A 110,691-nucleotide genomic window follows, 5' to 3' on the forward strand; every position below is an offset into this window, starting at 1 on the left:
CCGGCGGCGGCGCCGGCATGGTGCTGCGTGCCGACATCATCGCCAAGGCCGTCGACCACGCTTCGCCCGAGGGTGACGAACGTCCGCGCATCCTGATGAGCCCGCGCGGCAAGCCGCTGACCCAGGAGCGGGTGCGCGAGCTGGCGGCGGGGCCTGGTGCTGTGATCCTGTGCGGGCGCTTTGAAGGCGTCGACCAGCGCGTGATCGATGCACGCGAGCTGGAAGAGATTTCAGTTGGCGACTTCATCCTATCCGGCGGCGAGCCGGCAGCACTGGTGCTGCTCGACGCGGTGGTGCGGCTTCTGCCCGGCGTGATGGGCAACGACGTCTCGGGTGACGAAGAGAGCTTTGAGGGTGGGCTGCTCGAGCACCCGCATTACACCCGGCCACAGGAGTTCGAGGGCCGGGCCATCCCCGAGGTGCTGACCTCGGGCAATCACGGCAAGATCGCCAAATGGCGGCGGGCGGAGGCCGAGAAGCTGACGCAGGCACGACGACCGGATTTGTGGGCCGGGCGTGCGGGGAAGAAAGGGTAGGTGTGGGCCCCGCCCCTCATCTGCCTGTGAGCACCCTCTCCCCGTGATCGGGGAGAGGTGAGAAGCGACGGCGCTTCAGCCTTTTGTGAAGTAATAGCCCGCAAGGAACAGCCCGACCGCGACGACGAAGGTGCGTACGAGCGCTTGGGGGACGCGGCGGGCGGTCCAGACGCCGGCGTAGCCGCCGAGCGCGACGCCCGGCACCATGATCGCGGCATGGGTCCAGGCGACGACACCGCCCGAGGCGAAGATGATGATGGCAACCGCGGCGATGACGATTGAGAGCATGTTCTTCAACGCGTTGAGGCGGTGGTAGTCGCCGCCTTCGGTGAGGCCGAGGGTGGCCAGCATCATCACGCCCATGCCGGCGCCGAAGAAGCCGCCATAGATCGAGGTGAAGAACTGAACGATGCGGCCGGCGAGCGAGGCCGGTGCATCAGCGGCGCGCGCGGCGAGCTTCTTCGGGCGCAGCCAGGGGCCGGCGGCAAAGAGGGCGGTGGCGGCAAGCAGAAGCCACGGCACGAGCGCGCCGAAGGCGACATTGTCGAGCGAGAGCAGGATGAGCGCTCCGGCCAGCGCGCCAACGGCCGAAATGATGGCAAAGGCGACGGCGCCGCGCCACATCTGCCTGATGTCGGCCATGTAGGCCCAGGTCGACGTGATGTAGCCGGGGAACTGGGCGATCGACGAGGTGGCGTTGGCCGAGATCGGCGGGACGCCGAGCATGGTCATGGCGCCGAAAGTGAGGAAGGTGCCGCCGCCGGCGATGGCATTGACGACTCCCGATAGGAAGCCGGCGAGGAAGAGGATGCCAATTGTGACGAGGGACACGGGCTGCCTGAGAGGTGGTTTGCGTTCGTTGCTCTGTAGGAAGCTGACGCAGGGAAGGCAAGGCACGTTGTCCCATACCTCCGTGAAACTGGCTTTGTGGCCGCCGGCCGCCATCCTTCGCTGGACCGCTGCACGCAAGGCGCGTAAAAAAGAAGCGGCAAAGGCGTGACAAATGGCCGAAATAGCGCTATGTGCCGGCCCGAACCGGACGAATAATCGACCGGACCCGTCAACAGTGACGGTGTAGTCGCCCCTGCCAGAAGGCCCGCAAGGGAAGAAGGCATACCCAAGCGGTCATTTGGAACTGCAAGGCGAGCGTTGGGCGCTCTGGCTGTCGGAAGAACAAGAAGTGGATTTTTGAGATGGATATCATCCGCCAGCTCGAGGCCGAACAGGCCGCCAAGATCGAAGCCAAGCGCACCCTGCCGGAATTCCAGCCGGGCGACACCGTGCGCGTCCAGGTGCGCGTCACCGAAGGCTCGCGTACCCGCGTCCAGGCCTATGAAGGCGTCGTCATCGCTCGCGCCGGCTCGGGCTTCCAGGAAAACTTCACCGTCCGCAAGATCTCCTATGGCGAAGGCGTGGAACGCGTGTTCCCGGTCTATTCGCCGATGATCGAGGGCGTCGAGATCGTCCGTCGCGGCAAGGTGCGTCGCGCCAAGCTTTACTACCTGCGCGATCGTCGCGGTAAGTCGGCTCGTATCACCGAGAACACCGGCGTCCGCGCCCGCAAGCTGAACGACGCCGAGCGTGCCGCACTGGTCGCCGAGAAGGCCCGTATCGAAGCCGAGAAGGTTGCCGCAGCCCAGGCGCTGGCCGCCGAGAAGGCCGCTCAGGAAGCCGCCGAGAAGAAGGCAGCAGCCGAGGCCGCCAAGGCAGCTGAAGCCGCCGCCGAGTAATCGCTGGCGCTACCAGATTTCGAAAGGGCGGCCTCGTGCCGCCCTTTTTCGTTTCGGAGAGGATTTGATGGCGAGCACGCGGGATTTCATTGTTCGGCGGCTGGTGCCGGGCGAGGGCGCTGCCTTTCGTGAGCTGAGGCGCGCAGCGCTTGTGAATGCGCCGCTCGCCTTCAGCTCGAGCCCGGAAGACGAGGCGCACCTGACCGACGCCGATTTCGAGGCGCGGATCAGCCTTGCCGAACCCGATGCGGTGTATGGCGTGTTTGGCGATGGCGAGCTCGTCGGCGTCGCGACCTTCATCGGCGACAAGCGGCGCAAGACACGGCACAAGGGCGCGATGTTCGGCGTTTATGTCGATCCGGTCTGGCGCGGCACGGGTTCCGCCCGGGCGCTGGTGCGGCAGGTGATCGACCATGCGACCGAACGCGGCCTTGCACTGCATGCCCATGTGATTGCCGACAATCTGCCGGCACTCAGGCTCTATCTCGGTCTTGGATTCGTCAGCTACGGCGTCGAGCCGAGGGCGCTTCTCGTCGACGGCGTGTTTCATGACGAGCATCTGCTGATTTACCAGCCGGGTGGCTGAGGCCGGGGTTTGTTTCGCAAACGGGCCAAAAGCGAAACAGATACAGTGCATTCGGCTGTGCCAGCGCATCGTCCATGCTTGCAAGCACGCTTGGGACGGCTAAAGTCTGGCGCAAATCGACCGGCGCCGCCGGTCTTCTTGTTTCGGGGAACGCATCATGTCTAATTTCAAACTGTCGCTGGCCGGCGCGCTGGCTGTCGTGCTTCTGCCCTTGGCCGCCATGGCCCAGAGCCTGCCGGATCTTGGCGGCAAGTCGGTCGTCGTGGTGACCGAAAATGCCTATCCGCCGCTGCAGTTCATCGACCCCAAGACCGGCAAGCAGATCGGCTGGGAGTACGACGCCATGGACGAGATCGCCAAGCGTCTGAACGTCAAGATCGAGTACCAGAACACCTCGTGGGACGCCATGATCCAGGCGGTCTCGGACGGCCAGTACCAGATCGGCATGACCGGCATCACCATTAAGGACGAGCGCAAGGAGAAGGTCGACTTCTCCGACCCCTATATGCGGTCACAGCAGTTCATGCTGGTGCGATCAGACGAGAGCCGCTTCACCGACGCCAAGAGCTTCGGTGCGCTCAAGGACGGCCTGATCGCGGCGCAGCCGGGCACCTCGCCTTTCTACACCGCCGTCTACGAGATCCTCGACGGCAACGAGCAGAACCCGCGCATCAAGCTGTTCGAGACCTTCGGCGCCACCGTGCAGGCGCTCAAGGCCGGCGACGTCGACCTCGTGCTGACCGACAGCGTCGCCGCCCAGGGTTATGTCGACGCCTCGGAAGGCAAGCTCAAGGTGGTGGGCGAGCCGCTGGGTAGCGAGGATTTCGGCTTCATCTTCAAGAAGGGCTCGGACCTCGTCGCTCCGATCAACCAGGCGATCGCGGCGCTGAAGGCTGACGGCACCTTCGACAAGCTGAACAAGAAGTGGTTCCTCGACTACAAGATGGGCCAGTGATTGCGCTGCCGTCTCCTCCACTTGGCGGAGACGGCAAACTGTTGGTCGAGCCTAGGCTCGGTAGCGGCTGGCGCCGGCGTGGTCGACGACATAGAGCCACATGCCGTCGGCCTGCCTGCGCACGATTTCGGCAGTGAAGCCGAAACAGAGGGTGCGGCCTTCCTCATCGACGATCGCGAAATCGGCGCGCAGCAGCGCCAGGTCGCCATGCTCGACGCAGAAGGTGTTTTGCGACCTCATCGTGCCGGGCATGCGCACGAGCCGCTCAAGTTCTTCGGCGATGGCGGCCTTGCCTGCAAAGCCCTCGCCGCCGGCATCGACCAGCAGGCGGGCATCTTCCTCGTAGAGCCCAAGCAGAGCCTCGACATCGCCGCTGTTGCGGATGGCGGCAAAAGTTTCGTTCATGTCGGCCGGCCGGTAGACTTTTGATGACATTGGCTTTCTCCTGTTTCGGCGACCAGAACATGCCGTTGCAGAACTATCCAAACGGGTACCCCGAATGAGTGCAGAGATGACCGCGACCAGCGAGCGCGAGGTGCCGATGCCGCGACGGCCGGAGCTATGTCCGGTTGAAGACTGGCTCTCTTTTCTCGGCCATCGCTGGAACGCGCTGGTGTTGTGGCAGCTGTCGGTGGGCGCGAAGCGGCATGGCGACCTGATGGCACGGCTGCCCGGGGTCACCGCCAAGGTGCTGTCGGAGCGGTTGGACGGCCTGTTGAGACGCGGCCTTGTCGAGCGTGACGCAGTTTCAGCTTTCCCGCGCGGCGTCGTCTATTCGTTGACGGCGGGCGGTCGCCGGGTGGTCGCCTTGCTCGACCAGTTCGAGACGCTGCCGCATTCTTTTGCCGGGCCGCGGCAGGACGCAGCATGAGCCAGTACCGGGTCAAGAAGGACGATTTCCCGTGGTGGCTGGTGGCTGCCGTGGCGATCGGTGTGCTTTCGGCGGTGACCATCGCGGCCAGCGACGTCTACGGCCAGATCCTGTCGACCCTCGTCAAAGGGCTTTGGGTAACACTTTTCGTCACCATCGTCGCCTTCGCCATGGCCTCGGCGCTCGGGCTGCTCATCGCCCTGCTCGGGCTGTCGAATTCCAAGCTGCTGCGTCAGGTTTCGCGTTTCTATGTCGAGATCATTCGCGGCCTGCCGATCCTGGTGCTGCTGTTCTGGATCGCTTTCGTCGGCGCGCCGGCCTTCGTCGTGGCGTGGAACTGGGTGACGCTACCGCTGCAATCGGCGGGGCTGGTCGAGCCGATGCAGGTGCGCGACTTCTCGCTACTGTGGCGGGCGATCATTGCACTCACGATCGCCTATTCGTCCTTCATCGCCGAAATCTTCCGCGCCGGCATCCAGGCCGTCGATGTCGGCCAGATCGAGGCGGCGAAGGCGTTGGGATTGTCGCGCACCCAGCGCTTTCGGCTGATTGTCTGGCCGCAGGCATTCAGGACCATCCTGCCGCCCTATGGCAACGACTTTATCGCCATGGTGAAGGATTCCTCGCTGGTGTCGGTGCTTGGCGTCGCCGACATCACCCAGATGGCCAAGGTCTATGCCTCGGGATCATTCCGCTTCTTCGAGACCTACTCTATCGTAGCCTATGTCTACCTGCTCCTGACCGTCGGGCTGTCGCTCAGCCTGCGGGCGCTGGAGCGGCGGATGCGCCGGGATTTCACGCCATGACCGGAGGTGCCGACAAGACTGCGCTCGACATGGTCTATGCGGCAGAGACAGAAATGCAGCTGGCGGCGGCCTATGCGGCCTGGGCGAACGGCTACGACACCGAGACAGCGGCGCTGGGATACTGCCTGCCCTTCGTGATCGCGGCGTGGGTGGCGCGGCACGTGCCCAAGGGCGAAGGACCGCTGCTCGATGCCGGTTGCGGCACCGGACTGTCGGGGCCGTATCTCCAGGCGCTTGGATATGACGACATCGAAGGGCTCGACTTCTCCGAGGAAATGCTCGAACTGGCGCGGGCACGCGGCGGCCACAGCGCGCTGACGCAGGCCGCACTCGGCGGTCCGTTGCCTTGGGCCGACCGGCATTTCGCCGCCGTCTTCTCGACCGGCGTGTTCACGGCGGGCCATGCGCCGGCATCGAGCCTGGACGAATTGGTCCGGATCACGCGGCCGGGTGGCTTCGTCATCTTCACCGTCCGCGACGTGGTCCTGGAAGCGGGCGGTTTCCAGGATAAGTTCACTGAACTTGTGACGACCGGAAGATGGCAGGCGGTCGAGGAGAGCCCTGCTTTCCGGGCCTTTGCCGTGGCCGAACCGGATGTGCTGGTCAAGGCGTATATATTCAGGGTTGTCTGAAATGTCGCGCGTCATTCGGCCTCTGCGACCGGATGGACGATTGCGAGCGGCACTGCCGCGGACAAATCTCGCGGCATGGAAGCCATTCGCAAGATCCTCTCCAATCCACTCTCCCGCCTGCGCTTCGCGGGCCTGTTCGAGGGAAGCACGCTGCTTTTCCTCGTGCTGTTTGCTGTCCCGATGAAACATCTGGCCGGCTATCCCGCAATCGTCAGCGCGGCCGGGCCGGTCCACGGCCTCGCCTTCGTCTTCTACGTCGTGTGCCTGGTCGACAATTTCTCCGGCGGTGGTTGGTCGCTCAGGGAGATGCTGCGCACCGGCCTCGCCTGCCTCGTGACCTTCGGCACCTTCATCAATGATCGCTTCCTCGCCGCCAGGGCGGCCAACCAGACGGCAGGGCAATGAGCTATCTCGTCATCAAGTCTCTGCATGTCGTGGCGATGGTGGTCTGGCTGTCAGGCATGATATCAGTGCCGCTGGCATTGTCGCACATGGCCCGGAATGGCGGCATCGATTCGCGGCAGGCGGCGCAGTTGCGCGCCGGCTTCTCGATGCTGTCGACGCCGGCGATGATGATCGTCTGGGCGCTGGGGCTCTATCTCGCTTATGACCTCGGCTCTTTCGGCGACGCCTGGCTGCACGCCAAGCTGGCGCTTGTCGTGGCGATGTCGGGCCTGCATGGCGTGCTGTCGGGCCAGTTGCGGCAGCTCGCAGGCGCCAGGCTGGCGAAGCCTGCCGGCATCGTGCTGAAGCTGCATTGGCTGGTCGGCCTGCTGTTGCTCGGCATTGTCGGGCTGGTGATCATCAAGCCGTTCTGAGCGAAGCGGGCTGTTCCGGGCGAGGAACCACCCTTGCCATGGCGCGTTGGGAGCCGAACCCATCATGAGGCCCCCATGGAACAGCTCGTCGAAGAATTCGGCCATCCGACCTACACCTCGTTTCCCGTCATCGTCGCGCGCATGCTGCTGGCTGCCGTCTTCGGCGCGGCCATCGGCTTCGAGCGCGAATGGCGCAACCGGCCGGCGGGTCTGAGGACACATATCCTCGTCTGTGTGGCGGCGGCGACCTTCGCGCTGCTGACCATCGAGATCGTGCATGCGCCGATGTTCGGACCGGAGGTGCTGAAGGACGGCGCCAAGGTCGATCCGATCCGCGTCGTCGAGGCGGTGACCGCCGGCGTCGCCTTCCTTGCCGCGGGCGTAGTGTTTTTCAGCAGGGGCGAGGTGCAGGGGCTGACGACGGGTGCCGGCATGTGGCTGGCGGGCGCCATCGGCCTCGCCGCAGGCCTTGGGCTCTGGCAGATCGCGGCCTTCGTCACCCTGCTCGCACTGTGCGTTCTCGGCTTGCTGCACCGCTTCGAGGTCAAGTTTGACCTCAGCGAGGACAAACGCGACGAAAAGCCGGGTGCGCATAGCCCGGGCGAGGGCAAGGCCGGCTAGTCAGCCTTCGTCTCATCGCCTGGGCGGGTCGTCACGTCGTCGCGCACCTTTTCGAACAGCAGCCGCAGCGCCTGCCGCAACGCCTCCATCTCTTGCGGGCTGGTCAGTTCGGCCCAGCGCTCGTCAACCTTGCGCCCTGTGGCGGCGGCGATGGGGCGCACGGCCTTGCCGCGTTCCGTGAGGAAGACCAGCCGGCCGCGGCGGTCGTTGGGATCGGGTCGGCGCTCGACATAACCAAGCTTCTCGAGCTCCTCCACCGCCTGGGCCATCGTCTGCTTGCGGACATGGGCGAGCTTGGTCAGTTCGCTGACCTGGATGCCTTGCGATGGGGTGAAGGTGAAGACGTTGGCGTGCGGCGGACGAATGTCGCCGAATCCGGCAGCGTCGAGGGCGGTGTCGACGGCCTGGGTCCAATGCTGGTGGACCAGGCGCAGCAACAGGCCGAGCGGCGGATTTTCCGGGATCGTCTCTTTCAAGATAGACAGGTGCCTGACTAATTGATATTAGACAGGCACCTTACTACTTGAGCGACGGGAAGGAAAGCCAGATGCCTGCAATCAGCGTACTCGACTCGACAATCTCCTATGTGGATGTGGGGCACGGCGTGCCGTTCGTGTTCCTGCACGGCAACCCGACATCGTCCTATCTGTGGCGCAACGTGCTTCCCGGCATGGGCGACGGCGTGCGCCGGCTTGCGCCCGACCTGATCGGCATGGGCGGTTCAGGCAAACCTGACATTGCCTACAGCTTCGACGATCACGCCCGCTATCTCGACGGCTGGTTCGAGGCGATGGGGCTGGAGGAGGTGGTGCTTGTCGGTCACGACTGGGGCGGGGCGCTGGCCTTCGACTGGGCGGCGCGCCACTCCGGGCGGGTGCGCGGCATCGCGGTGATGGAGACGATCGTGCGTCCGATGAGCTGGGCCGACTTCGCCGACAGCGCCAGGCCACGCTATGAGGCACTTCGCGGCGCGGGCACCGGCGAGGCCAAGGTGCTGGACGAGAACTTCTTCATAGAGTTCGCCCTGCGCGCCACCGTGCTCAATGGGCTGAGCGACGGGGATCTCGACGTCTATCGCAAGCCCTATCCGACCCGCGAAAGCCGGCGGCCACTGCTCGCCTGGCCACGCGCCATGCCGATCGACGGCGAGCCAGCCGATGTGATTGCCCGCATCGAGGCCTATGACCGCTGGCTGGCGGCGAGCGGCGGCGTGCCGAAGCTGCTTTTAACCTTCGAAGGTTCGATGGAGACGTTGATGATCGGGGAGGAGATGATCCGGTGGTGCGCCGACAACATTGCCAGCCTCGAGATCGAGAACTGCGGTCCAGCCCGGCATGCGGCGCCGGAAGACCAGCCGGAAGCGATTGCTGCCGCTGTTTCAGGCTGGGCCGACCGGCATGGGCTGCGCCGCGGCGAGGCTGCGCTGGCGCGCATCGTATAGCTGCTTGCGGGCATCCGTGGACGCTCCGCCATCTTGCCGCTTGGGCCAGGCGGAGCTTGCGATTGCCGGAACGTCAAAAGATTGGTATTGAGCCGCTTATGGAAGCACTCTTTGGAGATCCGGCCTACAAGGGTTTCGTGCTGCAGGACCACAAGCGCCTGCCGTCGCGATTCTTTGCCCGGATTTCAGGCGCGTTGACCAGCCGACTTATCTAGTCGCTTGCGCCGAGCCGACGGGCCTTTGGCGCGCCCTTTAGCCTTCCCAAGTTTCATATCGACGGATCCAAAGCCATGAGCGCACCGCGTACCCTCTATGACAAGATCTTTGACGACCACGTCGTCGACCGCCAGGAAGACGGCACCTGCCTGCTCTACATCGACCGTCACCTCGTGCACGAAGTGACGAGCCCGCAGGCCTTCGAAGGCCTGCGTATGACCGGCCGCAAGGTCCGTCATCCCGAGAAGACGCTCGCCGTGGTCGACCACAACGTGCCGACCTCGCCGGACCGCAAGAACGGCATCAAGAACGAGGAAAGCCGCATCCAGGTCGAGGCGCTGGCCAAGAACTCGGCCGATTTCGGCGTCGAGTATTACTCCGAGAACGACAAGCGCCAGGGCATCGTCCATATCGTCGGCCCCGAGCAGGGCTTTACGCTGCCGGGCATGACCATCGTCTGCGGCGACAGCCACACCTCGACGCATGGTGCTTTTGGTGCATTGGCGCACGGCATCGGCACCTCGGAAGTGGAACACGTCCTGGCGACCCAGACGCTGATCCAGAAGAAGGCCAAGAACATGCTGGTACGTGTCGACGGCCAACTGCCGGAAGGCGTGACCGCCAAGGACATCGTGCTTGCCATCATCGGCGAGATCGGCACCGCCGGCGGCACCGGCTACGTCATCGAATATGCTGGCGAGGCGATCCGTGCCCTGTCGATGGAAGGCCGCATGACGATCTGCAACATGTCGATCGAAGGCGGCGCCCGCGCCGGCCTGATCGCGCCTGACGAGAAGACCTACGCTTACGTCCAGGACAAGCCGCGCGCGCCGAAGGGCAAGGCCTTCGACATGGCGCTCGACTACTGGAAGACGCTGCATTCGGACGAAGGTGCGCATTTCGACAAGGTCATCGTGCTCGACGCAGCCAAGCTGCCGCCGATCGTTACCTGGGGCTCGTCGCCCGAGGACGTCGTCGCCGTAACCGGCGTGGTGCCGGATGCCGAGGCGATCGAGGACGAGACCAAGCGCAACTCCAAGAAGCGCGCGCTCGACTATATGGGCCTGACCGCCGGCACCAAGATCACCGACATTTCGGTCGACCGCGTCTTCATCGGCTCGTGCACCAATGGCCGCATCGAGGACCTGCGCGCCGTCGCCAAGGTCGTCGAAGGCCGCAAGGTCGCCTCGACTGTCAGCGCGATGATCGTGCCGGGCTCGGGCCTGGTCAAGGAACAGGCGGAAGCCGAAGGCCTGGACAAGATCTTCGTGGCGGCTGGCTTCGACTGGCGCGAGCCGGGCTGCTCGATGTGCCTGGCCATGAACGACGACCGCCTCAAGCCGCATGAGCGCTGCGCCTCGACCTCGAACCGCAACTTCGAGGGCCGCCAGGGCTTCAAGGGCCGCACCCATCTGGTGTCGCCGGCCATGGCTGCGGCCGCTGCCATCGCCGGCCACTTCGTCGACATCCGCGACTGGCACTGACGAGAGCGGCCTCAGGGCTGCAGCAGAAACAGACAAGGCGGCGGAGCACATGCTCCGCCGCCTTTTTGTCTCAAGCCTCTGGGATGACCGGTATTTCGGCCCTTGCGTTAACGTCTTTTTCGCTGGGCTGTGGTGTCATCCGCGCGAAGGAGATTGCAGTCGACGATGACCGGCGCCGAGTTCATACTTGCGATCAACGTGTTTGTTGCCGGCCTCCTGGCCGGCGCTTTCATGTCGATTGCCATCTATGACGGGCGTCGCAACTCGGCGCGCTGGTTCGCGCTCTGCTACCTCGCCGGCATCGTCTATATCGGGACCGAGTTCGCGATCCCGATGTTCGAAGACACGCGGTTCATCGTCACCGCCAATTTCGTCGCCTTCCTGGCCACGCTGATGGTCATGAACGTCGGCTTGGCCATCCGCTACGAGGCGCAGCCGGCATGGCGGCTGATGGCAGCGTTTCTCGTTGTGACGACGATAGCCGTCTTTGCCACGCAGGGCTTTGCCCGCGATTCGCTGCTGCGCATGATGACCTACCAGACGCCTTATGCGATCGCTCAAGCCGTCGGTGCCGCTACAATACTGCGCTCGCGCCGGCAGCTCAGCCAGTTCGACTACGTGCTGGCGGGCGTGCTCTTCGCCAGCGCGCTGCAGTTCTTCTCCAAGCCTTATCTAGCGCTCGCCGTCGGCGGCCCGGGCGCCGATCCGCATCACTATCTGCAGAGCACCTATGCGATGATCTCGCAGGCGCTCGGCACGGTGTTTGCGCTGTCGATCGCGCTGATGCTGCTGGTGATTTTGGTGCGCGACATCCTGCTCGACGCGACGCAGAAGTCGGAGACCGACGCGTTGTCGGGCCTGCTCAACCGCGGCGGCTTCCAGCGCCGGGCGGCCAGCGCGATGCGCGACGCGGTGCGCCAGGGCCTGCCGATCACGCTTGTCATCTCCGACCTCGATCACTTCAAGTCGATCAACGACAGTTACGGCCACGCCTCGGGCGATCGTGTCATCGAAGCATTTGCCCAGTTCATCCGCGAATCGATGGCCGGTCATCACGTCGCCGGCCGGATCGGCGGCGAGGAATTCGCGATCATCCTGCCGGGCGCGCATCTGGCCTCGGCGCGGCTGTTCGCCGAAGGCGCGCGCTCGGCATTCTCCGGCATGCCGATCGATGGCCTACCGGACGATTGCCGCTTTACCGCAAGCTTCGGTGTCGCCGAACTGGTGGCCGGCGAAAGCATCGACCAGTTGATGGTGCGGGCCGACTCAGCGCTTTACGAAGCCAAGAAGGACGGGCGCGACTGCGTTCGGGTGTGGGGCGCGGTGCAGCTGTTTTCGGACTCGACCGTGGTGCCGTTCGGCCTCAAGCCGCCGAGCCGGTAGCCGCGTAGTTTCAGCGGCAGACCAGGCCGGGCTGCGGGATTTCACCTTCGGAGAAACCATACATGTAGCTGCGGCCCTTGAGCAGCATGGGCGGGCGGTAGCAGTGGCGCTGCGCGCTGGGGCCGTCGAGATAGACGACCTTCGGTCCGGTCGAACCGGTGTAGGCTGCGAGCTTGCGGGCCGAAGCGCCCTCGCCGACGATGATGCGCTTGTAGCCGGTGGTGCTCTCGACGATCAGGTTGCCGAACGAATCGGCATAAACGCGGTCGTGGCTGCCTCCTGCGGCGGCCGGAGAGGTTAGCGCGACGCCGGCGGCAAGCATGAAAGACGCAAATGTGGTCAAAGCCAGTGCGGGACGCATCGGGCAAATCTCCCTGTTCGATCGAACCGGAGATTAACCGTTTCTTAATCATTGTTAAGGCTTGGCGTCTGCTTGGACGGAAAAGATTAACAAACATGGTTAATTTTCTGTTGCGCTGATATGCCTGCAGCCTGTCCAAGCCAACGAACGGGTAGCCTGATATCGTCCCGATGGGGGATGCCGTCATTGCCTGTTTCGTCGGCACGTCTGGTGACGACTCACCCACTGGGGTAGTGGCGGCATTTGTTCAATCGATTGAAGCCGTGATGCGACTAAATAGGTGCGCCAGAACGGTTTTCTGACTTTGACGCGGTGCAAAAAGAGCTTTAGAAAGCGCGCAGTCCGACGTCGCAAAACGGTGCGACGGCGCCGTATTCAAACATAGCCACGCTCGGATGCAGACCGGGGGAGCCATGAGCAAATCACAAGCAACCCAAGCCACATCGCGTGCGCGGCCTTTGTCGCCGCACCTGAGCATCTATCGTCCGCCGGTGACGATGACGACCTCGATCCTGCACCGCATCACCGGCTGCGCGCTGTATTTCGGCACGCTGCTGGTCGCCTGGTGGCTGATCGCGGCGGCGACGTCGCAGGAGTATTTCGACTTCGTCAGTTGGGTCTATGGCAGCTGGATCGGCCAGCTGGTGCTGCTCGGCTACACCTGGGCCCTGATGCTGCACATGCTGGGCGGCATCCGCCACCTGGTCTGGGACACCGGTGCCGCGCTCGAAAAGGAAACCGCCTCCAGGTTCGCCTGGGCGACGCTCGTCGGTTCGGTGGTGCTGACAGCGGCGGTCTGGATCGTCGGCTACATGGTGCGGGGAGCGTAGGATGAGCGGCTCGAACAACGACATGCGCACCGCGCTTGGCAAGGTCCGCGGCCTGGGTTCGGCCCGCGAGGGTACCGAACATTTCTGGCGCCAGCGCCTGACGGCGGTCGCCAACATCCCGTTGATGCTGTTCTTCGTTGGCCTCTTGATCGCGCTCAACGGTGCCGATTTCGCCACCGTGCGCGCCTCGTTCGCCAATCCTCTGGTGTCGCTTGTGCTGGCGCTGGTGCTGGTCTCGGGCCTCTACCACATGCGCCTCGGCATGCAGGTGGTGATCGAGGACTACGTGCATGGCGAGTTGCTCAAGGTGACGCTCATCATGCTCAACACTTTCTTTACCGTAGCTGTCGGCGTCGCTTCGCTCTTCGCCCTGCTCAAACTTGCATTTGGAGGCTGAAACGGTGGCCAAGGACGGCAAGACCAGCGGAGCTTCCGCCTATACCTATGTCGATCACAAGTTCGACGTCGTCGTCGTCGGTGCCGGCGGTGCCGGCCTGCGTGCCACGCTCGGCATGGCTGAGCAGGGGCTGAAGACCGCCTGCATCACCAAGGTGTTCCCGACCCGCTCGCACACGGTTGCGGCTCAGGGCGGAATCGCCGCCTCGCTGCAGAACATGGGCCCCGACTCCTGGCAGTGGCACATGTACGACACCGTCAAGGGTTCCGACTGGCTCGGCGATGTCGACGCGATGGAGTATCTGGTGCGCGAAGCGCCGGCTGCGGTCTATGAGCTCGAGCATTATGGCGTGCCGTTCTCGCGTACTGAAGAGGGCAAGATTTACCAGCGGCCGTTCGGCGGCCACATGATGAATTATGGCGACGGCCCGCCCGTGCAGCGCACCTGCGCTGCCGCCGACCGCACCGGCCACGCCATCCTGCACACGCTCTACGGCCAGTCGCTGAAGAACAACGCGCAGTTCTTCATCGAGTATTTCGCCCTTGACCTGATCATGGAGCCGGATGGCACCTGCACCGGTGTCGTGGCCTGGAACCTCGACGACGGCACAATCCACCGCTTCTCGGCCAAGATGGTGGTGCTGGCGACCGGAGGCTACGGCCGCGCCTATTTCTCGGCGACCTCGGCCCATACCTGCACCGGCGACGGCGGCGGTATGGCCGCGCGTGCCGGCCTGCCTTTGCAGGACATGGAGTTCGTGCAGTTCCACCCGACCGGCATCTATGGTTCGGGCTGCCTGATCACCGAAGGCGCGCGTGGCGAGGGCGGTTATCTCGTCAACTCCGAAGGCGAGCGCTTCATGGAGCGCTACGCACCATCGGCCAAGGACCTGGCATCGCGCGACGTGGTTTCGCGCTGCATGACGCTGGAGATCCGCGACGGTCGCGGCGTCGGCAAGAACAAGGACCACATCTTCCTGCATCTCGACCACCTCGATCCGGCGGTCCTGCATGAGCGGCTGCCCGGCATTTCCGAGTCGGCGAAGATCTTCGCCGGTGTCGACGTGACCCGCGAGCCGATCCCGGTGCTGCCGACGGTGCACTACAACATGGGCGGCATCCCGACCAACTATTGGGGCGAGGTGCTGAACCCGACCAAGGCGAACCCGGACCGCGTGTCGCCCGGCCTGATGGCCGTCGGCGAGGCCGGTTGTGCTTCGGTGCATGGCGCCAACCGTCTCGGCTCCAACTCGCTGATCGACCTCGTGGTGTTCGGTCGCGCCGCCGCCATCCGCGCCGGCCAGGTCGTCGACCGCAACGCGCCGATCCCGTCGCCCAACGCCGCTTCGGTCGAGAAGATCATGGATCGTTTCGACCGCCTGCGCCACGCCAATGGCGGCACGCCGACGGCAGTGCTGCGCGAGAAGATGCAGAAGGCGATGCAGGAGGACGCTGCCGTGTTCCGCACCCAGGAATCGCTGGAGCAGGGCTGCAAGCGCATCTCCGAGATCTGGGGCGAGATGAAGGACATCAAGGTCTTCGACCGCTCGATGATCTGGAACTCGGACCTGGTGGAGACGCTGGAGCTCGAAAACCTGATGTCGAACGCCATCGCAACCGTCTATGGCGCGGAAGCACGCAAGGAAAGCCGTGGCGCGCATGCCCGCGAGGACTTCTCGGCCCGTGACGACGTCAACTGGCGCCAGCACACGCTGGCCCACGTCGCCGAGGACGGCAAGGTGACGCTGACCTACCGGCCGGTGCACACCGAGCCGCTGCTCAAGGAGGAAGACGGTGGCATCTCCCTGGCCAAGATCGCACCCAAGGCGCGGGTGTACTGAGCCATGGTCGAGACGCGGCGCTGCGCAAGACAAGCTGGAGGGCCTGAAACGGCCGTCCTCGCTTGCGCGCGCGCCGACAAGCGCTTGGAGAATTGGCGCTTGGAGAATTGGCGCTGGGAGAACTGGCGCCGGGAGTGCCGGCGATGAGCGAACTCGCTTTCTTCGCCATCAATCTCGACCGAACGCCGCATCGCTGGGCGGAAATCCAGCGGCTGTTCGGCGCGATGCCTTGGCCGCTCGAACGTGTCGCCGCAGTCGATGTGCGCAACCCCGACGAGGTGCTGGCAGTGCGCGGCCAGAAGCTGGATATGCCGCCCAACGGCATCGGCTGGAATCCGCTGCGCAACCGCATGTTTGCGCTGGTCGAGGAAGCATGTTTTGCCAGCCACATGCTGGCGCTGAAGGCGTTCCTGGCATCCGGCCACGACCACGCGGTGATCCTGGAAGACGACGCGGTACCGCTCGACGGTTTCGCCGAGACGATGCGCCGGCTCCTTGCCAGCGGCATCGCCTTCGACATCGTCAAGATGGAAGGCATCGTCCGCAGCGGCGGCAGGCTGTCCGTGCCGGTGGCCGACCTGGGGGCTGCGAAGCTGGTGCGTTCGCTGCGCCCGTCTTCGGGTGGCGCCGGTTATCTGGTGACGCGCAAGGCTGCCGGGCAACTGCTTGCCAGGGCCGGCAAGCTGGCCGTGCCGGTCGACGATTTCATTTCCAATGCCGGGCTGCATGGCTGCGACGTGATGCACACTTCGCCCTGGCTGATCGCACAGGCCGGTGCCGACACGACGATGGGCGATCTCAGGACGCCGCACCGCCACGTCAAGCGGCGCGACCCGTTCCATTTCCTTCAGCAGGGGCTGGTGCGCGGCAGGCTCAGGATCCAGCTCTGGCTCAACGCCATGCATGGTTCGCCGCTGTCGCTGTTCGGGCTCTACATGGCGCCATGGTCGCCCGTCGATGTCGGCCAGCAGATGCGTCGGCTGGCGGTGCAGGCATGATGGCCGCGACCTTGCCCGATGCAGGTTATTCGGCTGTGCCGCTTGCGGCCAAGCTCGGCCTCAAGGACGGCCAGAGCGTGGTCTTGGTGAACCTGCCTGGCGATCTCCGGGGGCTGGCAACTGCCTGCGACTTCGCGGCTGTGGCGCAGACGGACTGGGCAGCCCTTGGCGCAACGGGCGAGCGGCATGACATCGTTCATGCCTTCACCGGCAAGCGCGCCGATCTCGAAGGTCATGTCGAGACATTCAAGAAGATGATCGCGCCCGACGGCGCTGTCTGGATCTCCTGGCCCAAGAAGGCAGCGAAGATCGCCACCGACATCACCGAGGATGTCATTCGCGACGTCGTGCTGCCGACTGGGCTGGTGGACGTAAAGGTCTGTGCCGTGGATGCCGTGTGGAGCGGGCTCAAGCTCGTCATCCGCAAGGAACTGCGTGCCAAGCTGTGAGGAACCGATCGTGGTCGAACTAACACTCCCCAAGAACTCGCAGATCAAGCAGGGCAAGACCTGGCCGAAGCCGGAGGGTGCGACCAATCTGCGCGAGTACCGGATCTACCGCTGGTCGCCCGACGACGGCGAGAACCCGAGCATCGATACCTATTTTGTCGATGTCGACGATTGCGGCCCGATGGTGCTGGACGCGCTGCTTTACATCAAGAACAAGATCGACCCGACGCTGACTTTGCGCCGCTCCTGCCGCGAAGGCATCTGCGGCTCCTGCGCGATGAACATCGACGGCTCGAACACGCTGGCCTGCACCAAGGGCTGCGACGACATTTCGGGCGCGGTGAAGATCTACCCGCTGCCGCACATGCCGGTCGTCAAGGATCTGGTGCCCGACCTCACCAACTTCTACGCCCAGCACCGCTCGATCGAGCCGTGGCTGAAGACGGTATCGCCCGAGCCGGCGAAGGAATGGCTGCAAAGCCATGAGGACCGCCAGAAGCTCGACGGCCTCTATGAATGCATCCTGTGCGCCTGCTGCTCGACCTCGTGCCCGAGCTACTGGTGGAACGGCGATCGCTATCTCGGCCCGGCCGTGCTGCTGCAGGCCTATCGCTGGCTGATCGACTCCAGAGACGAAGCCAAGGGCGAGCGCCTCGACAATCTCGAGGATCCGTTCCGGCTCTATCGCTGCCACACGATCATGAACTGTGCCCAGACCTGCCCCAAGGGTCTGAACCCGGCCAAGGCGATCGCGGAGATCAAGAAAATGATGGTGGAGCGGCGGGTCTAAGTCGTGACGGACACGGATCTTCCCCATCTCACCCCGGCCGAAGCGCGCGTGCTCGGCTGTCTGATCGAGAAGAAGGAACTGACGCCTGACGTCTATCCGATGACGTCGAATGCGCTGGTTGCCGCGGCCAATCAGAAGACCTCGCGCGAGCCGGTCATGGCCCTTGAGATGGTCGACGTCGTCAGGACGCTTGGCACGTTGCAGTCGAAGGGACTGGCGAAGCAGCAGTTCGCTTCGCGCGTTGAGCGCTACGAACACCAGATGGCGCAGAAATTCTCGCTGACGCGCAACCAGAGCGCGCTGATCGGCATGCTTTTGCTGCGCGGTCCCCAGACCGTCTACGAATTGCTCGCTCGCACCGAGCGCATGGCGAATTTCGCCGATGCCGACGCCGTGCGCAGCGAGCTCGACATGCTGATCGGCCGCCGGCCTGCGCTGGTCAAGGAGATCGGCCGCGCACCCGGTCAGCGCGAAGATCGTTTTGCGCATCTTCTGTCAGGCGATGTCGATGTCGCCGCTGTCGTGCCAAGCCGAGCACCGAGCACCGCTTCATCCGTTGTCTCGGAGCTCGAGGAGCGCCTCCGCCTGCTGGAAGAGGAAGTGGCGGCGCTCAAGGCGCGGCTCGATGCGGTTGGCGCATAGGCGATCGCAGAACAATTGAAAACGGCCGGGTTGCGAAAGCAACCCGGCCGTTCTTGCATTTTGGGAGAGAGCGCGACTTGCCTTCTTTTGCCGCAAGGGGAGAAGGGGAAGAACTGGCCTTACTTCCTCGCCGCTTCAACGATCTCGCGGGCCATCACTTCTGCGACGGCATCGGTGGTGCGGCCTTCGCGGTCGGCGCGCTGGAAGATGGCCGACAGCGTGTCGGCGATGCGGGCGACGCGCGGGGTGACGGTTGCGACGTCGTAGCCGCCATCGGCCATCTCGGCGGCGACGTTGATGACGCCGCCGGCATTGATGACGTAATCGGGGGCATAGAGGATGCCGCGCGTGACGAGGCGCTGCCCGTCCTCGGCGGTAGCCAGCTGGTTGTTGGCGGCGCCGGCGACGATCTTCGCCTTGAGCAGCGGAATGGTGTCGGCAGACAGGATGCCGCCCAGCGCGCAGGGCGCGAAGATGTCGACGTCGGCTGCGACGATCCTGTCGCCTGATACGACGGTTGCGCCGAAGGTCTCGGCGGCGCGGGCGGTTCTGACCGCATCGAGATCGCAGACTGTCAGGACGGCACCTTCGGTGTGGAGCTTCTGGCACAGCGACCAGCCGACCGAGCCAAGGCCCTGGACGGCGACGCGGACGCCAGCAAGATCGTCGCTGCCGGTGCGGTGGCGCAGGGCCGCCTTGAGCCCGACGAAAGTGCCTTCGGCGGTGAAGGGCGAGGGGTTGCCGCTGCCGCCTTTGGTGGTGCCGCTGACATTGGGCGCGCGCTCGGCGAGGAAGTCGGCGTCGGCCAGCGTCATACCGACGTCCTCGGCGGTGATGTACTGGCCCTGAAGTGTGTTAAGCATCTCGGCATAGGCCTCGAGCATGGCCGGCGTCTTTTCGGTTTTGGCGTCGGCGATGATGACCGCCTTGCCACCGCCGAGCGGCAGGCCGGCGATGGCCGACTTGAAGGTCATGCCGCGCGACAGGCGCAGCGCGTCGATGATGCCGGCTTCGAAGCTTGTGTGCGGCCAGATGCGCGTGCCGCCGAGGGCGGGCCCGAGAACGGTGGTGTGGACCGAGACGATCGCGGTCAGCCCGCGTGCCGTGTCGCGGCCGAGCCAGACCTGCTCGTGATGGTCGAAGCCTTGGAGATGACGAACGTCTGCGGTGATGTCGGTGATTTCGAGCGTCGTCGCGACAGATGGCTGCGGATGACGCGGTTCAAGGACGTTCAGCATGAGGGTTCCTCCCGGGTGCGCTGGTCCCCTCGAAAGCTAAACATTTTCGGCGATTTTTGGTTTCGAAGACGGGGCGCCGCGCGACTGCCCGTTGCGCGGTGCCGCTTTGCCGCGCAACAAACGCAAAACACGGAGGGCGCGGAAGGGGGGTGGCCGGACGCGGGTCTGCCCCCACGCGCCCGGCCTGCCGGCTGGTCGGAATGCCACTGCCCTGGCACTCCTTGCAGCCAGACTCCGTCAGCCGCCGGCGTTGAACGCCGGCGTTTCAGGGCCTGTCCTTGCGGATCAGGCCTCCGGTTCGCTGTTCTCCTTCGGCTGCCGCTTGTCAGCCGGTTCGGGGAGCTTGCCGCCGAGCGCCATGGGGGCGAGGAAAGCGCGCGGGTTGAAGCCGGCCGCGGCAAGAGCCGCGAGCGTCTTCCAGACTTGCAGGCGGTACATGTCCGTTACCTCGTTCGCTGGACTGACCACTTCGATTCGCGAGCGCAAACTAGACGGGTGAGCAGTGCCGTTCTTGGACTGCGCGGCCCATTCTCAGGGTTTCGGCGGTACGGGCTTGACCTATTCATCCGCGCGAAATAGAAAGAGCATCTGCCCGCCTTGGTTGTGTATCGTTGAGTAGACCAATGACGAATCCTGACGGGCAGAATGCCTCCTTTCGCGTGCTGACAGACGACCTCCCGGCGCAGGAGCGGCTTGCGGTTCTGCGCGAGGTCTATGGCCGCACCATCCTCAATGCCGATCTCGAGCCGTTGGAAGGTGCGCCCGTCCACATGGACATGCGGGTGCGGCTGCTGCCGGGCGTCGGCATCGCCACCGGCTCGGCGTCGCCGATCAAGGTCGGCATCGGCAAGGAGATGATCGACAATGACGATGTGATCCTGCTCGCCGCTCTGTCGGGCGGCAGCCACATGCAGGTCGGCGGCCAGGACGAAAGCATCCGTCCGGGTTGCGCGATGTTCGTGCCCGGTGGGCGGGTCGGCGCCAATATCACGCGGCCGGGCTTCACCTATGTCAACCTGCGCTTCGACAGGAAAGCGCTGCAGCCGCTGCTCGGCGACGTCTCCGCAATGATGATGCGGCCGATTCCGATCAGCCAAGGGCCGATGCAGTTGTTGATCACCTATGCCACGGCGCTGCAGAAGCTGGACGAGCCGCTGCCGGGCAACATGGCGCGCATGGTGGCGAGCCATCTGCTCGACCTGACCGCGCTGACGCTTGGAGCCGAGCGCGACGCCGAACAGGTGGCGCTGGGGCGTGGGCTGCGAGCCGCCAGGCTGGCGGCAATCAAGTCGGACATTTCGGCGCGCGGCGACCTGCGCGGACTGTCGGCCGAGGCGATCGCGGCCGAGCACAAGCTGTCGCCGCGCTATGTCAGGAAGCTGTTCGAGAGCGAGGGGCTGTCCTTCACCGAATTCGCGCTCGGCCAGAAGCTGAAGCGAGCGTACCGCATGCTGGCCGACCCGCTGTGGGCGCAGCGCAGCATCACCGACATCGCCTATGAGGCGGGCTTCAACGATTTGTCGTATTTCAACCGGGTGTTTCGCCGCCGCTTCGACGCGACGCCGTCCGAGGTGCGGGCGGATGGGCTGGCCGCCTGAGGCGGCGAGGGCGCCGATGCCTGACCGGCGCCCAGAGTGCCGTTAGGCGAGGCTGGCGGTCAGCGAAACCTTGATCGCACCGAGCGCCTTGGAAACCGGGCAGTTCTCCTTGGCCTTGGTGGCAAGTTCCTGGAACTTGCCATTGTCGATGCCGGGCACGGTGCCGACAAGCGTCAGCGCGCTTTCGGTAATGCCGGTGCCGGGGATCAGCGTCACCACCGCCTTGGCGTCGAGCCTGTCGGCGGGCGTGCCGTTTTCGGCGAGGAAGTGCGACAGCTGCATGGCGAAGCAGCCGGCGTGGGCGGCGGCGATCAGCTCCTCGGGGTTGGTACCGGACTTGCCGGTTTCGTCCTCGAAGCGGGCCTTGAACGAATAGGGTTGGCCCTTGATCGCGCCGCTCTGGGTGTCGAGCGTTCCCGAGCCTTCCTTCAGATTGCCTTTCCAGACGGCGTTGGCGCTGTGGTTCATGACGTTCTCCATGATTTCTGACGGGGCCAGGTACGGCAACCGGGTGAGACTATAGCGCCGCCCGGCGTACCCGCCAGCGTTCCGTCGTCGGGAAAGCAAACATCGCGCGAAAAAAGTCCTTGCGCCGAAATGTCTGCTTGTCTTCGCCAGCTGCGTCCTTGCGGCGTAAGGTCAACCCAGGGAGATCAACCGTGAAATATGCCTGCCTTGTCTATCTCGAAGAGGGCCTGTTCGGGACGCTGTCGCCTGAACAGAAAGAGAAGCTCGACACAGACTCGTTGGCCTATGACAGGCATCTCGAAGCTAAAGGCAAGCTGATCGCGGCCGAGGCGCTGCAGTCGGTGAGGGCGGCGAAGACGGTCACGCGACGCGCCGGCAAGCGGCTGGTGACCGACGGGCCGTTCGCAGAGACCAAGGAACAGCTGATCGGCTTCGTGATGATCGAGGCGACCGACCAGGACGAGGCCCTGGAGATCGCCTCGAACATCCCGCTGGCGGCGATGGGCAAGGTCGAGGTCAGGCCGATCTACGACATTCCCGGTGCTTGATGCTGTAGCTGGCTGGATGGCGAACTGCCGCCGTCAGATCGCCTCGCCCTTGAGCAGGCGCGGGGTTTCGCCTGTCAGGCCTGAGGCCTGGCGGATGAAATAGTCCTTGAGCCGGGGCACGCGGTCGACGAGGCCGAGGCCGATGTCGCGGATGGTACGGACGGGCGCGATGTCATTGGAGAACAGCCGGTTGAGCACGTCGGTGGTGATGCCCATGCGCACGGTGTCGAAGCGGCGCCATTGCTCGTAGCGCTCGAGCACGTCGATGGCGCCGATGTCCTGTCCCAGGCGATCGGCCTCGACGGTGGTTTCGGCAAGCGCTGCGGCATCCTTGAAGCCGAGATTGAGGCCTTGGCCGGCGATCGGGTGGATTCCGTGGGCGGCGTCGCCGGCAAGCGCGAAGCGGGAAGCGACGAAGGCGCGCGCCAGGGTCAGGCCGAGCGGCCAGGCACGCGGCTTGCCCTCGACGCGGATCTCGCCGAGCTTCAGGCCGAAACGCTGTTCGAGCTCTATCTCGAAGACGAACGGGTCGCCCGCAACCAGCTTGTCGGCGTCCTCGGTGCGTTCGGTCCAGACGATGGAGGAGCGGTTGGTGCCGTCCTTGGTCGGCTTGAGCGGCAGCGTGGCGAAGGGGCCGGCCGGCAGGAAATGCTCCTCGGCGCGGCCGCCATGCGGGCGCTCGTGGATTACGGTGCAGACGATGCCGGACTGGCCGTATTCCCAGCGCACGGTCTTGATGCCGGCCATGTCGCGCAGCCTGGAGTTGACCCCGTCGGCAGCGATGAGAAGGCGCGTGTCGATGCTGATACCGTCGGCGAGATGGACCTTGGCCCCGGCGGTGCCGGCCTCGAAGGCCTGGACGGCGACGCCTTCGATGATGTCGATACCGAGCTCGGCGGCGCGGCGGCGCAGGGCGCCGTTGAGCAGCCGGTTCTCGATCATGTGGGCGAAGGGCTCGCCGGCGCCGATCTCGCCGTCGAACGTGAGGAACACCGGACGGACCGGATCGGCACTCTTCGAATCGGTGATGATCATGTCGGTGATCGCCTGTGCCTCGGGTGCGATCTCTTCCCAGCAGCCGAGCTGGTCGAGCATGCGGCAGGCAGCAGCCGCGATGGCCGAGGCGCGGCCGTCCTTGCGCCAGACCTCGGCGGGAGCCGCGTCGACGATGGCGATGTGCAGATTGGGTCGTGCCTGCTTGATCGAAACGGCGGTGGCGAGGCCGACATAACCGGCGCCGGCGACGAGCACGTCGAGCTGTGTCGATTTCTTGTCGTCAGATTCGCGCGTGACCATGGCGGCGTCCTTTACGGCTAGGCTTCCCGCCTTGACTCGACGGGGGCTTCCTGCTGGAAACCGGAAATACTTCGTCCCGAAAAGGGGAAAAGCATGCCGGCCGGAATACAAGAGCTTCTCAGCATTCTCAATCTCGAGAAGCTGGAACACAACCTGTTCCGTGGTCGCAGCCCGCAGGTTCAGTGGCAGCGCGTGTTTGGCGGCCAGACCATCGCCCAGGCGCTGGTGGCGGCACAGCGCACCGTCGAGCCCGACCGGCACGTGCATTCGCTGCACGGCTACTTTATGCGCCCCGGCGACATCACCGTGCCGATCATCTACGAGGTCGACCGCATCCGCGACGGCGGCAGCTTCACCACGCGGCGCGTGGTGGCGATCCAGCATGGCCACGCGATCTTTTCGCTCGAAGCGTCGTTCCAGGTCGAGGAGCAGGGCCTGGAATACCAGATGCCGATGCCGCTCGACGTGCCGCCGCCGGAAGAGCTCAAGTCGCAGCGCGAGCTGCTGGCCGAGGCCACCCATGTGCCCGAGCAGATCAGGCTGTTCTGGGCCAAGGAACGGCCGCTGGAGCTGAGGCCGGTCTATGCCGAGCATTATTCGAGCCGTGACAAGCTGCCGCCGCTGCAGAAGGTGTGGATCCGCCTGACCGGCCCGGTGCCGAACGACCGGGCACTGCGCTGTGCGGTGCTTGCCTATCTTTCCGACATGACGCTGCTCGATACGGCAACCTTTGCCCATGGCCGTGGCATCTTCGATCCCGACATCCAGGCGGCGAGTATCGACCACGCGATGTGGTTCCATCGCGAGCATGCGCTCGACGGCTGGCTGCTTTACACCCAGGACAGCCCTTCGACTTCGGGTTCGCGCGGCTTCACGCGCGGCGCGCTCTATGCCCAGGACGGCACGCTGGTCGCTTCGGTGGCACAAGAGGGGCTGATCCGCCTGCGGACAAAGCCTACGAAATAGGCATTTTGGCTATTTTGCACATTTTGTGAGCAGGTGCTTTGCTGCACCTGCGAAGGATGTCGTCTGCACGCAGCGCATTTTCATTAAATTTCAAATGGTTGGCTTGTGCTGGGGCAAACTGGCACGGAGCTTGAATAGCCTTGGTCACTCACCGGTGGTCTTCGGGTCCGCTGGCGACGTCTGCAACGCGGGGGACCCGCATCAGAAAGGGGTGAAACCTGATGAAAATCGTGATGGCCATCATCAAGCCGTTCAAGCTCGACGAGGTGCGCGAAGCGCTCACCAATGTCGGCATCCAGGGCCTGACCGTCACCGAAGTAAAAGGCTATGGGCGGCAAAAGGGACATACCGAGATCTACCGCGGCGCCGAATATGCCGTGAGCTTCCTGCCCAAGATCAAGATCGAAGTCGCCGTCTCGACCGACCTCGTCGACAAGGCCGTGGAGGCGATCACCGGGGCCGCCAAGACCGGCCAGATCGGCGACGGCAAGATTTTCGTCTTCGGCATCGACCAGGCCGTGCGCATCCGTACCGGCGAAACCGACACCGACGCGCTCTGAGCAGGCCAACCAATTCTCATGGAGACCTCAATGCAAATTCCAACCTCATTGAAGACGGCGGCGCGGACGGCCCTTGTCGGCACGCTCGCACTGACCGCCCTGGGAACGGTCGCAGCCTTCGCCCAGGAAGCCGCACCTGCGGCGGCAGATGCCGCGGCGGCCGCGCCGGCGCCCGCCGACGTCATGGAAAAGGGCGACGTCGCCTGGATGCTGACCTCGTCACTCTTGGTGCTGTTCATGGCACTGCCGGGCCTGGCGCTGTTCTATGGCGGCCTGGTGCGCGCCAAGAACATGCTGTCAGTGCTGATGCAGTGCACGATGATCGTGGCGCTGGTGATCGTGATCTGGACGTTCTGGGGCTACTCGATGGCCTTCGGCGACGCGCCGAGCCCGTATTGGGGCGGCCTCGGCAAGGCATTTTTGGCCGGCGTGACGCCCGAGAGCATGGCGGCGACCTTCACCAAGGGCATCGTCATCCCCGAATACGTCTTCATCGTCTTCCAGATGACCTTTGCCTGCATCACGCCGGCGCTGATCGTCGGCGCCTTTGCCGAACGCATCAAGTTCTCGGCCGTGCTGCTGTTCGTCGCGCTGTGGGTGACGGTCGTCTATTTCCCGATCGCCCACATGGTCTGGGATTCGGATGGCCTGATCTACGGCTGGGGCGCACTTGATTTCGCCGGCGGTACCGTCGTGCACATCAATGCCGGCATCGCCGCCCTGGTCGGCGCCCTGGTGATCGGCAAGCGCACGGGCTACGGCAAGGACAACATGGCCCCGCACTCGATGACGCTGACCATGGTCGGCGCCTCGATCCTGTGGGTCGGCTGGTTCGGCTTCAATGCCGGCTCGAACCTCGAAGCCAATGGCGGTGCGGCACTTGCGATGATCAACACCTTCACCGCCACTGCCGGCGCGATCCTCGCATGGGTAATCATCGAAGTGGTTGCCCGCGGCAAGGCGTCGATGCTGGGTGCTGCTTCCGGCATGGTTGCCGGCCTCGTCGCGGTGACGCCTGCCGCCGGCTTCGTCGGTCCGGTCGGCGCCATCGCACTCGGCGCCATCGCCTCGGTGATCTGCTACTTCTTCGTGGCGGTGGTCAAGATCAAGCTCGGCTATGACGACTCGCTCGACGTGTTCGGCATCCACGGCGTCGGTGGCATTGTCGGCGCCATCGGCACCGGCGTGTTCAACGCCGAGGCGCTCGGCGGCATCGGCTACGGCGAAATGTCGATCGGCGGCCAGGTCTGGACGCAGTTCCTCGCTGTCTCGGTGACCGTCATCTGGTGCGGCATCGGCTCGCTGGTACTCTACAAGCTGGTCGACCTGCTCGTCGGCCTGCGCCCGACCGTCGAAGCCGAACGCCAGGGCCTCGACCTGACCTCGCATGGTGAAGTGGCCTACCACTCCTGATGCCTGTTGGAGCGCGGTCCTCCCCCTAGGGATCGTGCTCCGGCGCGCGCGGCCGACGCCCTGGCCGCGCAACATCCTCCCTAATCCCGTCGTGGCCGCCCTCAAGGCAGCTGCGCTTTGAGGCCCGGAGCAATCCGGGCCTCCTTTTTTGTCTGGAGTTGTTAGTCGGCCTTGGGCAATGCCGGATCGAGCGGACGCTTGCTCAGGAAATTGCGCAGGTTGCGCGGCGTGCGGGGATAGCTGTCGCCCTCATATTTCGCCGGGTCGCGATAGACGCTCAGTGTCGATGGATCGCGGCGCGTGCCGCGCGGAATGGTACCCCAGCGGCCGGCGTCGTAGAGGTCGACGAGGAAGGCGTAATCGTAGCGGCAGAAGCGAAGCGCCTTGGCGAGTGCTGCCGGCGACAGGTCGGACGGGCTGGCCTGGCCGCTCGAGACGTGGATGTGCGGCATCGACACATCCTGGCCGACGATCTCGCTGATATAGGCCGCGACCTGGTCGATCTTCTCGAGTTTGAACACCCGGTCGAAGAGGAAAAGGTTGCTGCCGAGAAAGTAGCGCGGCGAGGCGACATGAAAGCGGACGTCGGCGCAGATGCGGCAATAGTCCTCGACCCTGAGGATGAAGGTCTCGAGGTCCGGTTCGAGCGACAGGCCGAGCTCGCGGGCCAGCGGGCTGTCGGCTTCATCTGACGTCAGCAGGCCGGCTTTGACGACGCGGTCGGAATAGGCCGACAGCAGCCGCTCGACCGGGTCCCTGACGATGGTGAAGGGCTTGGCGTCGGCATTGTGCATCGGGCGAAACGGATCGACCAGATTGGTGCCGAGGTGGTGGTGGACGTCGTCGTCGGGATTGTCGAGCGCCTGATGCGCGCCGGCGACCTGCATGAGCAGGTACTTGACGCTGCTGCTGCCACTCTTGGGTTGGCGTCGAAGAATCTCAATCCTGTCGGCATCTGGCTCCTGGCTTGAATCCGAGGGGGCAAAGCGACGGAGGTACGTCGCGCGATCCGGGTCGTTACCTGGTCAGTCGATTATATGTGTACATGCTAATGTGTCTACCCGATGGCAGCAGGCGTAGCGTCCACCGGGGCCCGAGCCAGCCGGGCCCTTGGCTGGATTCTGGAGTGCCTTGCGCGCCTTCAGGCGAAGAATGCCCGGATGCGCGTCCACATGCTGATCGCTGCCCGGACACGGCGGGCGGCACTTGCACCCCTGACCGCGTCGCCGAAATGGCAGTAGCAGACGATGTTGTGCAGCTGCCGGTCGGACAGCTCGAAGAAGCGCTTGGCTGCGCCGTAGCTGTCGTCTTCAAGGCCTGCTGCCCGGAAGGCAGGGTCCTCGAATGCAACGGTAATAGGCGAGCCCGGTACGCGCATGGCGAGCCGTTCGGCGCGCGGCGCATATTCGGTGCCGGAAAGTGTGCCGAGGCGCCGTTCCGGCTGATCTTCGAGCAGTTGCGCCCAGCGCTCGAGACGCTCGGTACGCGTCATCGGCAGATAGGGGCTGAGCGGCTGGATGTCTGCGAAGGCCTGCAGTTGCTCGATGCTATGGTGCTTCATCGCTGCCTCCATTAGATTTTCCTAATATGGAAAACTATGGCGCTGCGGTCTCTGCGGCAAGCCTGTTTTGGACCGGAAATGCAAAAACCCCGTTCTGTCGGGACGGGGTTTCTGCGAGCCAGGTCGGGGTCGTTACATCGCCGACGTCATGACGGCGGTCACCTTGGTGGCATCGTCATCGGCAACGGTAATCGACACCTTCATGCCTGCCGCCAGATCGGCGGGAAGTGCCACGTCAGCCGGGACGGTGTAAGTCTTGCCGTCCTCGAGCGTGATCACGCGGGTGTCCTTGTTGAACTCCTTGACCACGCCGTCGGCCGAAGCTGCCCAAGCGGCGCCAGCCATCAAGGCTGCCGCACCCAAAGCCAAAATGAGCTTTCTCATTTTCTTCTCCTCGTTTCTGGTCCCTTCCGGCAGACCCAACGCCACGGAGACAGGATGGTTGCATCAAAAATGCCTATGCCGGGGAGGAGTGACGCGGTGTTTGCCGCCGCTCGCGGAAGCGTCCAAGGGGCTGTTGCGTGAACAATGGCTTAACCTTAATGCCGCCTTAACCTTCGCCCCGATAGTCTGGCAAACGAATCTGCCCGCCATGCGTCCGCATGCGGGCCACGGCATCAATGGACGGGGACGAGGCATGCGTTCTGGGGTTTCCTCACCGCTCGCGCTGACCGAGACGGGGCACGGCATTCAGGCATTCGCGCGACGGCAGGCAGGCCGCGCGGCGGGTCTGGGCCTGTTTGCCTTCGTGGCCTTCGGGCTGGCGGCGCTCGGCACCTGGAATGTCGCCGACCCGAGCTTCAGCCATGCCACCGACAATCCCGTCACCAACGCCATGGGGTATCCGGGTGCGGTGTTCGCCGATCTCGCGATGCAGTTCTTCGGCCTTGCCTCGGTCGCTGCCCTGATGCCGGCGGTGATCTGGGGCGTGCTGTTCGTCACCGCGCGCGGCGTCGACCGTATGCCCAAGCGCGGCCTGGTCTGGTTCGGCTCGGCACTTCTTGGCGCGGCCATTGCCGGCTGTGTCGGCGCACCGCCGACCTGGCCGCTGCCGACCGGCCTCGGTGGCGTGTTCGGCGACATGGTGCTCAAGGTGCCGGGGCTGTTCATCGGCGGCTATCCAACCGGGCTGATCGCCACCGTCATTGGCGTGTTGCTGATTGCGCCGGCGATCTGGCTATTTGCCTTCGGCGCCGGCCTGCTCAACCGCGAGAACGGCTTTGCAGTGGTCAATCCCAAGCCCAAGCCCGACATGCGCGAGCAGGACTTCGCCAGCTTCGACGACGAGGACGAGGACGAAAACGAGGGCGTGCTGGCGCTCGGCGCCATCGCCCACTGGTGGCTGTCGGCCAGGGCCTGGATGCGCCGTCGCGCCGCCAAGCGGCGCGAGCTGGAAGGCTACGACCTGCCGCCGGTCAAGCGCGAGAGCGCCTGGCGGCAGGCGGCCGAGCGCGTCGAATCGGCCGAGCGCGCCGAGCAGCGCGTTACGACAGGCGGCCGCGCCCGCGTCGAACCTGAATTCTTTGCCCAGATGGTGTCGGAACGGACGGTTTCGATCGACCCCAACGACCAGGATGTCTTCGGTGACGACGACGACATGGACATGCCGCCGGTGTCATCAGAGCGCCGGGGCGCCAATGCCCAGGTGCAGAATTTCCGCTCGCCGGAGGCTGGATCTCCCGCCGTGCGTGTCGCAGCACCTGCCCCCCGGCCGGCACCAGGAGCCCGTGTCCAGCGCGAGGCCCAGACCACGCTGATCGGCACCGAGACATTCGAGATGCCGTCGCTGCATTTCCTGGCCGAGCCCAAGAACGTCGTGCGTGACGCCTCGCTTTCCAAGGATGCGCTGGAACAGAATGCGCGGCTGCTGGAAGGCGTGCTCGAAGATTTCGGCGTCAAGGGCGAGATCATCCATGTCCGTCCCGGCCCCGTCGTCACGCTCTACGAACTGGAGCCGGCGCCCGGTATCAAGTCGAGTCGCGTCATCGGCCTCGCCGACGACATCGCCCGCTCGATGAGCGCGATTGCCGCCCGCGTCGCGGTGGTGCCGGGGCGCAATGCGATCGGCATCGAACTGCCGAACGCCAAGCGCGAAACCGTCTATCTCCGCGAGATTCTGGCGAGCCGCGACTTCGAGACGACCAAGTCGAAGCTGGCGCTGGCACTTGGCAAGACGATCAATGGCGAGGCCGTCATCGTCGACATCGCCAAGATGCCGCACGTGCTGGTCGCCGGTACCACCGGCTCGGGCAAGTCGGTCGCCATCAACACCATGATCCTGTCCTTGCTCTATCGGATGACGCCGCAGGAATGCCGCCTGATCATGATCGATCCGAAGATGCTGGAACTGTCGGTCTATGACGGCATCCCGCATCTTCTGACCCCTGTCGTCACCGATCCAAAGAAGGCCGTGGTGGCGCTGAAATGGACGGTGCGGGAGATGGAAGACCGCTACCGCAAGATGTCCAAGGTCGGTGTGCGGAACATCGACGGCTTTAACGCGCGCGTCAGCCAGGCGGAAAAGAAGGGCGAGCAGATCTCGCGCACGGTGCAGACAGGCTTCGACCGTCAGACCGGCGAGGCGATCTACGAAACCGAAAATCTCGATCTAGCGCCGCTGCCCTACATCGTCGTCATCATCGACGAAATGGCCGACCTGATGATGGTCGCCGGCAAGGACATCGAAGGTGCGGTCCAGCGCCTGGCGCAGATGGCGCGCGCGGCCGGCATCCACGTGATCATGGCGACCCAGCGTCCGTCGGTCGACGTCATCACCGGCACCATCAAGGCCAACTTCCCGACCCGCATATCGTTCCAGGTGACGTCGAAGATCGACAGTCGCACCATTCTCGGCGAGCAGGGCGCCGAACAGCTGCTCGGCATGGGCGACATGCTCTATATGGCCGGCGGCGGCCGCATCCAGCGCGTCCATGGCCCGTTCGTCGCCGACGACGAGGTCGAGAAGGTCGTTGCCCATCTCAAGCTGCAGGGCGTGCCGGAATATCTCGACGCCATCACCGAGGATGACGGCGAGGACGAGGACGAGCCGTCGGGCAAGGGCGGCGGTAATGGCGGTGGCGGCAATTTCGAGGATTCGGACGATCCCTACGACCAGGCGGTCTCGGTGGTGCTGCGTGACGGCAAGGCGTCGACCAGCTACATCCAGCGCCGCCTCGGCATCGGCTACAACCGCGCGGCGTCGATCATCGAGCGGATGGAGCAGGAGGGCATCGTCGGTCCGGCAAATCATGCCGGCAAGCGCGAGATTCTGGTGCCGACGGAAGACGACAAGATGTAGGATCGGGGAACTGGCGATCACGTTTTCGCGTTCAGTGCGCGAGGCCGTGAACCATGTCAAACTTCAGCCCTACTAAGTGCCGATACAACCGTCGAACTTGAATGAGAGAGTAACCGGCATGAACGATATCCGCACTCCGACCCGCCGACGCCTGCTCGGCTTCGCGGCCGCTATCGCGCTGACCGCGACGCCGTTGGTGGCCTTCAACGGCCCGGCACAGGCACAAGGCTCCGATGCCGCCCAGCGCATCGCCGATCATTTCTCGAGCGTGCGCTCGATGTCGGGCGAGTTCGTGCAGTTTGGTCCGCGCGGCGAACAGACCGGCGGCAAGTTCTTCCTGCAGCGACCGGGAAAGATCCGCTTCAACTACGAGGCACCGTCGAACTTCAAGGTGATTTCCGACGGCCAGTCGGTGGTCATCCTCAACTCGAAGATGCGCACCTCCGACCTCTATCCGCTGTCGAAAACGCCGCTGAAGCTTTTGCTCGACGAGCGCATCGACCTCAGCGGCAACAAGGTCAAGAGCGTCACCGAAGAGGACGACCTGACCACCATCAAGCTGTCGGACAAGCAGGTCTTCGGCAATTCGACCATCACCATGATGTTCGACCCCAAGACCTACGAACTGCGCCAGTGGACGATCACCGACGCCCAGGGCAAGGACACCACCGTCATGGTGTTCAACGTCAAGCAGGGCGGTTCCTTCCCGGGCGATACGTTCAAGATCGACTACAAGCTCAATCGCGAGCTGAACGCGCAGAAGAAGAGCGACTAACAGGCTGCCCGCCAACTCTACCTTGCCGGCCATATGACACGGCAAGCTATGTGCGCGGCCTCATTCGCTGGACTGCCCGGCTTAGTTGTGGACATCGGCGGCACGGGCGCCGCATCGGGCATCGTGCCTTGTCATCGCAGGTCCGTGCTGGCAGGTTCCGCCGCAACCTGTTGCCGGAACCTGCCATGCCCTTTTCCATCGCCACCTGGAACATCAACTCCGTGCGCCTGCGCATGCCGCTGGTCGAGCGGCTGCTGAGCGAGCAGGCGCCTGACGTTTTGTGCCTGCAGGAAACCAAGTGTCCCGACGACCAGTTTCCCTCGGCGGCGTTCCGCAAGGCAGGCTACGAGCACATCGCCTTCCATGGCCAGAAGGGCTACCACGGCGTTGCCACTGTGGCGCGGCGGCCGCTGGAGATCGTGGAGAAGCGGCGGTTCTGCGAGATCGACGACAGTCGGCATTTGTCGGTGCGCTTCGAGGCCGGCGGCAAGAAGGTGACGCTGCACAATTTCTACGTTCCGGCCGGCGGCGACGAGCCGGATGTCGAGATCAATCCGAAGTTCCGCCACAAGCTCGGCTTCGTTTCGGAGATGAACGCCATCCGCGCCGACCATGACGAAGGTTCGGCTTCGGTGCTGGTCGGCGACCTCAACATCGCGCCATTGGAGCACGACGTCTGGTCGCACAAGCAACTGCTCAACGTCGTCAGCCACACGCCGGTCGAGACCGAGAGTTTCGAGGCGATGCGCAAGGCCGGCGAATGGGTCGATCTGATGCGGCTCAACGTGCCCGACGACCAGAAGATCTACACTTGGTGGAGCTATCGGGCGAAGGACTGGGAGACCTCCAACCGCGGCCGACGGCTCGATCACGTCTGGTCCTCGGCCAATCTCGCGCCCAAGCTTGCCGGCATCGACATCCTGAGTGCCGCCCGCGGCTGGGAACGGCCGTCGGATCATGTGCCAGTCATAGCGCGCTTCGACCTGGACTGAGGGATTCTGGCGAGGCCGGCCTGCAAATGGCGGCTTTCTGCGCTTCCGGTGCTCACGGACCTGAATGGCCGCTCCGGTCCTCGAAATCCATCATTTTCGGCTCGGCCTGGCCCGATCCGGCCGCGCCCAGCTGGCCGAATTGAATTGACGGCTGGCCGACTACTTCCCGAATCGCGGCGCCATGCTTTCGATGCGGGCGATCATGTCCTGGAGGTCTTCGAGGATGTGCTGGTGCAGCCGCTCTGCGAGTTCGGGGTATTCCTCGAGGATGCGGTGGAACATTTTTCGGTTGAGCCGGATTATTTCCGAATCGATGGCGGCAGCGGCACTGGTCAGGCGCCTGGTGTCGGCGATGAGGGCGAGCTCGCCAAGCATCGAGCCGGGCCCGGCGGAGCCAAGATCGGCGCGCACGCCGTCGGTCTCGCGGTAAAGCGCAATACGTCCCGATATCACGACATAGGCCGAATCGGCCTCGTCGTCCTCGCGGTAGAGCTTGCGATCGGCGGGGAGGTTCACATTCTCCGCACCGAAGGCCAGCAAACGCAGCTGTTCTTGTGTGAAGCCCTCAAACAGCCTCACGCCGGACAGGATGCGGATGTCGTCATCCAGCGCCATTATGTCCCCGACTTCTCAGACTGGCTCCCCTCCCGTTGTTAGCCGGTTCCCCGTTCCAAGCTAACAACTTATTCCGCTTATCCCCCCGAAAACCAAAGCTGATTTTGGGGCGATTCAGCAAACCAGTCAGGGGACCAGCTTGTATCCGCCGCTTTCTGTCACAAGAATTTCAGCATTGGAAGGATCGCGCTCGATCTTCTGGCGCAGCCGGTAGACATGGGTTTCCAGCGTGTGGGTCGTGACCCCCGAATTGTAGCCCCAGACTTCCTCGAGAAGGACGTCGCGGGTGACCACTTTCTGGTCGGCGCGGTAGAGATATTTGATGATCGAGGCTTCCTTTTCGGTCAGCCTGACCTTGCCGCCGCGGGCGTCGATGAGAAGCTTCTGGCTCGGCTTGAACGTATAGGGCCCGACCGAGAAGGTGGCGTCCTCACTCTGCTCGTGCTGGCGCAGCTGGGCGCGGATGCGGGCGAGCAGGACGGCGAAGCGGAACGGCTTGGTGACATAGTCATTGGCGCCGGCTTCGAGGCCGAGGATGGTGTCGGAATCGGTGTCGTGGCCGGTTAGCATGATGATCGGCGCCTTGTAGCCGCCCTTGCGCAGGATCTTGACCGCCTCGCGTCCATCCATGTCGGGCAGGCCGACATCCATGATCAGCAGGTCTATGAGGCCGGCGCGCGCCGCGGTGACGCCCTTGGCGGCCGTCGCTTCCTCAAGGACTTCGAACTCCTCGTAGAGCGCCAGCTGTTCGACCAATGTGCTGCGCAGATCGTCGTCATCGTCGACGATGAGGATAGTGCGTGAGGTCATGGATCAATCCGTTGTTTCAAAATCAGTATTCAGTTGACCGCGGCAATCGAATGCGGAAGCTGATCGCCACAACTTTCAGCGGTAGTGATTTGTTCCGCAAGGCGATCATACAAGAAAAATCAAAGGCGTAATTGGGGCGGGTGCATTTTTGCGAAATGGCATTTCGACAATCGTCGTGCGGGCCAAGCCCGGCGACCCGACCAAGGGGCTGATGCAGGTCGGCGGGCTGGTGTTTCCCTGCGCGCTGGGGCGCGGCGGCATCACCGCGAGCAAGCGCGAGGGCGACGGCGGCACGCCGCTGGCGTCGATGCGGCTGTTGTCGGGCTATTTCCGCCGCGACCAGTTCGTGGCGGGGCAGAGCCGCCTGCCTATGAGCCCGATCGGCGCCGATCTCGGCTGGTGCGAGGTGCCGGACGACCGCAACTACAACAGGCCGGTGAAGATACCTTACGGCGCCAGCCATGAGCGGATGAAGCGCGACGACAACCTCTACGATGCTTGCCTGGTGCTCGACTGGAACATCCGGCCCCGCCGGCGCGGGCGCGGGAGCGCTATCTTCTTCCACCTGGCGCGGCCGGGTTTCACGCCGACGCAAGGCTGCGTCGCGGTCACGGCGCAAGTGATGGCGCGGCTTCTGCCGCAACTGTCGCGCCGGACCGTGCTGAAGGTGGTGCGCTAGTCACTGCACAGAAAGCGGCCCGAAGATCGGGAGACATGATCCTCGGGCCGAGCGTGCTCCCAGAGTGAGCTTGGGAGATGGGAATCAGTGACGGTTCAGGCGGCGGGGCTGCTGCCAGCCGATGTCGAGCAGGCCGAGACGGCCGAGATTCGCATCGACGGCCCTGGCGATATCCTTTTGGGCGATACCGGTGTCCCGGCGATAATGGTCCGACAGCTCGGCCGCATCCTGCGGCGCCGGCACGTTGAGTGCTGCCCGCATCTGGCGAAGCCAGTCGAAAACCGGCTGCAGCCGCGACGGCTGGACAAAGGTGGTTCTCAAGACAGCGGTGGACATGGTCATTTCCGTTTCGTCCGGACATCAAATCCGGTTTGACATTGGTTGAACTGGGCTCATGATGCAGTGCTGAAAGGCAAAAGAGAAACGAGTAGTTTTTTCTCGACCATCAAACCAAATTTGAAGATCCGGCAATGCGCTTCGTACCTGGGACACGTGCTTTGCGAACGCTGGCGGCCGCCGGCAAGCATCTGAATTTCACCCGCGCCGCCGACGAGCTCGGCCTGACGCCGGCTGCGGTCAGCCACCAGATCAAGGAAATCGAGGACCAGCTCGGCGTCACCCTGTTCATCCGTACCAGTCGGAGCATCAGGCTGACCGAGGCAGGATCGGCGCTGGTCGACGCTTCGGTCGATGCGCTCGACGTGCTCAACCGCGCGGTGTCGCGGGCGCGGAAGCTCAGCCGCGGCACGGCGCTGCTCAAGGTGACGCTCGACGCGCAATTCGCCTCGAAATGGCTGATGCGACGCATCGACGGGTTCCGCAAGCTGCATGCCGACATCGAGCTGCGTTTCGACATCAGCTACGAGGTGCGCGACTTCGACCTCGACGATGTCGATGTGGCGATCCGCTTCGGCATGGGCAAGTATCCCGGCCTGCGCGCCGACCGGCTGTTCGACAACATGATCATCCCGGTGTGCAGCCCGCGGCTTCTGGCATCCGGGCCGCCGCTCAAGGTGCCGCGCGACCTGTTCCACCACACACTGGTGCATATCGAGTGGTCGCAGCAGGGCGTGACCTGGCCGAACTGGCGGATGTGGATGGCAGCTGCCGGCGTCGACGATTTCGACGACAGCCGCGCCATCGTCTTCACCACCTCGTCGGACGCGGTACAGGCGGCGATCGACGGCAGCGTCGTGGCGCTTGCCGATTTCGCCATGGTCGCCAACGACCTGTCGGAGGGGCGGCTGGTCCGGCCATTCGACCTGGGCATCCGGGTGTCGCGTGAGTTCGCCTATTTCCTGGTCTATCCCAAGACGTCGGAGGGCGACCCGCGCATCGGGGCGTTCCGAGACTGGATCATCGAGGAGGCGGCGAAGACGGAGATTTGAGTGCGTCGATTCACGTCATCCCGGAAACCGGAGCGCAGCGTAGGGTTATCCGGACCCGATCGCCCGGGATGACGATCGCAGGGAGCTCGGTTCAGGCAAATCGCCAGACGGTGGTGCGCTTGACCTCGGCGTCCTCGAGGGCGCGGGTGACCGGCACCTCGTAGGTGGCGAGCTTTTGCAGCCGGTCCTTGGGCAGGTAGGAGCGGCCGGGGTCGCCGACGAGCACGTCGGCGCCGCGGGACCGAAGCGCTTCGAACCACGGCACGAGCCGGTCGGCGAAAGGCTTTTCGTAACAGACGTCGCCGGCGAGGACGACATCCCAGCCGTCGTCGCGCCCGACCTGGTCGGCGCCGAGGAAACCGACCTCAACGGCATTGGCCTCGGCATTCAGCCGGATCGCCGTCTCGCAGAACGGGTCGATGTCGGCGCCTGTAAGGTTTGCAGCCCCCGCCTTCATCGCAGCGATGGCGACGAGACCCGAGCCGGAGGCAAAGTCGAGCACGCGCTTGCCGGCAACAGTCTTGGGGTGATCGAGTACGTAGCGCGCCAGACCCTGGCCGCCTGCCCAGGCGAAGGCCCAGAAGGGCGGCGGCAGGCCGATCTCGGACAGCTCTTCCTCGGTACGGTGCCAGAGGTCGTGCGCCTCGTCGGCGAGATGGAGCGCGACTTCGGGCACATGCGGCGGCCGCATCAGCGCCGTGTTGGCGCGGATGAAGCTTGCGGCACCCTCTGATGTCAGGCGTGTCGGGGAAGCCGTCGTCACGGCGCCTTGTCGAGCCCGGCCATGCGGCAGACTTCCTGCCACTCGTCAGCGGTCACCGGCTGGACCGACAGGCGCATCGAGGTGACAAGCGCCATCTTTTCGAGCTTCGGATTGGCCTTGACGTCTGCAAGGGTGACGGGCTTGGGGACCGGGCTGTGGTAGCGGATGTCGACGCACTCCCAACGCGGGTCTTCGGTCGTTGTGTCATGATGGGCGAGCGCGCAGACCTCGGCGATGCCGACGACTTCGAGCCCCTCATTGGAGTGGTAGAAAAAGCCGAGGTCGCCGATCTGCATGGCGCGCATGTTGTTGCGGGCGAGGTAGTTGCGCACGCCGTCCCACTGCGTGCCTTCCTTGCCCTTGGCCTTCAGCATCTCGAAGGAGAATTTGAACGGCTCGGATTTGAACAGCCAGTATTTCTTCTCGCTCATCTCGTCCCCTCTTGGCTTGTGGTCAGGCGCTGGCCGGGTTGTTGAAGACCCAGTTCCACGGCCGGATCTGGACGCTCTCGAACAGGCCGGCCTTGGCGTAGGGGTCGGTGCCGGCGATTGCCTGGGCAGCCTCCGCGTCAGCGGCTTCGATGACGACGAGCGAACCATCCGGCTTGCCGTCGGCATCAAGGAAGGGGCCGGCGAATTTCAGCGCGCCCTTGGCGTTGAGGTCGTTGAGGAAGGCGACATGGTCGGGCCGTGCGTCGAGGCGGACCTGGAGATGGTTCGGCTTGTCCTTGCAGATCAGTGCGAAAAGCATGTTGTCCCTCTCGATTTGGACGTTCAGTCGGCTTCGGCGCGCAGCGGGCGGGTCATCAGCCCGGCGACGGCCTCGTTGATGGTAATGGCATTGTCGAGCAGGGCAGCGACCGCCTCGATAATCGGCGCGTCGAGGCCACGTTCACGGGCGATGCGGGCGGCGATGTGGGCAGTGGCGACACCTTCGGCGAGCGGGCGGCCGGCAAGCTCTTCGCCTTTGCCGAGTGCCACGCCATAAGCGAAATTGCGCGATTGCACCGACGAGCAGGTCAGCATCAGGTCGCCGAGGCCGGACAGGCCCATCAGCGTTTCGGGGCGGGCGCCGAAGGCGGCGCCGATGCGGCGCAGTTCGACGAAGCCACGGGTGACCAGCGCTGCCTGGGCCGAGGCGCCGAGACCGGCCCCGGTGACGGCACCGGCGGCGATGGCAAAGACGTTTTTCAGCGCACCGCCGATTTCGACACCGATCAGGTCGTCGCTGGAATAGCAGCGCAGGTTGGCTGCCGAGAAGCGCACCGCCAGAGCCGAGGCCAGCGCCTCGTCTTCGGCAGCGACGACGACGGCGGTGGGGAGTCCACGCGAGACGTCGGTGGCGAAACTCGGGCCGGACAGTGCCGCCACGGGATTGTCGGGCAAGATTGCGCTGGAGATGTCGGACAGCAGGCGGCCGGTGTCGCGCTCGATACCCTTGGCGCAGAGCACCAGCGGAACATCGTCGGCGATATGCGGCTTGACCTCGGTCAGCACGCTGCGCAGGGCCTGTGCCGGGGTGACGACCAGCACGCAATCGGTGCCGGCAAGCGCCTGGGCAAGGTCGGTTGTGGCGGCGATCCCTGTCTCGAAGACGATGCCGGCGAGATAGCGTGGGTTGGTGCCCTTGGCGATCGCCGTGACGCTGTCTGTGTCGCGGGCCCAGAGCGTGACGGCATGGCCGGCGCGCAGCATGGCGAGCGCAAGTGCCGTGCCCCAGGCGCCGCCACCGAGAACCGTGACCTTGAATGCGCTCATGCCTTGGCTCCCCGCCTGCCGGAACCGACGACCGGGGCTGACACGCTGTCCAGCGGCCAGCGCGAGCGCGGTACAAAATCGAATGCGTTGGGTTCGACGAGATCGGCGCGCAGGCGCTCGATGCCGGCCCAGGCGATCATTGCGGCATTGTCGGTGCACAGCGCCATCGGTGGCGCGATGAAGGCAAAACCGTTTTTGGCGCAGAGCTTTTCCAGCATGGCGCGGATCTGTTTGTTGGCGGCGACCCCGCCGGCGACGACGAGGGCCGGAGCTGCGGTGTCGGGGAACTCGTCACGGAAGCGGGCCAGCGCGCGCTTGACGCGGTCGCCGAGCGTATCAGTGACGGCTGCCTGAAAGGAGGCGCAGATGTCGGCGACGTCCTGGTCGCTGAGGGGTGCCACCGATGTTGCTGCCTGGCGCACCGAGGTCTTGAGGCCGGAGAAGGAGAAATCAGGCTGGGCTGAACCCTTCATCGGGCGCGGGAAGACAAAGCGTGAAGCGTCGCCCGACTGGGCTGCCTTTTCGACATTGGGGCCACCTGGATAAGGCAGGGCCAGCATCTTGGCGGTCTTGTCGAAGGCTTCGCCGAGCGCGTCGTCGATGGTGGTCGCCCAGCGCTGATAGTCGCCGACGCCCTTGACCAGGACGATCTGGGTGTGGCCGCCGGAGACGAGCAGCAAGAGGTAGGGAAATGCGAGGGCGTCGGTGAGCCGCGCCGTCAGCGCGTGGCCTTCGAGATGGTTGATGGCGATCAGCGGCTTGCCCCCTGAAGCGGCAATCGCCTTGGCCGTCATCAGCCCGACGATCAGCCCGCCGACGAGGCCGGGACCGGCCGTGGCGGCAATGGCGTCGATGTCTTCAAGGGCAACGCCGGAATCCTCGAGCGCCGCCTCGACGATGCCGTCGAGAGCCTCGACATGGGCGCGCGCGGCGATCTCCGGCACGACGCCGCCAAAGGCCGCGTGCTCGTCGATCTGGCTGAATACCGTGTTCGACAGGATGCGCGGCGGCTGCCCGGATTTGAGCGCAACGACGCTGGCCGCGGTTTCGTCGCAGCTTGTCTCGATGCCAAGAACACGGATCAATTGGTCGCTACCCTGCATGATTGCCCGGTGGTAATTTCCTAGATAGGAGGTACGGGACCGCCCCGCCAGCGCGGGGTTATCACGGACCAAGCGCTATGCAAACTAGAGCCTTGAGAATCGGAACCCGCGGCAGCCTGCTGGCGCTCGCCCAGGCGCACGAGACGCGTGCGCGGCTGATGGCAGCGCACGGCCTGCCGGAAGAGGCATTCGAGATCGTGACGATTTCGACCAGCGGCGACCGCATCCAGGACCGGCCACTGTCGCTCGCCGGCGGCAAGGGGCTGTTCACCAAGGAACTGGAAGAGGCGATGTATGCCGGCGAGATCGACATCGCCGTGCATTCGTCCAAGGACATGCCGACGCAGCTGCCCGACGGGCTCGAATTGTCGGCGTTCCTGCCGCGCGAGGACCCAAGGGATGCGTTCATCGGCCGCGCGGCACCCAGCATCATGGAACTGCCGCAAGGTGCCGTCGTCGGCTCCTCGTCGCTCAGGCGACAGGCGCTGATCCGACGCATGCGGCCCGACCTCGACGTGGTGATGTTCCGCGGCAACGTGCAGACCCGCCTGAGGAAGCTTGACGAGGGGGTGGCCGAGGGCACGATCCTCGCCAATGCCGGTCTGCGCCGGCTTGGGCTCGAAGAGGTCATCACCGATCTGATGGCGCTCGACGCCTTCCCGCCGGCCCCCGGGCAGGGTGCGATCTGCATCGAGAGCCGCATTGGCGATACTGCTGTCACCAACATGCTCCAGGCGATTGATCACAAGCCGACCGGGCAGGCTCTGGCCTGCGAAAGGGCGTTTCTGGCCGCACTCGACGGCTCTTGCCGCACGCCGATCGCCGGATATGCCGAGATCGACGGCGACAGGCTGTCTTTCGCCGGGCTTATCCTGACCCCGGATGGTACGCTGTGGCACGAAGCCAAGGCCGACGGCCGGGCGGCGGATGCCGCCGAGATCGGCCGGAATGCCGGCGACGAGGTGCGGGCACGGGCCGGCACCACATTCTTCGAGGGATGGAGCTAGATGGCACAGCGGGTGCTGGTGACGAGGCCGGAACCCGGCGCAACCCGCACCGCGCGGCGCCTCGAGGCGCTCGGCTTCGAGCCTGTGCTTTTGCCACTTTCCGAAACGCGACCGCTGCCGGTGGCGCGTGAAAGCGTCCCGTCCGGCGCGACGGCGATCGCGGTGACAAGCGCTAACGCATTGCGACACGCGCCGAGCGGGCTTGTCGAGCGACTGCGGGGCCTGCCCTGTCACGCCGTTGGCGCAAAGACCGCGGAAAGCGCGCGCAAAGCCGGCTTCTACTCCGTCAACGAAGGTCCTGGCGACGCTGCCGCGCTCGCCGACATGATAGCAATCGAACTCGGCAAGGCGACGGTTGTCTATCTGTGCGGCCGGGTACGGATGCCGGACTTCGAACGTCGTCTCGGCATCAACGGGGTGCGGGTGGTGCCGATCGAAACTTATGACACAGTCGCGCTCAATCCGGCCCCTTCCTTCGTGCGCCAGCAGCTTGGCGGGCAACCAATCGACGCCGTGCTCGTTTACTCGGCGCGCGCCGCAGCCGCCTTCGGTTCGCTGATGGAAATGCACGCCGAGGCGGATTTCCTGATGCGCAACGCGCGTTGCCTTTGCCTGTCCGGCCGCATCGCTTCGGCGCTGGTCGGCGGTATCAGGGTCGAGGTCGCGCGCGATCCCAATGAGGATGCGCTGCTGGCGCTTCTCGGCGATCCCGACTGACGGAAAGGCTACTTGCCATCAACCGGCCTTTTTTCGCGGGACGGTGGGTGTTACTGGTTTTTGATCTTCGAACCCGCATCTGCCGCGGGATTTATGCCAACGAAATCGCGGAGCCCCCAGCATGGTCAAGACGCCGAAGACGCGCCATTCGAAGACGCATCGCGATCCGGTGACGATCGAACTGGAGCCGGGCGCGGTGTCGCGCGTCGAAGAGGCCGCCAAGCCTGACGCTGAGACGGAGGCGGTCGCGGCGACGGCCGGCGAAGAAGCCCTAACCTCGGCAGAGACGCCGTCGGAGGAGACGGCGGCGAAGGCCGACAGCGCCTATGCCTCCTATGACTACAGCTTCGAAAACGACAAGCCGGCCCAAACGCCCAAGGCCGAGGCGTCGTCGCGTGCTGCTTCGTCGAGTTCGGCTGGGTCGCGGGCTACAAGTGATGCAGCCTCGGCTGCATCATCGAATCGTCAATCAGCATCCGGGCTGCTGCCGGGCCTGGCCGGCGGCGTGATCGCGCTCTTGGTGGCCGGTGGGCTGCAATATGCCGGCGTGCTGGGTGCGCCGGGTACCGGAACCGGTGACAACGGACAGATGCAGGCCGAAATCGCCTCGTTGAAGTCGCAGCTGGCCGATCTCGGTGCTGCCGCCAATGGCGGTGCGGCGCTGAAGGGTGACGTCGACGGCCTCGCCGCTGCCGTCCAGCAGGTGAAGTCGGACATCGAGGCGCTGAAAGCAACGGCCGGCCAGGCCGGGTCGAATGAGGCCCTTGCCACGCTTGACGGCCGCATAGCGCAGGTTGAAGCGGCCGTGACCTCGCTCAGCCAGAACAACGGCGCTTCGAGCGAGATCGCAGCACTCACCGAGCGCGTCAGCGGCCTTGACGCGGCGCTGAAGTCGGCGGGCGAGGCAGCGACGGTCGATGACGGCAAGATCGCGACGCTGGAGCAGTCCATCTCCGCGCTCACCTCGAAGGTCGACGCACAGGCGTCGCAGCCCAAGATCGCGCTGGCGATCGCCGCTTCGGCGTTGAAGGCGGCTGTCGACCGGGGCGCGGGCTTCGGCGCCGAGCTCGAAACTTTCGCCGCGATTTCCCCGGAGGCGCCTGAACTGGCGGCCCTCAGGGCGCATGCCGAAAAGGGCGTGCCGACACGCGCCGATATCGTGACCGAAACCGATGCGGCGGCGAATGCGATGATCGCTGCAGCCAAGCCGGTCAACGAGGATGCCGGCATCCTCGAACGGCTGGTGTCGAGCGCCGAGCAGCTGGTTCAGGTGCGGCCGATCGGGGCGGTCGAGGGCACCGGCGTGCCGGAGACGGTGGCGCGCATGGAGGTGGCGGTCAACCAGGGCGATTTCGCCAAGGCGCTGGCCGAATATGACACCCTGCCCGAGACGGCGAAGGCTGCGGGCGCCGACTTCGCTGCCAAGCTCAAGGCGCGGCTCGATGTCGAAACGCTGGTCGACAAGCTTGTCGCCGGCGCGATGAAGGCATGAGGGACGCCAGATGATCCGTATCCTGTTCTATCTGGCCATCGTTTTTGCGCTCGGGCTGGGCTTTGCCTGGCTGGCCGACCGTCCCGGCGACATGGTCGTGACCTTCAGCGGCTACCAGTACAAGGTCAGCCTGATGGTGGCAGCGGTGGCGATCACCGCGATCGTTGCGGCAACGATGTTGACCTGGTGGCTCACCAAAGCGGTTTGGAATAGCCCTTTCACCATCGCCCGGCATTTTCGCGCCCGCCGGCGCGACCGCGGCTATCAGGCGCTGTCGACCGGCATGATCGCCGCCGGAGCGGGCGACGCCGCACTTGCGCGCAAGAAGAACAAGGAAGCCGCCAAGCTGATCAACTCCGACCAGGAGCCGCTGATCCTGCTGCTCGATGCCCAGGCGTCGCTGCTGGAGGGCGACCACGACACGGCGCGGCAGAAGTTCGAGGCGATGCTGGACGATCCCGAGATGCGGCTGCTCGGCCTGCGCGGGCTCTATCTCGAAGCCGAACGGCTCGGCGACCGGGCCGCTGCACGCCACTATGCCGGCCGCGCCGCCGGCCTTGCGCCGCAGCTCGGCTGGGCGGCGGATTCGACGCTTGAGGAAAAGTGCGAACGCGGCGACTGGGACGGCGCGCTGGCGCTGATCGACGCGCAGAAGTCGACGCGCCAGATCGAGCGCGACGTTGCCAACAACAAGCGCGCGGTGCTTTTGACCGCCAAGGCGATGTCGCTGTTCGAAGGCGATTTCAATGCGGCGCGGTCCGCAGCGCTTGAGGCCAATCGGCTGCGGCCCGGTTTCGGTCCGGCGGCTGCAATTGCCGCAAAGGCGCTGTTCCGCCAGAACGACGTGCGCAAGGGCTCGAAGGCGCTGGAGACGGCGTGGAAGGCGGAACCGCTGCCCGACATCGCCGAGCTCTACGTCCATGGTCGTCCAGGCGATGCCGTGCTCGACCGGCTGGCGCGGGCAAAGAAATTGCAATCGCTGAAGCAGAACCATCCGGAATCCTCGCTCGCCGTGGCGCGGGCGGCACTGGAAGCACAGGATTACAAGCTGGCGCGCTCCGAGGCCGAGGCCGCCGCACGGATGCAGCCGCGCGAGGGTGCCTATCTTTTGCTCGCCGACATCGAGGAAGCCCAAGGTGGCGACCAGGGCAAGGTGCGACAGTGGCTGTCGCGGGCCGTGCGCGCGCCGCGCGACCCGGCCTGGGTGGCGGACGGCGTGGTCTCCGAACGCTGGGCGCCGTTCTCACCCGTCACCGGCCGGCTCGACGCTTTCGAATGGAAGGCGCCGGAAGAGCGGCTCGGCCACCTGATCGAGCAGGACGACGAGCCGAACGAGCGGGTGTCGATCCCCAGCATTCCGGCAGCGCAGCCCGCCGGCGACGACATCGTCGACGTGATCGTCGAGGACGAGGTGGCGCAGGAGACTGCGGCAGTGCTGCCCGTGCCCCCGCGCGCGGTGCCGCCGGCGACCGACGGCGCGACCCTGACCGACGAGGATGACATGGCCGAACCGATCCGCTTGCCCGACGACCCCGGCGTCGATCCGGAAGTGGAGCGGGAAAACGCCCAGAAGCGGTTCCGTTTGTTTTGATTTCAGCTCGACCCTAGATCTAGGCTTGGCCCAAACAGGAACCGACGATGTTCGAACGCATGATTTCGTTTCTGAAGGACCTGCCGGCGGCAGGGTCCAAGGCGAGCCGCGAGGACGATCCGCGCGTTGCCGCGGCGGCGCTGATGTACCATGTCATGGACGCCGACGGCGACCGGCAGGACGTCGAATGGGAGCGGGTCAAGCAGTTGCTGAGCCAGAGCTACGGCATTTCGGGCGCCGAGCTCGACCGGCTGGTCAAGGCCGGCGAACAGGCCGACAACGAAGCGATCGATCTCTATGCCTTCACCAGCGTGCTCAAGCGCAGCCTCGACGACCAGGCGCGCAAGGACTTCATCGGCATGATGTGGGAAATCGTCTATGCCGACGGCGAGCTGCATGAGATGGAGGACAACACCATCTGGCGCATCGCCGAACTGATCGGCGTGGAAAGCCGCGACCGCGTCGAGGCCAAGCGCAAGGCGGCTCAGAAGGCGCAGCGCCAGATCGGACCCGAAGCGGACGAGTAGCTGTAAATGCCGGGCAAGGCGCAACCCAAGATCCTGGTGGTGCTGCATCAGGAGCATTCGAGTGCCGGCCGCGTCGGCCATGTGCTGATCGAGAACGGCTTCGATCTCGACATCCGCCGGCCACCGCTCGGCGATCCCTTGCCCGAGACGCTCGACGGGCATGCCGGCGCCGTGGTCTTCGGTGGCCCGATGAGCGCCAACGACCAGGATGAGTTCGTTCGGCGCGAGACCGACTGGCTGGCCGTGCCGCTCAAGGAAAACCGCCCGTTCCTCGGCATCTGCCTCGGCGCCCAGATGCTGGTCAATCACCTCGGCGGCAAGGTCGAAGGGCATGGCGAGGGGCTTGTCGAGATCGGCTGGTATCCGATCAAGGCGACCGAGGAAGGCCGCAAGCTGATGCATTGGCCCGAGATGGTCTACCAGTTCCACCGCGAGGGCTTTTCGCTGCCTGGGGATGCCGTGCTGCTGGCGTCGTCGGAGAGTTATCCCAACCAGGCCTTCCGTTATGGCGACAATGCCTGGGGCATCCAGTTCCATGCCGAACTGACGCGCGTGATGATGCAGCGCTGGGTGGTGCGCGGCGCCGAACGCTTCGTCTTGCCAGGCGCCCAGCCCGGCCGCGACCATCTCGGCGGCCGGCTGATCTGGGACATGCATCTCAAGCGCTGGCTCGACGAATTCCTGGTCAGGATCTTCGGCGAACCGGTCAAGGGCTGAGGCTTACTTCTTGCCCTCGCGGGCGTCGATTTCGCTCTGCTGGGTGTCGATTGCCGCTGCCTGCACCTTGGTGTTCTGGCCGGCGCCGACCATCCAGCGTCCGTTCTCCTTGACCAGCACATAGAGCGGCGAACCTTCGAGCTCGCCTTCGATAGGCGTGCCGTCCTTGTGGATCGGGCGCTGGCGGACATTCACCGCGGCCACGTCGGGGCTCAGCATCGTGACATGAGCGACGTCGTAGCGGGCATACTGGTCGCCCAGGTCAGGCGTCAACACCTTGCGGGCGAAGTCGGAAATCTCGGCCTTGCTGCTGAACCGCCGACCAAAGGCGGTGACCCAGACGGCGTCGGGACGAAACAGGGCAAGGAAATCGTCCGCCGAGCGTTCGTTCTGCGAGCGCTCGACTTCGGTGATCAGCTTGTTGATCAAGGCGAGGTCGTTTGTCATCCACATTGGCCATGGTCATTCCGAACTATTCTGACGCTCGCGCGGTGTTCTTCTTGCGGTGATCAGGCGGGGCAAGCATCACGATCCCCTGACCGATGTAGAAGAATGTATGAATACGTTGCGACGTTTGCAACGCCGGCAAAGCAACCGGGCAATGGAAAGTTCAGACGTGCCGGTCGAGGTGCCTGACCTTGCGCAAGGCAGGGAACGTCCAGGCCCAGATGCCGGCAACGGCAATGGCGCCGATGCCGCCGAAGACGACGGCGGGCGCGGTGCCGATCAGAGCGGCCATGGTGCCGGCGCGGAATTCGCCGAGTTCGTTGGAGGCGCCGACGAAGACGCCGTTGACCGCGTTGACGCGACCACGGACATGGTCGGGCGTCCACAGCTGGATCAGCGTTTCCCTGATGTAGACGCTGACCATGTCGGTGGCGCCGAGCAGCGCAAGTGCCGATATGGAGACCCAGGGGATCGTCGAGATGCCGAAGATCGCCGTGGCGACGCCGAACAGCGCCACGAAGACGAACATGACCTTGCCGGCATGGTCGCGGATCGGGTGCCCGGCGAGCCAGACGGCGACGATGATGGCGCCGACGCCGGGGGCGGCGCGGAGCAGGCCGAGGCCCCACGGCCCAAGGTCGAGAATGTCGCGCGCATAGACCGGCAGCAACGCCACGGCGCCGGACAGCAGCACGGCGAAGAGGTCAAGCGAGATGGCGCCGAGCACGACCTTTTCGCCCCAGATGTAGCGGAAGCCGGCGAACAGCGTCTCGACCGACGGCTTGTCGGTCTCGCTGCGCTGGACCGGCCTGGGGATGGAGAAGATCAGCGCCGTCGATGCCAGCATCAGGACGGCGGCGGCACCATAGGCGATCTCGGGCGACAGGCCATAGAGCAGGCCGCCGGCGACCGGGCCGACGATCGTCGCCGTCTGCCAGGCCGACGAGTTCCAGGCGACCGCGTTGGCAAAGTCCTCTGATGGCACGAGGTTGGCGACCAACGAAGCCGAGGCCGGACCGAAGAAGGCACGCGCAATGCCGAAAACGACGAGCACGGCAAAGATCGGCAACGGGCTTGCAAGGCCGTGGTAGGTCAGCGCCAGCAGCGCCGCCGCACAGGCGGCCTCGACCAGGGCGGATAGGCCCATGATCAGCCTGCGGCCGAAACGGTCGGCCACGACTCCGGTGACAAGGACGAGCAGCAACGCTGGGGCAAACTGGATGACGCCGACGAGGCCGAGGTCGAAAGGGTCGCGTGTCAGGTCATAGACCTGCCAGCCGACGCCGACCGAGATGATCTGCGTCGAAAAGGTACCCAGGAAGCGCGCCACCCAGTAGCGCGAGAACGCTCCATGGCGGAAGGCGGCGAAACGCTGTTCGGGTGCCGTGGCGGTCTGGGATGTCATCGGGGCGGGCGAATGCACCTGTTGCGGCGCCGGTCCGGATCGCGCCAGCCGACACGCGCTGCATAGCGCAGTTTGCGGACGGGCGGGCCGACAAAATCGGCTGGATCAAGATTTTCCGGGTCGGCTGGCCAGCGTGGCCCGGCACATCACGCCACCGGGCCGAAGCCGCACGGTCCCGGCCAGCTTTGCTACCTGACGAAGACCGTCACCGCGCCATCTTCGGCGATTCTGGCGGCCACGATGGCCGAGGTGTCGACCGTGTTGGCGTCGATCTGCTTTTTCAGCGCGCTGTTGGCCATGATCGCGGCCTGCACGCCAGTGATATCGGCCTCGTTGTCCGACACGGCCTTGTCCAGTACCTGGTTGTCGCCGGGGCTGACGATGTCGGAAATCTTGACGACACGGACGCTGCCGACGGTCGTCATGGCCTGGATCGCGGTTGCAGTGCTCCGGCTGGCTTCGATGGCCGACATGACGGTGGCGAGATCGGTCATTGTGCCGGTACTGGCCGTCGTGGACCTATCCAGCTGCGCAGCCGGCTTGGCGGCGTCCTCGGCGGCGGCGGGTACCGCCAGCGTTGCCGACGCGATCAGGATCGCGATAGCGTGTGCATGTTTCATCTCTTTCCTCTCAAATTCCTGGCCTCTAAAATTTCTGGCCGCCGCCCAGGTGACTAACCGACCGGGCCGGTTTCGGTTCCGCGAAAAAGCCGTTTCGGGTGACGTCGGACGGCAGGTGCGGGCAGAGAGTAAAGCCGGGTGTCGCCGATCAGGCGCCCATCATCCACAGCACCGCGCTCGACGCCCCGAACACCACGGCAAGATAGAACCAGTCTGTCCAATCCATCGATGACTCCTGAGATCAGGGCGTGCCACGCAACGACCGCGTCCGCCGATACTGCCTGTTCGGCGGCAGTTGCATTGCAAGGCCGGTTCGGTGCCTGGACGCCGACAACTGGCGACGCTGGTCACTGCAAGAGATGCAGCACCAGGACAAAGGCAGTGGCGTTGGTGTGGAGCATCGTTGTTGCCATCGCCAGCATCGTGGCCGCGACGAAATAGAGTTCTATGCGCTGTTCGCCTTTTTCGGGGCGTTGCGGTTGAAGTGGCGTCGGCATGATGTCGGCTCCAGCGATATCAGCTGATTCAATTCCCGAAACGACCGACAGTTCCATGACGTCGACCAGGATTTGACAGAAGGCTGGTGCGGGCAGGCTGCGTTACGCCTGGATGCCTGGACCGATGCCGTTCGACGGTATCGAAGGCGACGGCGGGCGCCAGTCCGCTGCCGAACCGGGCCGTCGCAGCGCCGCCGGTTCCTTGGCGCGGGCCCAGCAGTAGTAGAGCAGGAACGAGCCGATGACGTAGGGCTGGAGGATATCCACCTCGAAGAACGAGCGAATGACCAAGAGCGCGAGCAGCCCGGTCTGCAGCAGGGCTTCGGTCCAGTCGCCGTCGGACAAAAGGCGCGCGATGCAGAGCCTGAGGATGGCGAGCAGCGGCAGCACGATCATGACCGCGCCAACATAGCCTGTTTCTACCAGCGCCTCGATATAGGTGTTGTGGAAGTGGAAGCCGGTGCGGGCGGGGATGTAGAACTCGTTCCAAAGCCGCTCGGCCTCGGAAAAGCCCTGCACCCAGTAGGCGGCGTAACCGACGCCGAGCAGCGGCGTGTTGGCCGCCGCGTCGATGCCCTGCTGCCAGAGATAGGTGCGGCCAGTCAGCGTCGAATCCTTGCCGAAGGCGCCGAGCACCATGTCGACCGCGCCGACATTGAGGGCGGCCAGCACTGCCGTGCCGGCAAGCGCGAGGCCGGCGGCGAAGAAGATCCGGCGATGTGTCGGCGAGAATGCCTCCAGTCCGGCGATGGCGATGACCATGGCGATGGCCGCGGGCGTGGCGAGCATCGATGTCGCTGATTGCGACAGCACCAGCGACACGGCCGAAAGGGCGACGACCCCGAGCGCAAGGAGGCGAGCGATGCGGCTACGGGTCAGGAACAGCGCGAAATAGCAGCCCAGCAGCACGCCCAGCGAGGCGTAGAAGCCGAGCTGGTTCTTGGAACCGAAGGCGCCGACGAAGCTGTAGCTGCCGTCGAGCGCGTCATAGACATAGCCGCCCTGCAGCATCGAATAACCGAGAATGACGGCGATGCCTGCGATGGCGCCGATGCACAAGGTGCGCGCATCGATGACACGGGCGGCGATAACGGCGCAGACGACATGAGTGAGGTACTGGAGGGCTGCGCGCAAGGTGACGTCAGGCACGTCTGACCAAAAATAGGACAGGCATGCCAAGAACGCGAAGGCCAGGAGCTGCGGCGACCGGGCAAGGCGGCCGAGCGCGAAACGGTAGTCGACCAGCACCAGCGGCAGCCACACCGCGTAATACATCAGGATCGAGATCTGGCCGATGCGGAAGGAATAGGCGAAGACGAAGAACGAGACGGCGACCGCGAACGCACCGTAGAGCGTGTTGCGGCCGGGTTCGACCAGTGACGACTTCCTGATCCGCATCGTGCCTGACCCGATCAGCTACTGGACGAGCGGGCTACCCGACCGCACGACCTTGATCACGTCGCCGGGCAGGATGGACGTGTCTTCGGCAGCCGTGATTTCCTTGCTCTTGCCATCGCTGCCCTTGCGGACGAGGACAAAGGACGTCGGGTGCTCGATGCCGGCTGCCGCAGACGCCGTGCCGCCGGCTTCAGCGATCAGGCCCTTCTGCATGCCGAGCTTGAGCGTCACAGCATTGAGATCGCCGACAGTCTTCTGGCGCTCGACGGCGAGTTCGGATTCGGCGTCGTTCCTGAGATCGATCGCTTCCTGCTCGGCCTTGCTGACGTCCTGCTTGGCGCGCAGCGTGGCGGTCTCGAGGTCGAGGATCTTGCCTTCCATCTCGGCGATCGAACGTTCGGTCGACAGCACGCGTGTGTTCACGACGAGCCCCTTCTGCGCCAGCGTGTCGATGCCGCTGAGTTCCTTTCTGGCGAGTTCGACCTGGCGTTTCTGCGTCTCGGCCTTCTGGCCGAGCGAGACGATCTCGCTTTCGAGTAGGCCCTTGAGGTTGTCGAGCGCCTGCAGCCGGAGCGTGAGCTTCTTCTGGCGCGAAGCCATGATGGCGGTCTCGTTGGCGACCATGCCGTCCACCCCAGGCAAGGAGGCGATGTCCTTTGGGGCGGCGAATTCGGTCTTGCCGGTGAGTTCGGCGTCTATGCGCGCCTGCGTCACCATCAGGCGGAGCTGCTCGTCGGACAGCACGGCGTGGCTGCCTTCGGCGTTGATGAGGTCGCGCTCGGTGCGGGCGCCGTCGGCGCCGCGACGCATGCCGCCAGCGATGCTGACCGCCTTGAGCACGGTGAGGTCGGGCGCATAGGCATATTGGCCGGGGCTCTGGATGTCGCCGGAGATGTAGAACGGGCGGAACTGCGCGACCTCGACCGAAGCCTCGGGGCGATCGGACAGGCCGAACTTGTCCTGCAGGGTCTTGCCGATGGTCTCGGCGATCTCGGCCGTCGTCTTGCCCGCGGCTTCGGTCTCACCGACGAACGGCAGCGACAGCTTGCCGGAGGGGCCGACCGTGTAGTCGCCGCTGACCGAGGACCAGTCGCGGAAGGCGCCTTCGACGGTCTGCCATTCGACGACGCGGATTGTCAGCTTGTCCTGGGTGCCGAGCTTATAGTCCTCGGCTGCGGCCAGGGTTGTCGCGAAAGCGAGGGCAAGACAGAGCGCGCCGCCCATGCCGAGCAGGCGCTTTGCGCGCTTGGGAGTGCTGATGGTGTTCAACGGTATCGTCCATTCCTGTGCCGCGACATCTCCGGGGATGCGCGGCTGGGAGTGGCCGCGCGCGTCGGCGCAGCCCGATTGCGGCAGGATCAGTAGCTGCCGCGCGACATGCAGACGGCCGGAACCGTCTTCAGGATGATGCGGATATCTTCGACGAGCGACCAGTTCTCGACATAGTGACGATCGAAGGCCACGCGGCTGTCGTAAGAGACGTCGTTGCGGCCGCTGACCTGCCACAGTCCTGTGAGACCCGGCCGGGACTTGAGGTAGAAGACGACGGCCTTGCCGTAATATTCGAGCTCGTCGCGGACCACCGGGCGCGGGCCGACGATGCTCATGTCGCCGAGCAGGATGTTGATGATCTGCGGCAGCTCGTCGAGGCTGAGCTTGCGCAGCACGGTGCCGACGCGGGTCACGCGCGGGTCGTCCTTGAGTTTGCGCGTTCCCTCCCACTCGGCCCGCGCCTCAGGATCGTTGCGCAGATGAGCGGCCAGAACTGAATCGCCGTCTCGAACCATGGTGCGAAACTTGAGGCACTGGAAGATACGGCCGCCCCGGCCGATGCGGCGATGGCCGTAGAAGACCGAGCCGCCGTCGGAGACTTTCACCAGTAGTGCGATGAGCAGGAACAACGGGCTCAGCGCGACGATGCCGAGACCGGCACCGACGATGTCGAATCCGCGCTTGGCCACGCCACCGAGCGGAGGAAGGTCGGCGGCCATATGTGGAAGCTCCAAGCTGCTCGACTTGGCTAGATCCCTCATGCTGCAACTCCAATTGGTCGATAAATCGCCCCAGAATCGCCCCGTGTCAGGATAGGATTGGTATGCTGCGCCGCAACACACGTTTTTTTGACGTGTGAAATATTTGCGCCAGTAGATGTCCAAGAACCGTGCATGGCCTGCACAAAAAGAGTCCATTGCGACAGTTTTGTGTCCTCAAGATTAATGCGTATGCAGAATCAATCCGGTCCATCAGGTGGAAATGCCTGAAATTATATCTTCGTCGTGCTGCTGTTTAGTCGAACAAAGTGCGTCACGAGATACGAGCATATTGTTTCAGGCGGCTGATATCGTCAAAATTTCTGAAATAACGCCATCAAAGGCAAAAATCGTTTCGACTTGGGGCATCGCCGGACGGTGCAATGCAGCATTCATCTTTGCCGTCTAGACTCGCTCTCCAAGAGGCTCCGCTTGCTGACAGTTGGGCGGGCCAATATAGTGGAATGACGTTCTTCGCGCCGACCGGCTGGGGCCGCGCAGGCATCAAAATAAAACGAAGGAACGGACACGGGCGGAAGCTTTCAGGGCAAGGGGAGTTGCAAGCAACATGGCGACGAAATCAGTGCCGATTCCTCCGGCCTGACGATCAGCTGACATGACTTTACCCAAATTCGTGTTCGGCATGGCGATGGTCATCGCTGTCGTGGCGCTGTGGTCCTACATGGATGCTGCCGGCTGGGGCACGATCTTGCTGCGCGCGGTGATATGCGCGGTTGTTCTTCAGGTCGGATACTTTCTCGTCGTGCTGGCAATGGTGGCGCGCGCCGGACCGAAACCGGTGGAAACAGGCAAGTCGAAGACCGCGGCTGAAGGTACCGCCACTGTTCCAGCCGACGACCTGACCCCGAAAGGCAGCGCTCACTAGACCGACAAGATCGGCGTGCGCGGCCGCCTGTTCCGGCAGAATCGCTGCGGTCCTGCCCGTATATGTAAGCAAGACGCGACGCTGCCAATCCGAAGGCGGCCCTGGCGGCCTCGGTGTGATGAAACCGTCATATGTGATCGGACGAAGCTGCCTGCAGCCCTTGGAAAGCCGCGGCTTGCCGATGTTGGCTGCCGGTGCCCGTAGCGCCTCCCGTGAACCGCCGTAACAAAAGTTGGGGTTCCCTTGTTAGCAGGTGCAATATAGCTCTTGCGTCGGCGGGCTATGACGAAAGGCAACCGACGTGAGCGGAACCGACGTCTGTGTCATCATTGCTGCGCGCAACGCAGCCGAAACGATCACGACGGCCATTGCCTCCGCTCAGCTGGAGCCGGAGGTGGCCGAGGTGGTCGTCGTGGACGACGCTTCGACCGATGCGACCGAGGCGGTGGCGCGCGCCGCCGATGACGGCAGCGGCAGGCTGCTGGTGCTGCGGCTCGACGTCAATCGCGGCCCGTCCTTTGCCCGCAACATGGCAATACGCCACTCCAGGGCGCCGCTGATCAGCATCCTCGACGCCGATGATTTTTTCCTGCCGGGCCGGTTCGCGAAACTCGTGGCCGGCGATGACTGGGATCTCGTCGCCGACAACATCGTCTTTGCCGAACACGCCTCGGTGCGCGACGTGCTGTCGGGCAGTATCGAGCAGTTCGCAGCCGATCCGACCGAGCTCGACCTTGTCGGCTTCGTCGCCGGCAACATTTCCCGGCGCGGCGCCCGGCGCGGCGAGCTGGGTTTTCTCAAGCCGGTGATGCGGCGCGCCATGCTCACAGAGTACGGCCTGCATTATGACGAGCAGCTGCGCCTCGGCGAGGATTATGCGCTATATGCCCGGGCCCTGGCTTTCGGTGCCTGCTTCAAGCTGATCCGCTCCTGCGGCTATTGCGCGGTGGTCCGGTCCAATTCGCTGAGCGGCCAGCATCGTACCGAGGACCTGAGGCGGCTGGCCGATGCCGATCTCGACCTTCTGGCGCTTGCCGGTCTGACAGCCGGACAGCGACATGTCCTGCGCCGCCATGAGCGGCATGTGCGCGACAAATATCGGCTGCGACATTTCCTCGATCTCAAGGCCAGTGGCGGGCTTTCCGGTGCCATGGGCTTTGCCTTCGCCTCGCCGACGAACCTGTCGGCCGTGACCAAAGGGGTGGCATTCGACAAGCTCGAGCTGCTGCGCCGTGGCAATCCGTCGGCGATGGAAAGTGGCGCTGCACGTCCACGTTACCTGATGGCCGGTTCGGCCGCGAAGGCGGGGTAGGGCGCATGGCATCGATCTTCGCATTCCGCACCCGCAGCCCCGACCGCGACCGGCAGACCGACGAGGCGCGCTTCGGCCAGCTGTCACGGGCTCTGGACGAACTCGCCGCCGGCATCGAGGCGGAACGAACCGGCATCCGCAACCGCTACGAGGCGGTCTCGGCCAATGCTGCTTTCCTTGTCGAAGCCATGGAAAATTCAGCGGTTTCCGTTCTGCGGGCGCGTGAGATGGACCAGCTGACAGAATCGCTCAAGGCTTGTCTGAGACGGATCGAGGCGCTCGGACGGCAAAAGGATTTCGTCGCCGGGCTTCGTCATTCGCTGGACATTTTTGCCGATGAAGGTCGCGAGATCGACGAGGAATCATCGGCACGTTTGGCGCAAGGGGAGGCCCTGCGCCAGTTCTAGGCCCGAGGCGACAGGGCCTGACATCAGGGAGGATGGGAGGATTTCGTCCGGCTGGGGGCATCTCTGGCCGGTGTGGCAATGCGGTTTCCGGGCGGGAGGCGCGAAGACACAAGGATGACCTATGAACGCGAACGTTAGGGACTATAGCGCGTGCCGACCTCTCGGCAGTGCCGCTGCGTTGGCAGTGTCGGTCACACTTGCCGGCCTGCTGGGTATGTCGGGCGGTGCCATGGCGCAGGAGGCCACCGGCAAGTCCTTCGTCGAGACCTTCGACACGCTGAGCGCTTCGCGCTGGTTCATCTCGGACGGCTGGGACAACGGCAAGCACCAGAACTGCACCTGGTCGAAAGAGCAGGTCAAGGTTGCCGACGGCAATCTGGTCCTGAGCTTCGAGAAGAAGCCATTGAAGAGCCGCGACTATTCCTGCGGCGAGGTGCAGACCAAGGAACGTTTCGGCTACGGCACCTATGAGGCGCGGATGAAGACAGGTACCGGCTCGGGCCTGAATGCCGCCTTTTTCACCTATATCGGCCCGGTGCACAAAAAGCCGCATGACGAGATCGACTTCGAGGTCCTGACCAAGGATCCCTCGAAGGTGCAGGTCAACGCCTATGTCGGCGGCAAGTCCAATGACGAGAAGCTTGTCGACGTGCCCGGCGGCGCCGACCAAAGTTTCAACGACTATGCCTTCGTCTGGGAGAAGGGGCGGCTGCGCTGGTATGTCAACGGCCAGCTGGTGCATGAGGTGACCGATCCTACCCAGCTGCCGAGCAACCCGCAGAAGATATTCTTCAGCTTGTGGGGCACCGGCACGCTGCGCGAATGGATGGGCGAGTTCACCGATCCCGGCAAGCCGGTGAGCATGGCGGTCGATCGCGTCGCCTTCACCGCCCCGGGCGAAGCTTGCCAGTTCGAGGGCTCGGTCGCGTGCACCCTGAAATGACGGGCAGATACCCAGGCGCGGTTCAGCCGCGCTTCGACATCATCAACAGACAGGAACGGACTGGATGAACCTCACGGTATTTGGGATTGGCTATGTCGGTCTTGTTCAGGCGGCTGTTCTGGCCGAGGTCGGTCATGATGTCGTCTGCGTCGACGTCGATGCGGCCAAGGTCGAGCGGCTGAACCAGGGTTTCATCCCGATCTTCGAGCCGGGGCTGGAGGCGCTGGTGCGCGAGAACCACGCGGCGGGGCGTATCGTCTTCACGACGGACGCTTCGATGGCCGTGCGCCATGGCGCGATCCAGATGATTGCGGTCGGCACGCCGCAGGGCGAGGACGGCTCGGCCGACCTCAAATATGTGCTGTCGGTGGCCGATGCCATCGGCCGCGAGATGGCGGGTGCCAAGATCGTGGTGACCAAGTCGACGGTGCCGGTCGGCACCGCCGACAAGGTGCGCGAGACGATTGCGGTGGCCTTGAAACAGAGAGGCCGGGAGGAGCTAAGCTTCGACGTCGTCTCCAACCCGGAGTTTTTGAAGGAAGGTTCGGCGGTCGCCGACTGCATGAAGCCCGACCGCATCATCGTCGGCACCGACAGCGAAGCGGCCGAGGAGGTGATGCGCGAGCTCTATGCACCGTTCAACCGCAACCACGAGAAGATGATCGTGATGGACGTGCGCTCGGCCGAGTTCACCAAATACGCCGCCAACTGCATGCTGGCGACCAAGATCAGCTTCATGAACGAAATGGCGAACCTGGCCGAACTGCTCGGCGCCGATATCGAGGAGGTGCGCAAGGGCATCGGCTCTGACCCGCGTATCGGCTACCACTTCATCTATCCGGGGCTCGGCTATGGCGGCTCGTGTTTCCCCAAGGATGTGCGGGCACTGATCCGCACCGCCGGCGATGTCGGTTTCGAGCCTGTGCTGCTGCACTCGGTCGAGGCGCGCAACAATGCCCAGAAGGCGGTGCTGTTCGACAAGCTGAAGAGCCACTTCAACGGCGACCTTGCCGGCAAGACCTTTGCGCTCTGGGGTCTGGCCTTCAAGCCCAACACCGACGACATGCGTGAGGCACCATCGAGGGTGCTGATGGAGGCGCTGTGGCAAGCCGGCGCCAGGGTGCAGGCCTATGATCCCGAGGCGATGAACGAGGCGCAGCAGATCTATGGCCAGCGCGACGACCTCACCTTGTGCGGTACCAAGGAGGCGGCGTTGCGCGGCGCCGATGCACTCTTGATCGCCACCGAGTGGAAGAATTTTAGGGCGCCGTCCTTCGAGCTGATCCGCGACCAGCTCAAGACCGCCGTCATCTTCGACGGCCGCAACCTCTATGACCCGGCGGTCGTCGCCCGCCACGGCTTCCAATACGTCTCCATCGGCCGCAAGGCCGGGTGAGGCGCGAGGCCGTCAACCATTCGATATCGGAGCAGGGACATGAAGGTTCTGTTTGCAGGCGGCAACGGCTACACGCCCGAGTTCAGCGGCGGCGTTCAGTCGTCGACGCATCACCTGGTCGAGCAATTGCGCGCCCATGGCCACGAGGCCTCGGTGCTGGCCGCGCTGTTCGGCGACGGCATGTTCGGCTTCAAGGCGAGAGCCAAGATGAAGCTGACCGGACAACGCGCCGTCATCGACAGCTTCCCTGGATATCCCGTGGTGCGGGCCTGGTTTCCATGGGAGGCCGCAGGCTTCGCAGTGGAGAAGCTGAAGCCCGACGTCGCCGTGGTCCAGTGCCACAAGTCGGTGCCGATCGGGAAAGCGCTGGAGGCCCAGGGCATTCCGCTGGTCGTCTATCTCCGGAATGTCGAATTCCACGAGCTTGGCGGCGATCTCAGCGAGTTGCGACAGGCGCGCTACATCGCCAATTCGGAATTCACCGCGCACACCTATGGCCAGCGCTTCGGCATCGAATCGACTGTCATTCCGCCGACGATCAATCCAGCCCACTACGCCACGGAAACGTCAGGCGACTTCGTCACGCTGATCAATCCTTACGAGGAAAAGGGTTTTGAGCTTGCGGTGCGCATCGCCGGGCGCTGCCCCGACATTCCGTTCCTGTTCGTCGAAAGCTGGAAGCTGGCCGACGATCACCGCGCCCGTATCGAGCAGACGATTGCGCCGCTCGGCAATGTCCGGCTCGAAAGCCGAACCAGCAACATGAAGACGGTCTATGGCCGGACGAAGATCCTGCTCGCGCCGAGCAAATGGGAGGAGGCCTGGGGCCGTGTCGCCTCGGAGGCGCATTGCAGCGGCATTCCGGTCATCGGCTCGCGCCGCGGCGGCCTGCCGGAGGCGGTTGGCGAGGGCGGCGTGGTGCTCGACTACGATGCGCCGCTCGACGACTGGGTCGAAACCGTGCGTCGGCTCTGGCAGGACAAGGCCTGGTATGACCGGCAGTCGGCGGCCGCGCGCGCCTTTGCCGGACGCGCGCAACTCGACCCCGACGCGCAGTTCGCCACCTTCATGGGCGTGCTCGAGCAGGCCGTGACGCAGGGCCTGAACAAGGCTGCCTGAGGTGATGCCGTCAGGGTTCTGGAGAGCCGTTCGATGAGGGTCTGTTTCGTCGTCGACAAGTTCCCGTCGCTGTCCGAGACCTTCGTGCTCGACCAGATCGAGGGCTGCCTTGCGCGCGGCATCGAAGTCGGCGTCATCTGCAATGAGACGACCTTCGGCAAGGAGCGCAACATCGACGATCCGCGCTGGCGCAACCTGCCCGGTGGCGTCGCGCAATGGTGGGGTGCGCTCGGCCCGCTGCGCCCGTCGCTGCGCCGCTGGTCGGGCAAGCTTTGGGACAAGGCCTCGACGGCGCTCGACATTGCCTTTGCCGGCAAGCTCGAAAAATACGACGTCATCGTCGCGCATTTCGGCAACAACGGACTGCGGGTCGCAAGGGCGATGAAGCAGCGGCGGATCGCAGCACCCCTGGTGACGATATTCCATGGCCATGATGTCGGCGCGCCGATGCATGACGGCTCGCTGTCGCGCTACGGGGTCGTCTTCCGCCAAGGCGCGTTGCAACTGCCGGTCAACGGCTTCTTCCGCGATGCGCTGATCGGGGCCGGCGCGCGCGCCGACAGCGTCGCCGTGCACCACATGGGCGTCGACACCGATGCGATCGGTTTTCGCGCCGGCGAGCGTCGCGGCAGCAGGCTGGCGCTGATCTCTGTCTGCCGGCTGACCGAGAAGAAGGGAATCGAGTTCGCGCTTCGCGCGCTCGGCGACGTTCAGGCCGTCCGACCCGACATCGACTGGTCCTATGTGATCATCGGCGGCGGCGAATTGCTCGATCCGATGAGACAACTGGCGGCACGTCTCGGCATCTCCGAACGTGTCGCTTTTCTCGGGCCGCGTCCGCACAGCGAGGTCAAGCAACAGCTTGCCGAGGCGCATGCCTTTGTGCTGCCGAGCGTCGGTGCGGGCGACGGTGACCTCGAAGGCATCCCCGTGGCGCTGATGGAGGCGATGGCTGCGGGGTTGACCGTGGTCAGCACCTATCATTCCGGCATTCCCGAGCTGATCGAGGACGGCAGGACCGGTCTCCTGGCGCCCGAACGGGACATCCGTGTGCTGGCGCAAAAGCTGATCTGGGTCGCCGACAATCCCGTCTCCTGCGAGGAGCTGGCGCGCGCGGCACGACGCAAGGTCGAGGACGAATTCGACTCCGGCCGGCTCAACGACGCCTTTGCCGACACGCTGTTCCGGCTTGCCGCGACAAGGGCTGCAGCATGACCGCCGAGGCGCAGCAACTCGGGCGCATTGCGCTACGTGGCGGGGCGCTGACGGCAGCGGCGCAGGCGATCAAGATCGGCATCCAGTTCGTTTCCGTGGTGGTCCTGGCCAGGATGCTGGCGCCGGAGGATTTTGGCCTCGTCGCCTCCGTCGGCCCGATCATCGCCTTTGTCGGGTTGTTCCAGAATCTCGGCCTGCAGCAGGCCGTCATCCAGCGTCCGGAAATCAGCCGGCAGCAGCTCAACCAGGTGTTCTGGATCAGCGCGCTGGCCGGCCTGATCTGCACGATCGTCATCGCCGCCCTGTCGCCGGCGGTGTCGGCATTTTATGGCGATGGCAGGATGACCGGCATCACGCTTGCCGCCGCCATGCCGCTCCTGCTCGGTAGTCTTGCCGCGCTGCCGCTGGCCTTGATGAACCGCAATTTGCAGTTCGGCCAGCTGGCGATCAACGACGTCGCGACCGCCCTTGCCGGCTTGGGGGCGGCGATTGCCGCGGCCTATGCCGGGCTTGGCTACTGGTCGCTGGTAATCGGGCCTGCGGCTGGTGCCGTGGTGACGCTCGCCGGCGCGTGGCTGGCGACGCGCTGGAAACCGGGCAAGCCGAGCATCAAGGTGGAGCGCGAGATCCTGTCCTTCGGCGCCAATCTCACCGGCTTCAATCTCGTCAACTTCTTCTCGCGCAACCTCGACAACATCCTGATCGGCAAGTTTTCCGGCCCGGTCGAGCTCGGCTATTACGACAGGGCCTACAAGCTGCTCTTGTTTCCGCTGCAAAACATCAACCAGCCGCTGTCGCGGCTGATGGTGCCGTTGCTCAGCCGCATCCAGGACGACAAGCCACGCTTTCGCGAGCTCTATCTGCGCACCAACTGGCTGCTTGCCTTCATCACGGTACCGGGAATCGCGGCGCTGACGATTGCCGCCGAACCCGTGGTTTCGATCCTGTTCGGCGAACGCTGGCTCGGCGTGGCGCCGATCTTCGCCTGGCTCGGCATTGCCGGACTGATGCAGCCGGTGTCGAGCACGACGGGCTGGATCTTCATCTGTCAGGGCAAGACGCGCACGATGTTCCGCTGGGGCGTCTATTCGGCGCTGACAACGGTGCTGTCATTCGCCGTCGGGCTGAAATGGGGTGCTGTTGGCGTCGCCGCCGCCTATGCCATCTCAGGCTACGTGCTCAGGCTGCCGGTGCTGGCGGTGATGCTCGGGCGCACCGGCCCGGTCTCGGCGCTCGACTTCATGATGGTGCAGGGGCTGCTGATCATTGCCGCCGCCGTGACCTGGCTCGGCTACGGCTACCTGCCGGCCGCACTCACCGCGCAATCCAACGTCGTGGCGGCGATCACCGCGGCAGCTCTAAGCTACGCGGTGGCGCTCGCTTTCATGGTTGCCGTGCCGCAGTCGCGCCGTGCCCTCGTCGAGGCGTGGAAGACTGTCGCCCGCAACATTCGCTGAAGGGGCAGCAAGCAGCGGCCGGACCAGATCGGCGGCCGACATGGCCGAAGCGTGTTCTTCCAACACTGCTGCAAGCGTCGTTGTACGGAGTTGGTCGAGATCGGCGGCGAAGGCCGCGAGCTTCCGGCCGGCCTCTTCCGGTGTCACGGTGTCGATATCGAGCAGCAGGTCAGCAAGGCCGACACGCTTGGCGAGCTCACGGGTCTTGAACTCGTAGGCGATCGGCAGCACGGGCACGCCGACGCACAATGACATGATCATCATGTGCATGCGCGTGGCGACGACGAAGTCGAAGCCCTTGACCAGCTCCATCAACTGCTCGGGCGTGTGGAAGCCGGCGTCGACGTCGACATGGGCTGCGACGTCGGCATCGAGTGCGGCGACGATCGCCCGCGCGGTCTTCGAATCGTCATGGGCATATTCCGGCACGCCCTGGCAGGTCGAGACGAAGGTCACCTGCTTGCCGTGTTCGCGCACCAGTGCCGTCGCGATATCGCGGATCGAGGCCATGTAGCGGTGCATGCCGTCGGCGCCGTCATTGACGTAGTTCCAGTGTCGTACCGAAATGCCGACACGGCCGGTCTGTGCCGGCGGCGTGCCGGCCGCAAGCAGCGTTTCGATGCGCTTCTTGTCGGCGAGTGCAAACACCGAATCGGCGACGACATGGCATTTGCCGGGATTGTCGACGAGCCCGTCGAGATGGCCGTGCGAGCGTTTGTCGCGCAACAGGATCAACGGGCTGCGGTCGAAGGCCGGCTTCAGTTCACGGCGGTTGTAGTCCTTGTCGAACGGGCCCAGCGACTGGGTGAAGAATACCGGGTCCTTGCCGAAGATCGCGTCGATGCGGAACTGGTTGAGGCGGCGTTCGAGATTGTAGTTCTCGACCAGATAGGTGCCGCCTGTGGTGACGACCAGATCGGCTTGGCGGTACATGTCGACGCTGCGACGGTCCTCGGCGCTGAACATCGTCTCGTCCAGGGCGCGGCTCTTGCCGTAGTGGCGCAGCGCACTCAGGGCGAGGCGGTTGTAGATCGGCTTGGCTAGGTTCTTCAGGCGGTTGTCGTCATAGGGGTATTTGAAGATCGATTCGGCCAGCAGCTTGCGGATCTCGATATCGGGATAGGCTTGCGTGGGATAAAGCCGCGACGCTACCGTGGGCTGGCTATCGAATACCTGGAAGCGCAACTCGCCCGGACAGGCCGCTTTGAGGATGTGCCGGATGGCCAGCAGGATCGCCGCATCGCCAGTGTTCAGGCAGACGGTGTTTTCGACGATGACAGTCTTCATGGGCGCTGGCCTCCTCGGATTGGTCGCGTCGGGAAGATAAGTACAGGCTAACCGGGCCATTTTGCGGCGCAACAATAATTGAGGTGCGAGCAGTCAATAATTGTTGCGACGCAACAATGGGTGCACTAGCTTCGTCGTCGGTGGGCCAAACTGCGAGCGTGAATTCATGCTGCATGTTCTGTACCTGGTGCACGATGTTTCCGACCCGGCAGTCCGTCGACGGATCATCATGCTCAAGGCTGGTGGCGCGCGCGTTACGCTCGCTGGTTTCCGCCGGACGCAAGAACGCGAAGACGTCGAGGGCCTGACGCCGATCGACCTGGGTCACACCCGCGACGGGCGCTTTGCGCAGCGTCTGGGGGCGGTGGCGGTTGCTGCTACGCGCATCGGCGCTGCGCTGAGGGCGGTGGCTGCGCCCGACGTGATTGTTGCCCGCAATCTCGAAATGCTGGCGTTGGCGCAACGTGCCCGTTCGGCCCTCGGCGCCTCGATGCCTGTTATCTACGAGTGCCTCGACATCCACCGGCTGGTGCTGCGCGAGGATTTTCTGGGCAAGGGCCTGCGCGGGGCCGAGCGCCTCTTCGGGCGCAATGTCGGCCTGCTGCTGACCAGCTCGCCGGCTTTCGTCAGGCATTATTTCGAACGGTACGGCCAGATCGATGCCCCCATCGAACTGGTCGAGAACAAGCTCCTCGAGCTGGAGCCGCGTATTGATTCGATGCCGTCGGCACTGGCTGATGAGCCCTGGACGATCGGCTGGTTCGGGGCGCTGCGCTGTCGCAGGTCGCTCGAGCTTCTGGCCGCTTTCACCCGCAAGGCGGAAGGGCGATTCGAGATCGTGCTGCGCGGCCGGCCGGCACTTTCGGCGTTTCCTGATTTTCACGGTTTCGTCGAATCCGAGCCCCATTTGACGTTTAAAGGTGCTTACAGAAATCCCGAGGACATGGCCGACATCTATGCGCAGGTGGACTTTGCCTGGGCGATCGACTTCTTCGAGGAAGGTCAGAACTCGACATGGCTGTTGCCCAACCGGCTCTATGAAAGCTGCCGATTCGGTACTGTGCCGATCGCCATGGCCGGCACCGAGACGGCGCGCTTCCTCGAGCGCCTCGATATCGGGCTGATGCTGCCCGAGCCGTCGGCATCAGCTCTGGCGGAAGCGCTCTCGGGCATGACGAGCGAACGTTACGCCGCCTTGCGCGGCGAAGTGCTTGCCCGTGATCCGCGAAACTGGATCTGCGACCTGGCCGATTGCCGGGCGCTGGTGGCGAAGCTCGAACGGGTCGCCGCCCAAAACGGCGAAAGCCCTGGCGCCATCGCCGCCTGACCTTCAACGCAATCAACACAAGCAGACGCATGACCGAAACGTCCTCCGCCATCATCATCATTCCGTGCCTCGACGAGGAGCGCCATATCGGCGGCCTTCTGGCCCAGCTGCGGCCCTCTGCCCGGCGGCTCGGCGCAATGATCATCGTCGCCGACGGCGGCAGCCGCGATGCGACCCGGACCATCGTTGCCGGCATTGCTGCCGAAGACGACAATGTCGTGCTGATCGACAATCCGGCGCGTATCCAGAGTGCGGCAGTGAACCTGGCCGTCGAACGCTTCGGTCGTGGCGTCGACTATCTGATCCGCATCGACGCTCATGGCGGCTATCCCGACGATTATTGCGACCGGCTGTTCGAGGAAGCGCTGGCGACGGGCGCCGATTCCCTCGTCGTTTCGATGCTGACCGAAGGCCGCGGCACCGTGCAGCAGGCGGCTGCGGCTGCGCAGAACTCGAAGCTCGGCACAGGTGGGTCGAAGCACAGGCATGGCTCGGCCGGGGAATGGGTCGATCACGGCCATCACGCGCTGATGCGCATCGCAGCGTTCAGCGATGTCGGCGGCTATGACGAGAGCTTCAGTCACAATGAGGATGCCGAGCTCGACCATCGTCTGCGCCAGGCCGGCTACCGCATCTGGATGAGCGGGCGCACCCGCATGACCTATTTTCCGCGTGCTTCACTTGGCGGCCTGTTCCACCAGTATCTCGGTTATGGCAGGGGACGGGCGCGGAACGTGCTGAAACACCGCGTCATCCCAAGGCTCCGCCAGATGGTGCCGCTGATGGTGGCGCCGACGGCGCTGCTCGCAAGCCTCGCCGTCGTTCACTGGATCTTCGCCGTGCCTGTCCTCGTCTGGGCGGCGATCTGTCTGAGCTATGGCGCTGCCCTTGCCTTGCGGGCCGGCAAGCCGGGGCTGGCGCTCGCCGGCGTGTCGGCGATGGTGATGCATTTCGCCTGGTCGCTCGGCTTCTGGCTTCAACTCGTTGCCTTGCCGGCAAGAGGGCGCCCAGCATGACCGAAATGCCCAGCATCGACATCTGCGTCTGCACCTTCCGGCGGCGCGAACTGGCCGACACGTTGCAGTCGCTTGCGGCGATGGACCTACCCGCGGGGTATCGCATCGGCATCGTCGTGGCCGACAATGACGAGGTGCCCAGTGCTGCGGAACTGGTCTCCGTTCTGGCGGACGAGCTTTCGCTCGAGGTTCGCTACGTCCATTGCCCGGCGCGCAACATCTCGCTTGCCCGCAACGCTTGCCTGGATGCCAGCTCGGCCGATTTCGTCGCCTTCATCGACGATGACGAGAAGGCGACAGGCATGTGGCTGAAGCGGCTCGTCGAGACCGCGCAGGCGACCGGTGCCGAGGTGGTGCTCGGGCCGGTCAAGGCGCGTTATGGGACGGGAGCCCCGGGCTGGATGCAGGTCGGCGACTTTCACTCGACCTATCCGGTGTTCGTTCGGGGTGAGATCCGCACCGGCTACACCTGTAATGCCTTGCTCCGGATCGTTTCGCCCAGCATCGCCGGCCGCCGCTTCAGCCTGGAGCGCGGCCAGTCGGGCGGCGAGGACACCGAATTCTTCGACCAGGTGTTCGGTGCCGGTGGTCGCATAAGCTATGCCGCGGAGGCCTGGGTGGAGGAGCCGGTTCCGGCGTCTCGCGCCTCGTTCCGCTGGCTGACGACGCGGCGCTTCCGTGTCGGGCAGACGCATGGTCGCCTGCTTGGCGCCAAGCGGAGTGGCGTTGGTCGCTTCGGTGAGCTCGTACGGGCCTCGGCCAAGGCCGGCTATTGCTTTGCCGCGGCGGGGCTGACCGCGCTGCAGCCGGTCAGCCGCAACCGCAGCCTGTTGCGTGGCGTGATGCATTTGGGCGTGCTGAGCGGGCTGGCCGGCGCACGTGAACTGCGTCTCTACGGCAAAGAGGGAGGTCAGGATGCAGCCTGACGTCAGCTTCGTCATCGCCGCCTACAATGCCGAGGCAACGCTCGGCCGCGCCATTGACAGCGCGCTTTCACAGCAAGGCGTCACCGTCGAGGTGATCGTCGTCGACGACTGCTCATCCGACGCGACGATTGCGCTTGCACGGGCCTATGCCGATCCGCGTGTGCGGGTCGTGGCGCTGGAGAAAAATCGCGGCCCAGGTGGAGCGCGCAACGCTGGCCTCGATGCGGCGCTGGGGCGCTGGGTCGCCGTGCTCGATTCGGACGATGCCGTCCTGCCCGACAGGCTTTCGGCAATGATCGGCAGGGCTGATGCTGGCTCCGCGGCGATAGCGGTCGACAACATCGTGGTTGTTCACGACGACGGCAGGCCAAGCGAAGTAATGTTCGCCGAAAGCTATCTCGAAAAACTCGGCAATCTGACGCTGGCGGACTTCATCAGCAGCAATGTCGTCTTCGAGGCGACGTTCAATTTTGGTTACATGAAGCCGATATTCTTGCGTGAATATCTCGAGACAAATGAGCTCCGTTACGACGAGAATTTGCGCATCGGCGAGGACTATATCCTGCTCGCCAGCGCGCTCGCGCGGGGCGGCGGCTGCATCGTCGAACCCGCTGTAGGCTATGCCTATCACGTGCGAAACGGCTCCATTTCAAGAGTTCTGGAGCTTCATCACGTCGAGGCGATGCAGCGGGCGGATGCCATCTTCGAGGCGGCTTACTGGCTCGACGGAGAGGCGAAAAAGGCGTTCACGCGACGTGCCCGGAGCCTCTCCCAGGCTGCCTCATTCCTGTCACTGGTTACGCACATCAAGCAGCGGTCGCCGCTCAAGGCGGTACGGACCGCACTGGGGGACCCGGCGGCGGTTCGACATTTGCGGATGCCTATAGAAGTCCGGCTGCGCCGGCTTGCCAGGCAGTTCGCATACCGGTCCGGCACATGATGCGCGTGCCCGGAGCGGCCAAGAACAAGACGAGGAGAGTTACATGAGCGAGAGGATTGGCACGATGAAGAAAGTCAGGAAAGCGGTGATCCCGGTGGCGGGTCTCGGCACGCGGTTCCTTCCCGCGACCAAGTCGATGCCCAAGGAGATGCTGCCCGTGGTCGACAGGCCGGTGGTGCAGTATGCCGTCGACGAGGCGCTGGAGGCCGGCATCGAACACATCGTCTTCGTCACCGGCCGCAACAAGGCTGTCATCGAGGACTATTTCGACCTTCACCCCGAACTCGTCGGCACGCTCGAACAGGCCGGAAAGGTCGACCAGATCAGGTCGCTGGAGAGCCTGCTGCCTGTGCCCGGCGCCACCAGCTTCACCCGCCAGCAGGCGCCGCACGGCCTCGGTCACGCCGTCTGGTGCGCCCGCGACATCATCGGCGACGAGCCCTTCGCGCTGTTGCTGCCCGACATGGTGTCCTTCGGCAAGCGCGGCTGCCTGGCCGAGATCATGGACTTGCATGCCGTGTCAGGCGGCAACGTCATTGCCGTCGAGCAGTGCGATCCGAGTGAAACGAACAAGTATGGCATCGTCGGCAAAGGCCCCGATGTCGGTTCGGGCTTCGAGGTGACGGCGATGGTCGAAAAGCCGGCCCCGGCCCAGGCGCCGTCGAATTTCTACATCAACGGCCGCTACATCCTGCAACCGGAAATCTTCAACCTTTTGGGCACGCAGAAGCGTGGCGCCGGCGGCGAGATCCAGCTGACCGACGCAATGGTACGCCTTGCCGCGAGCCAGGCCTTCTTCGCCCGGCCATTCAATGGCCGGATGTTCGACTGCGGCTCCAAGGAAGGTTTCATCCAGGCCAATGTCGCCTTTGCCCTGAAGCGGGCCGACATTCGCGACTCCGTGCTCGATGCCATCCGCGAAATGGTCGCCGAGCAGGATCACGTCGTCGCGGCCTGACATGATCGGTCCGTCGCGGCGGCTGGAATGGCCGCCGCGACGACGTTCGAAAAGACCCGTGCCCGTCGGGCGCGGTAGATTGCGTAGCTGAAGTCGGCTTCGCCAGAACCCAGCGAGCAGCGGCCGCTGCTCAGGCAAGAACTGGAACGCAGATGAACTACGCCAGCTTTCCCTTCGGCAACCGCCTTGCCGCGTCCCGCGAGGATGCGCGCGAGGGGAGCGACTTCATCGACCTCGAACGCCTGCTGGCGATGGCCAAGCGCCAGGCCAAGGTGGTCGGCGTCGGCGCCGTCATCGGCCTGCTGCTCGGGCTTGTCTATCTGCAGACGACGCCACCGACCTTCACGGCGTCGACCCGCGTGCTGATCGACGAGGGCATGAACAAGATGGTCGACGAGGTGTCGGCGACGCCTGTCAACATGCAGACCGATGCGGCGATCCTGTCACAGATCGAGATCATCAAGTCGGCGCGGCTGGCTGCCGTGGTGGTCGAGAAGCAGAAGCTCGACCAGAACGCCAGCTTCATGCAGCCGCCGCAATCGCTGCTGTCGACGCTTGTCGGCTACGCTCGCGGCTTCCTGCAGGTTTTCCGTTCCGCGCCCGAGATCGCCGGCGGCGCCGAACTTACCGATGCGCAACGCAAGGCGATGGCCGACGCCGCCCGCAAGGAGCAGGCGGTAGCAATGCTGCAGAACAACATCATGGCCGAGCGCTCCGGCCGCAGCTATGTCATTTCCATGGCCTACCGCGCGCATGATCCGCAGCTGGCGGCTGCGATCACCAAAGCCTATGCCGATGCCTTTGTCGCCGACCAATTGGATGCCAGCTTCGACGCCACCGAAAAGGCGGCCGTCTGGCTGCAAGGCCGGCTGGAGGAACTGCGCACGAGTTCGCAGAAGGCCGCGCTCGAGGTGGAAAAATTCCGCGCCGAGAACGGCCTTGCGGCGGCGCGCGGCGAAACCATCGCCGAGCAGCAGCTTTCCGATCTCAACGCCCAGCTGATCCTCGCACAGGCCGATACCGCCAAGGCGCGGGCGCGCTACGAACAATACCGCACCATCGTCGAGAGCGGGCCGGAAGCGGCGGTCGGCAACTCAACCCTGTCGGCGGCCGAGGCAGGCAATCCGCTGATCTCGGAGCTCAAGAAGCGCCATTCCGGCGTGTCGAAGCGCGAGCAGGAGATTTCGGCCGGCTTCGGTCCCAACCACCCTCAGGCGGTGGCGCTTCGCAAGGAACAGAGCGACCTCGCCAACCAGATTTTCCGCGAGCTGAGCCAGCTTTCCGAAACCTATCGCAACGAATTCGAGGTGGCGCAGTCGCGCGAGACCGCGCTCCGCAACTCCGTGTCGGAGGCGACCGGCCAGAACTCGAGCGCCAACCAGGCGCAGGTGCGGCTGCGCGAACTGCAGCAACAGGCGACGGCACTCAGCACGCTCTACCAGACCTTCCTGTCGCGCTACGAGGAGGCGTCGCAGCAGCGCTCCTTCCCGATCGCCAAGGTCCGGGTGATTTCGGAAGCAACGATGCCGCGCGGCCCGTCGAGCCCGCGGACCTCGATGGTGTTTGGCCTGGCGCTGGTGCTCGGCGTCGTCCTCGGTGCTGCCTTCGGCGCACTCAACGAATTCAACGAGCGCTTCTTCCGCACCGCGGAGGACGTGCGCGAAAGGCTGGGCGTCAAGTTCCTCGGCTACCTGCCACTCATCGCCTCGAACGAGGACAGGAAGGACGCCGGGAAGACGGGCAATATGGGCACGCCGCCGCCGTCGCGCGCGGCGGAGCTTATGAAACGCCGGGCCAGGATGCGCATCGCGGTCGACCAGCCGGCGTCGATGTTCGCGGAAACGCTGCGCAGCACCAAGATCGCCGGCGACGTCGTGCTGCAGGACATCGGCAGCAAGGTGATTGGTGTCATCTCGATGCTGCCGGGCGAGGGCAAGTCGACGGTTGCCGCCAATCTGGCCGGCCTGATCGCCAGCAATGGCGCAAGGACGCTGTTGATCGACGCCGACCTGCGCAATCCGGGCCTCAGCCGCAGCCTTGGCATCGATGCCGAGCAAGGGCTGGTGGAAGCCGTGGTCAACGACCAGGGCTGGCAGTCGGTGGTGAAGGTCGACCGCCAGAGCAAGATGGCGATCGTGCCTGCGGTGGTGCGCGGCCGCTTTTCGCATACCAGCGAACTGCTGTCGTCGGCCGGCATGCGGCGTTTCATCGACGACGCCAAGGCGACGTTCGACTACATCATCGTCGACCTGCCGCCACTCGGGCCGGTCGTCGACGCCAAGGCGTTCGCGCCGCTGGCCGACGGTTTCGTGCTGGTGGCGGAATGGGGTGCTACCCCGCGTCCGCTGGTCCGCTCCGGGCTCGGCGCCGAGCCGCAGATCGCCAGCAAGGTGCTCGGCCTGGTGCTCAACAAGGTCGACTTGAAGAAACTGCCGCGCTACGGCGCCTATGGCGGCTCCGAGCAGTTCCTGGAACGCTATTCCAGCTACTATATCGACAGGAGCGAAACCAAAGCCAAGGCCTAGGTCGCGAGCTAGGAGAAAAACAGCCTGCCGCTCTTGCCCGATATGCGCACCGCCGTCAGCCGACCGGTCTTGAAGGCGCCGGTGTCGATGTCCAGCCGGCGGCCGTCGATGCGCGGATGGTCAACCGGCGTGTGGCCATGCACGACCCAGCGGTCGAGCCGGCGCGACGCCTCGAAGAACTCCTCCCTGATGTAGAGCAGGTCGTCGTCTTCCTGGTCGAGCAGCGGCACGCCGGGCCGGATGCCCGCATGAACGAACACGAAGCGTTCGGAATAGGCCATGATCGGCAGGTCGCGCATGAAGGCGATGTGTTCCGGCGGGATGGTTGCGCGAATATGGTCGTCGAGCCTGTTGCCGCCGCCATAGAGTTCGCCGAGATGCTCGGCGTCGATGCCGTAGGAGAACAGCGTGCTGCGTGCACCCGTGGACAGCCACCGAGCCAGTGACAGCTTGCCGTCGAGATAGTCGAGCGTCTGGGTCTCGTGGTTGCCCATCAGGCAGAGACGCTCGAAGCCTGGTGGCGGCGGGGCTATGAGGTGATCGATCACCTGTGCCGAATCGGGGCCACGGTCGATATAGTCGCCAAGCATGATGATCAGCTTGCGGCCGGGCAGGATGGCCGCGTCGGCAACGACCTTGTCCTCGAGCGTGCGCAGTTCGCGATAGCAGCCATGGACGTCGCCGATCGCATAGACGACCGTTCCGAACAGGTCGATCTCGATGCGCCGGCGCCCGGGTGACTGTCTTTGCGAACGGAAATTCAGAAAGCTGACCAGCCTGTCGCCTCGCTAAAATTGTCGGGTTGCGTCCCGACGCCGGGCACGTCAGTGCCTGAGATCACAGTGCGCGGCGGGCGTTTCCGTTTGCTGAACGTAGCCGTTGGCATGCTTGATTTGAACCAGGATGCCGTTGCAAGCAACAGCGTGCCGGAACCCATGAGCTGCATCCGAGTTAGCGCTGATCCCGAGGGATCGCACCGATGCGGAAAGACACCGAGCAGTCCCGGCGCGTGCCGGACGAAAATGCCGAGGCCGCGCATGACGCATCGCTGGCTTAGGTCAGCGACGACGAGCCCGGCATATCAAGGAAAAGGGCAGGCAAGCGCCTTCTCTACGAAACGGCCAATGGCGGAAAGGTCGCCAGCAAGGCGGTTCTTGCGCGCATCGATGCGCTTGCCATTCCTCCGGCATGGACTGATGTGTGGATTTGCGCCGAAAGCAACGGTCATATCCAGGCGACGGGACGCGACCAGCGTGGCCGAAAGCAATATCGCTACCATCCCGACTGGTCGGAAAAGCGTGACGAGCTCAAATTCTCGAGCCTGGCCGAATTTGCACGCGCGCTGCCGCTGCTGCGCCGCCGGATCAACAAGGATTTGCGGCTGCGCGGAATGGTGCGCGAGCGGGTCGTCGCAGCGGTGGTATGGCTGCTGGACAATACAATGATCCGGGTGGGTGGCGCCGCCTATGCCAGGGAGAATGGCAGCTTCGGGCTGACGACGCTACGCAACCGCCATGTCAACATCGAAGGTTCGACGCTCAGATTCGCCTTCAAGGGCAAATCGGGAAAGGAATGGCGTCTGCGGCTGGTCGACAGGCGTATGGCAAAGATCGTGCGCAGCATCCAGGAACTGCCCGGCCAGACCCTGTTTCAATATCTCGACGACAATGGTGCGCGGGCGCCGATATCGTCCCAGGACGTCAATGACTACATTCGAGCTGCGGCGGGCGCAGCTTTCAGCTCCAAACATTTCCGCACCTGGGGCGGAACCGTGCGCGCGATGGCGCTGTTTTCCAGAACGCCGGTGCCCGAGCGGGCGGAAGCGAGGGCACAGGCATGCAACAAAGTCATTGACGACGTTGCCAGGCACCTCGGCAACACGCGGGCCGTCTGCCGAAAAGGTTACATTCATCCGGAAGTGATTTTGGCGTGGTCGGAAGGGCGGTTGTCTGACGAGCTGGCTGCGTCCCGCCCCAAGGCCGGCTCGCAGCTTGACGTCGACGAGCGCATCACTCTTGCCTGGCTTTCGCGGCAAGAGAAGCGAAGCCGACTGCAGAGGTGAAGCTACTGCCGTCAGGGAGCGGGCGTCCGGACCAGGTCAAGCGGTGCGTCGAGCGTCCAGGTAACGCCATCCGGTTGGAAGCTGAGATGGCCGACGCCGTTCAGCGCCAAAGGCGCGACGCGCTCGAGCACGATCCGGCCAAATCCTTTGCGCGAGGCCTTTCCGACGGTCGGTCCGTTGGTTTCCTTCCAGGTCAGGCGAAAGCGATCGGAAGCGGTCCAGCCGATTTCGACGGTGCCAAGATCGGATGACAGCGCGCCATGCTTGGCCGAATTGGTGGCAAGCTCATGAAAGGCCATGCCGAGATTCTGGACCGCCATCGTCGACAGCAGGACCGGCTCGCCCGATATGCTGATGCGGCGCTCGGCGGCAAACGGCCGGATCTGGTTGCTGACCAGATCGGCTAGGTCAGCGCCGCGCCAGTCACCGTCGACAAGCAGATCCTGGGACTGCGACAGCGCCATGATCCTGTTGCGGATCTGGGTGTCGAATTCGGCGATCGTCGTTGCGTGCTTGCCCGTCTCGCGGATCATCGACAGGATGACGGCGAACTGGTTCTTCACCCGGTGGTTGACCTCGCGCATGAGCATGCGGATGCGGCTCTCGCTTTCCTTGCGCTCGGTAATGTCTCTGGCGATCTTCGAGGCGCCGATGACCTTGCCGGCGCCGTTGAGCACCGGCGATACGGTGAGCGAAATGAAGACCAAGCTGCCGTCCTTGCGTTTCCTGATCGTATCGAAGTGGTCGACGCGCTGACCGCTCCGCACCTTGCCGAGGATGAGGTCCTCTTCGTCCTGCCTGTCATCTGGGATCAGCATGCGGACGTGCTTGCCGATGGCTTCATCGGCGCTGTAGCCGAAAAGCCTGGTGGCGCCGGCGTTCCAGCTCTGGATGACGCCGCACAGGTCCTTGCTGACGATGGCGTCGTCGGAAGATTCGACGATCGAGGCGAGGCGCTGGGTTTGTATCTCGGCCTGCTTCTGGGCCGAGATGTCGACCAGAAGGTTGATGGCACCCGTTATCTCGCCGGTTTCGTCGCGTATTGGCGCGGGGAAGGCGAGGAACGGCACCAGAGTGCCATCTGGCCGCTCGGCTATGGCCTCGGCGTTGCGGATCGCCCGACCCTCCTTCAGGGCCAGCGCCATCGGGCAGTCGCCATGTGCCAGCGGTTCGCCATCCACCGTCCGAAGCCGCCACGAGCCGCACCACGAGTCCTTGCCGATTTCGGGCCGGTGACCCCAGAGTGCTGCTGCGGCTTCATTGAAAAAGGTGATCCGCCCGCTGGCATCGGTCGTATAGACCGCAGCCGGCAGCCCGCCGAGCAAAGTCTCGCGATTCGTCATGTGGCCGCCCTGGTTCCGTGGGGCATTAACGACCAATGCCCGCATGAGTTCCGTTCATACAGAAATCGACACTCGAAGGCGCGGAAATGCACCCGTTTCTCCCGGGTAAGGTGTTCGGAAGGGCGGCTTTCATGTTGCATTGCAACATAGTTTGAATTGTGCCCGCTTGCATGGTCGCCCAACCTGCCGTCATGTCCAGCACGCACATCACAGCACACGTTGCAGCAAAGACATGACGGCACCTGTCACCACCTTCCGCCCCGACATCGAGGGCCTGCGTGCCATCGCCGTCGGCGGCGTGATCGCCTTTCACTTCGGCCTGTCCGACCTGCCGGGCGGTTTCATCGGCGTCGATATCTTCTTCGTCATCTCGGGCTATCTGATCACCCGTCACCTGATTCAGGAGATCGGCCGTAGCGGGACCGTCGATCTCTGGCGCTTCTATGGGCGCCGCGCCCGACGGCTGTTGCCGGCATCGCTTCTGGTGATCGCCACCACGCTTGCCGCCGGCTATTTCATCCTCGCGCCGTCCGAGCAGCAGCTTTACGCCAAGGGTGCGCTGTTTGCCTCGAGCTACGTCATCAATCTCTGGCTGCTGCGCTGGTCGTTCGATTATTTCGCCGCCGACACGGCCAGCAACCCGTTTCTGCATTTCTGGTCGTTGTCGGTCGAGGAGCAGTTCTATCTGCTTTGGCCGGCGTTCCTGCTGTTGGTCGCGTGGTTCCGGCCGGGGGCAAGGGGTATCGCGCTCATCCTCGGTGTGGTTGTACTGGTGTCGTTCGGAGTGAGCGCCTGGATGACCTCGGAGTCGCAGCCCTGGGCCTTCTATTTCTCGCCGCTGCGGGCCTGGGAATTCGCTGTGGGCGGGCTCGTTTCGCTTGTTGTGGCGGAGCGCTGGGCATCGGGTTTTCGATTCTCGCCTGTCATGGGCTGGACTGGTATCGCATTGATCGCCGTCGCCTACCTCAGCGTCTCGGAGACCGATCCTTTCCCCGGCTTCATCGCGTTGCTGCCGGTCGCGGGAACGGCGATGCTGCTGCTGTCAGGCGCCCGCAAGAGTGCTGTCGGGCCGGCAAGCCTGCTGTCGCTGCCGCCGTTCCAATGGACCGGCAAGCTGTCCTATTCGCTGTATCTCTGGCACTGGCCCGTCATCGTCTATGCGACGATCCTGTGGCCTGACCTTACGCTTGCCGGCAGGCTTGCCTGCCTGGCGGTGACGGTCGGCCTGTCCTTCCTCAGTTATCGGTATGTCGAGAATCCTGTTCGTTCCAATGGCTGGCTTTCGGCCGGTTCGCTGCGCTCGCTGGGTTTGGCGGCGCTGCTGACCTCGCTCGGCGTGACATTGTCCTTTGGCGCAGCTCAGATTGCTGCGCGAAGTGTCGGCCCGGAGCAGAAGTTGATCGCGGACAGTGCTGCACGTTCGTCGTCGGCGCGCCAGATAGACAGCGCCTGCGTTGCCAGCCTCGAGCAGACCAAGCCGCGCAGCTGCAGTCTGGGTGCATCGAAGCCGCAAAAGACGATCGTGCTGTTCGGCGATTCGCATGCCGACCACTGGTCGACGCCGCTGGCAAAGATTGCCGAGACCAACAACTGGCGGCTGGTGACCTATCTGAAATCGTCCTGCTCGGTGGCGGCGGTGCCGACATGGAACGTGCGATTGATGCGGGCCTATTCCGAATGCGATGCGTGGCGGCAGACGGCAATGAAGGAGATCGCCAGCCTCAAGCCCGATGCGGTGATCGTTTCGCAGTTTTCCTACAGCTACGTCGAAAACGACGTCAATGGCGGGTTGGAGCATCTGGTCAGCCGCGACGTCTGGGCGGGTGGCCTGAGGGCATCGCTTGCGGCGCTTCGCAAGACCGGCGCCGAGGTCGTGCTGCTCGGGGATGTTCCCGTTCACAAGTCATATCTCGACCGTTGTGTCGCCCGTTCGTTGTGGCAGGGCAGGAGCAGCACGGTCTGCGACACGCCGCGACGGGAAGCGATCGACGAACGGGTGTCGAAGACTGAACAAGTGGCGAGCGCCGGGCTTGATGGCGTCCGCTATGTCGACCTGACCGAGCTGTTCTGCAACGACACGACCTGCCCGGCGATGATCGGTGGCAAGCTGACCTTCCGCGACCGCCACCACGTCGCCACGCCTTTTGCGGCGACCCTTGCCGGTTCGATGCAGCGCGCGATCTTCGGCAACCAGGTGGCGGCGCGCTGGCCGTGAGGCCGGACCGATCTTGCTAGAGGCGGATGCCCGTCTGCAGCAGGCCACGGGTGATGCTGCCCGAGGTCGGCAACAGTGGGATCAGACAGGCCTGGAGCGCGTGGTAGATGTCGGGCTTGCCGTAGAACGGGCCGGCATTGGGTTTGAGATCGTCGTCGAGCTGGGCGTGCCAGCCGCCATTGGCGCGGTCGATGAAGCGGCTGGCGCAGAAACTCCAGATTCGGCGGTACCAGGCCTCGTAGGCAGCGTCGCCGCCGATGGCGTTGAGTACGGACGCGGCACCGATCGCCTCGCAGCACGGCCACCAGTAGCGATCCCTGATCCGGGCCGAGCCGTCCCATTCGAGCGTGTAATAGAAGCCGCCCTTGGCGGTATCCCAACCGTCTGCCGTCGCCTGGCCGAACAGGTTCCTTGCCGCGTCCGGCAGCCAGGCATGCTTGCGGCCGCCGAGCTCCCACAATTGCAGCAGCAGCCGTGCCCATTCGAGCGAATGGCCAGGCGTCGTGCCATAAGGGCGGAACATCGGGTCGCCGGAGTAATCGCGGTCGAGCTTCCATTCCGCGGTGAAATGCTCGGGCAGGCGCCAACCGGCGGCAGCCGAATGGCGGCGGATGATCAGGTCGGCGATGCGCTCGGCCATGGTGAGATAGATGCTGTCGCCAGTCGCCTCGAAGGCGGCCATCAGCGCCTCTGTGAGGTGCATGTTGGAGTTCTGGCCACGATAGCTGTCGAGCGGCTGCCAGTCGCGGCTGAACTCTTCCGCCACCGCGCCATGCGCCTCTTCCCAGAATTTTTCAGACAGGATTGTCGAGATGTCGGTCAGCAGGCGGTCGGCGTCGGGGTGGCCGGCGACCTTGGCACTGGAGGCGGCAAGCAGGACGAAAGCATGACCATAGGCCTGCTTGGTGTCGTTGGTCGGACCGTCATAACCGACGCCCCAGAAATAGCCGCCATTGGCTGTGTCGCGATGGCCGTTCCAGAGGAATTCCATGCCGTGGTCGACGAGCACGTCGGCGCCGGGGCGTCCCATCAGATGGGCAATCGAGAAACAGTGCACCAGGCGCGTGGTGACGTGGATCTGTCGGCCGGCGAAGCGGCCGGGGACGGCGCCCGGCGCGAGCGGGTGGCCATGATCGTCGAGGTCGTGGAAGCCGCCGAGCGGATTGAGGCTCTGGCGTTCGAAGAAAGAGAACAGCGCGTCGGCCTGCTGCAACAGCCACAAGCGATGGCTTGGAAGCGTGGTCCATTTGGCCGAGCCGGCGGAAATTTCCAAAGAAGCCATGGATAGGAGTTCCCTGCGGCTGCTGGCCGCGCCTCGATGATTTCCCCGACCTAAGACGTAATGGCCCGCGCACTCAACAGGAAAACGCCATGATTTGCGTCCAGCGGTGCATAGACGCTGGATACGGCTAATATGCCACGGTGGTGCCACTAGCCATGGCGCGTGCCGCGCATTATGGACAAATGGCGCGCTTGACCGAGTTGGCAGCGAGATTTCGGGGACTAAATGACGAAATTGATGTCGTCCAAGGCGGACGACCTGCCCAAAGGGTCTGCCCAGGGTGCGGATCATGCGGCTGAAAAGGCGCTCGTTCGCCGGCTAGCCTCGCATTGCAACCGCTTTCGCGACCCCGACAACCGCCGCGCGGCGTTCGAACTGGCGGTGACGCTGATACCTTTCCTGATGATGGGTGCAACGCTTGTCTGGCTCGCAACCTATGCCGGCCCGCTGCTCGGCGGTTGGCGCTGGCTGCTGATGGTGGCGTTGGCGCCGGTCTGTGCCTCGTTCCTGGTGCGGTTGTTTGCCATCCAGCATGACTGCGGTCACGGCTCGTTCACCAGTTCGCGTATGGCCAACAAGACCATCGGCCGGGCGCTGAGTGTCTTCACCTTCACGCCCTACACGCTATGGCAGAAGGCGCATGCCGTGCACCATGGCGGCTCGGGCAATCTCGACAAACGCGGCATCGGCGACATCGATACGCGCACGGTTGCCGAATATGAGGCGATGACCACCAGCCAGCGGCTGATGTATCGCATCTATCGCAACCCGATCATCCTGATCGTCATCGGCGTGCCGATCTACTTTCTGATCATGCACCGGCTGCCCTACAACGACGCCATTCCGCGCGTCGAGGCATGGCGCAGCGCCGGCGGCCTCAACGTGGCGCTGGTGCTGGTCTATGGCGGCCTCGTGCTCTTGGCCGGCTGGGCGGTGATGCTGGCGGTTCTGCCCGTCGTGGTGATGGGCGCATGGGCCGGCGGCTGGCTGTTCTACGTCCAGCACCAGTTCGAAGAGACGCGCTGGGATGCGGGCGACGCCTGGGACCTGCATGTCGCGGCCTTTGGCGGCAGCTCGTGGTATGCCTTGCCCGCTGTGGCGCAGTGGATCACCGGCTCGATCGGCCTGCACCACATCCACCATCTGTGCAGCCGCGTGCCGTTCTATCGCCTGCAGGCCTGCTTCGACAGCAATGCCGAGCTTCGCGATGCCAGCCAGACGGTGAAGCTGACTTTCTGGAAGAGCGTCGGCTGCGTCAATCTCGCGCTGTGGTGCGAGGATCGCCGTCGCCTCGTGACCTTCGCCGAAGCCAGGGTCTAGCTGCCTCTTGGCGGTGTGATGGCCGGCAGTGCCAGAGCTTGGCGTCTTCTGGCTGAAAACGACCTCCAATTCCCAGGTTCCGTCTAGAGGGCCGGTTGCGGCACGCCCTCGCGGATCAGCCGCGAGAAATCGCCGGTCAGCCCAACCGCCAGCGCGCGCTGGGCGATATGGGCGCGGCTGCGCAGCTCCTGCACCGACATGCGTGTGTCGAGCGCGCCACGGTCATAGGCATATTCGGGCAGGTAGCCGTTGACGATCAGGCGCCAGTCGAACGGGGTGACGTCGCCGACGGCGCGCATCATCCTGAAGATGACGGTGGTGCAGTTGGTGGTGATCGAATTGTAGAAGCGCGGTGTTGCGGCCAGCGCATTGGCATCGGCGACATAACCGAGCAGCAGCGCCCGGGCGGCAGTCGGTGAGACGTTGAGGCGATAGAGCTGGACGTCCTCGCCGCGAATGTTCGAGCGGACACCAACGACGTCGCGCTCGTCGGCGGCGACGATGACCAGCGGGTTGGCCTTGAACAGATCGGCGATCGGCGAAAACTGACCGCCATTCTGCCTGCGGACCTCGACCGACCAGGCGAGCTGGTCACCGCCCTCGAAGCCGAAGCTCATGATGACATGGGCCATCTCGGGCCCGGCCCAGTAGGACATGAACAGGTCGAGCGTCTTGAGCTTGCCCAGGTCGTAGCTGCGCGTCGTCCAGCGTTCGGTGAAGTCGCTGTTGCTGCGCCAGTCGAAGTCGCGGACATCTGTCAGGGTCAGCATGTCGCCGTCGCGCCGGCCGGTGACCTGCCGGGCCACGTCGGGCGCAAACTCGGCATGGTCCGACGGAACGATGGTGTTCCACCATACCAGCACCGCGGCGAAGCCGATGGCGAACAGTGCCAGCCCATGCAGGCGCCAGGGCGTGAACAGCGCGATAGCCGCGGCGATGCCGAGCAGGACGAACAAGCCTGCGGCCAGTCCCCTGGCGATGTCAGGCGCCGGCAACCGATACCAAAGCGCCATCGCTGCCCAGGCGGTGGTGAGCGCGATGGCGATGACAAGGACGATGGCCGAAACGATCAAGCCCACACTGCGCACTGCCAACTCCGGTCGGGTTCATTTCGATGCTCACGCCGAGATCGCAGATCGGCTGTCCGGCGGCAAGGCGGCATCGGCACGCCAGTGGCGATTTGCGCGGCACCTATTGCAGCCGGAAATCGCAGATTTCGGCGCTCAGGGCCGCGACTTCCTCACAGAACTGCACATGGTAATCGTTCCTGAAAGTGGCGAAGTATTCGAGATTGGGCAGCTCCATCTCGGTGCGCACGACGCACAGCCGGCCATCGGCGACCATGTTCCTGAAGAAGGCGTGCGGCAGGATGGTGACGCCCATGCCATGGGCCGCCAAGTGAGCCAGCGCCACCATGTTGTTGCAGGAAATCGTCCGCTTGAACGGCAAATTCGGGTTGTCGATGACGCTGTGCAGGATCGGCCGCAGGATCGAGCCGGTCGTCTGGATCAGCAATGGATGCTTGGTGAGATCGCTCAACGTCGCATTGTCCTTGCCGTCCAACAGCTTCGGGCTGCACATCCACACAAGCTCGATGGCGCCAAGCGGCGTGCTGACGAATTGCGGCTCCTGGATGACACGCGGGCAGATGACGAAGTCGAGGCGGCGGTCGACCAGGCGCTCGAGCAGGGAGGCGGTGAGGTCGATCTCGGGTTCGAGCGTGATCATCGGATAGCGGTCGAGAATCCCGGACAACAGTTCGGGCAGCCATGACAGCGCGACGAGATCAGTGACGCCAAGGCGAAAGCGGAATGACGGAACCGACGATTTCTTTGCCAGTGAGTTCAGGCGATCGTTCAGGCGCAGAATCTGCTCGGCGATTGCGCGGATCTCTTCGCCCTTGGTCGTCAGGACCGGCTTGCGCCCGGTCCGATGGAACAGCGGCGTCGAAAACCTGGCCTCCAGTTCGCCGATGCGCTTGGAGATCGTCGACTGGACCATGTTCAGATAGTCGGCAGCAGCCTCGAAACTGCCCAGCGTGCTGACCCAGTAAAGCGCCTCCATCTGCTTGATCGTGAACATGAATTCCTCCTGATATGAAGGATAGTGATGCCTTCTGATGCATTAATATCGCTTTTCTTCAGGAAGTGACACTCCTATCCCTTTGGCGACTGGAGGTCGCTGATCCGCGGTCGCCAAGGGAGGAGCTATCATGACCGTCACCGAATTGCCGTCCGCAGCACCCGTTGCGGACGATCTGCTGAGACAATATGCCAATGTCGCGACGTCGATCGTCAGCGACAATCTGGATCGTCTTCCGGGCGCGGTGGGTCTGCTGCCTTTTCATGCCGGCGGACAGCTGGTCGGCACGGCGCTGACGGTGCGGACGCGTCGCGGCGACAATCTCGCCATCCATGCGGCGCTGCGCATTGCGCGTCCCGGCGACGTCATCGTCGTCGACGGCGGCGGCGACACCAGCCAGGCGCTGATCGGCGAGATCATCCTGGCCCATGCCGAATCCCTTGGTGTTGCCGGCTTCGTCATCGACGGAGCTATCCGTGACGTCGCAGCCATCAGGGCCAGCAAGCTGCCTTGTTTTGCCCGCGGCGTCACCCATCGCGGCCCCTACAAGAATGGCCCCGGCGCCATCAACGTCGACGTCGCCATCGGCGGCCTCGTCGTTCATCCGGGCGACCTGGTCGTCGGCGACGAGGACGGCGTCGTCGCCCTGTCGCCGAAGGTGGCGGCCGACATCCTGCCCGGCATCCGTGCCCAGGAGGAGAAGGAACGACTGAAGCTGGAGGGCTTCAGGACGGGTGCGCGCCTGCGCGCCGTCTAGCAGCGACGGACTTCACGAAATCAACTAGAACTCGGGAGGAGTTTGAAATGAACGCATTCAGGAAAACCGCACTGGGGCTTTCGACGGCGCTGTTTCTGTCGCCGATGCCAACGGCCATGGCCCAGTCGGGCGATGCCGTGACCATCGTCTTGCCGGGCGGGCCGGACCGGCTCGATCCATGCGAGACTCCGCGCTCGGTCATCGGCCGCATCATCAAGCAGAATGTCGTCGAGACGCTGGTCGAGCTGGACTATGCCAAGCAGACGACAATTCCGCGCCTCGCCGAAAGCTGGGAGCAGACCTCGCCGACGACCTGGCGCTTCAACCTGCGCAAGGGCGTCAAGTTCCACGACGGCACGCCGTTCGATGCGGCCTCGGTGGTTTATTCGCTCGAGCGCACGCTCGATCCCAAGCTGACCTGCATCACCCGCACCAAATATTTCGGCGGCGTCGACATCACTGCCAAGGCGATCGACGAGAACACCGTCGAGTTCATGACCAAGACGCCGATGCCGATCCTGCCGACGCTGCTGGCGCAGCTGGCGATCGCATCGGCGAAGACGCCGAAGGGCGAATACACGACCGAGCCGATCGGCACCGGCCCCTATGACTTCGTCAGCTGGACCCAGGGCGAGAACGTCAAGATCAAGCGTTTCGACGGCTATTGGGGCGAGAAGCCGAAGATCGAAGACGCCACCTATGTCTGGCGCAGCGAATCCTCCGTCGCGGCCGCGATGGTGGAAACCGGCGAGGCCGACCTGGCCTTCTCGATCGCGCCGCAGGATGCGACCAATCCGGAGACGGACAAGGTCTACCCGAACTCCGACAGTGCGATGTTCCGTCTCTCCGCCGACATTCCGCCGCTCAACGACATTCGCGTGCGCAAGGCCTTAAACCTGGCGATCGACCGCAAGGCATTCCTCGGCAGCGTCATCAGCGACAAGGCGGAACTCGCCACCCAGCAGGTCGGCCCGAGCGTGCTCGGCCACAACCCGAACCTCGTGCCGTGGCCCTATGACCCCGAACAGGCCAAGGCGCTGCTCGCCGAGGCAAAGGCCGCGGGCGTGCCCGTCGACACCGAGATCCGCATGATCGGCCGCCCCGGCATGTTCGCCAACTCGAACGAGTTCGTCGAGGCGGCCGCCGAGATGCTGCGGGCCGTCGGCTTCAAGATCAAGCTCGACAATCTCGAGATGACACAGTGGCTGGAGGCGGCCAACAAGCCGTTCGCCGCCGGTCGCCAGGCCAACGCGCTGCTGACAATGCATGACAACAACAGCGGCGACGCCCAGTTCACCGCGTTCTTCAAGTATCACAGCGACGGCCGCCAGAGCGAAATCCACGACGCCAAGGTGGACAAGCTGATCACTGACGCCGGCATGGCCTCGGGCGAGGAACGCGCCAAGCTCTACCAGGAGACCTTCCGCTACATCTACGAGGACCTTGTCGCCGACGCGCCGCTGTTCCACATGGTCAACTACATGCGGGTCGGCAAGCGCATCGACTTCACACCGACAATTGCCAACGCGGTCGAGCTGCAGCTTGCCAAGCTGGTCGTCAAGTCACCGTCGTAACACTGGAACGGCGCCGGCCGATCGCCGGCGCCGCCCTCCCGTGTCAACCATGTCCGGCGGAGGAGGCGGAGAATGGGCAATTTCATCTTCAAGCGATCGTTGCAGAGCGTGCTGTCGCTGGCGCTGCTGATCATCCTCGTCTTCTTTCTGGCCAGGTTCACGGGCTCGCCTGCAGACCTCTATCTGCCGCTCGACGCCACCGAGGAGATGCGCGACCAGTTCAACCAGCGCTTCGGATTCGACGATCCGGTCTATGTCCAGTTCTTCCGTTTCCTGGGCGGCTTGCTGCAGTTCGATCTCGGCGAGTCGATCCAGTATTCGAAGCCGGCCGTCGAGGTCGTGCTGCAGGCCTTCCCGACGACCCTGATGCTGGCGGCGATCACCATGCCGATCGTCATCGCGGTCGCCATCGTTACCGGCTCGCTCGCCGCCTTTCGTCCGGGCGGGCTGTTTGACCGCATCGCCAGCCTGATCTCGCTGATCGGCGCCAGCACGCCGAATTTCTGGGTGGCGATCGTCGGCGTGATCGTCTTCGCCGTCTGGCTGCGCGTGCTGCCGACATCGGGCACCGGAACGCCCTGGCACTGGGTCCTACCGGTCGCAGTGCTTTGCCTCAGGCCAACGGGTGTCTTGGTGCAGGTCGTGCGCTCGTCGATGATCACGGCGCTGTCTTCGGCCTATGTGAAGACGGCGCGAGCCAAGGGCGTGCGCGCCAGGGCCATCGTCTTCGTTCACGCGCTGCGCAACGCGCTGCTGCCTGTCATCACGGTCGCCAGCGACCAGGCCGCCGGCATCGTCAATGGGGCAGTCATCGTCGAAACGGTGTTTGGTTTCCCCGGCATCGGCAAGCTGATGATCGATTCCGTGCTGCTGCGCGACTTTGCCGTCATCCAGGCCGCAGTGCTGGTCACGGCACTTGCCGTCTTCATCATCAACATCGTTGTGGACATCACCTATGCGCTCGTCGATCCACGCATCCGGCACAGCTGAGATGGCCAGGCCCGCACAGGCAACGCCGTCGGCACTCCGCGACATCGTCTCGAGCCTGTTGTGCGACAAGGTCGCCCTGGTCTCGGCCGCCTTCCTGGCCATCGTCCTGGTTTGCGTTGCACTGGGGCCGACGCTGCTCGCCGACCAGGCCCGCGCCATGAACCTGATGCAGCGCAACGCAGCACCGTTCTCGTTCGATCGGCCATGGCTCTACATCCTCGGCGCCGACGCGCTCGGACGCTCGGTTCTCGCCCGCATCATCGTGGCGAGCCAGAATACCATCCTGATCGCCGGAACGGCGGTGCTGACCTCGCTGGTGGTCGGCGGTGCGCTCGGCCTCGTCGCCGGTTTCAAGGAGGGCGCCGTCAGCGCGATCCTGTTGCGCCTGGCGGATGCTATCATGAGCTTTCCGTCGCTTCTGCTCGCCGTTATCGTGCTGTTCGTGTTCGAGCCCGGCGTCGCCAACGTCATCCTGGTGCTCGCCATCTCTCGCGTGCCGATCTTCCTGCGCACGGTCCGCGCCGAAGTGCTCGAGCTGAAGGAACGGCTGTTCGTCACCTCGGCACGCGCCATGGGCGCCTCGACCTGGCGCATCCTGTTCCGCCATGTCGCGCCGATGGTCCTGCCGACCGTCATCAATCTCGCGGCGCTGGAAATGGCCTTCGTCATGCTCGTCGAATCCGGCCTGAGCTTCCTCGGCATTGGCATCCAGCCGCCCGAGATCACCTGGGGCCTTATGGTCTCGGACGGGCGCAACTACATCGGCTCGGCCTGGTGGGTGGCGTTCTGGCCCGGCCTCGTGATCATGCTCGTCACCATGTCGCTCAATCTGTTCTCGAACTGGCTCCGCGTCGTGACCGATCCGGTTGAACGCTGGCGCCTGCAAACCTCGGCGGAATGACAATGCCCGACACGAGACTTCTCAAGGTGCAGAACCTCAGCATCCAGTTCCCGACGCGCAAGGGCATCGTGCATGCCGTCAACGACGTCAGCTGGACTGTCGACAGGGGCGAAACGCTAGCCATCCTCGGTGAGAGCGGTTCCGGCAAGAGTGTCAGCGCCTCTGCGGTGATGAACCTCGTCGACACGCCGCCGGCGGTGATCTCGTCCGGGCAGATCCTGTTCCGTGGCCAGGACCTGCTGAAGGCCTCTGCCGAGGACCGGCGCCTGGTCAACGGCAAGAGCATCTCGATGATCTTCCAGGACCCGCTCGCCGCGCTCAACCCGGTCTACCCGATCGGCTGGCAGATCGCCGAGACGATGCGCGTGCACGGCATCGACGCCGACACGGCGCGGCGACGCGCCATCGACCTGCTCGGCCGCGTCGGCATATCGGATCCGGAGCGGCGCGCGGGCGACTATCCGCACCAGTTCTCGGGCGGCCAGCGCCAACGCATCATGATCGCGTCGGCGATCGCGCTGCAGCCCGACCTTCTGATCGCCGACGAGCCGACAAGCGCGCTCGACGTCACCGTGCAGGCGCAGGTGCTGGACCTGATGAAGGAGCTGCAGCGTGACAGCGGCATGGGCATGGTGATCATCACCCACGACCTCAGCGTCGTCGAAAAGGTCGCCGACAAGGTCGTGGTCATGCAGGGCGGGCGCATCGTCGAAGCAGGACCTGTGGCCAAGGTACTATCGCAGCCGAGCCATCCCTATACCCAGCGCCTGCTCGACGCGGTACCGGGGCGCCATGGCTTCAGCGTCAACGAGGCAGCCGAGGCGGGACCGACGCCGCTGCTCGAGGTGCGCAATGTCTCCAAGGTCTATTTCGGCCGCCCCAAGTTGTTTTCCAGCGCTCCGCAGCCGCAGGTCAAGGCGGTCGACGACGCGAGCTTCAAGCTGTCGCGCGGTGCGACGCTTGGCATCGTCGGCGAATCCGGCTCCGGCAAGTCGACGCTGGCGCGCATGCTGCTCGGGCTCGACACACCCACGGCGGGATCGATCGACTTCGACGGCAAGGACCTGCTCAAGTTGTCGCAGGCCGAGACCTTCAAGGTTCGGCGTCGCATGCAATTCGTGTTCCAGGATCCGACCGCTTCGCTCAATCCGCGCATGACCATTCAGCAGATCGTGTCGGAACCGTGGGCGATCCATGCGGGCGTGCTGCCGAGGCAGCAATGGCGTGAGCGTGTCGCCGAACTGCTCGAGAAGGTCGGGTTGCTGCCGGACCATGCCGAGCGCTACCCGCACCAGTTCTCCGGCGGCCAACGGCAGCGCATCGCCATCGCCCGCTCACTGGCGCTGCAGCCGGAGTTGATCGTCTGCGACGAGGCGGTGTCGGCGCTCGACGTCTCGATCCAGGCGCAGATCATCGACCTGCTCAAGGAACTGCGCCGCGACATGGGGCTGTCCTACATCTTCATTGCCCACGATCTCGCGCTGGTCCGCGACTTCGCCACCTCGGTCATCGTCATGTACCAGGGCAAGATCGTCGAGCAGGGCCCGACCGAGCAGGTCTACGGCAAGCCGCAGCACGATTACACCAGGCGACTTTTGGCGGCGAGCGAAGTGCAGCCGGGCGCGCTGGCGGCCTGAGATGACGTCGATTCCCGATCCGGTTGTAGAGCCGCAGCTGTTGAACGCAATGCGGCCTGCCCCAGGCCTGGGCGCGCTGTTCCTCGCCTGCCTGAAGATCGGGCTGCTGAGCTTCGGCGGCGGTTTGTCAGGTTGGCTCTACCAGGAGTTCGTCTTGCGCAACCGCTGGATCAGCGACGAGGATTTCGCCAGCTCGCTCGCGATCTCGCAAATGCTGCCCGGTGCCAATGTCGTCAACCTGGTCATCTGCATGGGCGACGATTTACGCGGCCTTGCCGGCAGCACCGCCTGTGTGCTCGGCTTCCTCATCGGCCCGTTCTTTGCCGTGATCGCATTGAGCGCAGTGTTCGACTCCCTGCCCGATGTGACCATGCTGGAGGCGGCGTCGAATGGCGTGGCCTATGCCGCGTTGGGGCTTTTGCTGGTGATCTGCCTGAAGGGTGTCCAGCGCGCCATGAAGTTTCCACCGAGCTTGGTCGTGATTGCCGTCGTCGCCATCGCCGTCGGGCTGATGAAGCTGCCGCTGATCCCCGTCGTCCTTGTCGTGGCACCGATCAGCGTCGCCCTTGCCTGGCGTCGGAGCTGATCAATGCGCGACGACGACCTTGTCACCCTGATCGCCGTTTTCGTGCCGTTTTCGCTGCTGTCGATCGGCGGCGGCTCGGCGATCATCGCCGGTATCCAGCACGAATCCGTCGCGGTGCACAGCTGGATCAGCAGCCGTGAGTTCATCGACCTGTTCGCCATCTCCCGCGCTGCACCCGGACCGGGCACTATGCTTGCGACGCTTATCGGCTGGAAGGTCGCCGGCTGGTGGGGAGCGCTGGCCGCGACCATGGCCCTGTTCGTGCCGTCTTCGCTGCTCTGCTACGGCGTCATCAAGGTGTCCAATGCCCACAAGGCAAAGCGGTGGCACAAGGCGATGCGCGAAGGCCTCGCCCCCGTCGGGGTGGGGCTGATCATTGCGGGCGTCATTGCCATTTTTCAGCTCGCTGGCGGCGGTCTGCTTGCAGCCGGGATCGCCGTGGCCTCGGCCGCACTGCTGCTCTGGATGCCGCGCTGTCCCACCGTCGGCGTGCTTGTCGCCGGGGCGGGGACGATGCTGCTGTGGGCCCAGTTCGGAGCTACGGGCTGACAAGGCTGGCGGCGTGTGCCCCCTGCTGCATCGGTTGCGTCCTTTACATTACCAACATGCCATGCAGTCATGTGGCATCAGGAGGAAATGGGAGGCGGTGCGTTGGGAGGCGTGCTGCAGTGCCGATGTTTTCGCATTCCGACCATATTCGCGAGATCGAAAGCGTCAGCCTCGGTGCCTCGACCGGGCGTGACGAGCAAGTGGTCAGGTCGTGGCTGCGCTGCATCGAGCAGCATCGTCTCGACCCTACCCAGGCGTGCGAGGCCTATATCCTGCCCGATGGCGAACTGCGCGCGCATCGCCAGCAGTCCGAGGAACTGATCGCCATTGCCCGCTCGGGCCTCGAAAACCTGTTCCGGCAGGTGGCGGGCCAGAACTACGTTCTGCTGCTGTCCGACCGCAAGGGCGTGACGGTCGAGTTTCTGGGCGACCCGCTGTTCGACAACAATCTCCGCAAGGCCGGCCTGTATCTCGGCTCCGAGTGGTCGGAGGCGCGCGCCGGAACCTGCGCCGTCGGCGCCTGCCTGGAGGCGGGTGAGGCCCTGACGATCCACCAGACCGACCATTTCGACAACACGCACACGCCGCTGTCCTGCACCGCCGCGCCGGTCTACGATACCAGTGGCGATCTTGCCGCCGTGCTCGACATCTCCCTGTTGAGCTCGCCGATTCGCAAGACCAGCCAGAACCTCGCGCTGCATCTGGTCGCCGCCACCGTGCGCCGCATCGAGCTGGCCAATCTGATGGCCCAGACCCGGGACGAATGGGTGCTGCGCTTTGCCCGCTCGCCGGAGTTCCTCGACGTCGACCCGGAGGCGGCGATTTCCATCGATGGCTCGGGCCGCATCATCGGCATGACCCATGGCGGCGCCAAGATACTGGCGCGCTCTGTCGGACTCGACTGGCGCCAGCCGGACGGGCTGATCGGTCAGCCGATCGCACGATTCTTCGACATGGAGATCGACGACCTGCCGGATCTCACCCGGCGGCGGCCGACTCAGGATCGCCTGGTCTTCGCCCGCGACGGCAACGCGCTGTTTGCCCACGCCATCGAGCCGCACCACAAGGTGCAGGCGCCGGTGCTGGCGCGCGAGCAGATCCCGGTGTCGCTGCGTGGCCTGAGCGGCGGCGATCCGCAGATGGCTGCACTCCAGGCGAAGGCGGCGAAGCTGGCCGGCAAGCCGCTGCCGATCCTGCTCCAGGGCGAAACCGGCACCGGCAAGGAATATCTGGCCAAGGCCATCCACGACGGTGCTGCCGTCAAGGGCAAGTTCGTCGCCATCAACTGCGCCGCGATCCCGGAGCAACTGATCGAAAGCGAGTTGTTCGGCCACCTGCCGGGCGCCTTCACCGGTGCTTCCGCCAAGGGGCGCAAGGGCCTGATAGAGGAGGCCGACGGTGGCACACTGTTCCTCGACGAGATCGGCGACATGCCGCTTTCACTGCAGAGCCGTTTCCTGCGAGTCCTGGCCGAACGGGAGGTGCTGCCGGTGGGCGCTGCGCGGCCAAAACCAGTGAACCTCAGGGTCATCTCGGCCTCGCACCGAGACCTCGGCTTGCTGGTGCGGGAGGGACGCTTCCGCGAGGATCTTTACTACCGCCTGAATGCGGCGACACTTTCGATCCCGCCGCTGCGCGAGCGCCGCGACTTCGACTGGCTGCTCGAGACGGTCGTAGCCCGCCACCGACCGGTCGGCGAGCGACTTGCAGTCTCGCCGGCGGCACTCCTGGCGTTGCGCGCCCATGGCTGGCCGGGCAACATCCGTGAGCTCGACAATGTGATCGCCGTTGCTGCAGCGCTTTGCCAGGACGGCGTGATCGAACCCGGCGACCTGCCGGAGACGCTGACGTCGGCGGCAGCGGTCGCCGTGCGGCTCGATGACGCCAGTGCCGGACCGGCGGCGCTGAAAGCGATGCTCGGGGCCTGCGGCTGGAACATTTCCGAGACCGCCCGCCGCATGGGCGTCGACCGCTCCACCATCCACCGCCAGATCAAGCGCTACGGCCTGACCGCGCTCAACTGAGCTGTTGCAGCTTGCCGCTGCAACAGCTGTGGCATGCGGCAGGCGCGGTGCAACAGGCCGCGCCTGCGTTTCCCTGGGAAATCAAGTCTTTTCCCGGCGCCGGCGACTTGGCACGGCGCTTGCTGTCCATGGATCGACTGGAATCGGAGGAAGCCATGTCGAACAGCCAGGGCCGCGACGGCCTGCTGAAAGCTGCGGAACAGCCGGAGACGAGAATCCGTCTCGCCGGCCGGACCGCCCGGGAAAGCGCGAGACCGCGCGCACTCGTCATTTGAACAATCATCGGCAATTCGGAGGAAAACAACATGCTCGACGACAGCCCGCAGACCAAGATCGACAACATTCTCGCCAAGCTGGAAAAAGCGCTTGCCGGCGGCGACATCGAAGCGGCGGTGAACCTGTTCCAGGCAGACTGTTACTGGCGTGACCTGGTGACGTTTACCTGGAACCTCAAGACCATGGAGGGCCACGACCAGATCCGCGACATGTTGAAGAGCCAGCTGGCATCGATCAAGCCGGGGCGCTTCCGCCAGGACGAAAAGGAGCTTGCCAGCCAGAATGACGGCATCACCGACGGCTGGTTCGAGTTCGAGACTGCAGTGGCGCGCGGCTATGGCCACGTCAGGCTCAAGAACGGTCTCATCTGGACGCTGCTGACGACGATGAGCGAGCTGAAGGGTCACGAAGAGCCCAAGGGCCTGCTGCGTCCGATGGGTGCCGAACATGGCAGCGACGCCGGCCGCCGGACGTGGAAGGAAAAGCGCGAGGCGGAGGCCGCAGAGCTCGGCTTCTCCGAGCAGCCTTATGTCGTCATCATTGGCGGCGGCCAGGGCGGCATCGCGCTGGGCGCCCGACTGCGGCAGCTCGGCGTGCCCACCATCATCGTCGAACGCAACGAGCGGCCGGGCGACAGCTGGCGCAAGCGCTACAAGTCGCTCTGCCTGCACGATCCGGTCTGGTACGATCACCTGCCCTACATTCCGTTCCCCGAGAACTGGCCGGTCTTTGCGCCGAAGGACAAGATCGGCGACTGGCTGGAGATGTACACCAAGGTGATGGAGCTCAACTACTGGAGCTCGACCAGTTGCAAGTCCGCCAGCTATGACGAGGCCACGCGCGAGTGGACGGTCGTGGTCGAGCGCGACGGACGGGAGATCGTGCTGAAGCCGAAGCAGCTGGTGCTGGCGACGGGGATGTCGGGCAAGGCGAATGTTCCCAAGTTCAAGGGGCAGGACGTCTTCAAGGGCGAGCAGCAGCATTCCTCCCAGCATCCGGGGCCCGATGCCTACCGGGGCAAGAAGGTTGTCGTTGTCGGCTCCAACAACTCGGCGCACGACATCTGCGCGGCCCTCTGGGAGGGTGGCGCCGACGTCACCATGCTGCAGCGGTCCTCGACCCACATCGTCAAGTCGGACTCGCTGATGGAGATCGGGCTCGGCGATCTCTATTCCGAGCGCGCGGTCGCTGCCGGCATGACGACACGTAAGGCGGACCTGGTCTTCGCCTCGTTGCCCTATCGTATCATGCACGAGTTCCAGGTGCCGATTTACAACAAGATCCGCGAGAAGGACGCCGCCTTCTACGAGCGGCTGGAGAAGGCCGGCTTCATGCTCGACTTCGGAGACGACGAGTCCGGCCTGTTCATGAAGTACCTCCGGCGCGGCTCCGGCTACTACATCGACGTCGGCGCCTGCGAGCTGGTTGCCGATGGCCGGATCAAGCTGGTCAGCGGTGTCGGCGTCGAGAAGCTGACGGAGACCTCGATCGTGCTCGAAGACGGGCGCGAGCTGGAAGCCGACCTCATCGTCTATGCCACCGGCTATGGCTCGATGAACGGCTGGGCCGCCGACCTGATCAGCCAGGACGTCGCCGACAAGGTCGGCAAGTGCTGGGGACTTGGCTCGAGCACGACCAAGGATCCCGGTCCGTGGGAAGGCGAACAGCGCAACATGTGGAAGCCGACCCGGCAGGACGCGCTGTGGTTCCATGGCGGCAACCTGCACCAGTCCAGGCATTATTCGCAGTATCTGTCGCTGCAGCTCAAGGCGCGCAAGGAAGGGATCGCAACCGACGTCTACGGGTTGCAGGAGGTCCATCACAAGTCCTGATGTCAAACCACGCGGCCGGCGGGCGTTGGCTCCGCCGGCCGGCATCCGCATACGTCTAAGGGCTACTTGACCCGATTTCGGAAGCAGGCAACGACTATGCGGTACGGGAAGAGGTGCAGACGCCGCCGGAGGAGAGGATGAGAGGCACCGCAGTCACCGAGCATGCCGACAAGGTGCAGGCTGCCCTGAAGTCGAGCGAGGCCGCGCGTTCGGCACTGGTCGCGTCCTGGCAGCGATCGTCGCATCACCATCTCGATCCGACCCATCGCAGCCCGCCCAAACGCTTGACCGAATCCGAGCTCGTGTTCGCCCGGCAGCGCATCGAGCCGCTCATCGCGGTCGCCCAGGCCAGCCTCGACAGGCTCTACCTCGCCGTCGGCGGGGTCGGCTGCTGCGTGCTCCTGGCGGATCGCGACGGCGTGCCGGTCGAGCGCCGCGGTGCGCTGGCCGATGACGAGACCTTCCATGACTGGGGACTGTGGACCGGCACGGTGTGGAGCGAGGAGAGCGAGGGCACCAATGGCATTGGTACCTGCCTTGTCGAGCAGCGACCGCTGACAATCCATCGCGGCCAGCATTTTCTGACGCGCAACACGGCTTTGTCCTGTACGACCACGCCGATCTTCGACCACGAAGGCAAGCTGGCCGCGGCGCTCGACGTCTCGTCCTGCCGTGCCGACCTGACCGAGGGCTTTGTCAACCTCATCGCGCTGGCGGTGGGGGACGCCGCCCGGCGCATCGAAGCCGACAATTTCCGGCTCGCCTTCCCCGATGCCCGCATCATGCTGGCGCCGGTGGCCGAACGCAGCGCCGGCGCCCTGCTTGCCATCGATGCCGACGATCTCGTCATCGGCGCGACGCGCAGCGCCAGGCTGGCGCTCGGGCTGACCGCCGAAAGCTTTGCCAAACCCATGCCGGCAGCCGACCTGCTGGGCGGCAGCGTGGTGGCGGAGCGAGAATTGCGCGAGGCCGAGCGGGCCGTGCTGCAGCGCGCGCTGGCCCGCGCCGGCGGCAATGTCGCGCTTGCCGCGCGTATGCTCGGCATCAGCCGCGCGACCTTGCATCGCAAGATGAACCGGCTCGATCTCCACCGCGCCACCTGACGAAATCAACGGATGCTGACAAGTCTCCTGACATCAAGATGGCAGGAGCCGGGTGGTATGTTGCGGCCAGTTCATCGAGGAGGACGTCGTGATCAAGACTTACCGGGGCAGCTGTCATTGCGGCAAGGTGCATTTCGAGGCTGACATGGATCTCGCGGCAGGGACTGCGCGCTGCAACTGTTCGATCTGCTCCAAGCGGCGCTCGTGGAACGCGCTGGTCAAGCCGGCACAGTTTCGCCTGCTGTCGGGCGAGGACGCCATGACCGACTACGGCTTCGGCGCCATGCAGGGGCATCATCTGTTCTGTTCGACCTGCGGCTGCGCGCCGTTCAGCCAAGGTCATGTCGAGGCGATCGGCGGCGACTTCGTCGCCATCCAGATCGGATGTCTCGACGACGTCGATCCGAACGAGCTTGCAGCGGCGCCCGTCAACTATGGCAATGGCCGCGACAATAGGTGGTGGGAACCGCCTGCGATCACCTCCTACATCTGAGGTCCCGGCACCGCTTTTCGGCCGGCTGCCAGTGCGTTTGGCAGATGTGTCGCAGAACTGCGACACATCGCGACGGGCCCCGCTTGCAGCCCGGCTGACAACTGTCGAAGTCCCGGCAAGTCTGCCTCCCGACGCGCCGCATGCCGCGGCGCTGCTTCTCGGGAGGAAGAGCATGAACAAGGTGGAATTCTCGCGTACCGCCAAGGTGCCGTTTGCCAAGCGTTATGACAACTATATCGGCGGTGCCTGGGTAGCGCCGAAGGCCGGCCGCTATTTCGAAAACATCTCGCCTGTCACAGGCCGGCCGCTCGGCGAGGTTGCCCGCTCCGATGCGGCCGACATCGAGGCGGCACTCGACGCCGCCCACAAGGCCAAGGACGCCTGGGGCAAGACAGCACCTGCGACCCGCGCGCTGATCCTCAATCGCATCGCCGATCGTATGGAGGAAAACCTCGACCTTCTGGCGCTGGCCGAGACCTGGGACAATGGCAAGCCGATCCGCGAGACGACCGCCGCCGACGTGCCGCTTGCCATCGACCATTTCCGCTACTTCGCCGGCGCGCTGCGCGGCCAGGAAGGGAGCCTGTCGCAGATCGACGACGACACTGTCGCCTATCATTTCCACGAGCCGCTCGGCGTCGTCGGCCAGATCATTCCGTGGAACTTCCCACTGCTGATGGCCTGCTGGAAGCTGGCACCGGCGCTCGCTGCCGGCAACTGCGTGGTGCTGAAGCCGGCTGAGCAGACGCCCGCCACCATCATGCTGTGGGCCGACCTGATCGGCGACCTGTTGCCCGAGGGCGTGCTGAACATCGTCAACGGCTTCGGCCTCGAGGCCGGCAAACCGCTGGCGTCGAGCCCGCGCATCGCCAAGATCGCCTTCACCGGGGAAACGACGACCGGCCGGCTGATCATGCAATATGCCTCGCAGAACCTGATCCCGGTGACGCTCGAACTTGGCGGCAAGTCGCCCAACATCTTCTTCCAGGACGTGACAGCGGAAGACGACGACTTCTTCGACAAGGCGATCGAAGGCTTCGTCATGTTCGCGCTCAACCAGGGCGAGGTCTGCACCTGCCCGAGCCGCGCGCTGGTGCATGAGAAGATCTACGACAGATTCATGGAGCGGGCGCTGAAGCGCGTCGAGGCGATCGTCCAGGGCGACCCGCTCGACCCGGCGACGATGATCGGCGCCCAGGCTTCGTCGGAGCAGCTGGAGAAGATCCTGTCCTACATGGACATCGGCCGCCAGGAAGGCGCCGAGCTGCTGGCCGGCGGTGAACGCGCCAACCTGCCGGGCGACCTTGCCGGCGGCTATTACGTCAAGCCGACCGTGTTCAGGGGCCACAACAAGATGCGCATCTTCCAGGAGGAGATTTTCGGGCCGGTTGTCTCGGTCACCACCTTCAAGGACGATGATGACGCGCTGTCGATTGCCAACGATACGCTCTATGGCCTCGGCGCCGGAATCTGGAGCCGCGACGCCAACCGGCTCTACCGCTTCGGCCGCGCCATTCAGGCCGGCCGCGTCTGGACCAACTGCTACCACGCCTATCCGGCGCACGCTGCCTTCGGCGGTTACAAGCAGTCGGGCATCGGCCGCGAGACGCACAAGATGATGCTCGACCACTACCAGCAGACCAAGAACATGCTGGTCAGCTACAGCCCGAAGAAGCTCGGGTTTTTCTGAGCCTCTTCCTTCTCCCCGCTTGCGGGGAGAAGGTGCCCGAAAGGGGCGGATGAGGGGCGGCTCGAACCAGCAATGTCTGCGCTGCCCCTCACCTGCCTGCCGGCATCCTCTCCCCGTGAACGGGGAGAGGAAAGCTAACCCGGAACTCCGCCCATGCCCTCGCATCCTCCCCTCGACAAGGTCTCCGCCACGGTCGAAGCAGTCGCCCTGCTCGACGAGATCATCGCCGACCATGGGCCGGTGCTGTTCCACCAGTCCGGCGGCTGTTGCGACGGCTCGTCGCCGATGTGCTATCCGCGCTCCGACTTCATCGTCGGCGACAACGACGTGCGGCTGGGCACCATCGGCGAAACGCCTGTCTACATCAGCGCCTCCCAATACGAGGCCTGGAAACACACCGACCTGATCATCGACGTCGTGCCGGGGCGCGGCGGCATGTTCTCGCTCGACAACGGCCGCGACAAGCGTTTTCTGACGCGCTCGACGGTGTGCGCCCGACCGGCCTGCTAGCGCTCAGCCAGCTCATCGCATAGTGCCTGGTGCGCCGCAGAAGACAGCCGGACAAGCCGTCGCGGAAACGGACCGATTTGCCCGGCGGGGTCCGTGCCGTCGTTAGCGAGGTTCCGCTTTTCTTCGAACCGCGGAACCTTTCTATCTTCCTGCTTTTGCGCAATTCCGGACGGAAAACCGCTGCACACTTTTCCTGGAATTGCGCTAGCGCGTCGTTGCCGTCCGCGCCTTCGGGCCGGGATGGCGCTCTTCCAGCTTGTCCGCGTGATGGGCGCGGCCGGTGGCCCTCAGGCGTTCGAGATAGGCCGGCAACTCGCCCTTGCAGTGATAGGGACCGCCCTCGCGCAGGACGGTTACCAGCGGGTCGACGTCGGTCTCGCTGCGGGCAAGCGTGGCCGAACGCCAGTCCTCCAGGAGCTTGCTCGCATGGGCGACGATGTCGGGCCGCTCGACGGCGAGGTCGTGCTGCTCGTGCGGGTCGTAGGTCAGGTTGTAGAGCTCGATCGGTTCGAGGTCCTTGTAGCCGTCGTGGTAGGTGCGCAGCATCAGCCAGTCGGCATCCTCGCTGCGGAAACGCACGCCACGCTGCACCGCCCATGCGCCCTGCGACAGCACCAGAAAGTCGCGGCCACCCTGTTCACCCGCTGCCAGAGCAGGCGCGAAGGACTTGCCGTCCCAGACCTCGGGCACCTTGCCGCCGAGCTTGTCGATCAGGGTCGCGGCCCAGTCGAAGTGATAGTGCAGGCCCTCGTTGACGCCGCGCATGTCGGCGACACCGGGCCAGCGCATGACCAGCGGCACGTTGCAGGTGTATTCGTCCGCGGTCTGGTGGTCGGCCCAGACGTTGAGTTCACCCATGTTCTCGCCATGGTCGGCACCGATGACGATGATGGTGTCGTCGAACAGGCCGAGGTCCTTCAGCGTGGCGACCAGCATGCCGACATGGTCGTCAGCATATCTGACGCCGGTGTCGTAGCCGTCGAACCAGGCCTTGGCCTTTGCGAGGTCATCGATGGGGACGGGCATGCGAGGGTAGCCGGAGGGATCGGCGTCATAGCCGCGCGGCTCCATCGGGCTGTGTGGGCCATAGCCTTTCATCTGCTCGGCAAGGACCTCGCGCGTCATCCATGACGGGATCGGATCGTCCCTGAACGGGTCGCCGAAGCTTTCAGGTACGCGGTAGGGCGTGTGCGGATCCCAGACATTGACATGCAGGAACCATTTCCTGGACTTGCCGTTGCGGCGCAGCCAGTCGACGGCTACCGGGACGACGTCGTCGGCATTCTCCATGCCACCCTGGCCGGGATTGAACATCTCGTTGAAGCCGGCATACCAATGCCAGCAGCCATGGCGCTCGCCGAAGGACGAGATCGTGGCGGTGTGATAGCCGAGGTCGCGCAGCGCCTTCATCCAGCCTTCCTCGTAGAAGGTGCCGGCCCAGGCACGCTCAGCACCCTCCCGAAAAGGTTCGCAGGCGGTGCCGCCATGACCGACGACGCCCGTCCGCAACCCGTGCCGGCCACTCCAGAGAGCGGTGCGCGACGGGTGGCAGGGCACGTCGGAGACATAGACGTTCTCGAAGCGGATGCCGTCTGCCGCCAGAGCGTCGATCGCAGGCGAGGTGTTGCGGTGGTAGCCGTAGCAGCCGAGATGGTCGCGGCGGAGACTGTCGATGTCGATGTAGAGAACGTTCATGGGGTCACGCTTGGATGGGAGAGGTCGGGAAAGGCCCCGCCGCCAAAGCGGCGAGGCAAGCAGGCTCGATCAGCCGGCGTAGAGATCGCCGAGATAGTAGTCCTTCGGATCGAGCGGGTCCTTCAGCTTGCCGAAAGCGACAAACTGTTCGTTGAGGCCCTTGAGCCAGCCGGCGACGGTGCCGTCCTTGGTGGCGGCGGCAAGTTCGGCACTGGTCAGGTACTTGCCGTTCTTGCTCTCGGTTACCAGCGGGTCTGCCGGAACGCCGAGGAATTTGGCGGTGATATCGACCGAGCGCGGAACGTCGGCGGCACGGAAGTCGTTGGCGTCCTTGAGCACGGCGATCATCTTCCTGACCGTGTCCTGATCTTCGGCTGCAACCTCGTTACGGGCGACGAAGGCCGAGGGGAAGGAATTGGCGGGGAAGAAATCGGCGCTCTGGGCGACCTCGACCAGGTCGGGCACGGTCTTCTTGATGACGCCGACGAGCGGGTACCAGATGCCGGCACCGTCGATCTGCTTGGAGGCGAAGGCCGAGACCACGGTGCTCGGGTCCATCTTGACCACCTCGACGTCGGAGAGCTGCATGCCTGCCTTGGCGAGCGCGAGGCGCAGCAGCATGTCGCCGGATGTGCCCTCGGGCACGCCGACCTTCTTGCCCTTGAGGTCGGCCATCGAGTTGAAACCGGCCTGGGCGATGACGCGATCGGACAGGCCAAGCGCGTTCATGGCGACGATCTTGGCTTTGCCAGAGGCGGGCAGCCACAAGGCGCCGGGACCGACATAACCGAAGTCGAGGCTGCCGGCGCCGAGCGCCTGGACCTGGATAGGACCGTTGGTGAACACCTTGAGTTCCGGTTCGAGGCCATGTTTGGCCCACAGGCCCTGGTCGCTGGCAACGGCTGTCAGGCTGGTGCCGAAATAGTCGGCGATGTAGCCGACGCGCACCGGCTTGGCCTGTGCGCGGGCCGGACTGCCGAGCGACAACACTGCGGGTGCGGCCAGCGCGCTTCCGGTTGCGGCGAGAAAGCCGCGCCTGGTCAGTTTGATCTTCATTGTAGTCCTCCCTTTGGTGTCAGGCCTCGACCTGCGGCTTCTGGTGGTAGACCGCGTGCCAGACCTGGTTGCGTATCTCGGTGAATTCCTTGGACAGGCGCACATCCTCGTTGCGCTCGGCCGGCAGGTTGACCGGTATGATCTTGTGCAGGCGCCCGGGCCGGGCGGCCATGACGATGACGCGGTTGGCGAGATAGACCGCCTCGTCGACGTCATGGGTGATGAAGAAGACGGTGCGGCGCTCGCGGCTCCAGGTGTCGAGCAACTGGTCCTGCATGTGCACCCGGGTCAGCGCGTCGAGCGCGCCGAACGGCTCGTCCATCAAAAGCATCGTCGGGTCGACGGCATAGGCGCGGGCAATCGCGCAGCGCTGCTTCATGCCGCCCGACAGAGTCTTGGGCAGCGCGTCGGCGAAATCGCGGAGCCCGACCAGCCCGATGAAATGGTCGGAGATGCGGCGCCGCTCCGACGCCGGCAGGCCCTTGATGCGCAGTCCGAACTCGACGTTCTGGCGCACCGTCAGCCACGGGAACAGGGCGTATTGCTGGAAGATGACGCCCCGTTCCGGCCCCGGGCCGCTGACCGGCCTGCCGTCGACGAGAACCTTGCCGTCGGAGACGTCCATCAGGCCGGCGGCGATGTTCATCGCCGTCGACTTGCCGCAGCCGGACGGGCCGACGACGGTGACGAACTCGCCGTCGGCGATGTCGAGGTTGAGCCGGTCAAGCGCCAGGAACGACTTGTCGCCTTCGCCGAAGCGGCGGCTGACATTTTGGAAGGAAAGTTTGGGCTGGAAGGAAAGCTTGGGCTGGCTCATTGGGCGCGCTCCTGCCAACTGGTGAGGCGGCGTTCGGTCGCCTGAAGCAGGCGATCCATCAGCAGGCCGAGCACGCCGATGGTGATCAGGCTGACGAAGATGGTCGGCAGGTCGTAATAGAGCTGGGCCTGCTGCATCCGGAAGCCGAGGCCCGACTGCGCCGCGATCAGCTCGGCCGCGACGACAGTTGCCCAGGCCGATCCCAGGCCGATGCGGACGCCGACGAGGATGAAGGGGGTCGACGCCGGGATGACGACCCGCGGGAATATGACCCTGTCGCTGGCACCGAGCACGCGGGCTGCGTTGATCAAAGTGCGGTCGACGCTGATGACTCCCTGATAGGTGGCGACGACGCAGGACAGGAACGAGGCAAGGAAGATGACGAAGATCTTGGGGGCCTCGTCGATGCCCATGGTGACGATGGCGAGCGGGATAACCGCCAGCGGCGGGATCATGCGGAAGAACTGGACATAAGGTTCGATCAGCGCGCGGGCGATCTTGTACCAGCCCATCAGGAAGCCGACCGGGATGGCGAGTGCTGCGCCGAGCAGGAAGCCTGTGAGCACGCGCTTAAGGCTGGAGAAGATGTCGAGCGCGAGCTGGCCGTTGGCGGCGAGTTCGATGGCGCGGACGAACACTTCCTGCGGCCCGGGCAGGACAACCAGCTTGGCTGCCGTGATCGCCCACCAGATGGCCAGGCCGACGAGGAAGGCGAGGGCGTTGAGAGCGAGGCCGGGGAGGTGTGGTCCGACGCGCGAAAGAAGCGTGCCAGTGGAGGCCGCGGCGGTCGACGAGGCGGCGCTCAATGGAGTGCTCCCGAATAGAAGAACTGGTCAAGTGCAACGGCCGCGCCGCCGATGGCGCCGGACTGCGCTCCGAACGTGGCGCGGCGGATGCTCAATATGTCGCGCATATGCGGCATGATGCGGAGCGGCAGGTCCCGTTCCAGCCGCTCGAACAGCGATTGCGGCGCGTCGCCGAGATGACCGCCGAAGACGATCAGGTCGGGGCTCAATATGTTGACGGCGCTGGCGAGCGCGGTGGTGAGGTGGCGAACGACGACGTCCCAGGCGGCGGTGTTCTGCTCGACCCTGGCGAGCAGGTTGTCGGGCGCCGCGCCCTTGAGGCCGGCAGCGTCCATCAAAGCGCGCTCGCAGACGAAGGTTTCGAGGCAGCCGACATTGCCGCAGGCACAGCGCTTGCCCTCGGCCACGATCTGGATGTGGCCGAGTTCGACCGCACCATGGCCGCCCGGCCTGAACGGCGCGCCATCGACCATCAACCCGGCGCCAAGGCCGGTGCGCAGGTAGATGTAGAGCAGGGCCGGCACATTCTTGCCGATGCCGTAGTGGCTTTCGGCCAGAGCCATGGCGCTGACATTGTGTTCGACCGTCGTCGGCAGTCGAAGCGCATCTTCGAGCTTGTCGGCGAGCGGCACGTTGCGCCAGCCGACATTGATCGAGGCGAGCGCCGTGCGGCGCGCCGGATCGACCGGGCCGGGCACGCCGATGCCGACGCCAAGCAGTCTGCTGGTCTCGACCTGCACTTCGGCGGCAAGCTCGGTGACAGTCTTCGACACCTGACCGACGATCTCGTCGGGATCGGCAGCCTCGGTGTCGAAGGCAAAGGCGGCGGTGGCCTTGGGGCGGGCGAGGAGATCGGTGATCGCCACCTGCACATTGCCGGCGCCGATATGGACGCCGGCGACGCTGCGGGCGTCGGGCGCCAGCTTCACCGCCTGGGCGGGGCGGCCGACCACGCCGTTGGGCAGGCTGGTGTCGCCTTCGAGGATCGAGCCATCACGCAGCAGGGCAGCCGTGACATGGGTCAGCGTCGTCGCCGACAGCTTCGACCGGCGCGACAGGTCGGCCCGCGACTGCGGTCCTTCATCCCTGAGGATGCGCAAGATATGGCCGTGATGAACACCCATCCGGTTCCTCCCATATTATTTTCTAAACTTTAGAAATTAATATGGGAGGAGTCAACAGGTTCGGTTGGCGGACCAAAGGATCGACATCCGAACCGACGAACGGCCAGAGTGTCCCGGCTGGCGAATGAGATCGGCGCGCTCCCCTGTTCGATAACGAGCCCGAAGCGGTGCCGTGCTCCCGCTATGCCAGCAGCGACCAGGCGAACTGGGCCGAGACGGCGAGCAGGAAGACGCCGAAGGACACTTCGAGCGCGCGCTTGGAGGCAGCATGGGCCATACGCGCGCCAAGGGGGGCAGTGACGAGCGATATCGGCATGATCAGCGCCACGGCAAGCATGTTGACGTAGCCGAGCGAGAATTCGGGCAGGTCGGTCTTGTGCCAGCCGGCGACGATCAGACCAATGACTGCGGGGATGGAAATAAGCACGCCGACGCCGGACGAGGTCGCCACCGCGCGCTTGATCGGCTGGTTGTAGAGCATCATGAAGGTGTTGTTCATGATGCCGCCGCCGATGCCCATCAGCGTCGAGAGGAAGCCGATCAACAGGCCGTAGAGTGAACGCACCGGCTGGCCGGGCAGGTCCTGGGCGACGATCCAGCCCGGCTTGTTGATCAGCATCTTGACGCCGACCATGGTGGCGATCGCGGTGAATATCCACTTCAGGCTGGCGCCGGAAATGACGGCTGCGACCGCCGAGGCGAGAATGGCGCCGACAGGCAATACGATTGCCCAGCTTTTGAGCAGCGGCATGTCGACCGCGCCATGCTTGCGGTGGGCCATGAAGGAGCGGATCGAGGTCGGCACGACGATGCCGAGCGAGGTCGCCACCGCCAGATGCATGCGGATGCTTTCATCGACGTCGAGCATGGCAAGCGCCTGCACCAGGACGGGGACGAGGATGGCGCCGCCGCCGATGCCGAACAGTCCGGCCAGAAGGCCGGCCACGGCGCCGGAGAGGACGAGGGCAATTGCAAGGGTCAACATCGCTTGATTTCTCTGGGCTGGTAAAGACGAGGGGAACCCGGGCTGGCCGGATTCCCCTTTGCTGATGTGTCAGGCTGAAGTGCCGCCGGACGTTGCGCTTACGGCTGGTAGTCGGCCGGGGCGATGATCTTGGAGAAGTCGTAGCCGGCGACCTTCTCCTTGGTGACGAGCAGGGCCGGCGCTTCGATGCGGCCGAGCACCTTGCCGCCTTCGATCGCGGCGATCGCCTCGCGGGCGGCGTCGCGGCCCATGGCCACCGCCGGCTGCAGCGAGGCGCAGGTCAGCTTGCCATTTTCGAGGGCAGTGCGTGCCTCATCGTTGAGGTTGGAGGTCGAGACCTTGATCTTCTCGACGGAGGCGCCGAGCTGGTTGATCGACTCGACGGCCATGGTGTCGGCGGCGGTGAAAATGCCGTGCATCTCGGGATGGGCCTTGGCCCATTCGACCGCGGCGACACCCGCATCCTTGGTGCCGCCGGCCTTTTCGGCGACGATCTTGATGTCGGGGAAGTCGGCTTCCATGGTGTTCTTGAAGCCGGTGACGCGCAGCTTGGCCCAGATCTCGTCCGGACCGGCGAACAGGCCGACCTCACCCTTGCCGCCGATGGCGCGGCCGAGGCAGATGCCCTGCAGGCGGCCCATGCCGATGTTGTCGGCGCCGACGAATGAGGTCAGGCGGTCGGACTTTGGCGGCACCGACAGTGCGATAACAGGGATGCCCTTGTCGATGGCTTCCTCGACCGCCGGGCCGACGGCTGCGGCGTCGGCGGCGCCAATGATGATGGCGTCGACCTTCTTGTCGATGTAGCTGCGGATCTGCTCGATCTGGACCTCGGCCTTGTCCTTGGCGTCGCCCTTCAGCACCGTGTAGCCCTTTTCCTTTCCGGCGGTCTCGACGCCGTAGAGCCCGGCCTTCCAGAACGGCGAGCCGAAATAGGGGACCGTGACGCCGATCGTCTTCTCGGCCGCCATGGCCGGTGCCGACAGCATGCCTGTTGCCGCCATCGCCAGAGCCAAAGTCAAATACCGTGCATTCTTGCCCATGATTTCTCCTCCAGAATTCGGGTCTTGAATATCGCCGTTGCTCGATGTGCCGGCGGCTACAGGTACCTTGTAGTATGCAATGCGATTATCATGTATGCATAGATGAGTTTGAGAATGCAAATGATTTGATATGCACATCCGCATTCTTGTATACCTGCTTGCGCAAAAGCGTGCGGCTGCGCCGGCAGGCAAGGCGTGAGTTGGCGGGAACGCAGGGTGTTGCTCGGTCAACCCAAGGCGAGCGCAAGTGGCCCGGCCAGTGGCCAGGCAAGGTCAACTTCGGTGTCGGGATGATGCCTTGGGCTACTTGGCCGCTTCGGCGGCGAAGCGGCTCATGACGCCGGCGCTGAGGCGGGCGTTGTGCTGGTAAAGGGCGGCGAAGGCAGCCGGACCGTCATTGGCGCGGATCGCGTCGACGACCTTCTGGTGCTCGTCGAGCGACTGCTGCAGTCGGATGTCGGCGGGACCGGCCTGGTGCTGGCGGAAAGGGGCGAGGCGCACGCGCAGGTCGACCGCCATCGCGGTGATGGTGACGCTGTGGGCGCCACGGCAGATGGCATCATGGAACTTGCGGTTGATGTCGCGGCAGCCCTCGATGTCCTTTTCGGCGGCGCAGGCCGCGTATTGGCGGTGCAGTTCATAAAGCTGCTCGCGCTCGAGCGCGCTCATGCGCTGCGCGGCGAGGCGGGCGCACAGGGCCTCGATCTCGCATTCGGCCTCCAGCATGTCGGCCATCTGTTCGGTGTCGATGCGGGCGACGACGCCGCCGCGGCGCGGATTCATCTCGATCAGGCCGCGGGCGCCGAGTTCGCGCAGGGCGTCACGCACCGGCGTTCTGGAGACGCCGAACTTCTCGGCGATGACCTTTTCTTCGAGCTTCTGGCCAGGAACCATCACGCCCTTGGCGATTTCCTCGGCGAGGGCCTGGTAGATCTGCGAGGCGATGGTGGTCATGCGTTCGGCTTTCCGGTTTTCACGGCAAATGGCGATCTGCCGCGAGGCAAATCCCAAATCGATTTAGTGACAGCCCGAGATTTATGCAAGCTGGGCTTTGAGTATACCGCCGTTGCGATGCGCGGCGAGGTTGTGGAGAAAGACGTTGATCTGTGCGTTTTCCGCCGCCGGTGAGCGTCCGGCCATGTGCGGTGTCAGCACGGCATTGTCGAGGTCGGCGAGGCCGGCGGGCAGCTCAGGCTCGCCTTCGAAGACGTCGAGGCCGGCGCCGGCAATTCGGCTTTCACGGAGGGCTTCGACCAGTGCCGCAGTGTCGACAACCATGCCGCGCGAGACATTGACCAGGAACCCGCCCGGCCCGAGTGCCGCAAGCATGCGGCGGTCGACGAGATGTCGCGTTGACGGCCCGCCGGGGCAGGCGATGACGAGGAAATCACTCATCGATGCAAGCACGATCGGGTCGAGCACGTGCTGCCAGTCGACGTCGGTTACTGGATTGCGGGTGGTGTAGGCGACGCGCATGCCGAAGGCTTCGCCGCGCTTTGCCACGCTTTGGCCGATGTTGCCGAGGCCGATGATGCCGAGGGTTGCGCCCGACAGCGTCGGCCGGGCCGAGCGGATCGCGCCCCAGGCACCCTCTCGCAGGCGGCGGTCGCGCCGGCAGATGTCGCGCGAGATCGCCAGCATCAGCGCGAGCGCGTGGTCAGCGACAGTCTCCGTGTTGGTGTTCGGCGCGTGGGTGACGTGGATGCCGCGGCGCCTTGCGGCCTCGACGTCGACATTCTCGTAGCCCGCGCCATAGGCGGAAACCAGCTTTAGGTCCGGCAGTCTGGCCATCTCGCCGTCGGACATGCCGGTGCTGCCGTTGGTGAGCACCGCCCAGACGCCGCTGAAATCGATCTCCGGTGATCCGCTGCCCAGTCCTGCGGGCAGCGTGATCACGTCGTAGGATTGGGACAGTCGCGACAGGCAGGTGTCGGATACGGGGATCGTCACCGCGATCTTGGACTTGGCCATCTCGATTGCTCCATTCCGTTCTTGCCGCCGCCCAAGCCGGCGGCTGTGACATGGCCCGATGCCGGGGGTGCTAGTTGCTCCGGCATTGGTTCGGGCTAGGTCAGGCGGCGTTGACGTTCTTGACCGCGCCCTTCCAGCCGTTCTCGGTGACGTCGAAAACGATGCCTTCGGGGGTCTTGTACTTCACTTCGTAGAAGACGTTCGGGTTCGATTCCTTGCGGCCGTTCATGTACGAACCGCCGGCAGCCTTCACCAGTTCGTCGGTCTCCTCGACCGAATCCACCCACATGCCGAAGTGGATGATGCCGTTGTAGTCCTTCTCGGTCTCGAAGCCCGGAACCGGCTCTTCGCCGAAGTTCAAAAGGGCGACGTTCATGACGCCGTCGGACATGTAGACGCCGCGCATCGCCTGGCCGGCGCGGGTCATGCCGAAGGCCTTCTCGAAGAACTGGGCGGCCGCTTCCGGGTCGGACACGGCGATGGCGAGATGGCGCAACTTGGCCATTGGTTTTCCTTTCACAGGGTTTGACGGCGAGGCGGCAGCCGCCCCGCAACACAGGCTATCATCTGTGTATGCAAATACTAATCTGTGTATGCAAATATGTTGTCAAGTGTGAAATTGACTGCTATCCAGCGACAAAAGAGGGGAGTGGGTACACCTGCTTGAGGGCCCCTCTGCGAGGAGCAGGGACAGCGGAAATGCGATTTGCGGGACTTTCGCCTGATGAGCGGGCGCGACTGGATGCCATAGGCAGGGTCTGGAACGACGATCTCGGCGCGAGCCGTAAGGTGGTGCTCGACGTCTATCGCGACCATCACCAGGAAAAGGCCGCCAATGACGGCATCGTCGTCCACCGCGACCTGGCCTATGGCGCCGATCCCGCCCATCGTCTCGACGTCTTCGAAAGCAGCAGCCGTTGCGCGTCCGGGCGCGGCCGGCCGGTCGTCGTCTTTGTCCATGGCGGCGCGTTTACGCGCGGCTCGAAAAGCGTGGACGGCCTGATCTACGACAATGTGCTGCGCTGGTTCAGCCGCCAGGGCCTCGTCGGCGTCAATGTCGAGTACCGGCTGGCGCCCGGCGCGCAGTACCCGGAAGGCGCGCGCGACGTGGCGGCGGCGATCGACTGGATCGCCGCAAACATCGAGCGTTTCGGCGGCAATCCGCGCGCGATCCTGCTTGTTGGCCATTCCGCCGGTGGCTGCCATGTCGCCGGTTATCTCCACGACCCCAATGTCGGGCGGCTTCCGAGCCCCGACATCAGAGGGGCGGTGCTGATCAGCGCGCGGCTCAGGGCCGACAGCCTGCCCACCAATCCCAATGCCAACAACGTCCGCCAGTATTTCGGCGACGACGAGGCGGCCTACGACGCGCTGTCGCCGGTCATTCATGCGGGAACCAGTGCGCTGCCGGTGATGGTCGCCGTTGCCGAGTTCGAGAACCGCTACATCGACGCCTATGGCGCCGAGTTCGTCCAGCGGCATGCGATGCGCACCGGCAAGGCGCCGCGCTTCGTCCAGCTGAGCCGCCATAACCACACATCCATCGTCGCGCATTTCGATACGCACGAAGAGGAACTGGGACACGAGATCATGCGCTTCGCCATCGACGAATGCGGTCTCTTTCCCTGCGGATTGTCCTGTCAAAAGCGAAAGTGAGACCCATGACCCAGGAGCTTCTCTCCGTCTACGCCCCGGTTCTGACGCCGTTCAATCCGGACCTAACAGTCAATTCGCAGCATTTCCTCAGCCATTGCCGCTGGGTCGTCGAGCAGGGTGCCGGCCTTGCGATCTTCGGCACCAACAGCGAGGCAGCTTCGCTGTCGATTTCGGAAAAGCGTCGCCTGCTCGATGAGGTGGTTGCTGCTGGCATCCCTGCCTCGGCGCTGATGCCCGGCACCGGCAACAATTCGCTCGGGGAGACCGTTGAGCTGACACGCGCGGCGGTCGACGCGGGTGCGCCCGCCGTGCTGGTGCTGCCGCCGTTTTTCTTCAAGCCGGTAACGACCGAAGGGCTGATCCGCCACTATGGCCGCCTGATCGAAGCTGTCGGTTCGGACAAGCTGCAGGTGGTGCTCTATCACATCCCGCAATTCACCGGCGTGCCTGTTACCGTCGAACTGGTCGAGGGCCTGCGTCGCCGCTATCCCAACGTCGTCGGCATCAAGGACAGCTCGGGCGACCGCGAAAACCTGGCGCGTTATCTCGACGTCGGCGACGGCTTCAAGGTCTTCCCGGCTTCCGAGATTCTGCTCGGCGAGACGATGGCCAGGGGGTCGGTCGGCTGCATCTCGGCGACCGCCAACGTCAATGCCAAGGGCATGGTCGAGGCGGTGGTGAACACGCCAAAGATGGGCGTGACCGACGCCTTCGCCCAGGCTGTCACCGTGCGCACGCTGTTCCAGCAGTTCCCGATGATCCAGGCGATGAAGTCACTGATCGCGCGCGAACTCGGCTCCAACGATTGGCGCACCGTGCGCGCGCCGCTGGTCGAACTCGACGCGCAGGCCGAGCAGACGTTCTTCGCTGCGGTCGACCAGGCCGGCTTCTCGCCCTGGGCGCTGGAGAAGGCGGCGTGAGCACTGCTGCAGCCGACAGGCCGAAGCCGCTCGCCAACTATCCTTTCCTGCGTGAGGCGGGCGGCCTGCTGTTCCTGTCAGGCGTCAGCGCCCGGCAGAAGGACGGCACAATTGCAGGTGTCTCCAGGCAGGCGGGCGAAGCAATCTACGACGTGGCCGAGCAGTTCCGGGCGATCGTCACCAACATCACCGAGACGTTGCGCGCGGTCGACGGCACGCTCTCGGATCTGGTCGACGTCACGATCTTCCTCACCGACATGGCCTACTATCCAGCCATGAACTGCGAATACAACAAGTGGTTCGGGCCTGACGGCCCGGCCCGCACCACCGTCGGCGTCCGCCAGTTGCCGCACCCGGACATGGTGGTCGAGCTCAAGGTCGTGGCGCGCCGGCCGGACTGATTTTCAGGTAGACCTGTTTCAAGACTTTTTCAGACCGCCTGTTACCGCACCCATAGCCTGCCCCCGGCGCTTGCGTCGGGGGCTATTTTCTTTTCAGGCGCAGATCAAAGCACCGTGCAGGCTTCGTTGAAGGGCAGGCGCGGGTGGCGGGGAAACAGCTTGGCCGGATCGCCATGGCCGATGCCGCAGATGAAGTTTGAACGAATGGCCGTGCCGGCAAAGAAGATCTCGTCGGTGGCGGCACGGTTGAAGCCGGAGATCGGCCCGCAGTCGAGGCCGAGCGCACGCGCCGCCAGCATGTAATAGGCGGCCTGCAGCGTGGCGTTGCGGAAGGCTGTGTCGTCGACGAGATGCGGATTGCGCTCGAAATGGCCTTTGCCGTCGGTGTGCGGGAACAGAAACGGCATCTTCTCGGCAAAAGCGTAGTCGGTGGCGAAGATGGCGACGACCGGGCAGGTCATGATCTTGGAGACGTTGCCCGCAGCCAGCGCCGCCTTCAGCTTTTCGCGTGCCGCATCGGTCGCCAGGTAGACTATACGCAGCGGCGAGCAGTTCATGCTCGTCGGCCCCATCCTGGCGATGTCGTGGATTCGTTCGAGCAGCGCGAGATCGACCGGCCGGTCGAGCCAACCATTCTGGCTGCGGGCGTCGAAGAACAGGCGGTCTAGCAGGGTCTTGCCGTCGTCCGGTGTGTCGATCTTCATGGCGTGATCCATCAGAAGCGTTCCATTTCCAGTGTTGGAGCTTGCCCGTGCGCCTCGGCGATCAGCGTGGCCACGACAGCTGTGTTGACGAGCGGATCGGGGCGAGCGTTGTCCGGGCCCTGGGCCTCGGCGAATGACTTGAGGGCGCGGATTCGCGTCGCCCAGTCGGACGTTCTGGGAAAGGCGGCGAGCAAGGCGGGCATGGCCAGTCGGTCGAGCCTGTCGACGAAGGCGGCCATGGCCACGTCGGCGAGCGAAAAGCTGTCTGCTGCCAGCCAGTGTCTTTCAGCCAATGCTCGCTCCATCATGGCCATCACGTCGCGGAACGTCCTGATCGAGGTGACGACGGCCGCGTGATCGAAGGGCGCGTGCGCCGCGGCCAGATAGGCGTCGCGTCGTGCCGGCAGCGGATGTCGCGAGATCATTTCAGCGAATGCGGCAGGGGCGATTTTCGCTACACGCGCCTTGAGGATGAGATTGAAGGTCGGCGGGCGGATGGCCGGGTGCACCACCTCGTCTTCGAAGCGAGCCCAGCTTCGCGCGCGTGCGCGTTCTCCTATCGAAGATGGCAACAGCCTGCCGCCGGCAATATCGACGAGCAGCTCGTTGATGTCGGAGGATTCGACGAAGACCTCGCCGTTCCAGCGTAGCGCCGGCACCAGCCCTTTGGGGTGCACTGTGAGATAGGCCGGGGTGAGATTGTCGAAACGCGACAGGTCGATGCGGCGCGAGGTCCAGGGAAGGTCGAGCTCGGCCAGGCACATGCGGACCTTGAAGGACTGAACCGAACCCCATTCATGGAACAATTCGATTTCAGACATCGTTAGAAACTCGCTCTCCGTGCGCACCTCATGCTTGACATGCATACACAGATGATCAAATGTATGCAACAACGATAGCAGGCAACAAGGAAGGAGCCAGCCAGTGGTGTGGCACGCGCTAGGACAACGAGTGATCAGGGACGAAGTTCGGCCCGTATTGGTGACGGAGCAGGGCGTCTATGACCTCGCGCTGGTGGCACGCCTTACGGGTAAGGACGCCCAGGCCTGGGACAAGTGGATTTCAGGCGGCGTGGCGGGCATGCTCGACCGCTGGCTGGACGTGGCGCCGGCTTTGGCGGCTCTCGCCGAGAACGTTGCCGCTGCAGGTCCAAAATATGAGCCGCTGGGAACGGGAACGCAGCTTTGCGAGCCCTATCGCCCGATCCGCATTTTCGCCACTGCGTCCAACTATGTCGAGCATGCCCAGGAGATGGGCACGGTGCTGGCCGCCAAGTCGGAAAGCCAGCCCTATGTCTTCATGAAGGCGGATTCGAGCGTCATCGGTCCCGATGCGGCGGTGATCCTGCCGGAGCGGGCGCAGAAGGTCGATTGGGAGGTCGAGCTGGCGGCAGTCATAGGCATCGGCGGCCGCGACATTCCGGTCGAGAAGGCACTGGACCATGTCGCTGCCTATTCGGTCATCAACGACATCACCTCGCGCGATCTCACGCGCCGCTCCGATTTCCCCTTCAAATTCGACTGGTTCCGGGGCAAGAGCTTCGACACGTTCGCCCCGCTCGGTCCGTGGCTCGTGCCGGCCGCCTGCATCGGCGATCCGCAGAGCCTGCGCCTGACGCTGGACGTGAACGGAACGCGCAAGCAGGACGACAGTACCGGTTCGATGATTTTTTCCGTCGCCGAGCAGATCTCCTATCTGTCGTCGATCCTGACGCTTCGGCCGGGCGACCTGATCGCCACCGGCACGCCTGACGGCGTCGGCATGGGAACCGGCGAGTTCCTCAACTGCGGGGACATCGTCACGGCTGCCGTAGAGAAGGTCGGCGCCATAACAAATCCGATCCGGTCCATGCCGGTCGGGTAAGAAGCATCCAAAAAATCAGGCCCAACACTGAGGAGGACAGTATGGCAA

The 110,691-nt window shown here is 64.5% G+C and carries 116 protein-coding genes (2 of these 116 cut by a window edge); 72 read left to right on the top strand and 44 right to left on the bottom strand.

Features of this window, described 5'->3' with window-relative positions; genetic code table 11:
• On the top strand, positions 1-536 hold the 3' portion of the coding sequence (trmD, locus tag IG197_RS15645) for a tRNA (guanosine(37)-N1)-methyltransferase TrmD (protein WP_192319786.1). The gene continues 166 nt to the left of window position 1, outside the view; the window shows 536 of its 702 coding nt (coding positions 167-702); its start codon lies beyond the left edge, outside the window; its stop codon occupies positions 534-536.
• Positions 537-611: 75 nt separating this feature from the next.
• Here the strand turns inward: trmD and IG197_RS15650 are convergent, their stop codons facing one another.
• Positions 612-1,367 (bottom strand): sulfite exporter TauE/SafE family protein, encoded by a 756-nt coding sequence (locus IG197_RS15650; protein WP_182574003.1) that lies wholly within the window; start codon positions 1,365-1,367, stop codon positions 612-614.
• A 362-nt stretch (positions 1,368-1,729) separates the two neighbouring features.
• Here IG197_RS15650 and rplS point away from each other — a divergent pair, with 362 nt between their 5' ends.
• The 3 genes from rplS (at position 1,730) to IG197_RS15665 (ending at position 3,807) form a co-directional block, all read left to right on the top strand.
• Complete coding sequence (gene rplS, locus IG197_RS15655; protein WP_192313151.1) at positions 1,730-2,266, top strand: 50S ribosomal protein L19; 537 nt, start codon at positions 1,730-1,732, stop codon at positions 2,264-2,266.
• A gap of 67 nt (positions 2,267-2,333) precedes the next feature.
• Positions 2,334-2,852 carry a GNAT family N-acetyltransferase gene (locus tag IG197_RS15660; RefSeq protein WP_192313155.1) on the top strand — a complete coding sequence of 173 codons (519 nt, stop codon included), beginning with the start codon at positions 2,334-2,336 and terminating at the stop codon, positions 2,850-2,852.
• 157 nt (positions 2,853-3,009) lie between these two features.
• Positions 3,010-3,807, top strand: coding sequence for a basic amino acid ABC transporter substrate-binding protein (locus tag IG197_RS15665; RefSeq protein ID WP_067956101.1), 798 nt, complete (start codon positions 3,010-3,012; stop codon positions 3,805-3,807).
• 51 nt (positions 3,808-3,858) lie between these two features.
• On the opposite strand, the gene IG197_RS15670 is transcribed toward IG197_RS15665, so the two are convergent.
• Complete coding sequence (locus IG197_RS15670) at positions 3,859-4,242, bottom strand: nuclear transport factor 2 family protein (RefSeq protein ID WP_246765158.1); 384 nt, start codon at positions 4,240-4,242, stop codon at positions 3,859-3,861.
• Between the two features lie 76 nt (positions 4,243-4,318).
• Here IG197_RS15670 and IG197_RS15675 point away from each other — a divergent pair, with 76 nt between their 5' ends.
• The 6 genes from IG197_RS15675 to IG197_RS15700 all read left to right on the top strand — a co-directional run bounded on the left by IG197_RS15675 (position 4,319) and on the right by IG197_RS15700 (position 7,555).
• A complete protein-coding gene (locus tag IG197_RS15675) occupies positions 4,319-4,678 on the top strand; it encodes a helix-turn-helix domain-containing protein (RefSeq protein ID WP_246340652.1) in 360 nt (119 codons plus the stop codon).
• The gene (locus IG197_RS15680) at positions 4,675-5,484 is read left to right on the top strand and encodes an amino acid ABC transporter permease (RefSeq protein WP_192313158.1); all 810 of its coding nucleotides are present in this window, start codon (positions 4,675-4,677) and stop codon (positions 5,482-5,484) included. The genes IG197_RS15675 and IG197_RS15680 overlap by 4 nt, the downstream gene beginning before the upstream one ends.
• On the top strand, positions 5,481-6,116 hold the full coding sequence (locus IG197_RS15685; protein WP_192313161.1) for a class I SAM-dependent methyltransferase: 636 nt from the start codon (positions 5,481-5,483) through the stop codon (positions 6,114-6,116). Before IG197_RS15680 ends, IG197_RS15685 begins: the two co-directional genes overlap by 4 nt.
• Before the next feature lie 75 nt (positions 6,117-6,191).
• Positions 6,192-6,521 carry a DUF3817 domain-containing protein gene (locus IG197_RS15690; RefSeq protein ID WP_192313164.1) on the top strand — a complete coding sequence of 110 codons (330 nt, stop codon included), beginning with the start codon at positions 6,192-6,194 and terminating at the stop codon, positions 6,519-6,521.
• Positions 6,518-6,934, top strand: a complete 417-nt coding sequence (locus tag IG197_RS15695; RefSeq protein ID WP_067956108.1) for a CopD family protein — start codon at positions 6,518-6,520, stop codon at positions 6,932-6,934. The genes IG197_RS15690 and IG197_RS15695 overlap by 4 nt, the downstream gene beginning before the upstream one ends.
• Positions 6,935-7,009: 75 nt before the next feature.
• Positions 7,010-7,555 (top strand): MgtC/SapB family protein, encoded by a 546-nt coding sequence (locus tag IG197_RS15700; protein ID WP_192313167.1) that lies wholly within the window; start codon positions 7,010-7,012, stop codon positions 7,553-7,555.
• Here the strand turns inward: IG197_RS15700 and IG197_RS15705 are convergent.
• On the bottom strand, positions 7,552-8,031 hold the full coding sequence (locus IG197_RS15705; protein ID WP_154386734.1) for a MarR family winged helix-turn-helix transcriptional regulator: 480 nt from the start codon (positions 8,029-8,031) through the stop codon (positions 7,552-7,554). The genes IG197_RS15700 and IG197_RS15705 overlap by 4 nt on opposite strands.
• A 71-nt stretch (positions 8,032-8,102) precedes the next feature.
• Here IG197_RS15705 and IG197_RS15710 point away from each other — a divergent pair, with 71 nt between their 5' ends.
• The 3 genes from IG197_RS15710 (at position 8,103) to IG197_RS15720 (ending at position 12,079) form a co-directional block, all read left to right on the top strand.
• Positions 8,103-8,996 (top strand): haloalkane dehalogenase, encoded by an 894-nt coding sequence (locus IG197_RS15710; protein WP_192313169.1) that lies wholly within the window; start codon positions 8,103-8,105, stop codon positions 8,994-8,996.
• Positions 8,997-9,286: 290 nt separating this feature from the next.
• Complete coding sequence (leuC, locus tag IG197_RS15715) at positions 9,287-10,696, top strand: 3-isopropylmalate dehydratase large subunit (RefSeq protein WP_192313172.1); 1,410 nt, start codon at positions 9,287-9,289, stop codon at positions 10,694-10,696.
• A gap of 165 nt (positions 10,697-10,861) precedes the next feature.
• Complete coding sequence (locus IG197_RS15720) at positions 10,862-12,079, top strand: GGDEF domain-containing protein (RefSeq protein ID WP_067956112.1); 1,218 nt, start codon at positions 10,862-10,864, stop codon at positions 12,077-12,079.
• A gap of 10 nt (positions 12,080-12,089) precedes the next feature.
• Here the strand turns inward: IG197_RS15720 and IG197_RS15725 are convergent, their stop codons facing one another.
• Positions 12,090-12,440, bottom strand: a complete 351-nt coding sequence (locus tag IG197_RS15725; protein WP_067956114.1) for a hypothetical protein — start codon at positions 12,438-12,440, stop codon at positions 12,090-12,092.
• Positions 12,441-12,853: 413 nt separating this feature from the next.
• On the opposite strand from IG197_RS15725, the gene sdhC reads away from it, so the two are divergent.
• The 7 genes from sdhC to IG197_RS15760 all read left to right on the top strand — a co-directional run bounded on the left by sdhC (position 12,854) and on the right by IG197_RS15760 (position 18,386).
• A complete protein-coding gene (gene sdhC, locus IG197_RS15730; RefSeq protein WP_067956116.1) occupies positions 12,854-13,270 on the top strand; it encodes a succinate dehydrogenase, cytochrome b556 subunit in 417 nt (138 codons plus the stop codon).
• 1 nt (position 13,271) lies between these two features.
• Positions 13,272-13,667 (top strand): succinate dehydrogenase, hydrophobic membrane anchor protein, encoded by a 396-nt coding sequence (gene sdhD / locus IG197_RS15735; protein ID WP_067956118.1) that lies wholly within the window; start codon positions 13,272-13,274, stop codon positions 13,665-13,667.
• Between the two features lie 4 nt (positions 13,668-13,671).
• Positions 13,672-15,507 carry a succinate dehydrogenase flavoprotein subunit gene (gene sdhA / locus IG197_RS15740; RefSeq protein ID WP_192313176.1) on the top strand — a complete coding sequence of 612 codons (1,836 nt, stop codon included), beginning with the start codon at positions 13,672-13,674 and terminating at the stop codon, positions 15,505-15,507.
• 143 nt (positions 15,508-15,650) lie between these two features.
• The gene (locus tag IG197_RS15745) at positions 15,651-16,505 is read left to right on the top strand and encodes a glycosyltransferase family 25 protein (protein WP_192313179.1); all 855 of its coding nucleotides are present in this window, start codon (positions 15,651-15,653) and stop codon (positions 16,503-16,505) included.
• The gene (locus tag IG197_RS15750; protein ID WP_192319789.1) at positions 16,505-16,954 is read left to right on the top strand and encodes a DUF3052 domain-containing protein; all 450 of its coding nucleotides are present in this window, start codon (positions 16,505-16,507) and stop codon (positions 16,952-16,954) included. The genes IG197_RS15745 and IG197_RS15750 overlap by 1 nt, the downstream gene beginning before the upstream one ends.
• A 10-nt stretch (positions 16,955-16,964) precedes the next feature.
• Positions 16,965-17,744, top strand: a complete 780-nt coding sequence (locus tag IG197_RS15755; protein WP_067956123.1) for a succinate dehydrogenase iron-sulfur subunit — start codon at positions 16,965-16,967, stop codon at positions 17,742-17,744.
• A 3-nt stretch (positions 17,745-17,747) separates the two neighbouring features.
• A complete protein-coding gene (locus tag IG197_RS15760) occupies positions 17,748-18,386 on the top strand; it encodes a YceH family protein (RefSeq protein WP_192313182.1) in 639 nt (212 codons plus the stop codon).
• 119 nt (positions 18,387-18,505) lie between these two features.
• On the opposite strand, the gene IG197_RS15765 is transcribed toward IG197_RS15760, so the two are convergent.
• Together IG197_RS15765 and IG197_RS15770 are read right to left on the bottom strand one after the other, a co-directional pair.
• Positions 18,506-19,624: a Glu/Leu/Phe/Val dehydrogenase gene (locus tag IG197_RS15765; protein WP_192313185.1), complete on the bottom strand. Its 1,119-nt coding sequence runs from the start codon at positions 19,622-19,624 to the stop codon at positions 18,506-18,508.
• A 285-nt stretch (positions 19,625-19,909) separates the two neighbouring features.
• On the bottom strand, positions 19,910-20,062 hold the full coding sequence (locus IG197_RS15770; RefSeq protein ID WP_169808298.1) for a hypothetical protein: 153 nt from the start codon (positions 20,060-20,062) through the stop codon (positions 19,910-19,912).
• 185 nt (positions 20,063-20,247) lie between these two features.
• Between IG197_RS15770 and IG197_RS15775 the strand changes: the two genes are divergently transcribed.
• Complete coding sequence (locus IG197_RS15775) at positions 20,248-21,222, top strand: helix-turn-helix domain-containing protein (protein ID WP_192313188.1); 975 nt, start codon at positions 20,248-20,250, stop codon at positions 21,220-21,222.
• A gap of 42 nt (positions 21,223-21,264) precedes the next feature.
• Here the strand turns inward: IG197_RS15775 and IG197_RS15780 are convergent, their stop codons facing one another.
• Positions 21,265-21,690, bottom strand: coding sequence for an OsmC family protein (locus IG197_RS15780; RefSeq protein WP_192313190.1), 426 nt, complete (start codon positions 21,688-21,690; stop codon positions 21,265-21,267).
• Positions 21,691-21,881: 191 nt separating this feature from the next.
• On the opposite strand from IG197_RS15780, the gene IG197_RS15785 reads away from it, so the two are divergent.
• Positions 21,882-22,238: a YciI family protein gene (locus tag IG197_RS15785; protein WP_067956131.1), complete on the top strand. Its 357-nt coding sequence runs from the start codon at positions 21,882-21,884 to the stop codon at positions 22,236-22,238.
• A 33-nt stretch (positions 22,239-22,271) separates the two neighbouring features.
• Here the strand turns inward: IG197_RS15785 and IG197_RS15790 are convergent, their stop codons facing one another.
• Positions 22,272-23,534: a ubiquinone biosynthesis hydroxylase gene (locus IG197_RS15790; RefSeq protein ID WP_192313192.1), complete on the bottom strand. Its 1,263-nt coding sequence runs from the start codon at positions 23,532-23,534 to the stop codon at positions 22,272-22,274.
• A 93-nt stretch (positions 23,535-23,627) separates the two neighbouring features.
• On the opposite strand from IG197_RS15790, the gene IG197_RS15795 reads away from it, so the two are divergent.
• From IG197_RS15795 to IG197_RS15805, 3 genes are all read left to right on the top strand, one after another.
• Entirely contained in the window at positions 23,628-24,500 is an 873-nt protein-coding gene (locus IG197_RS15795) for an acyl-CoA thioesterase II (RefSeq protein WP_067956138.1), read from the top strand.
• A gap of 221 nt (positions 24,501-24,721) precedes the next feature.
• A complete protein-coding gene (locus IG197_RS15800; RefSeq protein WP_055975214.1) occupies positions 24,722-25,060 on the top strand; it encodes a P-II family nitrogen regulator in 339 nt (112 codons plus the stop codon).
• Between the two features lie 30 nt (positions 25,061-25,090).
• The gene (locus IG197_RS15805; RefSeq protein WP_067965948.1) at positions 25,091-26,473 is read left to right on the top strand and encodes an ammonium transporter; all 1,383 of its coding nucleotides are present in this window, start codon (positions 25,091-25,093) and stop codon (positions 26,471-26,473) included.
• Positions 26,474-26,634: 161 nt separating this feature from the next.
• Here IG197_RS15805 and IG197_RS15810 read toward each other — a convergent pair whose 3' ends face one another.
• The 3 genes from IG197_RS15810 to IG197_RS15820 all read right to left on the bottom strand — a co-directional run bounded on the left by IG197_RS15810 (position 26,635) and on the right by IG197_RS15820 (position 28,418).
• Positions 26,635-27,417, bottom strand: coding sequence for a sulfotransferase family 2 domain-containing protein (locus tag IG197_RS15810; protein WP_371746548.1), 783 nt, complete (start codon positions 27,415-27,417; stop codon positions 26,635-26,637).
• A gap of 197 nt (positions 27,418-27,614) precedes the next feature.
• Entirely contained in the window at positions 27,615-28,034 is a 420-nt protein-coding gene (locus tag IG197_RS15815; protein WP_067965950.1) for a hypothetical protein, read from the bottom strand.
• Positions 28,035-28,166: 132 nt separating this feature from the next.
• On the bottom strand, positions 28,167-28,418 hold the full coding sequence (locus IG197_RS15820; protein WP_083948380.1) for a DUF1344 domain-containing protein: 252 nt from the start codon (positions 28,416-28,418) through the stop codon (positions 28,167-28,169).
• Between the two features lie 253 nt (positions 28,419-28,671).
• Between IG197_RS15820 and IG197_RS15825 the strand changes: the two genes are divergently transcribed.
• The 3 genes from IG197_RS15825 to IG197_RS15835 all read left to right on the top strand — a co-directional run bounded on the left by IG197_RS15825 (position 28,672) and on the right by IG197_RS15835 (position 33,099).
• The gene (locus IG197_RS15825) at positions 28,672-31,332 is read left to right on the top strand and encodes a DNA translocase FtsK (RefSeq protein WP_067956141.1); all 2,661 of its coding nucleotides are present in this window, start codon (positions 28,672-28,674) and stop codon (positions 31,330-31,332) included.
• Positions 31,333-31,450: 118 nt separating this feature from the next.
• Positions 31,451-32,107: an outer membrane lipoprotein carrier protein LolA gene (locus IG197_RS15830; RefSeq protein WP_192313196.1), complete on the top strand. Its 657-nt coding sequence runs from the start codon at positions 31,451-31,453 to the stop codon at positions 32,105-32,107.
• Between the two features lie 185 nt (positions 32,108-32,292).
• Complete coding sequence (locus IG197_RS15835) at positions 32,293-33,099, top strand: exodeoxyribonuclease III (protein WP_067965952.1); 807 nt, start codon at positions 32,293-32,295, stop codon at positions 33,097-33,099.
• Positions 33,100-33,258: 159 nt separating this feature from the next.
• Here the strand turns inward: IG197_RS15835 and IG197_RS15840 are convergent, their stop codons facing one another.
• Together IG197_RS15840 and IG197_RS15845 are read right to left on the bottom strand one after the other, a co-directional pair.
• Positions 33,259-33,714: a cyclic nucleotide-binding domain-containing protein gene (locus IG197_RS15840; protein WP_067956143.1), complete on the bottom strand. Its 456-nt coding sequence runs from the start codon at positions 33,712-33,714 to the stop codon at positions 33,259-33,261.
• A 126-nt stretch (positions 33,715-33,840) separates the two neighbouring features.
• Positions 33,841-34,524, bottom strand: coding sequence for a response regulator transcription factor (locus IG197_RS15845; protein ID WP_115730218.1), 684 nt, complete (start codon positions 34,522-34,524; stop codon positions 33,841-33,843).
• Positions 34,525-34,735: 211 nt separating this feature from the next.
• Between IG197_RS15845 and IG197_RS15850 the strand changes: the two genes are divergently transcribed.
• Positions 34,736-35,203 carry a L,D-transpeptidase gene (locus tag IG197_RS15850; RefSeq protein WP_067965955.1) on the top strand — a complete coding sequence of 156 codons (468 nt, stop codon included), beginning with the start codon at positions 34,736-34,738 and terminating at the stop codon, positions 35,201-35,203.
• Positions 35,204-35,287: 84 nt separating this feature from the next.
• Here the strand turns inward: IG197_RS15850 and IG197_RS15855 are convergent, their stop codons facing one another.
• On the bottom strand, positions 35,288-35,539 hold the full coding sequence (locus IG197_RS15855; RefSeq protein ID WP_246765159.1) for a hypothetical protein: 252 nt from the start codon (positions 35,537-35,539) through the stop codon (positions 35,288-35,290).
• Positions 35,540-35,673: 134 nt separating this feature from the next.
• Between IG197_RS15855 and gcvA the strand changes: the two genes are divergently transcribed.
• A complete protein-coding gene (gcvA, locus tag IG197_RS15860; protein WP_192313200.1) occupies positions 35,674-36,591 on the top strand; it encodes a transcriptional regulator GcvA in 918 nt (305 codons plus the stop codon).
• Positions 36,592-36,682: 91 nt separating this feature from the next.
• Here the strand turns inward: gcvA and IG197_RS15865 are convergent, their stop codons facing one another.
• From IG197_RS15865 to tsaD, 5 genes are all read right to left on the bottom strand, one after another.
• Positions 36,683-37,282, bottom strand: coding sequence for a methyltransferase (locus IG197_RS15865; protein ID WP_192319791.1), 600 nt, complete (start codon positions 37,280-37,282; stop codon positions 36,683-36,685).
• A gap of 68 nt (positions 37,283-37,350) precedes the next feature.
• A complete protein-coding gene (locus IG197_RS15870) occupies positions 37,351-37,785 on the bottom strand; it encodes an EVE domain-containing protein (RefSeq protein WP_154386725.1) in 435 nt (144 codons plus the stop codon).
• A 22-nt stretch (positions 37,786-37,807) separates the two neighbouring features.
• The gene (locus IG197_RS15875) at positions 37,808-38,104 is read right to left on the bottom strand and encodes a YciI-like protein (RefSeq protein ID WP_192313202.1); all 297 of its coding nucleotides are present in this window, start codon (positions 38,102-38,104) and stop codon (positions 37,808-37,810) included.
• Positions 38,105-38,127: 23 nt separating this feature from the next.
• On the bottom strand, positions 38,128-39,111 hold the full coding sequence (locus tag IG197_RS15880) for an NAD(P)H-dependent glycerol-3-phosphate dehydrogenase (protein WP_192313205.1): 984 nt from the start codon (positions 39,109-39,111) through the stop codon (positions 38,128-38,130).
• A complete protein-coding gene (tsaD, locus tag IG197_RS15885; RefSeq protein WP_192319793.1) occupies positions 39,108-40,193 on the bottom strand; it encodes a tRNA (adenosine(37)-N6)-threonylcarbamoyltransferase complex transferase subunit TsaD in 1,086 nt (361 codons plus the stop codon). The genes IG197_RS15880 and tsaD overlap by 4 nt, the downstream gene beginning before the upstream one ends.
• 98 nt (positions 40,194-40,291) lie before the next feature.
• Here tsaD and hemC point away from each other — a divergent pair, with 98 nt between their 5' ends.
• The 6 genes from hemC to IG197_RS15915 all read left to right on the top strand — a co-directional run bounded on the left by hemC (position 40,292) and on the right by IG197_RS15915 (position 46,265).
• Entirely contained in the window at positions 40,292-41,221 is a 930-nt protein-coding gene (hemC, locus tag IG197_RS15890; RefSeq protein WP_192313208.1) for a hydroxymethylbilane synthase, read from the top strand.
• Positions 41,222-41,938: a uroporphyrinogen-III synthase gene (locus IG197_RS15895; protein ID WP_192313211.1), complete on the top strand. Its 717-nt coding sequence runs from the start codon at positions 41,222-41,224 to the stop codon at positions 41,936-41,938.
• A gap of 121 nt (positions 41,939-42,059) precedes the next feature.
• Positions 42,060-43,430 carry a COG4223 family protein gene (locus IG197_RS15900; RefSeq protein ID WP_192313214.1) on the top strand — a complete coding sequence of 457 codons (1,371 nt, stop codon included), beginning with the start codon at positions 42,060-42,062 and terminating at the stop codon, positions 43,428-43,430.
• 10 nt (positions 43,431-43,440) lie between these two features.
• On the top strand, positions 43,441-45,021 hold the full coding sequence (locus IG197_RS15905) for a heme biosynthesis protein HemY (RefSeq protein WP_192313217.1): 1,581 nt from the start codon (positions 43,441-43,443) through the stop codon (positions 45,019-45,021).
• Between the two features lie 47 nt (positions 45,022-45,068).
• The gene (locus IG197_RS15910; protein WP_192313220.1) at positions 45,069-45,548 is read left to right on the top strand and encodes a TerB family tellurite resistance protein; all 480 of its coding nucleotides are present in this window, start codon (positions 45,069-45,071) and stop codon (positions 45,546-45,548) included.
• 6 nt (positions 45,549-45,554) lie between these two features.
• Positions 45,555-46,265 (top strand): glutamine amidotransferase, encoded by a 711-nt coding sequence (locus tag IG197_RS15915; protein ID WP_192313223.1) that lies wholly within the window; start codon positions 45,555-45,557, stop codon positions 46,263-46,265.
• Between the two features lie 3 nt (positions 46,266-46,268).
• On the opposite strand, the gene IG197_RS15920 is transcribed toward IG197_RS15915, so the two are convergent.
• The 7 genes from IG197_RS15920 to IG197_RS15950 all read right to left on the bottom strand — a co-directional run bounded on the left by IG197_RS15920 (position 46,269) and on the right by IG197_RS15950 (position 52,665).
• Positions 46,269-46,712 carry an SgcJ/EcaC family oxidoreductase gene (locus IG197_RS15920; protein ID WP_210346869.1) on the bottom strand — a complete coding sequence of 148 codons (444 nt, stop codon included), beginning with the start codon at positions 46,710-46,712 and terminating at the stop codon, positions 46,269-46,271.
• A 163-nt stretch (positions 46,713-46,875) separates the two neighbouring features.
• Positions 46,876-48,117, bottom strand: a complete 1,242-nt coding sequence (locus IG197_RS15925) for an MFS transporter (protein ID WP_192313229.1) — start codon at positions 48,115-48,117, stop codon at positions 46,876-46,878.
• A 188-nt stretch (positions 48,118-48,305) separates the two neighbouring features.
• On the bottom strand, positions 48,306-48,737 hold the full coding sequence (locus tag IG197_RS15930; RefSeq protein WP_192313232.1) for a hypothetical protein: 432 nt from the start codon (positions 48,735-48,737) through the stop codon (positions 48,306-48,308).
• A 347-nt stretch (positions 48,738-49,084) separates the two neighbouring features.
• Positions 49,085-49,291, bottom strand: coding sequence for a hypothetical protein (locus IG197_RS15935; protein WP_067956179.1), 207 nt, complete (start codon positions 49,289-49,291; stop codon positions 49,085-49,087).
• Between the two features lie 45 nt (positions 49,292-49,336).
• Positions 49,337-50,632: an O-antigen ligase gene (locus tag IG197_RS15940; protein ID WP_192313235.1), complete on the bottom strand. Its 1,296-nt coding sequence runs from the start codon at positions 50,630-50,632 to the stop codon at positions 49,337-49,339.
• Positions 50,633-50,650: 18 nt separating this feature from the next.
• A complete protein-coding gene (locus tag IG197_RS15945; RefSeq protein WP_371746463.1) occupies positions 50,651-51,901 on the bottom strand; it encodes a polysaccharide biosynthesis/export family protein in 1,251 nt (416 codons plus the stop codon).
• Positions 51,902-51,990: 89 nt separating this feature from the next.
• Positions 51,991-52,665, bottom strand: coding sequence for a sugar transferase (locus IG197_RS15950; protein ID WP_192313238.1), 675 nt, complete (start codon positions 52,663-52,665; stop codon positions 51,991-51,993).
• A 613-nt stretch (positions 52,666-53,278) separates the two neighbouring features.
• Here IG197_RS15950 and IG197_RS15955 point away from each other — a divergent pair.
• The 8 genes from IG197_RS15955 (at position 53,279) to IG197_RS15990 (ending at position 61,397) form a co-directional block, all read left to right on the top strand.
• Complete coding sequence (locus IG197_RS15955; RefSeq protein WP_067956186.1) at positions 53,279-53,548, top strand: exopolysaccharide production repressor protein; 270 nt, start codon at positions 53,279-53,281, stop codon at positions 53,546-53,548.
• Between the two features lie 301 nt (positions 53,549-53,849).
• Positions 53,850-54,860, top strand: a complete 1,011-nt coding sequence (locus IG197_RS15960) for a glycosyltransferase family 2 protein (protein ID WP_192313242.1) — start codon at positions 53,850-53,852, stop codon at positions 54,858-54,860.
• Between the two features lie 5 nt (positions 54,861-54,865).
• Positions 54,866-55,267: a hypothetical protein gene (locus tag IG197_RS15965; protein WP_192313244.1), complete on the top strand. Its 402-nt coding sequence runs from the start codon at positions 54,866-54,868 to the stop codon at positions 55,265-55,267.
• 121 nt (positions 55,268-55,388) lie between these two features.
• A complete protein-coding gene (locus tag IG197_RS15970) occupies positions 55,389-56,210 on the top strand; it encodes a glycoside hydrolase family 16 protein (protein WP_192313247.1) in 822 nt (273 codons plus the stop codon).
• Positions 56,211-56,274: 64 nt separating this feature from the next.
• Complete coding sequence (locus IG197_RS15975; RefSeq protein ID WP_192313252.1) at positions 56,275-57,606, top strand: UDP-glucose/GDP-mannose dehydrogenase family protein; 1,332 nt, start codon at positions 56,275-56,277, stop codon at positions 57,604-57,606.
• A 39-nt stretch (positions 57,607-57,645) separates the two neighbouring features.
• Complete coding sequence (locus IG197_RS15980) at positions 57,646-58,725, top strand: glycosyltransferase (protein ID WP_115730239.1); 1,080 nt, start codon at positions 57,646-57,648, stop codon at positions 58,723-58,725.
• A 33-nt stretch (positions 58,726-58,758) separates the two neighbouring features.
• Positions 58,759-59,940: a glycosyltransferase gene (locus tag IG197_RS15985; protein ID WP_192313255.1), complete on the top strand. Its 1,182-nt coding sequence runs from the start codon at positions 58,759-58,761 to the stop codon at positions 59,938-59,940.
• Positions 59,937-61,397 (top strand): lipopolysaccharide biosynthesis protein, encoded by a 1,461-nt coding sequence (locus IG197_RS15990; protein WP_115730241.1) that lies wholly within the window; start codon positions 59,937-59,939, stop codon positions 61,395-61,397. Before IG197_RS15985 ends, IG197_RS15990 begins: the two co-directional genes overlap by 4 nt.
• On the opposite strand, the gene IG197_RS15995 is transcribed toward IG197_RS15990, so the two are convergent.
• Positions 61,299-62,684: a polysaccharide pyruvyl transferase family protein gene (locus IG197_RS15995; RefSeq protein WP_192313258.1), complete on the bottom strand. Its 1,386-nt coding sequence runs from the start codon at positions 62,682-62,684 to the stop codon at positions 61,299-61,301. The genes IG197_RS15990 and IG197_RS15995 overlap by 99 nt on opposite strands.
• 166 nt (positions 62,685-62,850) lie before the next feature.
• Here IG197_RS15995 and IG197_RS16000 point away from each other — a divergent pair, with 166 nt between their 5' ends.
• From IG197_RS16000 to IG197_RS16025, 6 genes are all read left to right on the top strand, one after another.
• Positions 62,851-64,011 (top strand): glycosyl transferase family 1, encoded by a 1,161-nt coding sequence (locus tag IG197_RS16000; protein ID WP_192313261.1) that lies wholly within the window; start codon positions 62,851-62,853, stop codon positions 64,009-64,011.
• Between the two features lie 29 nt (positions 64,012-64,040).
• Positions 64,041-65,027 (top strand): glycosyltransferase family 2 protein, encoded by a 987-nt coding sequence (locus IG197_RS16005; protein ID WP_192313264.1) that lies wholly within the window; start codon positions 64,041-64,043, stop codon positions 65,025-65,027.
• Positions 65,024-65,953 carry a glycosyltransferase family 2 protein gene (locus tag IG197_RS16010; protein WP_305865875.1) on the top strand — a complete coding sequence of 310 codons (930 nt, stop codon included), beginning with the start codon at positions 65,024-65,026 and terminating at the stop codon, positions 65,951-65,953. The genes IG197_RS16005 and IG197_RS16010 overlap by 4 nt, the downstream gene beginning before the upstream one ends.
• A complete protein-coding gene (locus IG197_RS16015) occupies positions 65,943-66,893 on the top strand; it encodes a glycosyltransferase family 2 protein (protein WP_192313267.1) in 951 nt (316 codons plus the stop codon). Before IG197_RS16010 ends, IG197_RS16015 begins: the two co-directional genes overlap by 11 nt.
• A gap of 64 nt (positions 66,894-66,957) precedes the next feature.
• Positions 66,958-67,851 (top strand): UTP--glucose-1-phosphate uridylyltransferase, encoded by an 894-nt coding sequence (locus IG197_RS16020; RefSeq protein ID WP_067956202.1) that lies wholly within the window; start codon positions 66,958-66,960, stop codon positions 67,849-67,851.
• Between the two features lie 152 nt (positions 67,852-68,003).
• Positions 68,004-70,376 carry a polysaccharide biosynthesis tyrosine autokinase gene (locus IG197_RS16025; RefSeq protein WP_192313270.1) on the top strand — a complete coding sequence of 791 codons (2,373 nt, stop codon included), beginning with the start codon at positions 68,004-68,006 and terminating at the stop codon, positions 70,374-70,376.
• Between the two features lie 8 nt (positions 70,377-70,384).
• Here IG197_RS16025 and IG197_RS16030 read toward each other — a convergent pair whose 3' ends face one another.
• A complete protein-coding gene (locus IG197_RS16030) occupies positions 70,385-71,152 on the bottom strand; it encodes a metallophosphoesterase family protein (protein ID WP_312874174.1) in 768 nt (255 codons plus the stop codon).
• Between the two features lie 302 nt (positions 71,153-71,454).
• On the opposite strand from IG197_RS16030, the gene IG197_RS16035 reads away from it, so the two are divergent.
• The gene (locus IG197_RS16035; protein ID WP_371746549.1) at positions 71,455-72,438 is read left to right on the top strand and encodes a DNA topoisomerase IB; all 984 of its coding nucleotides are present in this window, start codon (positions 71,455-71,457) and stop codon (positions 72,436-72,438) included.
• Positions 72,439-72,449: 11 nt separating this feature from the next.
• On the opposite strand, the gene IG197_RS16040 is transcribed toward IG197_RS16035, so the two are convergent.
• Complete coding sequence (locus tag IG197_RS16040) at positions 72,450-73,781, bottom strand: sensor histidine kinase (RefSeq protein ID WP_192313273.1); 1,332 nt, start codon at positions 73,779-73,781, stop codon at positions 72,450-72,452.
• Between the two features lie 232 nt (positions 73,782-74,013).
• Here IG197_RS16040 and IG197_RS16045 point away from each other — a divergent pair, with 232 nt between their 5' ends.
• Positions 74,014-75,996 (top strand): acyltransferase family protein, encoded by a 1,983-nt coding sequence (locus tag IG197_RS16045; protein ID WP_192313276.1) that lies wholly within the window; start codon positions 74,014-74,016, stop codon positions 75,994-75,996.
• A gap of 16 nt (positions 75,997-76,012) precedes the next feature.
• On the opposite strand, the gene IG197_RS16050 is transcribed toward IG197_RS16045, so the two are convergent.
• On the bottom strand, positions 76,013-77,278 hold the full coding sequence (locus IG197_RS16050; protein WP_192313279.1) for an AGE family epimerase/isomerase: 1,266 nt from the start codon (positions 77,276-77,278) through the stop codon (positions 76,013-76,015).
• A gap of 225 nt (positions 77,279-77,503) precedes the next feature.
• Between IG197_RS16050 and IG197_RS16055 the strand changes: the two genes are divergently transcribed.
• Entirely contained in the window at positions 77,504-78,598 is a 1,095-nt protein-coding gene (locus IG197_RS16055) for a fatty acid desaturase (protein ID WP_192313282.1), read from the top strand.
• Between the two features lie 83 nt (positions 78,599-78,681).
• On the opposite strand, the gene IG197_RS16060 is transcribed toward IG197_RS16055, so the two are convergent.
• Together IG197_RS16060 and IG197_RS16065 are read right to left on the bottom strand one after the other, a co-directional pair.
• On the bottom strand, positions 78,682-79,611 hold the full coding sequence (locus IG197_RS16060; RefSeq protein WP_371746550.1) for a DUF4105 domain-containing protein: 930 nt from the start codon (positions 79,609-79,611) through the stop codon (positions 78,682-78,684).
• A 178-nt stretch (positions 79,612-79,789) separates the two neighbouring features.
• Positions 79,790-80,680, bottom strand: a complete 891-nt coding sequence (locus IG197_RS16065; protein ID WP_067956216.1) for a LysR family transcriptional regulator — start codon at positions 80,678-80,680, stop codon at positions 79,790-79,792.
• A gap of 130 nt (positions 80,681-80,810) precedes the next feature.
• Here IG197_RS16065 and IG197_RS16070 point away from each other — a divergent pair, with 130 nt between their 5' ends.
• The 14 genes from IG197_RS16070 to IG197_RS16135 all read left to right on the top strand — a co-directional run bounded on the left by IG197_RS16070 (position 80,811) and on the right by IG197_RS16135 (position 95,602).
• A complete protein-coding gene (locus IG197_RS16070) occupies positions 80,811-81,437 on the top strand; it encodes an RraA family protein (protein ID WP_192313284.1) in 627 nt (208 codons plus the stop codon).
• Between the two features lie 47 nt (positions 81,438-81,484).
• Complete coding sequence (locus IG197_RS16075) at positions 81,485-83,011, top strand: ABC transporter substrate-binding protein (RefSeq protein ID WP_246765161.1); 1,527 nt, start codon at positions 81,485-81,487, stop codon at positions 83,009-83,011.
• Between the two features lie 72 nt (positions 83,012-83,083).
• Entirely contained in the window at positions 83,084-84,001 is a 918-nt protein-coding gene (locus tag IG197_RS16080) for an ABC transporter permease (protein WP_067956228.1), read from the top strand.
• Between the two features lies 1 nt (position 84,002).
• Positions 84,003-84,902: an ABC transporter permease gene (locus tag IG197_RS16085; RefSeq protein WP_192313287.1), complete on the top strand. Its 900-nt coding sequence runs from the start codon at positions 84,003-84,005 to the stop codon at positions 84,900-84,902.
• A gap of 2 nt (positions 84,903-84,904) precedes the next feature.
• On the top strand, positions 84,905-86,539 hold the full coding sequence (locus IG197_RS16090; protein WP_192313291.1) for an ABC transporter ATP-binding protein: 1,635 nt from the start codon (positions 84,905-84,907) through the stop codon (positions 86,537-86,539).
• 1 nt (position 86,540) lies between these two features.
• Positions 86,541-87,125, top strand: a complete 585-nt coding sequence (locus IG197_RS16095; RefSeq protein WP_192313294.1) for a chromate transporter — start codon at positions 86,541-86,543, stop codon at positions 87,123-87,125.
• A gap of 3 nt (positions 87,126-87,128) precedes the next feature.
• Positions 87,129-87,674, top strand: a complete 546-nt coding sequence (locus tag IG197_RS16100; protein WP_192313297.1) for a chromate transporter — start codon at positions 87,129-87,131, stop codon at positions 87,672-87,674.
• A gap of 125 nt (positions 87,675-87,799) precedes the next feature.
• Entirely contained in the window at positions 87,800-89,698 is a 1,899-nt protein-coding gene (locus IG197_RS16105; RefSeq protein ID WP_192319803.1) for a sigma-54-dependent Fis family transcriptional regulator, read from the top strand.
• Positions 89,699-89,709: 11 nt separating this feature from the next.
• Positions 89,710-89,973, top strand: coding sequence for a hypothetical protein (locus IG197_RS16110; RefSeq protein ID WP_192313300.1), 264 nt, complete (start codon positions 89,710-89,712; stop codon positions 89,971-89,973).
• 30 nt (positions 89,974-90,003) lie between these two features.
• Complete coding sequence (locus tag IG197_RS16115; protein WP_192313303.1) at positions 90,004-91,806, top strand: NAD(P)/FAD-dependent oxidoreductase; 1,803 nt, start codon at positions 90,004-90,006, stop codon at positions 91,804-91,806.
• 137 nt (positions 91,807-91,943) lie between these two features.
• Positions 91,944-92,909 carry a helix-turn-helix domain-containing protein gene (locus tag IG197_RS16120; RefSeq protein WP_154387015.1) on the top strand — a complete coding sequence of 322 codons (966 nt, stop codon included), beginning with the start codon at positions 91,944-91,946 and terminating at the stop codon, positions 92,907-92,909.
• Between the two features lie 88 nt (positions 92,910-92,997).
• Entirely contained in the window at positions 92,998-93,402 is a 405-nt protein-coding gene (locus IG197_RS16125) for a GFA family protein (RefSeq protein WP_192313305.1), read from the top strand.
• Between the two features lie 172 nt (positions 93,403-93,574).
• Positions 93,575-95,092: an aldehyde dehydrogenase gene (gene adh / locus IG197_RS16130; protein ID WP_192313308.1), complete on the top strand. Its 1,518-nt coding sequence runs from the start codon at positions 93,575-93,577 to the stop codon at positions 95,090-95,092.
• A gap of 153 nt (positions 95,093-95,245) precedes the next feature.
• Entirely contained in the window at positions 95,246-95,602 is a 357-nt protein-coding gene (locus IG197_RS16135; protein WP_192313312.1) for a DUF779 domain-containing protein, read from the top strand.
• 204 nt (positions 95,603-95,806) lie between these two features.
• Here IG197_RS16135 and IG197_RS16140 read toward each other — a convergent pair whose 3' ends face one another.
• The 10 genes from IG197_RS16140 to IG197_RS16185 form a co-directional block, all read right to left on the bottom strand.
• Complete coding sequence (locus IG197_RS16140; RefSeq protein WP_154387013.1) at positions 95,807-97,297, bottom strand: sulfatase; 1,491 nt, start codon at positions 97,295-97,297, stop codon at positions 95,807-95,809.
• 69 nt (positions 97,298-97,366) lie between these two features.
• On the bottom strand, positions 97,367-98,341 hold the full coding sequence (locus IG197_RS16145) for an aliphatic sulfonate ABC transporter substrate-binding protein (RefSeq protein WP_371746551.1): 975 nt from the start codon (positions 98,339-98,341) through the stop codon (positions 97,367-97,369).
• A 31-nt stretch (positions 98,342-98,372) separates the two neighbouring features.
• Positions 98,373-99,170 carry an ABC transporter ATP-binding protein gene (locus IG197_RS16150; RefSeq protein ID WP_192313315.1) on the bottom strand — a complete coding sequence of 266 codons (798 nt, stop codon included), beginning with the start codon at positions 99,168-99,170 and terminating at the stop codon, positions 98,373-98,375.
• Entirely contained in the window at positions 99,167-99,868 is a 702-nt protein-coding gene (locus tag IG197_RS16155) for an ABC transporter permease (RefSeq protein WP_371746552.1), read from the bottom strand. Before IG197_RS16155 ends, IG197_RS16150 begins: the two co-directional genes overlap by 4 nt.
• A 104-nt stretch (positions 99,869-99,972) precedes the next feature.
• Positions 99,973-101,100, bottom strand: a complete 1,128-nt coding sequence (locus IG197_RS16160; RefSeq protein ID WP_192313321.1) for an ROK family transcriptional regulator — start codon at positions 101,098-101,100, stop codon at positions 99,973-99,975.
• A 181-nt stretch (positions 101,101-101,281) separates the two neighbouring features.
• Positions 101,282-102,085 carry a sulfite exporter TauE/SafE family protein gene (locus IG197_RS16165; protein WP_192313324.1) on the bottom strand — a complete coding sequence of 268 codons (804 nt, stop codon included), beginning with the start codon at positions 102,083-102,085 and terminating at the stop codon, positions 101,282-101,284.
• A 98-nt stretch (positions 102,086-102,183) separates the two neighbouring features.
• A complete protein-coding gene (locus tag IG197_RS16170; protein WP_192313327.1) occupies positions 102,184-103,128 on the bottom strand; it encodes a sugar ABC transporter substrate-binding protein in 945 nt (314 codons plus the stop codon).
• A gap of 303 nt (positions 103,129-103,431) precedes the next feature.
• A complete protein-coding gene (locus IG197_RS16175) occupies positions 103,432-104,082 on the bottom strand; it encodes a GntR family transcriptional regulator (RefSeq protein WP_067965975.1) in 651 nt (216 codons plus the stop codon).
• 81 nt (positions 104,083-104,163) lie between these two features.
• Positions 104,164-105,099 (bottom strand): 2-hydroxyacid dehydrogenase, encoded by a 936-nt coding sequence (locus tag IG197_RS16180; protein WP_192313330.1) that lies wholly within the window; start codon positions 105,097-105,099, stop codon positions 104,164-104,166.
• Positions 105,100-105,199: 100 nt separating this feature from the next.
• Positions 105,200-105,604: a VOC family protein gene (locus IG197_RS16185; protein ID WP_067956254.1), complete on the bottom strand. Its 405-nt coding sequence runs from the start codon at positions 105,602-105,604 to the stop codon at positions 105,200-105,202.
• A 194-nt stretch (positions 105,605-105,798) separates the two neighbouring features.
• Between IG197_RS16185 and IG197_RS16190 the strand changes: the two genes are divergently transcribed.
• From IG197_RS16190 to IG197_RS16200, 3 genes are read left to right on the top strand one after another with little or no spacing between them, the layout of a single operon-like run.
• The gene (locus IG197_RS16190) at positions 105,799-106,755 is read left to right on the top strand and encodes an alpha/beta hydrolase (protein WP_067956255.1); all 957 of its coding nucleotides are present in this window, start codon (positions 105,799-105,801) and stop codon (positions 106,753-106,755) included.
• Between the two features lie 5 nt (positions 106,756-106,760).
• Positions 106,761-107,675 (top strand): dihydrodipicolinate synthase family protein, encoded by a 915-nt coding sequence (locus IG197_RS16195; protein WP_192313334.1) that lies wholly within the window; start codon positions 106,761-106,763, stop codon positions 107,673-107,675.
• Positions 107,672-108,076, top strand: coding sequence for a RidA family protein (locus IG197_RS16200; protein WP_067956258.1), 405 nt, complete (start codon positions 107,672-107,674; stop codon positions 108,074-108,076). The genes IG197_RS16195 and IG197_RS16200 overlap by 4 nt, the downstream gene beginning before the upstream one ends.
• Before the next feature lie 104 nt (positions 108,077-108,180).
• On the opposite strand, the gene IG197_RS16205 is transcribed toward IG197_RS16200, so the two are convergent.
• Positions 108,181-108,780 (bottom strand): malonic semialdehyde reductase, encoded by a 600-nt coding sequence (locus IG197_RS16205; RefSeq protein ID WP_192313335.1) that lies wholly within the window; start codon positions 108,778-108,780, stop codon positions 108,181-108,183.
• Positions 108,781-108,791: 11 nt separating this feature from the next.
• A complete protein-coding gene (locus tag IG197_RS16210) occupies positions 108,792-109,601 on the bottom strand; it encodes a glutathione S-transferase family protein (RefSeq protein ID WP_192313337.1) in 810 nt (269 codons plus the stop codon).
• A gap of 130 nt (positions 109,602-109,731) precedes the next feature.
• Between IG197_RS16210 and IG197_RS16215 the strand changes: the two genes are divergently transcribed.
• Together IG197_RS16215 and IG197_RS16220 are read left to right on the top strand one after the other, a co-directional pair.
• Complete coding sequence (locus tag IG197_RS16215) at positions 109,732-110,643, top strand: fumarylacetoacetate hydrolase family protein (RefSeq protein WP_246765162.1); 912 nt, start codon at positions 109,732-109,734, stop codon at positions 110,641-110,643.
• Positions 110,644-110,690: 47 nt separating this feature from the next.
• A protein-coding gene (locus tag IG197_RS16220) for an ABC transporter substrate-binding protein (RefSeq protein ID WP_210283868.1) crosses the window boundary here: on the top strand, position 110,691 shows a 1-nt sliver of it. 992 nt of this gene lie beyond the right edge of the window; just 1 of its 993 coding nucleotides falls inside the window; only part of the start codon is in view: it crosses the right edge, with 1 base visible at position 110,691; its stop codon lies off the right edge, out of view.

It is taken from the genome of Aminobacter sp. SR38, assembly GCF_014843375.1.
GTDB lineage: Bacteria > Pseudomonadota > Alphaproteobacteria > Rhizobiales > Rhizobiaceae > Aminobacter > Aminobacter ciceronei.

What these genes read in the sequence shown, in the direction of transcription:
- IG197_RS15775 (WP_192313188.1), top strand. Translation starts at nt 20,248, where the DNA reads ATGACGAATCCTGACGGGCAGAATGCCTCCTTTCGCGTGCTGACAGAC.
- IG197_RS16065 (WP_067956216.1), bottom strand. Translation starts at nt 80,680, where the DNA reads ATGTTCACGATCAAGCAGATGGAGGCGCTTTACTGGGTCAGCACGCTG.
- IG197_RS15750 (WP_192319789.1), top strand. Translation starts at nt 16,505, where the DNA reads ATGGCCGCGACCTTGCCCGATGCAGGTTATTCGGCTGTGCCGCTTGCG.
- IG197_RS16105 (WP_192319803.1), top strand. Translation starts at nt 87,800, where the DNA reads ATGTTTTCGCATTCCGACCATATTCGCGAGATCGAAAGCGTCAGCCTC.
- IG197_RS15695 (WP_067956108.1), top strand. Translation starts at nt 6,518, where the DNA reads ATGAGCTATCTCGTCATCAAGTCTCTGCATGTCGTGGCGATGGTGGTC.
- IG197_RS16045 (WP_192313276.1), top strand. Translation starts at nt 74,014, where the DNA reads ATGACGGCACCTGTCACCACCTTCCGCCCCGACATCGAGGGCCTGCGT.
- IG197_RS16165 (WP_192313324.1), bottom strand. Translation starts at nt 102,085, where the DNA reads ATGTTGACCCTTGCAATTGCCCTCGTCCTCTCCGGCGCCGTGGCCGGC.
- IG197_RS15855 (WP_246765159.1), bottom strand. Translation starts at nt 35,539, where the DNA reads ATGTCCACCGCTGTCTTGAGAACCACCTTTGTCCAGCCGTCGCGGCTG.
- IG197_RS15795 (WP_067956138.1), top strand. Translation starts at nt 23,628, where the DNA reads ATGCCGGCCGGAATACAAGAGCTTCTCAGCATTCTCAATCTCGAGAAG.
- IG197_RS15880 (WP_192313205.1), bottom strand. Translation starts at nt 39,111, where the DNA reads ATGAGCGCATTCAAGGTCACGGTTCTCGGTGGCGGCGCCTGGGGCACG.
- sdhC (WP_067956116.1), top strand. Translation starts at nt 12,854, where the DNA reads ATGAGCAAATCACAAGCAACCCAAGCCACATCGCGTGCGCGGCCTTTG.
- IG197_RS15710 (WP_192313169.1), top strand. Translation starts at nt 8,103, where the DNA reads ATGCCTGCAATCAGCGTACTCGACTCGACAATCTCCTATGTGGATGTG.
- rplS (WP_192313151.1), top strand. Translation starts at nt 1,730, where the DNA reads ATGGATATCATCCGCCAGCTCGAGGCCGAACAGGCCGCCAAGATCGAA.
- IG197_RS15875 (WP_192313202.1), bottom strand. Translation starts at nt 38,104, where the DNA reads ATGCTTTTCGCACTGATCTGCAAGGACAAGCCGAACCATCTCCAGGTC.
- IG197_RS15870 (WP_154386725.1), bottom strand. Translation starts at nt 37,785, where the DNA reads ATGAGCGAGAAGAAATACTGGCTGTTCAAATCCGAGCCGTTCAAATTC.
- IG197_RS15925 (WP_192313229.1), bottom strand. Translation starts at nt 48,117, where the DNA reads ATGACATCCCAGACCGCCACGGCACCCGAACAGCGTTTCGCCGCCTTC.
- sdhD (WP_067956118.1), top strand. Translation starts at nt 13,272, where the DNA reads ATGAGCGGCTCGAACAACGACATGCGCACCGCGCTTGGCAAGGTCCGC.
- IG197_RS16180 (WP_192313330.1), bottom strand. Translation starts at nt 105,099, where the DNA reads ATGGCCAAGTCCAAGATCGCGGTGACGATCCCCGTATCCGACACCTGC.
- IG197_RS16040 (WP_192313273.1), bottom strand. Translation starts at nt 73,781, where the DNA reads ATGACGAATCGCGAGACTTTGCTCGGCGGGCTGCCGGCTGCGGTCTAT.
- IG197_RS15815 (WP_067965950.1), bottom strand. Translation starts at nt 28,034, where the DNA reads ATGAAGCACCATAGCATCGAGCAACTGCAGGCCTTCGCAGACATCCAG.
- IG197_RS15690 (WP_192313164.1), top strand. Translation starts at nt 6,192, where the DNA reads ATGGAAGCCATTCGCAAGATCCTCTCCAATCCACTCTCCCGCCTGCGC.
- IG197_RS15950 (WP_192313238.1), bottom strand. Translation starts at nt 52,665, where the DNA reads ATGAGGGATCTAGCCAAGTCGAGCAGCTTGGAGCTTCCACATATGGCC.
- IG197_RS15790 (WP_192313192.1), bottom strand. Translation starts at nt 23,534, where the DNA reads ATGGTCACGCGCGAATCTGACGACAAGAAATCGACACAGCTCGACGTG.
- IG197_RS16010 (WP_305865875.1), top strand. Translation starts at nt 65,024, where the DNA reads ATGACCGAAATGCCCAGCATCGACATCTGCGTCTGCACCTTCCGGCGG.
- IG197_RS16075 (WP_246765161.1), top strand. Translation starts at nt 81,485, where the DNA reads ATGAACGCATTCAGGAAAACCGCACTGGGGCTTTCGACGGCGCTGTTT.
- IG197_RS16120 (WP_154387015.1), top strand. Translation starts at nt 91,944, where the DNA reads ATGAGAGGCACCGCAGTCACCGAGCATGCCGACAAGGTGCAGGCTGCC.
- IG197_RS15865 (WP_192319791.1), bottom strand. Translation starts at nt 37,282, where the DNA reads ATGCGGCCGCCGCATGTGCCCGAAGTCGCGCTCCATCTCGCCGACGAG.
- IG197_RS16005 (WP_192313264.1), top strand. Translation starts at nt 64,041, where the DNA reads ATGACCGAAACGTCCTCCGCCATCATCATCATTCCGTGCCTCGACGAG.
- IG197_RS16060 (WP_371746550.1), bottom strand. Translation starts at nt 79,611, where the DNA reads ATGGCGCTTTGGTATCGGTTGCCGGCGCCTGACATCGCCAGGGGACTG.
- IG197_RS15920 (WP_210346869.1), bottom strand. Translation starts at nt 46,712, where the DNA reads ATGACAAACGACCTCGCCTTGATCAACAAGCTGATCACCGAAGTCGAG.
- IG197_RS15910 (WP_192313220.1), top strand. Translation starts at nt 45,069, where the DNA reads ATGTTCGAACGCATGATTTCGTTTCTGAAGGACCTGCCGGCGGCAGGG.
- IG197_RS16135 (WP_192313312.1), top strand. Translation starts at nt 95,246, where the DNA reads ATGCCCTCGCATCCTCCCCTCGACAAGGTCTCCGCCACGGTCGAAGCA.
- IG197_RS15845 (WP_115730218.1), bottom strand. Translation starts at nt 34,524, where the DNA reads ATGACCTCACGCACTATCCTCATCGTCGACGATGACGACGATCTGCGC.
- IG197_RS16070 (WP_192313284.1), top strand. Translation starts at nt 80,811, where the DNA reads ATGACCGTCACCGAATTGCCGTCCGCAGCACCCGTTGCGGACGATCTG.
- IG197_RS16115 (WP_192313303.1), top strand. Translation starts at nt 90,004, where the DNA reads ATGCTCGACGACAGCCCGCAGACCAAGATCGACAACATTCTCGCCAAG.
- hemC (WP_192313208.1), top strand. Translation starts at nt 40,292, where the DNA reads ATGCAAACTAGAGCCTTGAGAATCGGAACCCGCGGCAGCCTGCTGGCG.
- IG197_RS16185 (WP_067956254.1), bottom strand. Translation starts at nt 105,604, where the DNA reads ATGGCCAAGTTGCGCCATCTCGCCATCGCCGTGTCCGACCCGGAAGCG.
- IG197_RS16000 (WP_192313261.1), top strand. Translation starts at nt 62,851, where the DNA reads ATGCTGCATGTTCTGTACCTGGTGCACGATGTTTCCGACCCGGCAGTC.
- IG197_RS16095 (WP_192313294.1), top strand. Translation starts at nt 86,541, where the DNA reads ATGACGTCGATTCCCGATCCGGTTGTAGAGCCGCAGCTGTTGAACGCA.
- IG197_RS15900 (WP_192313214.1), top strand. Translation starts at nt 42,060, where the DNA reads ATGGTCAAGACGCCGAAGACGCGCCATTCGAAGACGCATCGCGATCCG.
- IG197_RS15980 (WP_115730239.1), top strand. Translation starts at nt 57,646, where the DNA reads ATGAAGGTTCTGTTTGCAGGCGGCAACGGCTACACGCCCGAGTTCAGC.
- IG197_RS16190 (WP_067956255.1), top strand. Translation starts at nt 105,799, where the DNA reads ATGCGATTTGCGGGACTTTCGCCTGATGAGCGGGCGCGACTGGATGCC.
- IG197_RS16160 (WP_192313321.1), bottom strand. Translation starts at nt 101,100, where the DNA reads ATGGGTGTTCATCACGGCCATATCTTGCGCATCCTCAGGGATGAAGGA.
- IG197_RS15745 (WP_192313179.1), top strand. Translation starts at nt 15,651, where the DNA reads ATGAGCGAACTCGCTTTCTTCGCCATCAATCTCGACCGAACGCCGCAT.
- IG197_RS16195 (WP_192313334.1), top strand. Translation starts at nt 106,761, where the DNA reads ATGACCCAGGAGCTTCTCTCCGTCTACGCCCCGGTTCTGACGCCGTTC.
- IG197_RS15725 (WP_067956114.1), bottom strand. Translation starts at nt 12,440, where the DNA reads ATGCGTCCCGCACTGGCTTTGACCACATTTGCGTCTTTCATGCTTGCC.
- IG197_RS16085 (WP_192313287.1), top strand. Translation starts at nt 84,003, where the DNA reads ATGGCCAGGCCCGCACAGGCAACGCCGTCGGCACTCCGCGACATCGTC.
- IG197_RS15780 (WP_192313190.1), bottom strand. Translation starts at nt 21,690, where the DNA reads ATGAACCACAGCGCCAACGCCGTCTGGAAAGGCAATCTGAAGGAAGGC.
- IG197_RS15700 (WP_192313167.1), top strand. Translation starts at nt 7,010, where the DNA reads ATGGAACAGCTCGTCGAAGAATTCGGCCATCCGACCTACACCTCGTTT.
- IG197_RS16140 (WP_154387013.1), bottom strand. Translation starts at nt 97,297, where the DNA reads ATGAACGTTCTCTACATCGACATCGACAGTCTCCGCCGCGACCATCTC.
- IG197_RS16150 (WP_192313315.1), bottom strand. Translation starts at nt 99,170, where the DNA reads ATGAGCCAGCCCAAGCTTTCCTTCCAGCCCAAACTTTCCTTCCAAAAT.
- IG197_RS16020 (WP_067956202.1), top strand. Translation starts at nt 66,958, where the DNA reads ATGAAGAAAGTCAGGAAAGCGGTGATCCCGGTGGCGGGTCTCGGCACG.
- IG197_RS15930 (WP_192313232.1), bottom strand. Translation starts at nt 48,737, where the DNA reads ATGAAACATGCACACGCTATCGCGATCCTGATCGCGTCGGCAACGCTG.
- IG197_RS15835 (WP_067965952.1), top strand. Translation starts at nt 32,293, where the DNA reads ATGCCCTTTTCCATCGCCACCTGGAACATCAACTCCGTGCGCCTGCGC.
- IG197_RS15995 (WP_192313258.1), bottom strand. Translation starts at nt 62,684, where the DNA reads ATGAAGACTGTCATCGTCGAAAACACCGTCTGCCTGAACACTGGCGAT.
- adh (WP_192313308.1), top strand. Translation starts at nt 93,575, where the DNA reads ATGAACAAGGTGGAATTCTCGCGTACCGCCAAGGTGCCGTTTGCCAAG.
- IG197_RS15670 (WP_246765158.1), bottom strand. Translation starts at nt 4,242, where the DNA reads ATGTCATCAAAAGTCTACCGGCCGGCCGACATGAACGAAACTTTTGCC.
- IG197_RS15660 (WP_192313155.1), top strand. Translation starts at nt 2,334, where the DNA reads ATGGCGAGCACGCGGGATTTCATTGTTCGGCGGCTGGTGCCGGGCGAG.
- IG197_RS15770 (WP_169808298.1), bottom strand. Translation starts at nt 20,062, where the DNA reads ATGTACCGCCTGCAAGTCTGGAAGACGCTCGCGGCTCTTGCCGCGGCC.
- IG197_RS15825 (WP_067956141.1), top strand. Translation starts at nt 28,672, where the DNA reads ATGCGTTCTGGGGTTTCCTCACCGCTCGCGCTGACCGAGACGGGGCAC.
- IG197_RS15905 (WP_192313217.1), top strand. Translation starts at nt 43,441, where the DNA reads ATGATCCGTATCCTGTTCTATCTGGCCATCGTTTTTGCGCTCGGGCTG.
- IG197_RS16210 (WP_192313337.1), bottom strand. Translation starts at nt 109,601, where the DNA reads ATGTCTGAAATCGAATTGTTCCATGAATGGGGTTCGGTTCAGTCCTTC.
- IG197_RS16175 (WP_067965975.1), bottom strand. Translation starts at nt 104,082, where the DNA reads ATGACCACCATCGCCTCGCAGATCTACCAGGCCCTCGCCGAGGAAATC.
- IG197_RS15915 (WP_192313223.1), top strand. Translation starts at nt 45,555, where the DNA reads ATGCCGGGCAAGGCGCAACCCAAGATCCTGGTGGTGCTGCATCAGGAG.
- IG197_RS15985 (WP_192313255.1), top strand. Translation starts at nt 58,759, where the DNA reads ATGAGGGTCTGTTTCGTCGTCGACAAGTTCCCGTCGCTGTCCGAGACC.
- IG197_RS15940 (WP_192313235.1), bottom strand. Translation starts at nt 50,632, where the DNA reads ATGCGGATCAGGAAGTCGTCACTGGTCGAACCCGGCCGCAACACGCTC.
- IG197_RS16080 (WP_067956228.1), top strand. Translation starts at nt 83,084, where the DNA reads ATGGGCAATTTCATCTTCAAGCGATCGTTGCAGAGCGTGCTGTCGCTG.
- IG197_RS15840 (WP_067956143.1), bottom strand. Translation starts at nt 33,714, where the DNA reads ATGGCGCTGGATGACGACATCCGCATCCTGTCCGGCGTGAGGCTGTTT.
- IG197_RS15685 (WP_192313161.1), top strand. Translation starts at nt 5,481, where the DNA reads ATGACCGGAGGTGCCGACAAGACTGCGCTCGACATGGTCTATGCGGCA.
- IG197_RS15800 (WP_055975214.1), top strand. Translation starts at nt 24,722, where the DNA reads ATGAAAATCGTGATGGCCATCATCAAGCCGTTCAAGCTCGACGAGGTG.
- IG197_RS15680 (WP_192313158.1), top strand. Translation starts at nt 4,675, where the DNA reads ATGAGCCAGTACCGGGTCAAGAAGGACGATTTCCCGTGGTGGCTGGTG.
- IG197_RS16055 (WP_192313282.1), top strand. Translation starts at nt 77,504, where the DNA reads ATGACGAAATTGATGTCGTCCAAGGCGGACGACCTGCCCAAAGGGTCT.
- IG197_RS15955 (WP_067956186.1), top strand. Translation starts at nt 53,279, where the DNA reads ATGACTTTACCCAAATTCGTGTTCGGCATGGCGATGGTCATCGCTGTC.
- IG197_RS15970 (WP_192313247.1), top strand. Translation starts at nt 55,389, where the DNA reads ATGAACGCGAACGTTAGGGACTATAGCGCGTGCCGACCTCTCGGCAGT.
- IG197_RS15675 (WP_246340652.1), top strand. Translation starts at nt 4,319, where the DNA reads ATGACCGCGACCAGCGAGCGCGAGGTGCCGATGCCGCGACGGCCGGAG.
- IG197_RS15805 (WP_067965948.1), top strand. Translation starts at nt 25,091, where the DNA reads ATGCAAATTCCAACCTCATTGAAGACGGCGGCGCGGACGGCCCTTGTC.
- IG197_RS15820 (WP_083948380.1), bottom strand. Translation starts at nt 28,418, where the DNA reads ATGAGAAAGCTCATTTTGGCTTTGGGTGCGGCAGCCTTGATGGCTGGC.
- IG197_RS16100 (WP_192313297.1), top strand. Translation starts at nt 87,129, where the DNA reads ATGCGCGACGACGACCTTGTCACCCTGATCGCCGTTTTCGTGCCGTTT.
- IG197_RS15935 (WP_067956179.1), bottom strand. Translation starts at nt 49,291, where the DNA reads ATGGAACTGTCGGTCGTTTCGGGAATTGAATCAGCTGATATCGCTGGA.
- IG197_RS15665 (WP_067956101.1), top strand. Translation starts at nt 3,010, where the DNA reads ATGTCTAATTTCAAACTGTCGCTGGCCGGCGCGCTGGCTGTCGTGCTT.
- IG197_RS16205 (WP_192313335.1), bottom strand. Translation starts at nt 108,780, where the DNA reads ATGAAGATCGACACACCGGACGACGGCAAGACCCTGCTAGACCGCCTG.
- IG197_RS16170 (WP_192313327.1), bottom strand. Translation starts at nt 103,128, where the DNA reads ATGGGCAAGAATGCACGGTATTTGACTTTGGCTCTGGCGATGGCGGCA.
- IG197_RS16050 (WP_192313279.1), bottom strand. Translation starts at nt 77,278, where the DNA reads ATGGCTTCTTTGGAAATTTCCGCCGGCTCGGCCAAATGGACCACGCTT.
- IG197_RS15965 (WP_192313244.1), top strand. Translation starts at nt 54,866, where the DNA reads ATGGCATCGATCTTCGCATTCCGCACCCGCAGCCCCGACCGCGACCGG.
- leuC (WP_192313172.1), top strand. Translation starts at nt 9,287, where the DNA reads ATGAGCGCACCGCGTACCCTCTATGACAAGATCTTTGACGACCACGTC.
- IG197_RS15990 (WP_115730241.1), top strand. Translation starts at nt 59,937, where the DNA reads ATGACCGCCGAGGCGCAGCAACTCGGGCGCATTGCGCTACGTGGCGGG.
- IG197_RS15850 (WP_067965955.1), top strand. Translation starts at nt 34,736, where the DNA reads ATGCAGGTCGGCGGGCTGGTGTTTCCCTGCGCGCTGGGGCGCGGCGGC.
- IG197_RS15720 (WP_067956112.1), top strand. Translation starts at nt 10,862, where the DNA reads ATGACCGGCGCCGAGTTCATACTTGCGATCAACGTGTTTGTTGCCGGC.
- IG197_RS16090 (WP_192313291.1), top strand. Translation starts at nt 84,905, where the DNA reads ATGCCCGACACGAGACTTCTCAAGGTGCAGAACCTCAGCATCCAGTTC.
- IG197_RS15765 (WP_192313185.1), bottom strand. Translation starts at nt 19,624, where the DNA reads ATGCTGAACGTCCTTGAACCGCGTCATCCGCAGCCATCTGTCGCGACG.
- gcvA (WP_192313200.1), top strand. Translation starts at nt 35,674, where the DNA reads ATGCGCTTCGTACCTGGGACACGTGCTTTGCGAACGCTGGCGGCCGCC.
- IG197_RS15895 (WP_192313211.1), top strand. Translation starts at nt 41,222, where the DNA reads ATGGCACAGCGGGTGCTGGTGACGAGGCCGGAACCCGGCGCAACCCGC.
- IG197_RS15830 (WP_192313196.1), top strand. Translation starts at nt 31,451, where the DNA reads ATGAACGATATCCGCACTCCGACCCGCCGACGCCTGCTCGGCTTCGCG.
- IG197_RS15975 (WP_192313252.1), top strand. Translation starts at nt 56,275, where the DNA reads ATGAACCTCACGGTATTTGGGATTGGCTATGTCGGTCTTGTTCAGGCG.
- IG197_RS16025 (WP_192313270.1), top strand. Translation starts at nt 68,004, where the DNA reads ATGAACTACGCCAGCTTTCCCTTCGGCAACCGCCTTGCCGCGTCCCGC.
- IG197_RS16015 (WP_192313267.1), top strand. Translation starts at nt 65,943, where the DNA reads ATGCAGCCTGACGTCAGCTTCGTCATCGCCGCCTACAATGCCGAGGCA.